At 49.5% G+C, this 115343-nt stretch carries 96 protein-coding genes and 1 tRNA gene (1 of these 97 running past the window's edge); 52 read left to right on the top strand and 45 right to left on the bottom strand.

Annotated elements, in window-relative coordinates:
- From B153_RS0100505 to arfB, 12 genes are all read right to left on the bottom strand, one after another.
- On the bottom strand, positions 1–871 hold the 5' portion of the coding sequence (locus B153_RS0100505; RefSeq protein WP_020594686.1) for a hypothetical protein. Its footprint begins 464 nt before the window's first position; 871 of the gene's 1335 nt are visible here — the first part of the coding sequence; the start codon lies at positions 869–871; its stop codon lies beyond the left edge, outside the window.
- Positions 868–2364 carry a RagB/SusD family nutrient uptake outer membrane protein gene (locus B153_RS0100500; RefSeq protein WP_020594685.1) on the bottom strand — a complete coding sequence of 499 codons (1497 nt, stop codon included), beginning with the start codon at positions 2362–2364 and terminating at the stop codon, positions 868–870. The genes B153_RS0100505 and B153_RS0100500 overlap by 4 nt, the downstream gene beginning before the upstream one ends.
- Before the next feature lie 19 nt (positions 2365–2383).
- Positions 2384–5755 carry a TonB-dependent receptor gene (locus B153_RS0100495; RefSeq protein WP_020594684.1) on the bottom strand — a complete coding sequence of 1124 codons (3372 nt, stop codon included), beginning with the start codon at positions 5753–5755 and terminating at the stop codon, positions 2384–2386.
- Positions 5756–5886: 131 nt separating this feature from the next.
- A complete protein-coding gene (locus B153_RS0100490; protein ID WP_157634533.1) occupies positions 5887–7005 on the bottom strand; it encodes a FecR family protein in 1119 nt (372 codons plus the stop codon).
- Positions 7006–7075: 70 nt separating this feature from the next.
- Positions 7076–7714, bottom strand: a complete 639-nt coding sequence (locus B153_RS0100485; protein WP_020594682.1) for an RNA polymerase sigma factor — start codon at positions 7712–7714, stop codon at positions 7076–7078.
- A gap of 215 nt (positions 7715–7929) precedes the next feature.
- Positions 7930–9387: a sulfatase family protein gene (locus B153_RS0100480; protein WP_026261812.1), complete on the bottom strand. Its 1458-nt coding sequence runs from the start codon at positions 9385–9387 to the stop codon at positions 7930–7932.
- A gap of 14 nt (positions 9388–9401) precedes the next feature.
- Complete coding sequence (locus tag B153_RS0100475) at positions 9402–10907, bottom strand: arylsulfatase (RefSeq protein WP_020594680.1); 1506 nt, start codon at positions 10905–10907, stop codon at positions 9402–9404.
- Between the two features lie 111 nt (positions 10908–11018).
- Positions 11019–12617, bottom strand: coding sequence for a RagB/SusD family nutrient uptake outer membrane protein (locus tag B153_RS0100470; protein WP_020594679.1), 1599 nt, complete (start codon positions 12615–12617; stop codon positions 11019–11021).
- Between the two features lie 27 nt (positions 12618–12644).
- Positions 12645–16139, bottom strand: coding sequence for a SusC/RagA family TonB-linked outer membrane protein (locus tag B153_RS0100465; RefSeq protein ID WP_020594678.1), 3495 nt, complete (start codon positions 16137–16139; stop codon positions 12645–12647).
- A gap of 384 nt (positions 16140–16523) precedes the next feature.
- Entirely contained in the window at positions 16524–17531 is a 1008-nt protein-coding gene (locus tag B153_RS0100460; RefSeq protein WP_020594677.1) for a FecR family protein, read from the bottom strand.
- 52 nt (positions 17532–17583) lie between these two features.
- Positions 17584–18270 carry an RNA polymerase sigma-70 factor gene (locus B153_RS0100455; protein ID WP_020594676.1) on the bottom strand — a complete coding sequence of 229 codons (687 nt, stop codon included), beginning with the start codon at positions 18268–18270 and terminating at the stop codon, positions 17584–17586.
- Between the two features lie 204 nt (positions 18271–18474).
- Entirely contained in the window at positions 18475–18876 is a 402-nt protein-coding gene (gene arfB / locus B153_RS0100450) for an alternative ribosome rescue aminoacyl-tRNA hydrolase ArfB (protein ID WP_026261811.1), read from the bottom strand.
- 167 nt (positions 18877–19043) lie between these two features.
- Between arfB and B153_RS0100445 the strand changes: the two genes are divergently transcribed.
- The 6 genes from B153_RS0100445 (at position 19044) to B153_RS0100420 (ending at position 21399) form a co-directional block, all read left to right on the top strand.
- A complete protein-coding gene (locus B153_RS0100445; RefSeq protein WP_020594674.1) occupies positions 19044–19418 on the top strand; it encodes a hypothetical protein in 375 nt (124 codons plus the stop codon).
- Positions 19419–19435: 17 nt separating this feature from the next.
- Positions 19436–19714: a hypothetical protein gene (locus B153_RS0100440; RefSeq protein ID WP_020594673.1), complete on the top strand. Its 279-nt coding sequence runs from the start codon at positions 19436–19438 to the stop codon at positions 19712–19714.
- A 180-nt stretch (positions 19715–19894) separates the two neighbouring features.
- A complete protein-coding gene (locus tag B153_RS0100435) occupies positions 19895–20254 on the top strand; it encodes a hypothetical protein (RefSeq protein ID WP_020594672.1) in 360 nt (119 codons plus the stop codon).
- 23 nt (positions 20255–20277) lie between these two features.
- Complete coding sequence (locus tag B153_RS0100430; RefSeq protein WP_020594671.1) at positions 20278–20631, top strand: hypothetical protein; 354 nt, start codon at positions 20278–20280, stop codon at positions 20629–20631.
- A 65-nt stretch (positions 20632–20696) separates the two neighbouring features.
- On the top strand, positions 20697–21047 hold the full coding sequence (locus B153_RS0100425; RefSeq protein ID WP_040760653.1) for a hypothetical protein: 351 nt from the start codon (positions 20697–20699) through the stop codon (positions 21045–21047).
- Position 21048: 1 nt separating this feature from the next.
- Positions 21049–21399 (top strand): hypothetical protein, encoded by a 351-nt coding sequence (locus tag B153_RS0100420; protein WP_020594669.1) that lies wholly within the window; start codon positions 21049–21051, stop codon positions 21397–21399.
- Between the two features lie 51 nt (positions 21400–21450).
- On the opposite strand, the gene B153_RS0100415 is transcribed toward B153_RS0100420, so the two are convergent.
- The 7 genes from B153_RS0100415 to B153_RS0100385 all read right to left on the bottom strand — a co-directional run bounded on the left by B153_RS0100415 (position 21451) and on the right by B153_RS0100385 (position 26930).
- Positions 21451–22089, bottom strand: coding sequence for a hypothetical protein (locus B153_RS0100415; RefSeq protein ID WP_020594668.1), 639 nt, complete (start codon positions 22087–22089; stop codon positions 21451–21453).
- Between the two features lie 53 nt (positions 22090–22142).
- Positions 22143–23393 carry an FG-GAP repeat domain-containing protein gene (locus B153_RS0100410; protein ID WP_026261809.1) on the bottom strand — a complete coding sequence of 417 codons (1251 nt, stop codon included), beginning with the start codon at positions 23391–23393 and terminating at the stop codon, positions 22143–22145.
- A 43-nt stretch (positions 23394–23436) separates the two neighbouring features.
- The gene (locus tag B153_RS0100405) at positions 23437–24282 is read right to left on the bottom strand and encodes an MBL fold metallo-hydrolase (protein WP_020594666.1); all 846 of its coding nucleotides are present in this window, start codon (positions 24280–24282) and stop codon (positions 23437–23439) included.
- A gap of 19 nt (positions 24283–24301) precedes the next feature.
- Positions 24302–25156: an SDR family NAD(P)-dependent oxidoreductase gene (locus tag B153_RS0100400; RefSeq protein ID WP_020594665.1), complete on the bottom strand. Its 855-nt coding sequence runs from the start codon at positions 25154–25156 to the stop codon at positions 24302–24304.
- A gap of 61 nt (positions 25157–25217) precedes the next feature.
- Positions 25218–25952, bottom strand: a complete 735-nt coding sequence (locus B153_RS0100395; protein ID WP_020594664.1) for an SDR family oxidoreductase — start codon at positions 25950–25952, stop codon at positions 25218–25220.
- Positions 25936–26286 carry a darcynin family protein gene (locus B153_RS0100390; RefSeq protein ID WP_020594663.1) on the bottom strand — a complete coding sequence of 117 codons (351 nt, stop codon included), beginning with the start codon at positions 26284–26286 and terminating at the stop codon, positions 25936–25938. The genes B153_RS0100395 and B153_RS0100390 overlap by 17 nt, the downstream gene beginning before the upstream one ends.
- Before the next feature lie 77 nt (positions 26287–26363).
- Positions 26364–26930 (bottom strand): Crp/Fnr family transcriptional regulator, encoded by a 567-nt coding sequence (locus tag B153_RS0100385; protein ID WP_020594662.1) that lies wholly within the window; start codon positions 26928–26930, stop codon positions 26364–26366.
- Positions 26931–27064: 134 nt separating this feature from the next.
- Between B153_RS0100385 and B153_RS0100380 the strand changes: the two genes are divergently transcribed.
- Positions 27065–27631 (top strand): hypothetical protein, encoded by a 567-nt coding sequence (locus B153_RS0100380; RefSeq protein ID WP_020594661.1) that lies wholly within the window; start codon positions 27065–27067, stop codon positions 27629–27631.
- Between the two features lie 163 nt (positions 27632–27794).
- Entirely contained in the window at positions 27795–28274 is a 480-nt protein-coding gene (locus B153_RS0100375) for a hypothetical protein (protein ID WP_020594660.1), read from the top strand.
- A gap of 67 nt (positions 28275–28341) precedes the next feature.
- Here B153_RS0100375 and B153_RS0100370 read toward each other — a convergent pair whose 3' ends face one another.
- A complete protein-coding gene (locus B153_RS0100370) occupies positions 28342–28710 on the bottom strand; it encodes a hypothetical protein (protein ID WP_020594659.1) in 369 nt (122 codons plus the stop codon).
- Between the two features lie 238 nt (positions 28711–28948).
- Here B153_RS0100370 and B153_RS0100365 point away from each other — a divergent pair, with 238 nt between their 5' ends.
- Positions 28949–29368 carry a lipocalin-like domain-containing protein gene (locus B153_RS0100365; RefSeq protein ID WP_020594658.1) on the top strand — a complete coding sequence of 140 codons (420 nt, stop codon included), beginning with the start codon at positions 28949–28951 and terminating at the stop codon, positions 29366–29368.
- A 117-nt stretch (positions 29369–29485) separates the two neighbouring features.
- Positions 29486–30415, top strand: a complete 930-nt coding sequence (locus B153_RS0100360) for a homoserine kinase (RefSeq protein ID WP_026261807.1) — start codon at positions 29486–29488, stop codon at positions 30413–30415.
- Between the two features lie 106 nt (positions 30416–30521).
- Here B153_RS0100360 and B153_RS0100355 read toward each other — a convergent pair whose 3' ends face one another.
- Positions 30522–31853, bottom strand: a complete 1332-nt coding sequence (locus B153_RS0100355) for a lytic transglycosylase domain-containing protein (RefSeq protein WP_020594656.1) — start codon at positions 31851–31853, stop codon at positions 30522–30524.
- A gap of 348 nt (positions 31854–32201) precedes the next feature.
- Here B153_RS0100355 and B153_RS0100345 point away from each other — a divergent pair, with 348 nt between their 5' ends.
- Complete coding sequence (locus tag B153_RS0100345) at positions 32202–34631, top strand: glycoside hydrolase family 20 protein (protein WP_020594655.1); 2430 nt, start codon at positions 32202–32204, stop codon at positions 34629–34631.
- Between the two features lie 18 nt (positions 34632–34649).
- Here B153_RS0100345 and B153_RS0100340 read toward each other — a convergent pair whose 3' ends face one another.
- On the bottom strand, positions 34650–35684 hold the full coding sequence (locus tag B153_RS0100340) for a LacI family DNA-binding transcriptional regulator (RefSeq protein ID WP_020594654.1): 1035 nt from the start codon (positions 35682–35684) through the stop codon (positions 34650–34652).
- Positions 35685–36098: 414 nt separating this feature from the next.
- Between B153_RS0100340 and B153_RS0100335 the strand changes: the two genes are divergently transcribed.
- From B153_RS0100335 to B153_RS0100310, 6 genes are all read left to right on the top strand, one after another.
- Complete coding sequence (locus tag B153_RS0100335) at positions 36099–37397, top strand: MFS transporter (RefSeq protein ID WP_020594653.1); 1299 nt, start codon at positions 36099–36101, stop codon at positions 37395–37397.
- 311 nt (positions 37398–37708) lie between these two features.
- Positions 37709–39256, top strand: a complete 1548-nt coding sequence (locus tag B153_RS0100330; protein ID WP_020594652.1) for a glycoside hydrolase family 28 protein — start codon at positions 37709–37711, stop codon at positions 39254–39256.
- Positions 39253–41760, top strand: a complete 2508-nt coding sequence (locus B153_RS0100325; protein WP_020594651.1) for a family 20 glycosylhydrolase — start codon at positions 39253–39255, stop codon at positions 41758–41760. The genes B153_RS0100330 and B153_RS0100325 overlap by 4 nt, the downstream gene beginning before the upstream one ends.
- Positions 41747–42991 carry a YyaL domain-containing protein gene (locus tag B153_RS0100320; protein ID WP_020594650.1) on the top strand — a complete coding sequence of 415 codons (1245 nt, stop codon included), beginning with the start codon at positions 41747–41749 and terminating at the stop codon, positions 42989–42991. Before B153_RS0100325 ends, B153_RS0100320 begins: the two co-directional genes overlap by 14 nt.
- 49 nt (positions 42992–43040) lie before the next feature.
- On the top strand, positions 43041–45869 hold the full coding sequence (locus B153_RS0100315; protein WP_020594649.1) for a TonB-dependent receptor: 2829 nt from the start codon (positions 43041–43043) through the stop codon (positions 45867–45869).
- A 56-nt stretch (positions 45870–45925) separates the two neighbouring features.
- On the top strand, positions 45926–46717 hold the full coding sequence (locus B153_RS0100310; RefSeq protein WP_040760590.1) for a glucosamine-6-phosphate deaminase: 792 nt from the start codon (positions 45926–45928) through the stop codon (positions 46715–46717).
- A gap of 213 nt (positions 46718–46930) precedes the next feature.
- Here the strand turns inward: B153_RS0100310 and B153_RS0100305 are convergent, their stop codons facing one another.
- Positions 46931–47677 (bottom strand): SH3 domain-containing protein, encoded by a 747-nt coding sequence (locus B153_RS0100305; protein WP_020594647.1) that lies wholly within the window; start codon positions 47675–47677, stop codon positions 46931–46933.
- A 177-nt stretch (positions 47678–47854) separates the two neighbouring features.
- Between B153_RS0100305 and B153_RS0100300 the strand changes: the two genes are divergently transcribed.
- The 6 genes from B153_RS0100300 to B153_RS0100275 all read left to right on the top strand — a co-directional run bounded on the left by B153_RS0100300 (position 47855) and on the right by B153_RS0100275 (position 53801).
- Positions 47855–48301, top strand: coding sequence for a hypothetical protein (locus tag B153_RS0100300; RefSeq protein ID WP_211221642.1), 447 nt, complete (start codon positions 47855–47857; stop codon positions 48299–48301).
- Between the two features lie 47 nt (positions 48302–48348).
- Positions 48349–48738: a helix-turn-helix domain-containing protein gene (locus tag B153_RS34415; protein ID WP_020594645.1), complete on the top strand. Its 390-nt coding sequence runs from the start codon at positions 48349–48351 to the stop codon at positions 48736–48738.
- A 48-nt stretch (positions 48739–48786) separates the two neighbouring features.
- Positions 48787–49173 (top strand): VOC family protein, encoded by a 387-nt coding sequence (locus tag B153_RS0100290; RefSeq protein ID WP_020594644.1) that lies wholly within the window; start codon positions 48787–48789, stop codon positions 49171–49173.
- Positions 49174–49319: 146 nt separating this feature from the next.
- The gene (locus B153_RS0100285; RefSeq protein WP_020594643.1) at positions 49320–51512 is read left to right on the top strand and encodes an alpha-galactosidase; all 2193 of its coding nucleotides are present in this window, start codon (positions 49320–49322) and stop codon (positions 51510–51512) included.
- A 139-nt stretch (positions 51513–51651) separates the two neighbouring features.
- Positions 51652–53310: an FAD-binding dehydrogenase gene (locus tag B153_RS0100280; protein ID WP_020594642.1), complete on the top strand. Its 1659-nt coding sequence runs from the start codon at positions 51652–51654 to the stop codon at positions 53308–53310.
- A gap of 56 nt (positions 53311–53366) precedes the next feature.
- Entirely contained in the window at positions 53367–53801 is a 435-nt protein-coding gene (locus B153_RS0100275; RefSeq protein ID WP_020594641.1) for an SRPBCC family protein, read from the top strand.
- Between the two features lie 13 nt (positions 53802–53814).
- Here the strand turns inward: B153_RS0100275 and B153_RS0100270 are convergent, their stop codons facing one another.
- A complete protein-coding gene (locus B153_RS0100270; protein ID WP_020594640.1) occupies positions 53815–55407 on the bottom strand; it encodes a T9SS type A sorting domain-containing protein in 1593 nt (530 codons plus the stop codon).
- Positions 55408–55718: 311 nt separating this feature from the next.
- On the opposite strand from B153_RS0100270, the gene B153_RS0100260 reads away from it, so the two are divergent.
- From B153_RS0100260 to B153_RS0100235, 6 genes are all read left to right on the top strand, one after another.
- Positions 55719–57188 (top strand): APC family permease, encoded by a 1470-nt coding sequence (locus tag B153_RS0100260; protein ID WP_020594638.1) that lies wholly within the window; start codon positions 55719–55721, stop codon positions 57186–57188.
- A gap of 197 nt (positions 57189–57385) precedes the next feature.
- Positions 57386–58078, top strand: coding sequence for a hemerythrin domain-containing protein (locus tag B153_RS0100255; RefSeq protein WP_020594637.1), 693 nt, complete (start codon positions 57386–57388; stop codon positions 58076–58078).
- A gap of 191 nt (positions 58079–58269) precedes the next feature.
- Positions 58270–58896, top strand: a complete 627-nt coding sequence (locus B153_RS0100250) for a TMEM175 family protein (RefSeq protein ID WP_020594636.1) — start codon at positions 58270–58272, stop codon at positions 58894–58896.
- A 15-nt stretch (positions 58897–58911) separates the two neighbouring features.
- Positions 58912–60285: a peptidoglycan DD-metalloendopeptidase family protein gene (locus B153_RS0100245; RefSeq protein ID WP_020594635.1), complete on the top strand. Its 1374-nt coding sequence runs from the start codon at positions 58912–58914 to the stop codon at positions 60283–60285.
- 76 nt (positions 60286–60361) lie between these two features.
- Positions 60362–60724 carry a hypothetical protein gene (locus tag B153_RS0100240; RefSeq protein WP_020594634.1) on the top strand — a complete coding sequence of 121 codons (363 nt, stop codon included), beginning with the start codon at positions 60362–60364 and terminating at the stop codon, positions 60722–60724.
- 103 nt (positions 60725–60827) lie between these two features.
- Complete coding sequence (locus B153_RS0100235; RefSeq protein ID WP_026261805.1) at positions 60828–61361, top strand: ferritin; 534 nt, start codon at positions 60828–60830, stop codon at positions 61359–61361.
- Between the two features lie 59 nt (positions 61362–61420).
- On the opposite strand, the gene B153_RS0100230 is transcribed toward B153_RS0100235, so the two are convergent.
- The 4 genes from B153_RS0100230 to atpA all read right to left on the bottom strand — a co-directional run bounded on the left by B153_RS0100230 (position 61421) and on the right by atpA (position 65317).
- The gene (locus B153_RS0100230; RefSeq protein WP_020594632.1) at positions 61421–61717 is read right to left on the bottom strand and encodes a hypothetical protein; all 297 of its coding nucleotides are present in this window, start codon (positions 61715–61717) and stop codon (positions 61421–61423) included.
- 100 nt (positions 61718–61817) lie between these two features.
- On the bottom strand, positions 61818–62387 hold the full coding sequence (locus tag B153_RS0100225; protein WP_020594631.1) for a DUF4136 domain-containing protein: 570 nt from the start codon (positions 62385–62387) through the stop codon (positions 61818–61820).
- A 367-nt stretch (positions 62388–62754) separates the two neighbouring features.
- Complete coding sequence (gene atpG / locus B153_RS0100220; RefSeq protein WP_020594630.1) at positions 62755–63639, bottom strand: ATP synthase F1 subunit gamma; 885 nt, start codon at positions 63637–63639, stop codon at positions 62755–62757.
- A gap of 103 nt (positions 63640–63742) precedes the next feature.
- Entirely contained in the window at positions 63743–65317 is a 1575-nt protein-coding gene (atpA, locus tag B153_RS0100215) for a F0F1 ATP synthase subunit alpha (protein ID WP_020594629.1), read from the bottom strand.
- 373 nt (positions 65318–65690) lie between these two features.
- Here atpA and bamJ point away from each other — a divergent pair, with 373 nt between their 5' ends.
- The 3 genes from bamJ (at position 65691) to B153_RS0100195 (ending at position 69076) form a co-directional block, all read left to right on the top strand.
- On the top strand, positions 65691–66461 hold the full coding sequence (gene bamJ / locus B153_RS0100205) for a BamJ family beta-barrel-assembly machinery protein (RefSeq protein ID WP_026261804.1): 771 nt from the start codon (positions 65691–65693) through the stop codon (positions 66459–66461).
- 105 nt (positions 66462–66566) lie between these two features.
- Entirely contained in the window at positions 66567–68675 is a 2109-nt protein-coding gene (locus B153_RS0100200; RefSeq protein WP_026261803.1) for a carboxy terminal-processing peptidase, read from the top strand.
- 161 nt (positions 68676–68836) lie between these two features.
- Positions 68837–69076: a hypothetical protein gene (locus tag B153_RS0100195; RefSeq protein ID WP_020594625.1), complete on the top strand. Its 240-nt coding sequence runs from the start codon at positions 68837–68839 to the stop codon at positions 69074–69076.
- 8 nt (positions 69077–69084) lie between these two features.
- On the opposite strand, the gene B153_RS0100190 is transcribed toward B153_RS0100195, so the two are convergent.
- Entirely contained in the window at positions 69085–70476 is a 1392-nt protein-coding gene (locus B153_RS0100190) for an MATE family efflux transporter (RefSeq protein WP_020594624.1), read from the bottom strand.
- Between the two features lie 138 nt (positions 70477–70614).
- Between B153_RS0100190 and B153_RS0100185 the strand changes: the two genes are divergently transcribed.
- The 7 genes from B153_RS0100185 to B153_RS0100150 all read left to right on the top strand — a co-directional run bounded on the left by B153_RS0100185 (position 70615) and on the right by B153_RS0100150 (position 76683).
- The gene (locus B153_RS0100185; protein ID WP_020594623.1) at positions 70615–71388 is read left to right on the top strand and encodes a DUF4290 domain-containing protein; all 774 of its coding nucleotides are present in this window, start codon (positions 70615–70617) and stop codon (positions 71386–71388) included.
- A gap of 80 nt (positions 71389–71468) precedes the next feature.
- Positions 71469–72776 (top strand): UDP-N-acetylglucosamine 1-carboxyvinyltransferase, encoded by a 1308-nt coding sequence (gene murA / locus B153_RS0100180; protein WP_020594622.1) that lies wholly within the window; start codon positions 71469–71471, stop codon positions 72774–72776.
- A 68-nt stretch (positions 72777–72844) separates the two neighbouring features.
- Entirely contained in the window at positions 72845–73666 is an 822-nt protein-coding gene (locus B153_RS34410) for an endonuclease/exonuclease/phosphatase family protein (RefSeq protein ID WP_020594621.1), read from the top strand.
- Positions 73667–73671: 5 nt separating this feature from the next.
- The gene (locus B153_RS0100165) at positions 73672–74070 is read left to right on the top strand and encodes a hypothetical protein (RefSeq protein WP_040760586.1); all 399 of its coding nucleotides are present in this window, start codon (positions 73672–73674) and stop codon (positions 74068–74070) included.
- 129 nt (positions 74071–74199) lie between these two features.
- Complete coding sequence (locus B153_RS0100160; RefSeq protein WP_020594619.1) at positions 74200–74844, top strand: DUF305 domain-containing protein; 645 nt, start codon at positions 74200–74202, stop codon at positions 74842–74844.
- A 42-nt stretch (positions 74845–74886) separates the two neighbouring features.
- Positions 74887–75735, top strand: coding sequence for a bacteriorhodopsin (locus B153_RS0100155; RefSeq protein WP_245564809.1), 849 nt, complete (start codon positions 74887–74889; stop codon positions 75733–75735).
- 51 nt (positions 75736–75786) lie between these two features.
- Complete coding sequence (locus B153_RS0100150) at positions 75787–76683, top strand: SAM hydrolase/SAM-dependent halogenase family protein (RefSeq protein ID WP_020594617.1); 897 nt, start codon at positions 75787–75789, stop codon at positions 76681–76683.
- A 57-nt stretch (positions 76684–76740) separates the two neighbouring features.
- On the opposite strand, the gene B153_RS0100145 is transcribed toward B153_RS0100150, so the two are convergent.
- The gene (locus tag B153_RS0100145) at positions 76741–78573 is read right to left on the bottom strand and encodes an ABC transporter ATP-binding protein (protein ID WP_020594616.1); all 1833 of its coding nucleotides are present in this window, start codon (positions 78571–78573) and stop codon (positions 76741–76743) included.
- A gap of 187 nt (positions 78574–78760) precedes the next feature.
- Between B153_RS0100145 and B153_RS0100140 the strand changes: the two genes are divergently transcribed.
- From B153_RS0100140 to B153_RS0100130, 3 genes are read left to right on the top strand one after another with little or no spacing between them, the layout of a single operon-like run.
- Positions 78761–79105, top strand: coding sequence for a PadR family transcriptional regulator (locus B153_RS0100140; protein WP_026261801.1), 345 nt, complete (start codon positions 78761–78763; stop codon positions 79103–79105).
- 2 nt (positions 79106–79107) lie between these two features.
- A complete protein-coding gene (locus tag B153_RS0100135) occupies positions 79108–79779 on the top strand; it encodes a hypothetical protein (RefSeq protein WP_020594614.1) in 672 nt (223 codons plus the stop codon).
- Positions 79780–79784: 5 nt separating this feature from the next.
- Positions 79785–80486, top strand: a complete 702-nt coding sequence (locus B153_RS0100130) for a hypothetical protein (RefSeq protein WP_020594613.1) — start codon at positions 79785–79787, stop codon at positions 80484–80486.
- Positions 80487–80490: 4 nt separating this feature from the next.
- Here the strand turns inward: B153_RS0100130 and B153_RS0100125 are convergent, their stop codons facing one another.
- The gene (locus B153_RS0100125; RefSeq protein WP_026261800.1) at positions 80491–81552 is read right to left on the bottom strand and encodes a glycosyltransferase family 4 protein; all 1062 of its coding nucleotides are present in this window, start codon (positions 81550–81552) and stop codon (positions 80491–80493) included.
- Positions 81553–81655: 103 nt separating this feature from the next.
- Here B153_RS0100125 and hemE point away from each other — a divergent pair, with 103 nt between their 5' ends.
- Positions 81656–82699 (top strand): uroporphyrinogen decarboxylase, encoded by a 1044-nt coding sequence (hemE, locus tag B153_RS0100120; protein WP_020594611.1) that lies wholly within the window; start codon positions 81656–81658, stop codon positions 82697–82699.
- A gap of 91 nt (positions 82700–82790) precedes the next feature.
- Here the strand turns inward: hemE and B153_RS34405 are convergent, their stop codons facing one another.
- The 4 genes from B153_RS34405 to B153_RS0100100 form a co-directional block, all read right to left on the bottom strand.
- Positions 82791–83141 carry a YrhB domain-containing protein gene (locus tag B153_RS34405; protein WP_020594610.1) on the bottom strand — a complete coding sequence of 117 codons (351 nt, stop codon included), beginning with the start codon at positions 83139–83141 and terminating at the stop codon, positions 82791–82793.
- Between the two features lie 58 nt (positions 83142–83199).
- Positions 83200–84201 (bottom strand): bifunctional heptose 7-phosphate kinase/heptose 1-phosphate adenyltransferase, encoded by a 1002-nt coding sequence (locus tag B153_RS0100110; protein ID WP_020594609.1) that lies wholly within the window; start codon positions 84199–84201, stop codon positions 83200–83202.
- 85 nt (positions 84202–84286) lie between these two features.
- On the bottom strand, positions 84287–85804 hold the full coding sequence (locus B153_RS0100105; RefSeq protein ID WP_020594608.1) for an NADH-quinone oxidoreductase subunit N: 1518 nt from the start codon (positions 85802–85804) through the stop codon (positions 84287–84289).
- A gap of 12 nt (positions 85805–85816) precedes the next feature.
- Positions 85817–86629: a TerC family protein gene (locus B153_RS0100100; protein WP_020594607.1), complete on the bottom strand. Its 813-nt coding sequence runs from the start codon at positions 86627–86629 to the stop codon at positions 85817–85819.
- Positions 86630–87099: 470 nt separating this feature from the next.
- Here B153_RS0100100 and B153_RS0100095 point away from each other — a divergent pair, with 470 nt between their 5' ends.
- Both B153_RS0100095 and tamL read left to right on the top strand, forming a co-directional pair.
- Complete coding sequence (locus B153_RS0100095; protein WP_020594606.1) at positions 87100–92187, top strand: translocation/assembly module TamB domain-containing protein; 5088 nt, start codon at positions 87100–87102, stop codon at positions 92185–92187.
- 6 nt (positions 92188–92193) lie between these two features.
- Positions 92194–94632, top strand: coding sequence for a translocation and assembly module lipoprotein TamL (tamL, locus tag B153_RS0100090; RefSeq protein WP_026261799.1), 2439 nt, complete (start codon positions 92194–92196; stop codon positions 94630–94632).
- Between the two features lie 10 nt (positions 94633–94642).
- On the opposite strand, the gene B153_RS0100085 is transcribed toward tamL, so the two are convergent.
- A complete protein-coding gene (locus B153_RS0100085) occupies positions 94643–95362 on the bottom strand; it encodes an arylesterase (RefSeq protein ID WP_020594604.1) in 720 nt (239 codons plus the stop codon).
- A 122-nt stretch (positions 95363–95484) separates the two neighbouring features.
- Between B153_RS0100085 and B153_RS0100080 the strand changes: the two genes are divergently transcribed.
- The 5 genes from B153_RS0100080 (at position 95485) to B153_RS0100060 (ending at position 101243) form a co-directional block, all read left to right on the top strand.
- Positions 95485–96186 carry an ABC transporter ATP-binding protein gene (locus tag B153_RS0100080; protein ID WP_020594603.1) on the top strand — a complete coding sequence of 234 codons (702 nt, stop codon included), beginning with the start codon at positions 95485–95487 and terminating at the stop codon, positions 96184–96186.
- A gap of 118 nt (positions 96187–96304) precedes the next feature.
- Complete coding sequence (locus B153_RS0100075) at positions 96305–98890, top strand: ABC transporter permease (protein ID WP_026261798.1); 2586 nt, start codon at positions 96305–96307, stop codon at positions 98888–98890.
- Between the two features lie 47 nt (positions 98891–98937).
- On the top strand, positions 98938–99174 hold the full coding sequence (locus B153_RS0100070) for a hypothetical protein (protein WP_020594601.1): 237 nt from the start codon (positions 98938–98940) through the stop codon (positions 99172–99174).
- Complete coding sequence (locus tag B153_RS0100065) at positions 99171–99581, top strand: HNH endonuclease (protein WP_020594600.1); 411 nt, start codon at positions 99171–99173, stop codon at positions 99579–99581. Before B153_RS0100070 ends, B153_RS0100065 begins: the two co-directional genes overlap by 4 nt.
- Before the next feature lie 54 nt (positions 99582–99635).
- On the top strand, positions 99636–101243 hold the full coding sequence (locus B153_RS0100060; RefSeq protein ID WP_020594599.1) for a CehA/McbA family metallohydrolase: 1608 nt from the start codon (positions 99636–99638) through the stop codon (positions 101241–101243).
- 2 nt (positions 101244–101245) lie between these two features.
- On the opposite strand, the gene B153_RS0100055 is transcribed toward B153_RS0100060, so the two are convergent.
- The 5 genes from B153_RS0100055 to B153_RS0100035 form a co-directional block, all read right to left on the bottom strand.
- Positions 101246–101878, bottom strand: a complete 633-nt coding sequence (locus B153_RS0100055) for an ABC transporter ATP-binding protein (RefSeq protein WP_020594598.1) — start codon at positions 101876–101878, stop codon at positions 101246–101248.
- Positions 101879–102130: 252 nt separating this feature from the next.
- Positions 102131–102925: an acyl-ACP--UDP-N-acetylglucosamine O-acyltransferase gene (gene lpxA, locus B153_RS0100050; protein ID WP_020594597.1), complete on the bottom strand. Its 795-nt coding sequence runs from the start codon at positions 102923–102925 to the stop codon at positions 102131–102133.
- A gap of 87 nt (positions 102926–103012) precedes the next feature.
- Positions 103013–104407, bottom strand: a complete 1395-nt coding sequence (locus B153_RS0100045; protein ID WP_020594596.1) for a bifunctional UDP-3-O-[3-hydroxymyristoyl] N-acetylglucosamine deacetylase/3-hydroxyacyl-ACP dehydratase — start codon at positions 104405–104407, stop codon at positions 103013–103015.
- A gap of 102 nt (positions 104408–104509) precedes the next feature.
- Complete coding sequence (gene lpxD / locus B153_RS0100040; RefSeq protein WP_020594595.1) at positions 104510–105538, bottom strand: UDP-3-O-(3-hydroxymyristoyl)glucosamine N-acyltransferase; 1029 nt, start codon at positions 105536–105538, stop codon at positions 104510–104512.
- Positions 105539–105698: 160 nt separating this feature from the next.
- Positions 105699–106940: an HD domain-containing protein gene (locus tag B153_RS0100035; RefSeq protein WP_020594594.1), complete on the bottom strand. Its 1242-nt coding sequence runs from the start codon at positions 106938–106940 to the stop codon at positions 105699–105701.
- 127 nt (positions 106941–107067) lie between these two features.
- Between B153_RS0100035 and B153_RS0100030 the strand changes: the two genes are divergently transcribed.
- Together B153_RS0100030 and B153_RS0100025 are read left to right on the top strand one after the other, a co-directional pair.
- Positions 107068–107141: transfer RNA gene (locus B153_RS0100030), tRNA-Ile, on the top strand.
- Positions 107142–107236: 95 nt separating this feature from the next.
- Positions 107237–108838, top strand: coding sequence for a hypothetical protein (locus tag B153_RS0100025; RefSeq protein ID WP_020594593.1), 1602 nt, complete (start codon positions 107237–107239; stop codon positions 108836–108838).
- A gap of 40 nt (positions 108839–108878) precedes the next feature.
- Here the strand turns inward: B153_RS0100025 and B153_RS0100020 are convergent, their stop codons facing one another.
- The 4 genes from B153_RS0100020 to B153_RS34400 all read right to left on the bottom strand — a co-directional run.
- A complete protein-coding gene (locus B153_RS0100020) occupies positions 108879–109457 on the bottom strand; it encodes a hypothetical protein (protein WP_020594592.1) in 579 nt (192 codons plus the stop codon).
- Between the two features lie 53 nt (positions 109458–109510).
- The gene (locus B153_RS0100015) at positions 109511–114424 is read right to left on the bottom strand and encodes a DEAD/DEAH box helicase (RefSeq protein ID WP_020594591.1); all 4914 of its coding nucleotides are present in this window, start codon (positions 114422–114424) and stop codon (positions 109511–109513) included.
- Positions 114425–114689: 265 nt separating this feature from the next.
- Positions 114690–114962, bottom strand: a complete 273-nt coding sequence (locus tag B153_RS0100010) for a DUF5681 domain-containing protein (RefSeq protein WP_020594590.1) — start codon at positions 114960–114962, stop codon at positions 114690–114692.
- A 122-nt stretch (positions 114963–115084) separates the two neighbouring features.
- Positions 115085–115343: integrase core domain-containing protein (locus tag B153_RS34400; RefSeq protein ID WP_020594589.1), on the bottom strand; the 259-nt coding region annotated here is incomplete at its 5' end.

Raw genomic sequence — 115343 nt, 5'->3', positions numbered from 1 at the left:
TACTCGTAACCCCCGTCCAGCGAAATTGCTTCGGCACATCGAACCTCATCCCATCCGCGCAGATTTGCAGCCGAGTTCGGCGAGGTTCCCCACCCATTTCAGCGGCCGCTTCCCGATACAGGTTACCCCATTTCGGGTTGCTCGTCAGTTGATGCATGGCTTTCAGAATGAACAGCAGCCGGGGGGCACCTTCCCAGGTAAAAATGGCAAAGTTGTTTCGATACCGGGCGGGCGCATACGATAGGGTTGGCAGCCGCCAATTGGTCGATAGCAACACGTTTGCTACTTCCTCCATTTTAGCGATGATCCGCCGACGCTCGGCTGGTTCGGCCATATCGGCATAGAGATACCGCCATAGCCCATAAAACCAGGGTGATGTCTGATCATTGGAACCCATCGAAGGTGGTGTTTTGCCATCAGTCGCTACACCACGGCCAATAAAACCGGGGGTATCGCCCACCGACGCCAGTAACAACAACCCCTGCACCAGCTTGCGGGCTTTTTGTCGGTCGGCCTCCTGATGCTGATACAACCACCGCTGACAAAGTCCATCCAGATACAGTCCGTTGAACATGGAACCGTTTTCGGTCGGTGTCCACCAACCCAGTGCGTTAGGTTTATTCTGCCGAAACTCATCCGCTGTTGGTCGGTCGAAGTGGCCGTTTTCATCGGCAAAATCGATCAGGATGTTATGTTCATCCACAAACCGACGCCAGATTTCCTGGTGTGCTTTTTCCATGTTCAGGCTATCGGCCGTTCCCAAAGAGGCAGCCCAGTCGGGAACCAGCGATGCCGTTGGCAGGAACGCACTCAACCCAATCAAAACCAACCCGGCAACGACCAGATTACCTACTTGACCAAGTCTGTTCATTTCCAGTCCGGGTTCTGTTCGAGTTTGGGATTGGCCCGGATTTCATCCATCGGAATGGGATAATAGCGGTGTTTTGCCTGCGGAGTTCGTACCGGATACACCTCATTGACCGCCTTCGGAATTACGGAAAGGAACGTATTCGTACGGGTTAGGTCGAACCAGCGGTCACCTTCAGCAAAAAACTCCCAGCTTCGCTCCTGCAATACCGCACTGATAAAGTCGTCTTTGCTCAGCCCTGCTTTCAAATCGGCCAGTCCAGCCCGTTTCCGAATGGCGTTGATGTACTGATAAGCCGTTGCAGTTGGACCATTCTGCCGCGCTTCAGCTTCGGCCGCAATCAGATACATATCAGCCAGCCGCAGCATTGGTACATTGTTCCGCCCTTTCGCTCCGATTGAGTTTTTGTCCATGTACTTTTTGATCAACACGCCCTTCACCGTATAGGGGGTAATGTCTTTTTGCGGAATCACCTTTCCGGCTACACTAACGTAAGTCGTATCGAGCAACTGCCGCCGTTTATCTTTCGGGTCGAAGGAGTCGAAGAACGATTGGAAGGCGAACAGCGAACCGAAGGTTGAGTTGCCATAGTCGCGTCCGGCACTGTTTGGCGGGCCACACAAACCCATCATCGTTGTGGCTCGGGCTTTTGTACTGTAATCGCCCTCAAAGGCAAACATATTTTCCTGCCGGGCCAGGTCTTCTTTGTCGACGTTATACAGATCCAGTACATCGGCCATCAGGCTATATTTCCCGGAGTTGATTACCTCAATGGCTTTCGCTTTGGCCGTTGCCCAATCCTCAGCGTACAAGGCCGCTTTGGCGTATAAGCCTGTAGCCGCTTCTTTCGATGGCCGCCCTTTCACCGTCGACGCTGAATAGGAAGGCAGCTTGGCAATGGCGTCGTCCAGGTCTTTAAAAATCTGTTTGTACACATCCGCTTTCGGGCTTTTAGCCACCAGCGCATCCGATTCACTTTTGCTGGGCGATGTCCGAATCACCACATCCCCAAAGCTTTTGGTGAGCGTAAAATGGTATAGCGCCCGCAAAAATTTAGCTTCAGCCACAATCGCATCCCGGCGCGTAGCCTCCATAGAAATAGACGGTACGCGCTCGATGACCCAGTTTGCATTTTCGATGCCTTTATAGCAAAACTGCCATAAACCCAGTGGGCTCTCGGCCGTACGCCCAAAGCTCTTGGAGGACGAATAGTCGGAATCGTAGCTGTAGAGGGCAAAGACATTACGACCTACGACTGGCTTTACCCAAAGCTGATCGGCAGCAAAATCGGAGGCCAGCACCATAGGTGCCTGATCGAACAGGTCGTTGATAGACCCATAGGCGGCAGTCAGGGCGGCTTCGGCATCTTGCGAACTCTTGTAAAAATCGGTGGTGATCACGGACGAATACACCGTTTCGTCCAGACTCTGACAGGCACTGGCACACACAGCGACGAAAAACGCGGCCAGGGTAGATTTAGAAAAATATCGTTTCATAAAAGTCAGGAGTTAAGGGTCAGAACGTACACTGAAGGCCAACGACATACGATTTAGCGGCTGGGTACGTACCATTGTCGTAGAACAGGGCATTGGAGCTTCCGTAGTTATTCGATTCGGGGTCCCAGCCCTGGTAGTTGGTGATGGTAAACAGGTTATTGCCACTGACATAGGCCCGAATGCTTTTGCTGAATTTGGTACGCGGAAGGTTATAGGCCAGCGTCAGGTTCTTGACCCGGATGTAGGAATTATCCTCTACCCAGCGGTCGCCCACGGGCAGGTTAGTTCCCTGTGCAGGTTTCACATACTCGTTGTTGGGATTGGTGGCCGACCAGCGATTGGCCATGCCTTCCAGCAGATTGACCTGCCCCGAAGGGGTTTCGAACGTAAACCGGAACCCATTGAACAATCGACTCCCCTGTACACCCTGCACAAACCCGCTCAGTTCGAAATTCTTGTATTTCACCGAACTCGAAAACCCGAAAAAGTACTTGGGTTGTGCATTGCCGACAATCACCTGGTCGTCGGTACTGATCTTACCATCGCCATTAACGTCCTTAATTTTGAATCCACCCGTTCGGGCATCATAACCGGGTAAAAACGTCTCGCCCGTCTGGTTGATGCCGTCCAGGATGTAGGTACGATACACACCCAGCGGATAGCCGACTTTCAGAATCGAATAGCTCGACAAAGCCAGTTCCTGCTGCACACCATCCAGCGCCAGCACTTTATTTCGGTTAAACGTGATATTTCCGGCGGCTTCCCATTTGACCGTTCCTGTCAGAATCTTTCCACTGATGCCCAGTTCAAGGCCTTTGTTCTCGATGGAACCGTAGTTGCCCGTGATGGTCGTATAGCCCGACGACCAGGGCAACGCTTTGGTGAACAACAGGTTATCTGTGCGTTTATGGTAATAATCGGCGACCACATTCAGGCGGTTGTTCAGGAAAGCCAAATCGACGCCAATGTCAAGCTGAGTAGCCTGCTCCCATTTCAGATCGGGATTGGCGATGCTGGTTGGGTTGATGCCCGTCTGGACGTTGTTATTGAAGTTATAGTTGTATCCCTGCCCGCTCACCGTTGCCAGCGACTGGTACGACCCGATGGCACCCGCATTCCCGGTTACGCCATAACTCGCTCGTACTTTCAGGTCGGTGATAAACGTGACGGGTTTCATAAAATCCTCTTCAATAACTCGCCAGGCACCCGATATAGCCGGGAAAAAGCCGTATTTGTTGTTTGCTCCGAATTTGCTCGACCCATCGATTCGGCCCGTCAGGTCCAGAAAGTACCGATCCTTGAAACCATACGAAACCCGCCCCAGATACGACATCAGGCTGCTTTTACTGCGCGAACTGGATAAGGCATAGACCGTCGCATTACCCGTCGAGTAGTTTTGGGTAAAGTCGTTACCGAAGCCAGAAGCCGTCTGGTTATTCGTTTGTAAAATGTCGGATTGGGTCGCGTATACGGCAGTGATATTGAGCGAATGGTTCTGGCGAAAAACGTTCCTGTACGTCAGGATGCTTTCGTGCAGTAAGGACCGAAAATAGCTGCTATTGTTACTGGCGATTCCGTTGACGGCATTGGGGTTATTGAGCGAAATCGAATCGACAATGGAGCGGGGGGAGTACTGCTCCTGCAACCCAGATGTCAGATCGGCGTTGAAACTGGCCCGGTACGTAAGCCCTTTGACAATGGCTACTTCCAGATACAGATTGCCGAGTAAGCGGTTGGTGGTCGTGTAATCTTTTTTGGCTAGTTCACCCATTGGGTTGACCGTTTCCCGGTAGCGGCCATTCATCTGATCGGCAAAGGAATACACGCTACCATCGGGCCGAAACGGAAGTAATACCGGCGGAGCGGCCACCGCCCGACCCAGAATTCCCTCACGGGCGCTGGTCACGTTCACCCCCGTCCCGCCCGCATTGACCCGATTTTCGTTCGTAACGGTATAGTACAGGCTGGTGCCAAGTTTGAAGCGGTCATTGATCCGGTGGTCAATATTGGCCCGAAACGCATACCGTTTGTAATTGGTCGATTTGATGATGCCATCCTGATTGAAGTAATTGGCTCCCAGTGCAATCTGGGTTTTGTTGTTCCCACTGGTAACCGACAACTGGTGGTTCTGGATCATCGCTTTTCGGAAGATCAGATCCAGGTAATTCGTCCCTTTACCGATACTGGCCGGATTCGGGTATATAACGGTAGGGCTATACGTGTCGTTTTCTAACTGAGCAAACTGCGAGGCATCCAGAATGCTCAGCTTTCGGGTGGTTTCCTGCTGGCCTACATAGCCATCATACGTCACATTGGTGACCCCGTCTTTTCCCCGTTTGGTCGTAATCAGGACTACGCCGTTAGCGGCTCGGGCTCCGTAAATAGCAGTGGCAGCCGCATCTTTCAGCACCTCCACCGACTCAATATCCGACGGGTTGATCTGGGACAGTGGGTTAGCCGCATTAACCGCCGAAGTAGCCGAAATTTGAATACCATCGATTACGTAGAGCGGTTCCGAGGTTCCGTTGATCGAGTTGGTGCCCCGAATCCGTACGCTGATGTTGCCCCCCGGTGTACCCGAATTCTGACGCATATCGAGACCAGGCACACGCCCCTGAATCCCCTGTGCCAGATTGGCAACGGGTGTCACTTTCAACTCCTCGGCTTTTACCGACGCGATCGAGCCCGTGATCGAACTCTTGGTTCGTGTACCGTACCCTACCACCACCACTTCACCCAGGGCTTTGGTATCAGGCGCTAATTGCACATCGACAGTCGAACGGCTCCCAATGGCAACCTCCTGATTCAGATAACCCACAAACGAAAAGACCAGTACAATACCGGATTCATTATCGGGAATAGAAAGTCGATAGCGTCCTTCGGCATCGGTAGTTGTCCCACGCGTGGTGTTTTTAACCACAACGCTTACACCGGGTAACCCCTGCCCGGTTTCGCTTTTTACCGTACCTGTGATAGCTCTGTCGGCTGTTTCCAGATGCGTCTGCGATGAACCCGTATCGCCCACATCATCGGCCGACGGGCCGGGAACAATCGCAATCTGACTGCCCGTTACCACATACCGCAGTTGCAGGGGTTTCAACAGCCGTTCCAGAATATCGGCCAGTTTTTCGTCCGTCGCTGCCAGCGATACTTTCCGGTCAATCTGGACAATCTGCCGACTATACACGAACTTGACATGCGCGGTTTTTTCTAGTGACTGTAAGGCCTGCCGGAACGTGTTGTTATCCAGCCGGATACTAACTCGCTGGTCGAGGAGTTCCTGGGCGTTAGCCGCCAGAACGCTGTTGACCAGCCATACCGTAAGCAACAATTGGAGTAGCGAGATTCGCATAAGCATCCGAATCGTTTCGTGATTTGTAAACTTGTACATAACTTGGGGGTAGTTCTAGTTATTCCGGGCAAAGGAGTAGCTATACCGGTCGGCGGTGGCCCGAAAAAGCCGCCAGATCGGTCAAGTTCGCCCGTTATGTTGCAGCATAGCGGGCTTTTTAGTAAGAAATTTTAGCAGCCTTTGCTGGTAATAATGATGCGGGCATCCACCACTTCGTACGAAGCACCGATGGAAGCACATAACAACTGAAGCTGATCGTATAGCGAAACACCCGCCAGGGATGCCGTTAGCGTACAATGCCGCAGCGCCGACGCGTCGTAAATAATCTCAACCCCATATGCTTTCTTTAGCCGCTCAAAAACCGCTGTCGCCGGGGTATCGTCAAACGTGAAGGTTTCCGGTGTTTCGGATGTCGAGGGAAGCAGGGTCGGTTTAGCCACCAGTTCTTTCTGATAACTCCCCTGATTGGCATCATACGTCACCTGTTGATTGGCTGTCAGGACAACACCTGCCTTCGGCACATTCGGTAATGATTCCGCCGAATTCCAGTCTTGCTGATTCATGACGGAGACCTTCCCCGATAGTACGGATACCCTCATACGGGTTTCTCCGGGTCGGGCCTGTACGCGGAACCGGGTACCCAGTACGCGCGTTACCAGGGTTCCGCTATAAACCAGAAACGGGCGTTTCCCTTCGTGAACAACCGAAAACAAAGCATCGCCTTTCAGGTGCACTTCCCGCTTATACGAATCAAAGGTGTGTGGATAGGAAGCCTGGCTATGCGCCATCAGGGTCAACTGGCTCCCGTCAGGTAAGGAAAGTTGTACAGGTTGCGAGGTGCCATTGACCTGATTCACCCAGTCATTAGTGGTAGACGTATCGACCGCAGACGAGTTATGCGCTAAAGTGGTCGAGGTAGTTTCATGACGATTGTACAGAACCCATCCACCAACCCCCAATATAAGCAACACCATAGCCGCTACCAGCCATTGGTACTGCGTCCATAGGTTTCGCTGAACGGACCCGTTCGATTGTACGGGGACATGCCGGGTTAGCTTCACAATCCGTTCGACCTCCAGTTGCTCCTGCTCCGCCGAAAGACTATGCGGACGATTTTTGAGCGCTTCGGCCATATCCTTCGCCAACAGCAGGGTGTCGCGCTGGTCGGGATGCTGTTGTTGCCATTGCTCCCAGAACTGACGGGCTTCGGGCTGGTTGTGTTTCACCCAAGCCAGAAACCAGCGATCAGTCAGAAAGTCTTCGACGGTATACTGTTGATACGCTTTCATATCGTGTGGGAGTAAGCCATTTCGGTTGTTAATAGAATCGTTTTTCGGGTTGATACTCAGCACACAGCCATTATTTTGTAAACGATTCGTGCAGCAACCAGCCCGCCAGTAGCGATAACAGCGACGGCCAGCTTTCCCGCAAACGTGTCAATCCCCGATGCAACAGATTGGCCACCGACTGCTTGTTGACGACCAGTATATCGGCAATCTCCTCATTCGATAGCTCGGCATAAAATTTCAGGTGAATGGCTTCCCGTTGTCGGTCCGATAGTTGCGCGAGCAAGGCATTGAGCCGGGCCGTCTGATACTCCGACAATTCGGTATGAATCAGCGCCTGTTCGGCCGTTATTTCATCCGAACTCACGTCATCGAATGGGATATAGTCTTCGTTCACGACTGCCGAATGGCGCATCACTTCCCGATGAATTTTGCGCCGAAGTGACTTATAGAGATACGGTCGGATGTAAGGTGTCTGCACGATCTTGTGCCGATACGTCCATAAGTCCAGAAACAGGTCTTGCAGGCAATCTTTCAGCAGATCGGAATCGCGGGTGAAACGGCCACCGTAAAAGTGCAGTTCCCGATAAAAATGCTGAACCAGCCCCTGAAAAGCCGCTTCCTGCCCCTCCCGGAACTGTTGCCAGAGTAAGGTTTCGTCGGTTCGCTCCCAGGTGCGCTGTGCAGAATGACTCAGGTCGGGCTTCAGCATAATCTCTCCTCGTTATCCGTAATTGATGAATAGCCATTTGGCTGATAATCGGGTGGATATGCTGGTTAATAGGGGCGATAATTCAAATAATACTCAGGATTGTGCAAAAATTATTGAAAAAATAAAAGTACCTAACTGCCTACGGGATTTGAGATATTCCTCAGAAATCCGAAAGCAGTTAGGTACGTGTTTATAGAATACGACGTTGAGTCTGGCTACTGCGTAATCCGACCCGGTTCGCGGAGGTTGGTACCTGCCCGTTTTTGTAGGTCGTCCCCTAGATCAGCGCGGGCCTCTTCGGCTATCTTTTCCAGTTTGGCAACAATTTCAGGATGCTGTTCCCGAACATCGTAGCGCTCACCCGGATCACGACGGAGATCATACAACCCTGCCGAAAACTCGTGCGTTTCGGTACTGGGCCCTGGCTTCCCGTTCTGCCCCGGCAGAAACCCTTCGTAGGTACGACCCGGATGCGCTAACACCAGTTTCCAATCCCCTTCACGAACAGCTTCCAGGCTGTTTTTACGGTAATAATAGTAGAATTTGTCGCGGGGGGTTACCGAATTATCGCCTTTGAGTAGGGCAATCCAGTCCACACCATCGATGCGATTTTTGGGCAATCGGGCACCGCAAAGCTTGGTTACCGTCGGCAGAATATCCAGCGTGGTCAGGAGTTTGTTACACACGCGACCTGCCGGAACCACACCCGGCCAGCGAACCAGGCAAGGCACCCGGTGCCCGCCCTCAAACGACGTTCCTTTCCCTTCGCGGAAACCACCCGACGAACCGGCATGATCGCCATAGTTGAGCCAGGGGCCATTGTCGCTGATGAAAATGACCAGCGTATTCTTATCCAGATTCTGCTTTTTCAGTTCTCCCAAAATCTGCCCCACCGACCAGTCCAGTTCGGTCAGCACGTCGCCAAATAATCCCCGGGCCGTTTTTCCTTTAAACTTATCCGAAACCGCCAGCGGTACGTGCGGCAGTGGGTGCGGCACATACAGGAAGAAGGGAGCATTTTTGTGTCGCCGGATAAACGATAAAGCTTTTTCAGTCACCGTCGAGGTAATCTTGCTGGCATCGTTCAGGTCCTTGATTTCTTCTTTGGGTTCGTTCCCTTCGATCCAGTTCAAAGGTGGATAGTGTGCCTGCGCCTGTGCCGGGTGCAGCGGCCACATATCGTGCGAGTACGGCACACCATAATATTCATCGAATCCCTGCTGAAGCGGTAAAAACTGTTTCCGATCGCCCAGGTGCCATTTCCCGAAAATACCCGTTGCGTACCCACGCTCTTTGAGCAGATCGGCCAGGGTTTCTTCATTGGGGTTCAGGCCAATGGGTGAATTCGGCCCTAGTGCGCCCGAAATACCCAGACGGTTGGGATAACAACCTGTCAACAGAGCCGCCCGCGACGCGCTACAGACCGCCTGAGCCACCAGGAAGTTAGAGAAGCGAGATCCCTCAGCAGCCATTCGATCCAGATTTGGGGTAGTGTAGTCGAGCGCCCCGGTTACGGATAAATCGCCATAGCCCATATCGTCCATAAAAAATAGCACGACATTGGGTGGCGCTGGTGCTGGTTTTTCGACCCAGGCACTAATTAGTAAACCAACACCCACTAAAGCGAAGGTGCTTAGTAACAAATGAGACAATCGTCGGGGAAGTACGTTCATAAAAGGTAGTTTTATTAAAATTTCGGGTTGATAATCTCCCACTCATTGACATGCGTTGGTCTGTGTTCTTTGGCGACGATCGCATCAAACTGACGCAGCAGATCAGGGTGTTGAGCCGCCACGTTGGTTGTCTCGCTGACATCGCCCGACAGATCGTACAGTTCCCAGGGGGTAGCCCGGTTTTTCCGCAAATTAGTCTTTACCGCTTTCCAGTTGCCCATCCGAATAGCCAGTTGCCCACCTTTTTCGGGATACTCCCAATACAGGAATGGGTGTTGCTGCTGGCGGGTCGGCTTTCCAAGCAAAGTCGGCAAAAACGAAACTCCGTCGGTAGTAAGTGGTTGTTTATAGCCGATCAAATCAGCCAGGGTAGCCAGCAAATCATATTGGACCGAAACCTGATCCGTGACCTGTCCAGCTTTGATTTTCCCGGGCCATCGAGCCAGCATAGGTTCCCGAATGCCGCCTTCGTATACATCCATTTTTAAGCCCCGCAACTTACCGACGCTGTTGAAATACGCAGCTTCTACCCCACCGTTGAAGGTAGCGCCATTATCGCTCGAAAACATGACCAGCGTGTTGTCGTCCAGCTTCAGCTCTTTCAGCAACTGCATAATCTGCCCCACTTTCGTATCCATGTAGGTGATCATGGCGGCATAGGTGGCGCGGGGGTAGGGCGTTGATGCATAACTCTGCTGGCCTAAGTACGGCTTATCGTCAAATTTATCGGCATACTCCTTAACAGCCGCTTCGGGTGCCTGCAAGGATGCATGGGGTACGGTAAATGGCAGGTACAGGAAGAAGGGGCCATTTTTGTTTTGCCGGATAAAGTTCTGCGCTTTCTGGGCCATCTTATCAATGGCATAATCGTTGCCCCGATAGTAGGCAAAAGCGTCGGGTGTGGCCGTTTCGGGCGTTAATTTCCGGTGTACATCGATGACGGGATTGTTCAGACGATCGGGTTTACCATTTTCCCAAAGGTGCGTCGGATAGTAATTATGCGCCTGTTTCTGATCCAGGTAGCCGTAGAAATAATCGAAGCCCTGCTCATTCGGATTGCCCGTTGTATTGGCCATACCCAGTCCCCATTTGCCAATACAGGCCGTTTTATAGCCGGATTGTTGCAGCATCCGACCAATAGTAAACGCACCGGGGTACAGCGGCATCTGGCCCCCTTCCAGCGAATCGGCAAATCCGCCCATCTCGTAGTTTCCCCGGATGTAGGCATGGCCGCCATGTTTACCCGTCAAGAGCATACAGCGGGCGGGCGCACATACGGGCATACTGGTGTAATGCTGCGTAAACCGCATCCCTTCGCGAGCAATCTGGTCCAGGTTTGGTGTTCTGATTTTCTGCTGTCCGTAACAGCCCAACTCGGCATAGCCCAGGTCATCGGCATAAATGTAAATGATATTGGGTGGACGGACAGGCGTAGCTTGTTGAGGCCGATACGCCGTCAACAAGCCACCTGCCAGCAGGAGTATAAAAAAAACGTTGAGTAAAGACCGTAGTTGCTTCATGATTTAGCTCTTAGGCGATGGGTTATTACACAAAGATTCACAGAGAGATATAAGATTCACAAAGAACTCCGTGTAGCTCCGCTTTCTCTGTGTGCTAACTCCAATAACTCACTACCAACCCGGATTCTGCGAGAGCGTGGGCGTCAGGTTCCGCTCTTTCTGCGGAATGGGCCACAGGTAATGCCGGGATTTGTCGAACACCCGATTGATACCCACAACCTGAATCGTCGTCAGCTTCCCATCCGTTCCTTTATAGGTGATGCCATAAACCGGGCCGGGAATTACCGTTTCGGCTGTTTTCCAGCGACGAATATCGAACAGATGCTGCCCTTCGAACGCCAGCTCAACCGTCCGCTCCCGACGAACAATGGCTCGTAGTTCAGTCTGGGTTGGTGTACCCGTGATGGCCGGTTGCTTCACATCAGAACGGCCATTGCGAACCGTATTGATGGCAGTGAGTACACTCGCGTCGATCTGGTTCAACTCAATTTTAGCTTCGGCATACGTCAGCAGGATTTCGGCATAGCGGAGCAGGATGATGTTGATGCCGTTGTTGCCCGGATTGGCGTAATCGTCCGCATTGATGTATTTCTTGAGATTGAATCCCGTAGTCGAGGCAATGTAGGTATTGCCAACGGCATCGGGTGTGCCACTGTTCGGTTCGGGCCGGAACGTAATGCCGCTCGGCAACACATCGCCCGTCAGAAAGATCGAAAACTTAAGCCGGGGATCACGATTAGCGTACGGATTTGCCGGGTCATAGCCGCTCGTCGGATCGGTGATCAGTTTACCGGCCGTCGTTTCGTACATATCCACCAGCGCCTTGGTCGGCACAAAATTACTGTTGGCGCTTTTCTGGCTATACGGAGCCATATAGGAGAACACATTGACCGGGTACGTATCCTTGATAAACTGCCGATCGAGCAAAACTTCCTTATTGTTCTCAGCCGCGTAGGTGAATAACTTTTCATACGAGTCGTTCAGCCCATAGATGCCCAGCTTCATGACTTGATCGGCAGCATCGGCGGCTTGCTGATACCGACCCGCCAGCAGATTGGCCCGCGCCCGAAGCCCAATAGCCGCCCCTTTGGTAATCCGGCCTTTGTCGGCAGCCGCATAAGTAGCAGGCAACAGCCCAGCAGCATCGCTCAATTCCTTGTCTACAAAATCCCAGATCTGCGCAACGGGAGTGCGTGCCAGAGCCCGGCTTTCATCCAGTGAAATAGCCGTTGTCACGAGGGGTACATCCCCGAACAAACTCGCCAGCTTGAGGTATTGGTAGGCCCGAAGCGCCCGCGCTTCGCCTTTGAACTGGTTAATAAGCGTGGTATTGGTCGATGATACTTTATCGACATTGGCCAGAAAATAGTTGCAGGCCCGGACACCTTTGTAGGCTTTGGCCCACTCGCCATACACCCGCGAACTGGTGGCATCGTATTGTCCCAGCTCGATGTAGGCATGCAAATCGAATGGTTGATTGACATGGCCAATATCGGTCAGGGCATCCCAGCTAAAAATATTGGTGCTGTCGAGGTCGGTGTAGAGTGAATTGGCGGCCAGTCGGGCATCGTTCTCGGTTTTCCAGAACAGATCTTCCGACAGCCGATCGTTCGGAACGGTATCCAGCAGTTCGCGGTCGCAGGCAGTAAGCGACAGTCCAACGGCAAGTGCCAGGACAGCCAGATGTATGGAATAACGTATTGATTTCATGGGATTGTTGTCGGTAAAGTGATCGGGTTAGAAGTTCAGGTTCAGGCCAAGTGTATACAGCGACGTTTGCGGATAATACACCGCCCGACCCGACCCCACTTCGGGATCCAGATTCCACTCGTTCAATTTCGAAATGGTAAAGATGTTGGTAGCCGACACATATGCCCGAATTCGGTTCAGCCGCAGTTTGCTGGCTAAAGGCCCAGGCAGCGAGTACGCCAATTGAACATTTTTCAACCGGACATACGAGCCATCGATAATCAGCCGATCGGAGGTCGCTACGTTCCGCAGATCGAACTTCAGTGGCCGGGGAAAACGGGCATCGGTATGGTCGGGGGTCCAGTAGTTGTTGGTATAGATCGAGTGCGTAAACCCTTCCTGATTTCCCATTTCGGCCAGGGCACCAGCTAGGCGGGTGTCGACTTTGGCAGCACCCTGAAAGAGCAGATTCAGCTCAAAATTCTTGTACGAAAAATTGGAGGTAAGCCCAAAAGTAAACTTAGGAAACGAGTTGCCAATGTTGGTCATGTCGTTGGCGTCGATCTTGCCATCGCCGTTTGCATCGATGTATTTAACATCGCCGGGTTTGGTATTGGCAGCATAAGTCGCTTTATAGGCATCGATTTCGGCCTGTGATTGGAACAACCCGGCTGTTTTGTAGCCCCACAAGGTGTTGATGGGTAAACCTACGGCAATGATGTAGCGTGGGTCAATATCCGATCCGAGAATGTATGGTCCGGTGCCTTTCAGGTCGACGACTTTGTTTTCGTTGATGCTGAAATTACCGCCCAGATTATACTGGAAACCTGACGAACTTTTGGCACCCCGGTAGTTCAGGCTAAATTCCCAGCCCTTGTTTTCGACCGAACCGGCATTTTGCGGAGGTGCTGTCAGCCCAACCGTTGCCGGGATGTCCAGATTCAGCAGAATGTCGTTGGTGAGCTTGCGGTAATAATCGATGGTCAGGTTCATACGCCCCCGCATAAACGACGCATCCAGTCCTAAATCCAGTTGGGTAGTCGATTCCCAGCCCAGGTTGGTATTCGCCAGGCTCGTTTGCCGATAGCCCTGCACAGCCGCTCCGTTGAAATCATACCCACTGGCTTTCAAAGACGCATAATAGCTATACAGATCGACGGACTGGTTACCCGTTATACCCCACGAACCCCGCAGTTTCAGATCGCTTACCGTTGGCTGAATCGTCTGCCAGAAGGCTTCTTTCGACAAACGCCAGCCTGCCGAGAACGACGGGAAGAAACTGTACTGTTTATTGCCCGTAAACTTCGACGAGCCATCGTAACGGCCATTCACTTCGACCAGGTATTTCCCGTTGTAATCGTAGTTGATCCGTCCGAAATACGACCGTAGACCGTACACGGCATCACTTCCTGAGTTGCTCTTGGTACCATCGTTCGCCCCCTGCCCAATCGACTGGATGTCGTTGTTGTAGAATCGTTCGCGGTAGGCCGTCAGGAAGTTTTGGGTGTTGCCAATCTGCGAATACCCTAGCAACCCTTTGACGTTGTGATCGCCGATATTCTTGGTATAGGTCAACAAACTAATCAGGGTGTACTCCCGCAAGGTATTCCGAACTTCGGTCAGGGTGTTGTTGGCCACTGTTTTCACAATGCCCGTATTCTTATCGGTATTCACATACGAATTACCGAAATTCTTTTCCTGGGTGTAATAGGCCCGGCCTGCCAGTTGGGTCGAAAAGGTAAGTCCATCCACAATGTCCCATTCACCTTTAATCGAGCCAACCAGATAATCGGCAAATCGCTTGTTCAGCCCACTGATTTCGGCATACATGAGGGGGTTATTTCCCTGCGTACTCAGGCCATACGTACCATCGGCATATTTGGGAACCGCCCAGAGCGAACCGTGTAACAGAAAATTGATCGGGTCGACATTAGGGGTTTGGGAGTAATTGTAGCGGTAGTTTATATCGCCACTCACACGCAGTCGGGGGGTTATGGTGTAATCAGTGTTCAGCCGGATTTCCCCGATTTTGCTGTTGTAATTCGTAATAATCCCACCCTGATCCTGATAGCGCAGGCTCAACCGGGTACGTAAAGCCTCGCCACCGCCCGCCACCGACAGGGTGTGATTCTGCTGGGGAGCCGATTGGAGTACGGTCTGAAACCAGGTATTGGGCAGTGGGTATTTTTCGCGGTCGGTAGCCGTTACGTATGCCTGAATCGACTGCTCTGTAAACCGGGCAGGTAAGGCCGAACCCGCATTCGTATAGGCCGCCACCTGCATCCGCATATAAGCTTCGATGTCCATCATGTGGGGGGTATTGATGGATTTTTGTATGGCATAATAGCCGTTGTAATCCACCTGAACTTTGCTGCCTTTGGCCCGTTTGGTGGTTACCAGCACAACCCCGTTCGTAGCCCGCGACCCGTAAATGGCGGTCGAAGCCGCATCTTTCAGAATCGAAATGGATTCAATATCGTCGGGGTTAATATCCTGCAAACGCTGCTCAATCCCGTCCACAATCACGAGCGCATCGTTTTTGCTCATGTCGTAACCGCCCGAGCCATTGTTGGTGCCCGCCGTATTGCCAATCCCGTTGATATTGAAGGTCGTAATCCCCCGAACACGAATCGCTGTTGTTGAACGACCGGGTGAACCTCCCTGATCCAAAACCGTAACACCCGGCAATTGCCCCTGCAATGACTGCTGGATGTTGGAAACCGGCCGACGGGCAACTTCTTCACCACTAATCTGGGACACCGCATTGGTCAGGCTTTCGCGCTTCTGCGTACCATACCCAACCACGACCACTTCGTCAAGCTGTTTATTGTCCGTTGCCAGCGTAACATCCAGGCGACTACGACCACCAACCGCCACCTCCTGCGTTGTGAAACCGATCCCCGAAAAAACCAGTACAGCCGTAGCCGGGGCATCGATTGTATACTTTCCGTCGGCGTCGGTGCTGGTACCTTTAGTGGTGTTCTTGATGACCACATTAATACCCGGCAAGGTCTCCCCCGACTGGCCCTTCACCGTACCCGTAATCGGACCTGCTACTACTTCCGCCCGAATACCCATCGATGTCAATGCCGTTGGCGTTTTTACGGGGTTATCAACTGATGGGCTAGGCTCCTGAGTGGTAATGGCTTCTACCTGCTGGCTATTGAGAAGGGCTACTTTTTTCGCCTTTTTTTCAGCCAGAATCAGGTAGGAATTACTGTTCACTTTTTTGTAGCGTAACCCTAAAGGGCGCAGGAGATTCTCCAGATTTTTTTCGAGCGTCGATTTCGCGTTCAGCTTATCCGACGATACCGAAATGCCGTCTACAGTACGGAGTTCAAATAGAATCTCGGCGCCATACTGCGCTTTCAGTTCATTCAGCACATCCTTGAGCTGACGGTTCAATACATGCGTAGCAGCTACCTGCTTTTGCTGGACATTGCTGGCGAATACAACCGATTGCGACCAGCCGGGTCGTAGGCCAACCAGCAGGAGCACAGAAAGCAACCCAATCGGTACGGTTTTTCGTAACGGATTTGTCATAAGAACGAAGGATTAAGAAGTGGGTCATCCAGACACGGATGAGCCATGTGAGTGATCAAAAACCAGGCTTTCCTTATTCCTGAGAACAGGCCGCCCAAACGCTGGTATCCGGGCAGGGGTAATGTATAAACGAGTGTAGTAAACGTGCCAGAAACATACTAGTACTGTTAATTGATGGGCAAAGATTAGTAAGCGAAAAACCTTTTCCAAGAAAAATTTAAAAAATTGACTATCAGCATTTTACATATTAGTCTATCGAGAAATACGGTTATTCGGTCCGGCCGTTTATCCTGATTTTCGATAAATCATTGTAAAGGTTCTGAGCAACAGTTCATTGCCTCTACCCGGTAGTTTGCTAACCTTCTGCGTTGAGCGAGCTTTGCGTTACTGATCCGTAATCTGCACCTGATTACCCTGCCGAACTACGTTGATGTCTAATAATTCTGAAATGGATTGTAAAAGCTGATCGACGTTGTCGGCCCGGAACGACCCCATGAGCACCCGCTCGGCCAACGCCCGATCTTTAATCGCCACTTGCAGGCCATAATTTTCTTCGAGCAGATAGGCCACTTCCTGTAATGTGGTTTCATCGAATACAAATCGTTTTTCCTGCCAGGCAAGTTGCTGCTGCGGTTGCTGGGTGGTTTTTAAGGCCATATGATTCTGCGGATCAAGCGTCACCAGATCGCCGGGTTTCATAATGAGCTGTTTAGCCGTCTGACCTTCCTGATAATGCAGCCGTACTTTTCCCCTGTTTAGCACCACTCTGGCTCCCCGCTTCCGGGCAAAAACCGAGAATTCGGTACCCAGTACCACTACATCAAACTTATTGGCGGTTTTTACCACAAATCTCTGGTCATCAACCGTATGAGTAACAGAGAAAGCGGCTTCGCCCGTCAGCCAAACTTCGCGGGTTTTATGACCGAACGCCCAGCGAGGCACCCGCAAACTGGAGTTGGCATTCAAAACGACGGTAGTTCCATCAGCCAGTCGAAGCGAGCGGGTTTCACCGAAGGCCGTCTGGTAGGTCTGATAGAGAATCTGACTGCGAAACAGATAGCTACCCAATCCAAGCAGGAGCATCACAGATGCGGCTACCAGCCATTGCCGCCAGTTCGGATTCGTCGTAAATGGCTGGGTGCGTGTATCATCCGCAAGGCCAGTTATGTCGGAATGCGGATTCTCGGTCAAAAACGTGGCGTAGCGATGGAATGCCTGGTCGGTTTGCGCCAGATATTGCGGGTGCTTCATTTCCCACTCTTCCAGCCATTCGTAGTATTGCTCTTCATTGGTCTTCTGCTGTAGCCATTGATCGATCATCTCCCGCTGAAGGGGTGAAGTCTTTCGATCAAAATGACTAAATATCAACTCCTTATTTATTTCGGCTTCCATATCGTAGAGCGGGTTGATGGTTGATGAGAGAATGGGTGGTTAACGAAATGAATTAGTATAGGAAAAACAACCGCCAGACAACCGCCAGCACAACGAGCCAATGGTCTTTCAGCCCTTTTCGAACCATGCTCAGCGCCTTCACCATGTGAACCTCGACTGTCTTGATGGAAATGCCAAGCTCAGCCGCGATGTCGGCGTATTTCTTGCCCTCAAACCGACTCAACAAAAACACCTTACGGCATTGTGGCGGCAGGGCTTCGACCAGATCTTCGACCCGCCGAAATACTTCTTCGAACTGGAGAACCTGGTCGGGACGCTGGCTACTGGCAGTTTCCCGCGTTTCGGCGGTTTCGATATCGTCCAGTTCCTGAAATTCCAGCCGGAGGTAATTGTAGGCTTCGTTACGAACGCTGCGAAACAGATAATACCGATACGATGAGGTGACGTTTTCGTAAGCTTTCGTTTTCCAGAACTTGCAGAACACATCGCTCACCAGGTCTTCGGCGGTTTCTTTCGAATACACAAACCGAACAGCGTGGCTACACAAGGTCTGATGGTATCGCCGAAACAGCAACTCACAGCCTTTCTGCGGGCTTTCGGCAAACGCTCGACGAATAAAGAGTTCAGAATCAGCGCTGGCGGCTTCCGTTGAGGCAGTGGGTTCATGGGCTCCCCCCTGAACGGTAAGTGGTACCGGAGTCGGTTGATCGGACGTTGGGATCAGGGGACGAATTTGCATAGTCTGTGACTTACGGAACGGGTCGCCAAAAAGTCAATCATATACTATACAAGACAACTTCTCCAGAAAAACCCCTTAGTCAATTGTAAAATTTTCTAAAAAAGATTCTATTGATATACTACTTCTAGAGTTAATGCCCACTCGATAGTGTTGTCAGTTACAAGGGTCTAGCATCTGACATCATAAAATTTCATAGAACCATCCCTAATAATCCACGCGTTTTCGACCTTCTTTCACATCGCTTTTGCGTTTTTTCTGGCTGATCCGTTCCTCAACAGCGGCTTTGGAGGGTTTGGTAGCTTTGCGGGGTTTGGGCGTTTCAAAGGCTTTTTCAATCAGCCGATAAAATTTCTTCGTGACCTTTTCTTTGTTGGCTAGTTGCGTACGTTCGGTCTGATGGGTCAGGACCAGTTCACCCTCCGTTGTCAGTTTGGTTGCCAGTTTTTCTTCCAGCACAGCGCGTTCTTCGTCGGTAAGCAGAGCCGAGTTGCGAACGTTGAACCGTAGCTCAGCCTTAGTGGCAACTTTATTCACATTCTGGCCGCCCGCTCCCCCACTGCGAGCAAACTGGTATTGAATTTCGGGCTGTAATCGTGTGGCATCCATACCGGGCAAGGTAGCTAACAAATTAGAAAAAACCCATCCCTCCACCGAACAAACTCAACAGGCACCAGTTCCTTTTCAAAGCTAGTACCGGGGAGCGGAACGACTTAGCGAACAAACCAGCTAAGTCTAGACGCACCTGACCATCAGATATTCGACAAACCCAGATAATGATTTCAAAGGATCACACCCAGATTTCGCTCATCGATGAAACCGTCAACACCCTCGATGGAAACATGGATACCTCAACAGCGACCGATGGCCTATCCCTCATCGATAAATGGCTGAACCGGCTGGAAGATGTCAGCGATGAGGCCACCGACGACATTGCCGAAACTCTTGAACGCCTTCGGCCAGAACTGGATACGGCTCAACGATATAACCGGGTCGATAACTACCAGATTGCGAATCTCTTACAAGACTTGATTGAACAAACCCGCGCCATTGTCGCTACGGTTGAAGCCAGTGCCGAGCAGGTAGAGCTTTCGCAATTGATTGCGGTTCTTGAGAATCTGCATCGTCAGGCAGTGAGTCGAATCGAGTAACCTAAATCCGTATCCTTATGGCACAGAATCAGCAGGCTTCCAAAAAAGATAACAAGCTGACGGATCGGTCTGGCGGAACGACAGATGCGAAATCGGACGTTCCAACCACTTCATCAACAGAAGGCGTACAACCAAGGTCTACTGATGAAACAGGCGATGCCGGTTATGCGGAAGCAAACCGCTCGACAGCAACGAAGCTGTCCCGAAGTGACACGTCTCGGGTGAGTGGTACGGGTGTTTCAGGGGACACCGCCGATACGTCTACAACGCAGTCGAATGGTCGGTCACAATATTGACCCCACGAAACGTTTGGCTATTGAGGTTATGGAATAGACCACAACTCTTTCTGAAACAACAGCTTACGAAAAGCCCCAAACAAACCCACCTATAGCGTAGTTATTCAAAGACCAACCACCGACAGACTGGGAATTGTCGGCATTATTCGTCGCCCGGCCTGTTGTTAAAGTTCAAACAATATGGTTTCTCACGCATTGGACCAAAGGTTATTTGAGCGAACAGATAGCCTCACCGACGAACATAATTCCATCCTGACTTCCACGCCCGAGCGGATCGGCCTCATTGATGGGTGGCTGAAAGTTGTTCAGGGCAACGAGCATACAGAGCTGATTGAAGGCAAACTTCAGGAACTCCGTGACCAGCTCCAGCTAAATCACCCTGATCCTGACCGGGTTCGGGAACTGCTATTGAGCCTCGCCGACTCCACATCGTTGATTGCCCAGGGCTCGCATATGCAGGAACAGACTGTCAACAAACTGGAAGATCTGGCCACCACCCTGCGCAAATTAGCAGGTGTTCAGGTGGTTGAAACCCGATAATTCACCCATCAATCCTATTCACTATGCTAGGCTCGAATCAGTGGGAAGAGAGTATGCTCGATAATACACTGGCGATGTTTCGTAACGATAGTCAGACACTTACTCCCGACCAGGGTATTACCCTCCTGGATGGTTGGCTACAGGCCTTACAGGGCGACCCGAACCTGGATCAGCTTATCGGTCAGCTTACCGAGTTACGCATAGCTTTACAGGCATCGTCGCCGGATGGCTCTTACATCCGACAGATCATGGGTAGTCTGGCCGACAAAGCACAGGCCTTAGCCGAAGATGTTGACTCGGAAGGCACCTGGACGGGTGGCCTGGAAAGTCTGTCCAAACTACTGCGGTCTTACGGGGACAGGCCCGCTAAAAACTGAGACGAATCCAATACAGGTGTACGGGAATGCCCGTTACCAGCCCCATCACCACCATAAATACTACTATGGAAGCAACAGAAACAACCCTCGAACACCGAATGCTGATCGATACACTGGGGGCATTCGGCGATGGCACACACGCTAGCATTACGGCAGAGCAGGGAATTTTATTGCTCGAAGGCTGGCGCAATGCCCTTCCCGGCAATGTAGGAACCGAACGCATTCTGGGAGAGATTACGGCCCTGCGCGATCATTTAAAATCAGGACATGCTGATGGCGAAACGATACGTCAGTGGCTTCTGAATATGTCCAGCCATATGATGATCCTGTCGCATGAGCCTTCGGTCGATAGAGCCACCGTGCCTCAACTTCAACAGCTAGCAACGGTGTTCCGTAATTTTACCAACCAGATCTGATATGTTTACGCACGAAGATGCCTCCGAACTACTCGATTCGACCATGACCGTTCTGGATAGCGAACCGGGTTCAACCTCTCCGCAGGATGGAGCCAATATTATTGACCAATGGCTTACGCAACTTCATCAGGCCGAAAACGCTGGCCCCATAGCCCAAACCCTTGAGCAGGTAAAAGAACAGCTACTGAAGGACTCCATAAACAGTGACGAGCTTTGTCAGGTATTAAACACGCTGGCAACCCAAACGAGCGAATTCAGTACACGAATGGGGTCGGAAGGCGATATGGCCACCCGGCTGGAAGCGCTTTCGGCTGGTCTGAAACTACTCGCTGGGCAGGTCAGTCATGCTTAACCCTACAGCAGTGCCCTCACAGTCTGAAACCTCGGTCCGTTACCGGGAAGGTTACTTTTCGGTAATGGCTTTGGATAGGGATTGCCAGGATTGATTCAGAAGCTTCTGAATTTTCTGCCAGTCGGATTCAGTCATCGATTCGCCCCGCCGATCCCGAAACAGCATCGCTTCGGTCCGCAATCGGCCGTACTCCGCGCAACGCTCAATTGGAATATGGTACATATCAGCCACGATTTGCGCCTGTAACCTGGCCCATTCAGCAGGCGGGTGCCGTTCCCGCTCCCGGCGAATTATCCACCATTCGAGTTCGTTGCGGGCACTTTTGGCTACATTTAGCGGCTGGGTGCTTAAGTCGCTGATAGACCCGTAAAACGCTTCCAGATAGGGCAAAGCCCGGTTGTAGTCGGCTCGGCCTTTTCCATCTTTAAACAGGAATGCAGCCCTGGCGGCATAATACGCAATTACAAACGACCGCCAGAAAGGAGCATGGACCTGTCTTCGAACTAGCTCGGCCGACTGCCAGAAGAGTTTTAAAGGTTTCCGTTCATAATAAGAACGCCACATAGCCCTGTCGAGTCGGGCTACATCGACAGGGTCGAAATGGCGAAGGTCGGTCCGCCGGGGCATATACATATCTATGAGTACCCACCCAATCAACAGAGCCAGTACAATCAGCACAATTCGTTTCATGTCGTTTTACAACACAGGCTCTCACTTGTTTTCAACCTAAGCGCGTGGAGGCATCAACGCTTTAATTGATTCCAATAAATCAACACATTGAGTGTAGCGCGGCCCGATGCGATTAAATCCAGATCGCCATCCCCGTCCAGATCGGCGGCTTGCAGGTCTTCGCAGGCCATTCGTATGCTATCGTCGAGTGGATAGCCTCCTACATTATCCTGTTCTTGCGGTTTGTATAACCGGACCCCCACTTTTTTCTCAGCATTCGGATTCCGCCAGCCAGCCACAATCTGATCGCTGCCGAGCCCTAGAAAATCGCCACAAACCAGCGCGTGCCCCTGATTGAATATATCCGTCAGCACAGTAACCTGCTTATCCTCCACTGCTTTCCGTCCCTTTTGGAACGAGTAATCCCCCGTTTCGACCTGAAGCAGATTGCCATGCATGGGCTGGATGGTGGCAATACTTTTTCCCTTGTCCAATCGTCGAATTTCGCCGATACCCTCTACCCCTTTGTTCAGCAGAGGCAATGCATTGCTCGCAGCCTCGTCATCCACGGGCTTCCATTTATTTTTCCGCCATTCGAAAATCTGCCCACCTTCTTTTCCGGCTACAATGATTCCGGTTGCCTCGCCATCCTCCCATACTTCAAAATTATGCGTCAGGTGCATGGTTGAATCGACCAGATGTCGCTTCCAGCTATTGCGGGGGTTTTTGGGCAATTCATACCCCCAGATTCGAACGCCCTGCCCACTGCCATTCCGGTTATGCAGGCCATGTAGCGGTACCACGATCAACTGGTAATTCTTCCCTACTTTTGCCCAGCGCATCCGGTGCGTGGTTACCTCGTGCGGCAGTCGAATAGCCTCCCAACGCTGGGTGGGGTCCTGCGGTCGAACGAGGTAGAAAACGGCGCCCGATTTAGTACTATCGTCGGTTTCGGCCGGATTCCAGCCAGCCCCCACAGCGACTTCCACCCGCCCATCCCCATCCAGGTCACGAGCGGCTATGCATACATTATCCTGTGGAGTCAGGTTCGCGGCCATCACATACCGTTTCCATCGTGCGGTGGTGTCGCCCGCCATACGAGCCCCTGGATTTTTATACCAGACAAACTCCTTCTGATCAGCCAGCAAAATATCGGGTTGACCATCTCCATCCACATCACCAATAGCCAGACCGTACCCAATACTAATCTGATTATCAACCACCTGTACTTTAAAGTTCGGCATTCCCGATGGCGTTGAGCTTGTTTGGGCCCATACGGGCAGGGCAACGGACAAACCAAGTAGTAAGGAAAGGGTGTTTTTCATGATGGATGCTGGCTTACAGACCAAAGTCGGCCGATCTGTGCTTCTACCGACTCAGGCTTATACGCTCGCCCAGCTGCATGACCCGGTACGGTGTGTTGTATTGCTGACAAGCCTGCACAAAATCAGCCGGGTCGGCCGTATTGAAGGCAAACAGGTCGTAATGGTGCGGAATCACAAGACTAGCCCCAATTTCTTTTCCCAGCCGGGCGGCTTCGTCGGCGTTGAGATTTCCGGCTACCTGCCGTTCAGGTTTGTTGCCGTTGATGGGCAGAAAAGCCACATCGACCTGAAAAGGCCGTAGCCATTCAACCATGCCCTCATACCAGAGTGTATCTCCGGAATGATATACCCGATAAGGGCCTACCTCAACCACATATCCCATGAACTTAGGCCGTCCTTCGGCATCCCGTTCGAGTTCATTATGCGCAGCCGGAACCCCATGAAACACAAACCCATCGACCGTAACCGACTGACCATCAACGAGGCCAATGGGCCAGGCCGCTTCACTCTGAAGCCGGTCGGTAACAAAGGCTCGATTGGCTTCGGGAATCACCAGTTGAATCGCTGGATTCGCCTGAATCAAAGGCAGTAAGGTTTCCGCATCCAGGTGATCGGTATGGTTGTGGCTCGACGTAACCACATCAATGCCTGCCAGCGTTTGTGGCTCGATCACCAGCTCCGAAATACGCACATGGGGTTTGTCGGTATGGGCATATTTACGACTCAATGAATCGGACAGATACGGATCGAACAGTAACCGCTTACCGGCATATTGAAGCAGAAAGCCGCTCTGCCCAAGCCACCAGATATGTAAGGCATCGGGTCGATCATGCGCGGCTTTGATGTCGGCCAGCAGGGCGTTGTCTTTTTGAAAAGCAGGTTTCAGCATAAAAGGGAGCCTTTGCGATTTATTGTTTTTTGAGTCCGCTTACTCGCCCCACAACCCAGTCTACAAGTCGGGCCGGGAGCCGGGGCACTAGCCAGCCCATCAGTTTATTCGGCACAATGGCATAACGAATGTTTGGCCGTGCGGTTTCATGAATCGCCACGATGCGCTTACCCAGATCATCGACCGAAAAGCCATTCGCTTCGGAGGTTTCGACCTGTTTTAAAAACCATTGCATAGCCGGGTAATAAGGTGTGGACTGATACGCGCTCATATCCGTTCCCTTACCCCAAATGGGTGTTTTAACCGCGCCCGGCCCCACAATAATTACCTTGATACCGAACAGAGCCAGTTCCCGGCGCAGGCTATGCGAAAACCCCTCAACGGCAAACTTCGAACCCACATAGGCGCTCATGAATGGAATCGCTACTTCTCCGTTTACCGAACTGATATTCAGAATCCGGCCCGGTTGTACGGGGTGGTCAGGCCGGGCACCCAGCAGGGGCAGAAACGCCTGCGTTACCTGTGCCAAACCAACCACGTTCACCTCGAAATGCTGCCTGAACACATCCATTGGCTGGTATTGTACAGGACCACCAAACGCTACGCCCGCATTGTTGATTAGCCCGCCCAATCCACTACCCGCCAGCCGATGCGCCAGGTAATCAGCCGATTTCGAGACGGCTTCGGAATCGGTCACATCAAACAGCAGTGGTTCAAACTGAGTCCCCAATTCAGCCTTCAACCGGTCGGCATCCTGCGAATTACGGACACTCCCAAATACCGTGTACCCGCGTTCAATAAAGTGTTTGGCAGCCCCGTAGCCAATGCCGGTCGATGCACCCGTGATCAGAATCGTTTTGCTACGTACTTTCATACCGTAAAGCTACACCGAACTCCCAATTTCAGAACGAATATCGAGCCTACAGTCTTTTCGCTCAACCATGTTTCAGTAGCCGATCGGCAATTCCGGGAGCCAGTCGATGAATCATGCGAAATAATTTAACCTTGCCCACATTTACGACCGACCGCCCACGTTCAACGCCCTGAATCAGTTCATCCGCTACTTGTTCGGGCGACATCTTTCCCTTGCCGCGTCCGGCCGTCATGGGCGTATCGACCAGCGGAAGCACAACATCAACAACCTGAACAACTGAACCTTCCAGTTGATACCGTAACGCTTTCGTAAATACCTGCAAACCCGCTTTTGTAGCCGAATAAACCGGAGCCGACCGCTTGGGCGAAATACCCAAACCGGAAGTAATGTTCACAATAGCCGCTTCGGATTGCTGACGTAACTGAGGAATCAGGGCATCGCAGAGTTGAATCGCAGCCGTTAGATTGACCTGGATTTCACTACCAACCCGCGACTGGCCCGAAGCGTCGTCGCCCAGAAGGTAATTGAACTGAACACCTGCGTTGTTGATTAAGACCGAGCAGTCGGGGAAGCGCTGCTGAATCGTTTGAATCAGGTCTGCCACCTCCGAAGGGACGGCCAGATTATACATCAGAAAGACCACATCAGGATAGCCGTCACGCAGTTCTGCCATCCGCTTTTCGTTTCGCCCAACTACCACGAGCCGATTCCCCCGGCCATGTAAACTATGCAGCAACGCCAGCCCTACCCCCGACGTTCCGCCTGTTATAAGAATGGTTTTATTTATTAGTTTCATGGCTATTCTGGCTGGCTTCAAATTCCCGGAAACCGTCTTCGACCGATACAATCACATCGACCAGTTCAATGTACGGTTTTCCAAACAGAGACGTATCGCGCAGGGATTCCATCAGAAAATAGTAGTCCCGCAGGTCGGTACAGGTTAGCAGCAATACGTCCGATACACGCGCATGGAAGGTTTCGGCATCAAACAGGCGGGTCGAAACGTTCGGCTGGTAGTTTGCCAGAATGGGGGCTACTTCGGCCGTAAAAATGTCATTTCGCTCTGAGCGTGTCAGTTGCAACCAGGCCGGTAAAGCCCGGTACAGCACAAAAATGGTGTATGTGGTCATAAACAAAGTTTGGATTGTTTACGACAAAGCAAGCGCCCGCTAATTGGTCTGGCATTTACATAGGTAAAGAAATCACATTAGCGCCCAGCCCGAATCCGGCTTAACTGCGTCGGGGTGATGCCCAAATGAGAGGCAATATGGTACTGTGGAATGGCCTGTTCGATCGTAGGAAAGTCACGCTGAAATTTTTCGTAACGGGCTTTGGCATCCAGCATAACCAGATCAATTTCGCGCTGCTCCTTAATCAGAAACAGGTGTTCGGCCTGTCGGCGAGCCAGCCGTTCCAGAGTTGGGTGTTGATCATACAAAGCTTCAATCTGCCGGAAATCGGCCGTCAATATAGCACAGGGCGTTAAGGCCTGTACCGATAACGGACTGGGGCGATTGAGCAGCAAGGCATAATAGATACCCATCAAATCGTTTTCGATAAAAAAGGTTTTGTTGTATTCCTCCCCGTCGGGCGACGTAGCGAAGCATCGAAAAATCCCGCTTATTACAAAGGCAACCGTATGGGTGCTGTCGCCAGCCCGTACAAAGAAGTCATGTTTGGCGATGTTCTGGGGGGAGAATAGCCGACCGAAGGCTGCCTGTGTTTCAGGTGTCAGCGTAGCCAGTGCATTGAGCTGGTGAAACAACTTTTCCATATCCTGCAAAGTACGCCATCGAGTCAACCAATTCGACGTAAATTGAGTTACGAATTTAAAGAGTGAACGAGTGAAAAAGCGAAAGCCGCCCCGCTAATCATTCATTCGCTCTTTCACTCTTTCACTCTTTACGTATGCAGGATATTGAGCCCTTTTATGGTTGGGAAAAGTACTACAACGCTTCGGAAGATGAACGGTCGCCGTTTTATGAGCGGGAGTACAATATGCAGCAATATGAGAATACGATTTACGGCTATTACATCCACCCATTGTGGGATGAAATAGGTTCCGAGACGCTGTATTGCAAGATTCTATTTGCCAATTACGACCGTGAGTTTGTGGTTATCGAACTCTTTGGCGAATGGAACGATACCTTGCACAATGATATTATGTATCTGAAACGACAGGTAATCGATCCCCTTGTCGATGAGGGAATTAAGTACTTCATTCTCGTCACGGAAAACATCCTCAACTTCCACGGCTCCGACGACAGCTACTATGAGGAGTGGTTCGAAGATGTGGAAGATGGCTGGATTGCGGCCATCCACTCTCCAGAGTTTATCGAGCGCGAATGGAAGAAGTATCACCTCGACTATTATATCAATTTCGGTGGTACGCTCGACCTCGCCAACTGGCGGACTCTGAAGCCAGCCGGTTTGTTCGAACTGGTCAATAATTTAATTGTAAGGCGGTTGGGGTAAGAGGGCAAACCGGGAAGAGAGGGAAGAAGGAAAGGAAAATAAAGCCAAGCAACCGCTCCGTTCTTCCCCCTCCTCCTTCTCTTCCCTTTCCTCCGTCTACGCTTGCTTTTCCTCTTGTTTCTTGTCAACTTTCGCTCATTACCAACATCCCACAAAACATCCTATGGATACGAATGACAAGGCCAAAGCAACCGAGCAGGCCCAGGCAGCCAAAGCAACAGCCGCCGAAAAATTAGAAGCGTTCAAAGCCGAAGCCAGCCAGCACCTGGATGCTACGGCTGCGCAGCTCGACGAACTGAAAGATAAACTGGTAGCCCAGGCTCAGGAATTTGGCAAAGACATTGACATCGAAGGGCTGAAAGCCAAAGCAACGGAGCATTTTGAAGCCGCCAAAGCCTCAACAGCCGAAAACCTGGCGAATCTACAGGCCCAGGCCGAAACCGTTTTTGCCACTGCCTCAGCCAAAGCCGATGAACTGGCCGATGTAGCCGAAGACAAATTCGACGAGTTGAAAGCCGATGCCGCTGTACAACTGGAAGCCGCTCAGGCTAAACTAGATGAGCTGAAAGCCGAAGCCGCGCTACAGATCGAAGTGGCCAAAGAGAAAGCGAAAGGGGTTTGGAACCAGTTATTTGGCGAATAATTCGGGCAAGTTGTAAATAAACGGCCTGACTCTTGCTGAGTCAGGCCGTTTATTTACAACCCATTGGTTAGCCGTGTTTAGGGCCGTGCGGTGGCCGCCCAGGCCCGCCAGGGCCGCCTGTACCATTCATAGGTGGCGTATCGGTACCACTATGAGGATGCGTGTCGGTGCCCGAGTGAGGGGGGCTATCGGTACCACTCTGGGGAGGAGTTGCCGTTCCACTATGCGGGGGATGTGGCCTCCCAGGACCAGGGCCGTCGGTACCGCTGTGAGGGGGTGTATCAGTACCCGAATGCGGCCCTGTGGCTGTTCCACTGGTAGTAGCACTCGTACGGGCTGCACTCGTTGAATCTGGCGACAGATCCGAACTTTTCGTACAGGCATAGCCCACCAATAAAGCAGTTACTACACAACCTGCTACAACAAATTTCTTCATTGACGTATTGTTTAGGGATAAATCAGTAATTCTTTTTAGGGTTTCTAAAAAGGGATTACGCGGGGCAACAGGTAAACGTGGCAGTTTTAACCAAAAATAAATCTAAATTTTCGAGCAATTAGTTAACTGGTTATCAGAAAATTACAAGAAACAGACTTAAGTAATAATCCTTATACGCAACCTAAGTGCTTCCAACCGGCAACGTATGAATCGGGTCTTGCACTAAATACGAGCTATTATGAATCGTTTGACCATCTTTCTGCTGCTCTTCTTGCTGACGCATTGTCGGTTATCTGAGGAGTTAATCCCCGACAATCCAATTACTCCTGTATCTGGTCAGGGCCTGCCCGGCACATGGCAATGGTTTGAACGGGGGTATTCGCAGGGAACTGGTTATTATATTGACGAGGTATCCTCTAATCCACAACAGACGATTAGATTTTCAGCGGATGGGCATGTACAGACTTCGGGGAGTGGCCTGATCAACTATCAATCATTCAGCCAATTTCGACTCGATACAACCAGCAACGGAGTCTATATCTACTTTTTGCCCAGTACGGCCAACTATTCCGAACGGATTACCCTAAACGGTGATACCCTCCGCCTGTATCCGTCCTGCTATGAAGGTTGTCACCTGGGCTTTTTACGAATCAGATAGAATGCCCGATTCGAAGCCAATGCCCAGCCACTAACGAATTGGTGGGCAACGCGAAAAGCCGCAAATCTTGATTTTTGGGGCAAATGCTTACCTTTGCGCTTCGTTGATTCTTCTATCGTGGATTCTATTCGTGTGTTTGCCCCCGCAACGGTAGCCAATGTGGCTTGCGGGTTCGATATTTTTGGTTTTGCGGTCGATAACCCCGGCGATCAAATCACCCTTACTGTCTCCGAGGAACCGGGGGTTCGAATTACCGATATTCTGGGCGATGACGGTCGTTTGCCGCGTGAAGCGAGCCGCAATACGGCTGGTATCTCCATTCAGACCTACCTGAAACACATCAATCGGACAGATCTAGGACTCGATATTGTTCTACAGAAACAAATGCCCCTCGGTAGTGGACTTGGTTCCAGTGCTGCCAGTGCCGTAGCTGGTGTATTTGCGGTAAATGAACTACTTGGCCGTCCGCTCCCGGTTATGAAACTGCTGCCGTTCGCCATGGAAGGCGAACGAATTGCCTGCGGCTCAGCACATGCCGACAATGTAGGCCCGTCTTTGTTGGGTGGGTTCGTGGTCGTTCGCAGTTACCAGCCGCTGGATGTCATTCGGATCGATACGCCCGCCAGCTTATATTGCACACTCGTTCATCCCGACATTGAGGTCAATACGAAAGATGCCCGTTTCATTCTGAAAAACGAGGTGTCGCTGAAAAACACCATTACACAGATGGGGAATGTGGCCGGGCTGATCGCTGGTTTGATGACTCCTGATTACGATCTCATCAGCCGCTCGCTGGTCGATGTGATTATTGAACCCGTGCGCTCTATCCTGATTCCCGAATTTAGCGAAGCCAAACAGGCCGCTTTGGATAATGGTGCATTAGGCTGTAGCATTTCCGGTTCAGGCCCCTCAATGTTTGCCCTTAGCCGGGATGCACAAACCGCCGAGCAAATCGGGGCCGCCATGCAACAAGCTTTTTTATCGGTCGGCATTACCAGCGAAGCCTACGTATCCGAAATCAATAAACAAGGCCCGAAGGTGCTGTAAATGAATGATTGAATTGTTGAATGATTGAATTGTTGAATAAAAAGCTTGCGCCAGCTTATTCAACAATTCAACAATTCAACAATTCAATCATTTAACAATTCAATCATTATAACTCTTCCCACGTCAATTGCCAGCCGTCCAGTCGGGAGGGCCGCGATACGCCGGGTTGTTTGGGCTGCTCGGTAGCCACCAGTTTAAGAGGAGCGGTTTGCTGGGTTTGCGCGCTGGTCAGTCGGTCAGTACGAAGGAAAACCCGCCCAGAACCCGGATCAATAATTTCGATATGTGCCTGAATCAAGTCGCCTACGGCAAATGAGCGGCCATTGATCGTAACAGGCTGGACTACCTGAAACATACAGAGTTGCCCTTCTGTCAGCGGCCCTTCACTCAAACTCCGGGTCATCAGCCGGACAACCGATCCCGATGACGACACTGCTTTTTCAACAGGTGTAGCGGGTGCGGAGGCTGCTTCCGATGGTTCAGACTGGATTTCAGGCTCCGTTGTGTCGTCGTCAGTTAGCAGCACAACGTTGGTCGTTGAATCAGTCACAAAGACAGGCCCGTCATCTTCTTCCGCAGTTGACAACCGATTGGCCGCCAGATTTTCAAACGTTTTTTCATCAATATCGAACGAGGATAGTATCGTTGCCCGCTCGGCCGATGCAATTACGTCCATCCCATCGCTGAGCGCGGCCAGATGGCGGCTACTTAGGCGGTCCCGATAAATCTGCGGTCGGGTGAGAAGTTCTTTAATCGCAACCGTCTGGTACAGATACGCCTTGGTTTCAGCGGCCCGATACGGCAACGCCATCGGGTGCACGTTGGGATGCTGACGGCTCAGTTGCTGGATGTAATTAGGGCCTGCATTGTAGGCTGTAGCGACCAGCATCCAGGACCCCAACTGGTCGTATAATTCATTGATGTACCGACAGGCCGCATGAGTCGCTTTGACCAGGTTGAACCGTTCATCACGCCGACGCGATACATTTAAACCAAGCGACTGAGCCGTTTGAGGCATTAGCTGCCAGAACCCGGCCGCCCCTTTCCGCGATACTGCGTGATTGGTAACCGCGCTCTCGAGCAAGGGAAGAAACTTAAAATCTGATGGAATCCGGTATTGCTTAAGGATAGGCTCGATGAGTGGAAAAACAACGGAGGCCCGTCGTTTCAGGACCGTCAGATCGCCCGCATAGGAAGCCTGCTGATTCAACGTCCGAATCCATCGCTGCACAATGGCAGGCTGATTGGTTGGAATGGCCTCGCCACAGAAGTGAACCGGGCTTTCATCGTTGCTGGGGCCTTTGAGGTGCATAGCCAGTGCTTTCACAGGTGCAGCAACATTTAGGGCAAGTAGTGAGTTAGTTTGGGCAACTGCCGAAGAAAAAGTCAAGGTGACGCCGACAAGTCCAGCCGCCACTATCAGGGATAGTTTCGCCATTAACAACTATGGGTTACGATGGATACCTACTCAGCCGCTCGCCAGAACGGCACTCGATACTTACGCGGCTAATAACTTCCGTGCAAAACCCACTCATTCAGCAGCCGCATCAAAACTCTTTGCTGAACAGTGCTAACGTATTTTCAAGAAACGACCGTTATGAAAGAACAAATCGTTGAATTCGTTGAGTCAGTAGTAGGAGACTGGGAGGCCCAGTTGCTGTCTAAAAGACGGCGAAAAAACGCCGACAAATCTGACCAATGGATGGCGATTGGTCATTGTGTTTGTAAAAGTACAAATGTGGGCTAAAAAAAACAACATTTTAGCCTCAATTCGTGAAACTCCGTTATGATTATCCGCTTTGCAGTGCTTCTGGCATTTTATTTTATTGGACCGCCTATCTTTTGCCAAACGACCGATCGATACACGATTATCCCCCGACCTGCTCAGTTGGACCCTCAGGCCGGAGAGTTCATGATCGATCATACGACGGCGATTTTAGTACCTGATGCAGACGTTGAGCTTAAGGCCATAGCCGACGGATTTGCACAACAGATTCATCGAAACACCGGGATAATGGTTCCAGTAAAACCGGCCAGTAGTGCCTTGCTGCCCGGACAGGCCAGTGGCACAAACGTCATTCAGTTCGCCCCTGTGCGCGATTCCACCCTGGGCTCCGAAGGGTATCACCTCGACATTACGCCTAAGTTGATCACGGTACAGGCCACCACATCCAGAGGTTTCTACTATGCTGTCCAGACCCTTTATCAACTTCTCCCTCCTGTGGTGGTAAGTGCTGGGGCTAAGCATATTGGGAGTTTACTGGAACGCAACCCGTCAGCGCAGCCTCCTATGCTCCTTGCCTTACCTATTCCTGCCTGCCGAATTCAGGACAAACCCCGCTATCCGTATCGGGGCATGCATCTGGATGTGGGTCGCCATTTCTTTTCGATAGATTTTCTAAAAAAATACCTCGATCTGATGGCCCTGCACAAGTTCAACACCTTTCACTGGCACCTGACCGACGACCAGGGCTGGCGCATCGAAATTAAGAAACACCCGAAACTGACGCAGATTGGTTCGCGCCGGAGCGAAACGATTGTAGGACACTACGACGGCAATGACCCGCAGGTCTTTGACGGCAAACCGTACCATGGTTATTATACACAGGACGAAGTTCGTGAGATAGTCCGGTATGCGGCATCGAAGTACATTACCATTGTTCCCGAAATTGAGTTGCCCGGTCATGCGCTGGCTGCTTTAGCATCTTATCCAGACCTAAGCTGTTCTCCTCAGAAAGGCTATCAGGTGGCCACTAAATGGGGGGTTTTCGACGATGTGTTCTGCCCGACCGAAAAAACGTTCGCCTTTCTGGAAGATGTACTTACTGAAGTCATAGCGCTATTTCCGGGGCTGTACATTCATATCGGTGGCGATGAATGCCCAAAATCCGTCTGGCGTCAAAGTGCCTACTGTCAGCAACTGATCAAGCGGGAAAAGTTGAAAAACGTCAATGAATTGCAACGCTATTTCATCAAGCGAATCGATCAGTTCGTCACCTCAAAAGGCCGTCGTATTATTGGCTGGGACGAAATACTGGAGGGGGCCAGCCCCAAACTACAGCTTTCAGCCAATGCCACGGTTATGTGCTGGCGAGACATACGCGGGGGCATTCAGGCGGCACGCCAGCACCACGATGTGATCATGACACCGGGACAGTTCTGCTACTTCGATCATTTGCAGGGTGACCCTCAACAGGAACCTACGGGCTTTGGTGGTTCACTACCTCTGGCAACCGTATACAGCTACGACCCCACCCCGGCCGGGTTGTCGACAGACGAAGCGTCGCATATTCTGGGAGCGCAGGGCAATTTATGGACCGAGTATATTCCGACCCAGCAGCAGGCCGAATACATGCTCTGGCCCCGGGCGGCAGCGCTGGCCGAAGTTGTCTGGACACCGCTGGCCCAGAAGAATTATCCCGATTTTCTGCGTCGGCTCATGACTCATTTTATACGCCTGGACTACCTGAACGTCAACTACGCACGCACGCTATTCGATGTACTCCCCACAGCCAAACCCACGTCGGATGGGCATCTGGAACTACGTATAACCCCTACCGATCCGGCCATGGAGACTCTGACTCGGGAGGCCCGTTACACCACCAATGGCACCCTACCAACCAGCGAATCGACCCTATACCAAAATCCATTCATACTTTCCCAATCGGCTACCGTTCGGACAGCAACCTTCGAAATGGGCAAACCAATAAGTCAGCCAGCCAAGGTAGAGAAATCCTTCATCGTTTCGAAAGCAACCGGCAAACCGTACACCTTGCTCAACGCGCCTACCAGTGGGCGTCCCGACCGGAATTACAGCCTTACCGATGGCAATACGGGTAGCATGGGCGGTTATGAAGTAGCCGGTGTCGTTGCGTTCAGGAATGACTTCAACCTGGTCGTTGATCTGGGTCAATCGGAAACGATCGAACGTGTACGGATTGGGTTTCTGAAGTACACAGCCCGAAACCTATGCCTGCCTAAACAGGTCGATATATCGGTATCGGAAGATGGAAAAACGTTTAGGCCCACCTTAACGGCAAAAACCAACGCAGCCGAAGGAGGCAAACGCGGTTTCGTACGACTCTCATTCGATTTCGGCCTTACCCAGGCTCGCTATATTCGTATCATTGCCCGTAATGTTAACTACGTACCCGCCGGGCTTCGCAATCCGGGTAAACCGGCCCAACTAGCTGTAGATGAAATTGAAGTAAACTGATCTCGATACCGTACGAAATCAATGATCCATTCTACTTATGGCCCGTTGCGAAGACCGTCGAACCATGAGTTTGGTTTTTAAGACCGTGTTTATCGAGGTAATTTGCTCATCGGGGTTTTGAATCAGATTTATCAACAGTTTAGCGGCCGATTGCCCCATCTCGAAGGTAGGTTCAGCCACTGAACTTAGCGGTGGATTCAACAGAGAGGCAATTGGCAAATCGGCGAAACCAATTAAGGCGATCTCCTCCGGCATGGATAGACCTAATTCATTAATAGCCGCATGGCTTCCCAATGCGATTGCATCACTGGCGGCAAAAATACCATCAGGTCGATCGGGGCTACTGAGCAGTTCACGCGTAACCGCTAGGGATTGTTCAGGGTTAAAGGGTAAGGGAATAATCCACTCCTCTCTCACAGGGCGATTGTGATCCAGCAATGCTGTTCGGTAACCATCAATTCGTCGTCGACTTGTCAGGAGATGTTCAGGCCCTGACAAGAGCGCTAGCTGTTCACAGCCCTGGTTAAGCAGATGCTCAGTGGCCATATACGCTCCTTCAAAATCATCGACCGAGACACTATGCGTGTCGATCCCTTCACAAACCCGGTCAAAAAATACGATAGGAAAACCACGCTCACGCATCGTCTGGAAATGGGAAACATCTTTTGTGGAGGTAGCAATTGACACCAGCAACCCATCTTTCCGTTGCTGGAGAATATGTTTCACATTCAATACTTCGCGCTCGTAGCTATCATGGCTTTGGTAAATGACTACCTGGTAGCCCTGTGCAAAGGCGATGTCTTCAATGCCTGCTATGACGACGGCAAAAAACGGATTGGCAATTTCTGGAACAATCACACCGATTTCTTTGCTATGGCTGTTCAATAGATTTAATGCTGCCGGATTAGGGTTATACTCAAGCCGTTTTGCCAGTTCGAGTACCCGCTGCTTGGTGGGCTCACTAATCTCCCAACTATCCCTTAAGGCTCTGGAAACAGTGGAAATTGACAGGTTCAATTCTTTAGCAATGTCTTTAATTGTCACTTGTTTCATTACGAGCCATTTATAAAAATAATCCTATTTTATTGCCGTACGACCCAAAGCCTCCACCTGGAGTAGCCCCAGGTTTATCTCGTTTGGGTGGCCAATTGATGCTGAACGTCCCTGCACAAACCGGGTTTACGCAAAGGTTCTCGGGAACCTTTGCGTAGAAAAATACATCTATTTTCGGCTTTTTTTTTGGTTTTCTATCAAACTGAACTCTACCTTTTGAAAGATTTCTTTACATGTTTCGGCATTTGTCAACCGATTGGCTCCCTATTTTTTACAATAAATGAAATGAGAGAGTGTTGACCTTCCTTAACAAACCGGATCCTGGAATGACCTGATCTGATTAACCGATAAAAGCGGCTCCGTCCAGATGCTGTACACCCGTTTAGAAAAGATTCACCGTCTAACTTGACACGAATGACTAAGACTACCCAGTTACAGGGCCGCATTGGAAATTATCGCTGGTTTATCTGTGCCATGCTGTTTGCCGCTACCACCATCAATTACCTGGATCGGCAAATCCTGGGCTTGTTAAAACCTACCCTGGAGAAAATTTTCAGTTGGACGGAATCCGATTACAGCTATATCGTCATGGCTTTTACGGCAACCTACGCCCTGGGGCAGCTACTGTATGGACGCGTGATCGACCACATCGGTACCCGATTGGGCTACATCATTTCGGTGAGTATCTGGAGTATCGCAGCCGTTCTGCATGCGTTTATCCGTACAACCTTTGGCTTTGGTCTGGTACGGGCGTTGCTGGGGGTAGGCGAATCGGGAAACTATCCGGGTGGTGTCAAAACGGTAGCCGAGTGGTTTCCTAAAAAAGAACGGGCCCTGGCTGTCGGCATTTTTGATTCGGGCTCAAACATTGGTGCCTGCGTTGGCCCCATTTTAGTCCCTTTCATCCTGGCGCTGTACGGGTGGCAAATCGCGTTTATTATTACAGGCTCTCTGGGCTTTATCTGGTTGCTGTTCTGGTTTTTACTGTATGAGGTTCCGGCCCGGCAAAAAAGGCTGAGTCGTGCGGAGTATACCTACATCCACAGCGACAATGAGGTTGAAGAACCTACGGCAGGGGGAGTATCCTGGGGAAAGCTACTTGGCCACAAACAAACCTGGACGTTCATTACGGGCAAGTTTTTTACCGACCCCATCTGGTATTTTTTCCTGTTCTGGCTCCCTGCCTATTTCAACGCATCTTTCCACCTCGACCTGAAAAAGCCCAGCCTACCCCTGGTCATTGTCTACACAGGTACAATGATTGGCAGCATCGGCGGGGGTTATCTATCGTCGTGGCTGATTCAGAAAGGGTGGCCCGTCTACAAAGCCCGTAAAATGGCGCTGCTCGTATCCGCTATTGCGGTCGTACCCATTCTGATCACACGCTATACCACAGATATGTGGCTGGTGGTATCGCTGATTAGTTTGTCCGTAGCCGCCAACCAGGCCTGGAGTGCCAATATTTTCACCATCGTATCCGACATGTTTCCAAAGCGGGCCGTGAGTTCGGTTGTTGGCCTGGGAGGTATGGCGGGGGCTGTCGGCGGGGTATTATTCGAAAGTCTTATTGGGTATATCCTGGATGTGTTCAAAGCATCGGGCAACATCGTTGTAGGCTACAACATTATTTTCCTGATCTGCGGCAGTTCGTTCCTGGTAGCCTGGCTGATCATCCACTGGCTTACTCCGAAAATGGAGCCGGTAAACGTATAGACTATTCCTGAACCTTAACAACTCAAACGTGACACTCAACGGAACCAGGGCACTTCCCATACGCGATCACCTCGTATAGCCATTTTATCGGATGCTGGTGTGGCAGCGTATACCCAGCCGATTACTGAATCCTGAATCGGCTTTCTGATGCAGGTTTTGCCTGGGGAGTTTACCGCTAATGTATAGCGGGCTGATAAACACGTCCCAACAGTAACCCAGCGCATGCACTGCCAATGCCGGCCAGTTATACTCATTGATCACTTTATCCTACAAAACCGGCGGATCACCCTGTTTTCTAACCCGGCTAATTTATGAAAGCTTTACTCGCTAGTACGCTCGTCGCCTTAACTACGTTTGCCAACGCTACGGATGTCAACGTGCTGACGTTCGGAGCCAAAGGTGATGGCAAAACAGACAACACTACAGCCATTCAAAAAACCGTTGACGCCTGTGCGACATCGGGCGGGGGCCTGGTGATTTTCCCAGCCGGTAATTTTCTGACGGGCACCATTCAGCTCAGGAGTCACGTTGTGCTTCACCTTTCGACAGGTAGCCAGCTTACGGGCACCACCGTACTGGCCAAATATCCTTACCAGCAACACGGGTTCAAATTTTACGGCGCCGAGTGGGCCAGACAAAGCCTGATCTATGCACACAAGGCTGAACAGGTAGGTATCGAAGGCTATGGTACCATCGATGGACAAGGAGCCAGTTTTGCCACGACTACGTTAAAAAAGCCCGACCGTTACCGAAATCGGCCTTATTTGTTGTGGTTTATCGACTGCAAAAACGTACGGGTGAGTGGCGTAAACCTGCGCAATTCAGCCTTCTGGATGCAGCACTATCTGGGGTGTGAGGATGTGAGCATCAACGGCATTAGCATCTGGAACCACTCCAACAAAAACAACGACATGATTGATATTGATGGCTCACGAAACGTGACCATCCAGAACATCAAAGGCGATTCGGACGACGATGGACTGACGCTGAAAAGTACCTCTCCGCTGATTACGGAAAACGTCACGGTAATGAATTGTGTGTTGAGCAGCCATTGTAACGCCTTGAAGCTAGGTACCGAATCGACGGGCGGCTTCCGAAACGTGGTCATTACCAATTGTGTCATCAAACCATCGGCCCAAAAGACCACCATTTACGGCAAACCGGCTGGCATCAGCGGAATCGCCCTTGAACTGGTCGACGGGGGGGTTATGGAAAACATAGCCATCAGCAACATCATCATGGAAGGGCCCGAAGTACCGATTTTCATCCGTTTAGGCAATCGGGCACGCAAATATGACGACCAAGCCCCTACGCCGGGACCAGGGCGCGTCCGCAACATTCGTCTGACAGGGATTACGGCAACGGGGGGTGGCAAAACGGGCTGTTCCATTACGGGTATCGAGGCTGCTAAACTACGCGAAATCAGCCTGAACGATATTTCCATCGATGTGTCGGGTGGGGGCGAAGCCAGCGACATGCTGAAGTCGGTTCCTAAGCTGGACGACCAGTACCCCGAAGGAACCATGTTCGGCACGTTACCTGCCTACGGTTTCTACATCGCTCATGCTGAAAATGTCCAGCTCAGTAACGTGCACTTTACCTGCCTCAAACCGGATAGCCGACCTGCCCTGGCCCTTGACGCGGTTGCAGATTTTACACTGGATCGCATTACTATGCCGACAACAGCGGATGCAGGGGCCGCCGTTTACGTAACAGGCGGCAGCCAGGGATTGATCCGCCAAAGCTCGGCTCGCGGCCCCGCCAAAAGCTTCGTCGCAAAAGCAGGCGCCAACACGCAGGTAAAACTGGTTGAAAACGACCACCCTCAGATACGAATCACCGAAACGAGTGTCCAATGAAACGAATCAAGGCCATTTTATTGGGGTTACTGGTTGGTTTTGTGCTAAATCCGGCCACAGCGACGACCCTTCCGGTAGTACCCTATCCGCAGCAGGTGACGCTGGGTAAGCGATTGGCGCCAATCGGTACGGCCCTTGCGTTTGCAGGCTATGGCCTTGAAGCGAGCTTGACGAAACGGCTCACAACAAACTGGCAACTGCTTACCGCACATCAACCTGTACGGGGAGTTCGTCAAACCATTACACTGGTCTTATCCGGCCAATCGGCCAAAACCAATGCGCTGGTTGAGTCCTACTCGTCTGGCTGGTCCAACAAGGTGGGGGCTGAAGGGTACATACTCGTACTGAATACCAACCACAAATTCATTGCCGCCAATACCGAAACCGGACTTTTCTATGGCCTGCAATCGCTGAAACAACTCGTCCGCGCGGGCTGGGATCAGGAGGTAATCATCACCGACTGGCCTTCGTTTGCCAATCGGGGCATTTACGACGACATCAGCCGGGGGCCGACCCCAAAGGTCAGCACGATAAAAAAGCAGATCGAACGACTGGCCGAATTGAAGGTCAACTCCCTCTCGTTCTACATTGAGCACGTAATTCAGCCCCGCTCCTACCCCGATTTTGCCCCCGCTGATGGCAAGTTGACGATAGATGATATTCGGGAGCTGTCGGCCTATGCGGCTCAGTTTCATATGCAACTGGTCGGCAGTTTCCAGTCGTTCGGTCATTTCGCCAATATTCTGTCGCAGCCCAGGTACCAGCCAATGGGCGAAACGTCTTCAATGATTTCCCCGCTTGACCCGAAAGCGAAAACGTTTCTGGCGAGCGTCATTACCGAGCTATGCGGAGCGTTTAACTCGCCCTACTTCAACGTCAACTGCGACGAAACGTTCGATCTGGGCAAAGGCAAATCCAAAGCCTACGTCGACAGCGTGGGGGTAGCGAAGTATTACGCCGACCACATCAGGTTTCTGTACGACGTGCTCAAAAAACAGAACAAACAACTCATGATGTGGGGCGACATTGCTCTGCAGCATGAAGAAATTCTGGACCTGCTCCCGAAAGACATTCTGTACCTCACCTGGGAATACGGCGACCAGAAATCCTACGATACCTGGATACAACCCTTTGTGAAACGGAAGCTCCAATTTATCGTTTGTCCGGGCATCGTCAACTCAAATCGGCTATTTCCGGATATGGTCATGGCCAAAGGCAACATCAACGGTTTCCTCAAAGCGGGTAAGCAGGCCGGTACGGCGGGGGTGTTGACGACCATTTGGGATGAGGGGCCCATGTGTTTTTTCCACAGCGACTGGTACGGTGTGTATACGGCTGCCGAAAAAAGCTGGAACATAAATCAGGACCAGACGGAATCCTTCAACGAACGCTACGAACGGAATGCCTACGGAACCAGCAATGGGAATTACGTAAAAGCCCTGTTCGCACTCATGGAACTTCGCAGCATTCCGCTGACTTATAATCTGGCCGAGCAGATCTGGTTGCAAAAACTCCTGCCAGACAGCAACAAGCGACTGATTATCAACAATCAGGATGTACCGAAAATACAGGCCATTATCGATAGAGGCTTATCGTATGCCCATGCCGCCGGGCCAAAATCCCATAAAGAGGATGTACAGTTTCTACAATTTACCCTCCAGCAATATCAAATACTGATGGACTCCCGGCTGCGGTTGGCGCAGGCTGCCGATACGTACCGAACCGCCCAACGCCAGCCTAACACCACCGACCTATCCAACCTGGTACAGATCATTTCAGGGTTGCAAGCCCGGTATCAGTCCTTAAAAGAAACGTACCGCAGCCTGTGGGAAGCCGAAAATCAGCCCTACTATCTGGCCATCAATCTGAAAGGATTCGATACCAAGATCAACCAATTACAGGCGCTGAACACCCGGTTGCAGTCGATCCTTTCATCGTCGGGTAACCTGCCCAGTATTGCCTCCATTGGGCTTGATATTCAGGCCAGCAATGCCTTTTACTTTCAAAACTGGCTTCTGACGGGGCCATTTAAAACGCGAACGCCCCCCCATTTTCTTTACTCCGAAGACTCTGTCGACAACGTCCCACCCAAGCCCGGGGACATGGCACACTATCAGGGCAAAACCTACCGCTGGCAGAAATACATCTCGCAGGAGGGTGGAATTGTCGACCTGGGCGATTACTACAAAACCACCGCTGAGGCCGTGGCATATGCCTACTGTTCGATCACGACTGATAGTGCCCAGGCAGTTACGGCATTGGTAAACGCTCAGGCCGTGGATCTGTATGTAAACGGCGTTCAGGTCAAAGCAGATAAATCCGTCAATCAGGACGAGACCCCTTTCGCCATCAACCTGACCAAAGGCGTTAACCACATCCTGCTCAAACTACCGGCTTCGCCTTCCTGGACTTTTTCCTTTCGGCTAGCTACCCCCAAGCCTATCACCAACCATAAACATAAGTATTCCCTTAATACCAAAACGTCCGTACATGAAGCTGATTAACCGATTAGTAAGCCTAGCCGCCTGGGCTGTTCTGGGGTCGCTGCCAGGTGCCCATGCACAGGTAAAAAAAGAGGTCGCTGTAAAAGCCATCAACGATATGGCGACCTACATAGCAACCACCATGCTGGATGAACAGGGTAAATCGCGTTGCGACTACAACCTCACCGAAGGCAAGTGGTACCCGTATGAAGTACCCTGGCATACGGGTCAGGCCGTATATGCGATGCTGGCAGCCTATAAGCAAACCAAAAATCCTAAATGGCTGGCTAGTGCCCGAAAGGCAGGCGATTACTGGATCAGCCTGCAAATCAAAGACCATCCCAAACTCAAAGGCATGCTGGGGGCAGTGCATGGCGACGCCATCGGCGATTCGACCATCGTATTTGCGACCATTTCTGACGGTACTCCGGGCATTTACGAACTCACCCGCGTAACAGGCGACAAAAAGTATGCACAGGTAGCTACAACAGCCGCCGAGTGGATGCTTAAAAACATGTATTACGCGGAGAAAGGGGTTTGCTACGATGCGGTTGATTTAGGGACAGGTGTAGTCGAAAAAGAGCATAGCGAATTCTGGAAGAATAAAAAGGAGCAATCGCTGTACGACGTTTCCCGGCCCAATACGGAAGGCTGGCTCTTTCTGGACGCCTATGAGTTCAATAAAAACAAAGCCCTGCTGGATGCCCACATCAACCTGTCGAATAAGGTAGTTGACCTGGAAGAGAAGGGGTTATGGATGCAGTTCACCCCGAATTCAAAAGAAGAGAACTCCTTTCACCCACGCTTCAACCTCTGGTATGCCGAGTCGCTGATTCACACCTGGCAGAAAACCGGGGATAAGAAATACCTGGAAGCGGCTGCGGCTACGGGCCGTACCTATGTCAAAGCCCAGCAAAAAGATGGCACCATCTTTTACGTGAATTATATCGATGGCCGAGCCCCCGACCGGAGTTCGGTTACCGGCTCGGCAGTGGCCATGGCGGGAATCGTCTGGATCGAACTGGCGAAGGCGGGGTATACAGAATTTCTGCCCTACATCGAGAAGTCAGCGACCTGGGTGATTCAGAATCGGTTTGGGATGGATCATCCCGACAAAAACCTTCGTGGGGCCATTCTGGAAACCCGGATGCGGAGCCGTAAAGACAAGATCTGGCTCGTCAATCGGGATATAGGCACCAGCTTCTCCATCCGCTTCCTGGTCGAGTATCTGCATTTCAAGGGCCTCAACTAGCCAGCCTTCCCCACACATCTTTTCCCACTTTATACCAAACGTATCTACTATGGAACGCTGTACCGTTCATTTTTTCCGATGCACCTGCCTGGTCGTCCTGCTTCTGGCGATCAGTTTATTGCCAGCCACTGCCCAAACCAAAGGGGTTATTCGTGGTAAAATTGTGGATGAACTGGGGGGCGCATTACCCGGTGCATCGGTTCGCATTAAAGGCACAACGCAAGGGACCGTCACCAACCTGACCGGTGATTATACCCTCAGCGACCTTACCCCCGGCACCATCCATCTGGAAGTTTTTTACATGGGCTTCCAACCCTACGATCAACCCGTTACGGTTACTACAGGCGAAACAACCGTACATAACCTTACCCTGGCGAGCACCACCACCATGCTGAAAGGAGTGACGGTTACGGGTATTATGGAAGGCCAGCAAAAGGCGCTGAACCAGCAGCGCAATGCCGATAATTTCAAACAGATTGTGTCGGCCGATCTGATGGGCCGTTTCCCCGACCTGAACGTAGCCGAATCCTTACAGCGACTCCCTGGTGTCACCATCGGCCGGGAGCAGAATGAAGGGTCGACGGTGCAGCTACGGGGTACGCCGGGAAACTATACAAACATCAACATGAACGGTGAACAGATTATGGGGACCCAGGAACAAGGGCAGCGAAATGCGCAGCTCGACCTGATTCCGGCCAATGTTCTGTCGTCGATGGAAGTGGTGAAGACCCTTACCCCAGACCTGGATGGCGACGCCATTGCCGGAGCCATCAACATGAAAACCCCGACCGCCGTTAGTCTGAAACCCCGTATTTCCATTGATCTGGCAGCAGGTTACAACAAGTTACGCGACAAAGCGAACGGCATCGCGAACCTGAGCTATAACCAGCGCTTTTTTCAGACCGACAAAAGCCCGAACGGCAAACTGGGGCTGGCTCTGTACGGAAGTTACTACCGCACCAACAACGGCTACGATGAGATCAACGCGCAGGTGTGGCAGGCAAAAGATTTTAATGACGGGCAGGGATCAATTCTCTTCCCTACCGACATTCGGATCGTTCACCTCAACAACCTCCGCACCCGCAAAGGGCTTACGGCAACAATCGATTACAGCTTCAACCCCACGGCTTCGCTTGTTTTCAACGCTACATACACCAACCTGGACAACGATGCGGAACGCTACCGAAAACGGACGCGGATGCAAACGGCCAATACGACCCGTACAGCCGACGGGGTCTATACCACCACTCGGGGCCGGGGCTACAACGAGTACCTGAACCGTAGCATTGACAACGGCAACTTCAATATGAGTCTGGAAGGTGAAAAGCAGTTCAGCCGACTTAAACTGGATGGGGGGTTATTTTATACGAAATCGCTGCTGGAACAAACGGCCAACTCGTACAACTACATCACCGGAAATGTACCGCTGACAATTTCACAAATAGCCGGAGATTACATTCAGGCTACAGGCTCAACAGATGCCAAGAATAATGCTTCGCTCTACACCTATAACACCTACGAAGCCAACAATTACAACAGCGAAGGAACCAACTTCGTAGCGCGTCTGAACGCAACCTACAACTACAAAATCGGCGCGAACGATGCCTATGTCAAAGCCGGTTTCAAGCTGAAGCGAATGCATAACAAGCGGTACCGGCCCAGCTACAGTACGGCAACCTACGCGGGTCCGGCGGCTGCGGGTAATCTGACCAATTTCCTGGGAGAAGCGGAGCTGGATGATCAGCTGCTGGACAATAACCTCACCTTTGGCCGGGCCGTCAACGGCGATGCGACCATCGCTTTCCTGACTAACAATCCAAGCTATTTCCCGGCCAACCCGTTGGGGAATCAGGTGGCTGTCGATACCTATTTCTACGATGCCGAAGAGAACGTTACGTCGGGCTATGTAATGAACCGGATTCAGTTCAGAAAAGTCATGCTGCTGGCTGGATTACGCGTCGAACGAACCGGGGTAGATTACAACGCCAGACTCGTCAATCAGGATGCCAACGGCAATTTAACCTCGTCGGTACCTACCAACGCCGTTTATACTTATACCAAGTTCCTGCCCAACGTACAGACTAAATTCGATCTGGCCCCCAATACCATTGCACGGGCAGCTCTGTCGTTTGGCTATTCCCGGCCAAACTTCAATGAACTGGTCCCGAGCCGGGTGGTTAGTATCCTGAACGCTACCCTCACCGACGGCAACCCCGATCTGAAACCCGCCGGAACAACCAACTACGATGTTTCCATCGAGCACTATCTTAAAAACCTGGGGATTCTTTCCGTAGGTGGCTTCTACAAGCACATCACCAATTTTCAGTACAATAGCGTGGTGACTCTAACCGGCACCGAGTTTCCAGGCGCTAACAATTACCTCAATTATCAGTACTTCAAAACCTACAATGGTGATGACGCTACGGTATATGGACTCGAAGTGAACGCCCAGACAAACCTGACATTCCTGCCTGGATTTCTGAAAGGGTTCTCGCTGTATGCCAACTATACGTACGTGTACTCCAAAGCCGACGCGCAGTTGCGCAAGGGGCTTCGGCTACCCGGCCAGGCCGACCATACCGCCAACGGCTCTCTTTCCTATACCTACAAAGGCTTCACCGTACAGGGCAACGTAAACTACAACGGCGCTTACACAGTACTGCTTGGCGTGAATGACGCCAACGACGTAATCCGGGCCGAACGGGTTCAACTGGACGCCAATGCTTCCTATCGGATCACCAAAAACCTTACGGTGTATGCCGAAGGAACCAACCTGCTGAATGCGCCCCAAACCGATTATCTGGGCATCCGGTCGCGCCTGTATACCAAGCAGTTTTATGATTACACCGGCCGGGCCGGCTTCAAATATCGTTTTTAATAAACTGAGCGCTGGGCCCTGTACCTGCCCGGCGCCCTTCTTTCTGTATTTTCATAATGGACCAACTTACTGTAGATCAACTCACGGTCAGCATCTTTCCAACACGCCAACAAATGGGCCAGGCGGCTGCCAACGAAGCTGGTGCCTGCATCCGTCAACTGCTTACTCAACAGGACGAGGTAAACATCATTTTTGCGGCTGCGGCCTCACAGAATGAGTTTCTGGATGCTCTCGTACTCGAACCGGGTATTGCCTGGGACCGCATCAATGCCTTTCATATGGATGAATACACGGGTCTACCCAAAGATCACCCGCAACGGTTCGGCAACTTCCTGTTCGACAGGCTATTCAGCAAGGTGCCCTTCAAGCAGGTATTTTACCTAAACGAAACGGGACTGGACGATGCGCAGGAATGTAGCCGGTACAGCGCCTTGCTGGAAGCACACAGAACGGATATTACCTGCATGGGAATTGGCGAAAACACCCACCTGGCCTTCAACGACCCGCACGTTGCCGACTTCAATGACCCCTATCTGGTTAAAATCATTGACCTCGATGAGCCTTGTAAGCAGCAGCAGGTTCACGATGGATGTTTTCCCTCGGTCGGTGATGTTCCCCCTATAGCCTATACACTTACCATACCTGCTTTACTTCGGGCACAGTACATTTTCTGTATGGTACCCGGCGCTAACAAAGCCGCAGCTATTAAGCATACACTTATGGAGGAGGTTAGCGAAAAATACCCGTCAACCTCATTACGCACTCATCCCAACGCCCGGCTATACATCGATGAAGATAGCGCCCGGCTGATCGGCGAAGTCACGCACACCAATTCAGGAATAGTTTAACGAGGCTGAAGCTGCTCAAGCTTTTGACGTTAAGCTAAAAATGAGCGTTTTTGTCATTCCTTCTGCCGCACGGGCGGACCAGTTGGAATGACAAAAATGTCTTTTCTGTAAACGCTTAAACAGATTCATGTTTTGGCAAATACCCAGTATACTCCGTTGCGACAGTTACACGCCTTTGTAGCCATACAGAGTAGGAACGAGTTTGCTCATCCGTCAATCAGCCGTTGAGAACTTGAGCATCCAGCGATTGCCCTTAGGCTGAATAATCAATTGGGAATACCCACCATCACCGTCGATAGTCAGTTGCTGTTTGGCGGCATCATAGCTCCCTTTCGTTTTTTCTTTCCCAAACCAGGCTGTTCGAAATAGAACCAGTACTTCCTGCATGGTAAATTTATCCTTTGGCAGTTCCAGAATCTGCGTGGCTCCTCCTTCGTAATACTGCTCTTCAAACCGGGCGCCATCGGCATAGAAGTACTGGTACCGCTCGATGGTCCCGTTGGTGGCGGGCAGCGAGGTTCGTTTGCCTTTTACGGGCGATATAGTTCGGTAAAAGGCATCCATCAGTGACACACTACCATCCATTTTTTCACGCTGCAAAGGCTTGTACCGCGACAGATACCCATCGAACAAATACCCTTCCTGCCCAGCCTGTGTTTTTACCACCACCCACCCGCCTTTTACGGCAAACGTACCGATGGTTTCGGCGATATAGGCACTACCGGGCTCCGGCAAAGCCACTACCGTAAGCGGAGTACCATTGGCCGGAACCGAAGCGATTTTGAGACCATCTTTCGAAGGTGTTTTACGAAGCGTCAGGCTGCTGGATGCGTGCACATACACCACGTCGTTCACCTGTAACGGCTTATCGGCAGGGGCTGCCCGAGGAGTCGGGTCAACAGGCGCAAGGGGGATAAAAAGGCTCAGTGATGCAGCGATAAAAAGTATACTGTTTGGCATAGGAAGGAACGTTTAAGTCGATGGGCACTGGTGGTTTTGAAACAGTTCATCCAAAATAGGGTTCGTTTGACAAAGAAATAGCGAACGTCGATCACCGATCGAAATTAGTTAGCTATCGTGCAAACGTATTCTTCGCGCTATGGATCAGCCTGTTTAGCGACCTCAACACACGAACCTATGTCATTAAAACAAACACTCATGCTGCTTTTACTAGTTGTGGCGACAGGTGCCATAGCCCAATCGTCCATGAAAGTGGCTAATTATGCCTATGGGCAACCCGGTACCGACACCTATGAAGAGTTCAGTTTTTGGGCGAATAACGGCAAGCGGACAACCATCAGCTACACGTATGGCAAAGATCGAAAAGAAACGACTTTACAGTTTGCAGGCCAATCCAGGCTGGACAAAAAAGCCGGATTTACGGTTCAGTTTCCCAATCAATATACGTTGCAGATCATTCCGGTGGGTAATAAAATAGAGGTCATGGACAGGCAGAAAAAATACCGAAAAACGTTCCACTGGCAGTACGAAGGCCCAGTCAATGGCATTGGCACGTTCTGCACCGTTTGTGCCGAAGACGAGAAAGAAGCGATGCGTTTACTCCAGACCTATTACCTAAAATGATGGTATTATCGGATTACTAACCCAGGCCCTATTGCGCTCAACAATTCATGACGTATTACGCTACTCAGGTTCTGGCAATTCGGGATGAGCATTTTCCGGCCGATTATCAGGTCAGGCAGATTGTTCGGGCCAGGCAATTCATTGACAGCCATCTGACCGATCCCATCAGCCTGGAAACAATAGCTCAGGCCGCAGCCCTATCGAAATTTCATTTTCTACGCCTGTTCAAACGTTGTTATGGCCGCACTCCGCATCAGTACCGCACCGAACAGCGCCTTATCCGGGCTAAACAACTTCTGCAAACCGGCCTATCGACCAGCGAGGTTTGTTATGCCCTGAACTTCGATAGTACTACGTCGTTTATTGGGCTGTTCAAAAAATATACCGATTATACCCCATCGGCCTACCAGCGAAAAAAGCAATTTTCGAGAGCCTAAGTCAGCCTTTTCAGTTGATCTTTGCCCAGTTCAACAACTACTTATTTTATGCGAATCAAGCTGGTGAGCGTACTGGTCGACGACCAGGAAAAGGCGCTCCAATTTTATACCAACGTTCTGGGTTTTATCAAAAAAACGGAAATCCCTATGGGCGAGCATCGGTGGCTGACGGTCGTTTCCAAAGAAGAGCAGGACGGTACAGAAATTGTGCTTGAACCGATGGGCTTTCCTCCCGCCCAAACCTACCAGAAAGCCCTGTTCGACGCCGGAATTCCTTTGACCGCCTTTCAGGTCGATGATATTGAAGCCGAATACAGGCGACTAAGTTCGCAGGGCGTTTCATTCAGCATGAAACCTACGCCTATGGGAACAACAACACTGGCCGTATTTGCCGATACCTGCGGCAATCATATCCAGATCTATCAAATAAGCTAACTTAATACCATCTGGCAAAAGGATGACCCCGTATTATCTGCGAACTATCCGTATGCCTTATGCAACGACCTGATTGGCTAATCCGTTTCCGAATGGTAGAGTAAACAAGCCGTAAATGCCTATTTTGCAGTCTGAATTCTTCAACTATGAAACTGGCTTATTTACTCTTCCCGTTCCTTCTTGTAACCCTGCTTTCTGCACAGGCAGCACCCGGCGACACACACATTGTAATCGAGACCAATCAAACTGCGCTGGTCATTCGGGTCGACAAAGAGCAAATTCCCACCCTGGTTCATCTGGGCGCTAAACTTCGCAATACGGCCGAATACGCAGCCATTCCGGCCAATGAGAAACGGGGCGAAGATTATACGGGCCTCTACAACTCGGTGTATACACCTGCCGGAAGTCGTAACCTACTCGAACCAGCCATTCAGGTAACCCATGCCGACGGCAACCCTTCCCTCGACCTGAAGTACGTCCGACATGAAACACAATCGGTGGCCGACGGTATCGTACTGACCAAAGTGTATCTGAAAGACCCGCAATATCCGTTTGAGGTAACGCTGTTTTACAAGGCGTATCAGAAAGACGATGTCATTGAGCAATGGTCGAGTATTCGGCATACGGAGAAGAAATCCGTTGTGCTGCACAAATACGCATCGGCCAATCTGTATATCCCCGCTCAGACTTACTACCTGACCCATTTTCATGGCGACTGGGCCAACGAGATGAACCCATCGGAAGTGTTGCTGACTGAAGGCATTAAAGTACTGGATTCCAAGCTGGGTACACGGGCCGACCTGTTTCAGCCCCCGTCGTTTCTGGTATCGCTCAACCAACCTGCCGACGAAGATCAAGGCGACGTGATCGCAGGTACGCTGGCCTGGTCGGGCAATTATCAGTTGGCGTTTGAGGTAGATCCACTGCACAATCTGCGAATTCTGCCCGGCATCAATCCATATGCCTCGGCGTACAACCTGGCACCGGGTACGGAGTTTACCACGCCCGCTTTCCTGTTTACCTATTCCCGGCAAGGAAAGGGCGGAGCCAGTCGCAGTCTGCATCGGTGGGCGCGTAAACACCGCATCCCACAGGGTGAAGGGAACCGACTCACCTTACTGAACAACTGGGAAGCGACTTATTTCGATTTCAACGAAGAGAAGTTGAGTGCCCTGTTCAAAGACGGTAAAAAACTAGGGGTTGACCTGTTTCTGCTCGACGATGGCTGGTTCGGCAACAAATACCCCCGCAACGACGATCATGCCGCTCTGGGCGACTGGCAGGAGAACGTTAAAAAACTGCCGCACGGGCTGGGGTATCTGGTCAGGGAAGCCGAAAATGCGGGTATCAAATTCGGCATCTGGCTGGAGCCCGAGATGGTCAGCCCCAAAAGTGAACTCTACGAAAAACACCCCGACTGGGTCATCAAACTCCCCAACCGGGCGGAGTATTACTTCCGAAATCAGTTAGTGCTTGACCTGTCGAATCCGAAAGTGCAGGACTTTGTGTATAACCTCGTGAACGACCTGATCACCAAAAATCCGACGCTTGGCTTTATCAAATGGGATTGCAACGCGGTCATTTATAATGCCTATTCGGCCACCAATACGAACCAGTCGAACCTGTATGTCGATTATGTGCTGGGCTTGTACAAGGTGTTGGATCGGCTTCGGGTCAAATACCCTACTCTACCTATGATGCTTTGTTCGGGTGGCGGTGGACGCGTTGATTATGGGGCCCTGAAGTATTTTACGGAATACTGGCCCAGTGATAATACCGACCCTATGGAACGGATTTTTATTCAATGGAATTACTCGTACTTTTTCCCATCCATTGCCAGTTGCAATCACGTAACCGATTGGGGCAAACAGCCGATCAAATTCCGAACCGATGTGGCCATGATGGGAAAACTCGGCTACGATATTGTGGTGAGCAAACTAACCGACGACGAACTACAGTTCAGCCAGCAGGCCCTGAAAACCTACGAGCGCATCAAAACCACCATCTGGCAGGGCGATTTGTTCCGGCTGGCTTCGCCATACGACACCGATGTTGCCTCGAGCCTGTATGTCAGTGAGCAACGGGATCGAGCGGTTTGGTTTACGTATCTGGTCAAAAACCGCTACAAGGGGGGCAGTCAGGCTCCTATCAAACTAAAAGGACTGAACCCGGATAAGACCTACAAAATTCAGGAACTCAATGTGTATCCGGGCACACGTTCCTCGATCAATACAACCAGCCCGTCTTACTCTGGCAATTACCTGATGACCATCGGCTTCAACCCACAGGTAGATACCCGCCGAACCAGTGTGGTACTGGAACTGACCGAAGCGAATTAGTAGGCAAACTTTAGATTAAGCTTTCGTAGTTGCAATAGAACACGGATTAGTATGATTTCTATGATTTACACAGATCATAACTAATCATAGAAATCATACTAATCTGCGTTCTATTCCCTATAAAAGCATAACATATACCATGCAAACGGACGCCGATGTCATTATCGTTGGGGCAGGGCTGGCGGGGCTGGTAGCGGCTGCCGAACTGGCCGATGCTGGCAAACGCGTTTTACTGGTCGATCAGGAGCCCGAACAAAGCCTGGGTGGTCAGGCGTTCTGGTCGTTTGGCGGACTATTTCTCGTCGATTCGCCCGAACAACGGCGACTGAAAATCCGGGATTCGTACGAACTGGCCCTCGACGACTGGATGGGCACAGCCGCCTTCGACCGACCAGAAGATGATTGGCCCCGACAATGGGCGGAAGCGTATGTGGCCTTTGCCGCCGGGGAGAAACGATCCTGGCTTCGGCAGCAGGGAATTCGCTTTTTTCCGGTTGTGGGCTGGGCCGAACGAGGGGGATACGGTGCGATCGGGCATGGCAATTCCGTTCCCCGCTTTCACGTAACCTGGGGTACGGGGCCTGGCGTTTTAGCTCCTTTTGAGCAACGGGTTCGGGAGGCTGTCAAACAAGGACTGATTACCCTAAAGTTTCGCCACCGGGTCAATGAGTTATTGGTCACGGATGGGGCTGTTCAGGGCATTCGGGGCGACATTCTGGAGCCCAGCACCGTAAAGCGGGGCGAGAAAAGTTCGCGTATTGTCGTTGGCGATTTTAGCTTTCATGCTCAGGCTGTTATTGTCACCTCGGGTGGTATCGGGGCCAACCATGAGCTAGTCCGTCAAAACTGGCCCCGGCGCCTGGGCGAACCGCCCAGGCATATGCTCTCGGGCGTACCCGATCATGTAGACGGGCGTATGCTGGCCATTTCGGAAACGGCCGGGGCTAACCTCATCAACCGCGACCGGATGTGGCATTATACGGAAGGGGTACAAAACTGGGCGCCCATCTGGAGCCAACACGGCATTCGGATTTTGCCCGGTCCATCGTCGCTTTGGTTCGATGCCCTGGGCAATCGACTGCCCGTTCCCTTATTTCCGGGTTTCGATACCCTGGGAACGCTCAGCCACATTCAGCAAACAGGCTACGACTATACCTGGTTTATTCTGAACCAGGCCATTATTCGGAAAGAATTTGCCTTGTCGGGATCGGAACAAAATCCGGATTTGACGGGCAAAAGCTGGCGGCAGGTGTTGGGTCGGGCTGTCGGCAAAATGGCTCCCGCGCCCGTCGAAGCGTTCAAACAGAACGGAGCAGACTTCATTGTCAAAAATAACCTGACAGAGCTGGTTACCGCAATGAACAAACTGACAGGCAATGCTTTACTCGACCTGGCGACGATTGAACGCGAAATAATGGCCCGAGACCGGCAGTTGCTCAACCCGTTTAGCAAAGATGCCCAGATTACCGCCATCCGGGGAGCCCGCCATTACCTGGGCGACCGACTGATTCGAACCGTAAAACCGCACGCTATTCTTGACCCGGCAGCCGGTCCGTTGATTGCCGTTCGTCTGCACATCCTCACCCGTAAAACGCTGGGGGGTCTGCAAACTGACTTATCAGGCCGGGTATTGGGCACACAGGGTGAGCCTATTCCAGGCCTGTATGCTGCGGGCGAAGTGGCGGGGTTTGGCGGTGGCGGTATGCATGGCTATCGGGCACTGGAAGGTACGTTTTTGGGCGGGTGCCTGTTTTCGGGGCGCACCGCTGGTAGGGCAGCGGCCCAGGCTATCATTTGAGCAAACATTTTCGGGCTCATCGGTCTTATACTAGACTATCAATTGCTCCATGCGCCATGAAAAACTTTGTTGTTCGCAAAAAAATCAGCCTGAAAGCAACCCCCGAAGAAGTCTGGAGTGCACTGACCAATCCGGAAAAAACGAAAAAATACTTTTTCAACTGCGAAGTATTTTCAGACTGGGAAGTAGGCAGCACCATCCTCTTTACAGGCCGTATGTTCCTGATCCGAAAAATCGAACTGAAAGGCCAAATCCTGAAATACGAGCCGAATAAGCTCCTGAAATATACACTAATGAACGAAGGTGCCGATGAAGAATCCGGCAACTTCTCGACCGTAACCGACGAACTCACCTATAAAGACGGCAAAACCATACTTTCTATTACCGACAATGTAGGCCCTGCAAAAGGAGCCGAAGAACGCTACGAACGCTCCCTAAAAGGCTGGGACACCATTCTGAAAGGGCTGAAAAAAGTAGTCGAAGCGCCCTGAACCTTTATTAAGGCTACAGTTTCACAATCCGTCGGGTGGTTTTCCGGTCGCCTACGTTGATCAGCAATACATAGCTGCCATTCGGATAATCAGTCATCGACAGCACCGCCGTTTCCTGCTGGGTTTCTTTTTGCCAAAGCGATTGACCCGCCAAATCAACCAGTTCCAAACGCGCAGACTGGTGTCTGGTCAGTCCCCGAATGCGCACGGTAAGGGATGATACTGCCGGATTTGGGAAAACCTCAACCACTTCAGCCAGCGTGGGGTCGTCAATACTCAGAGCGTTTCCAACCATGACAGAGATGGGTACTCGTTCACTTTCACAACGGCCAACTTTCTGAGCCACGTAATAGATAGCCGGGCCGACCTGATTGGTCGGTGGCGTTGGCGCTACACCGGAGCCGACACCTCCTGTGGCATTGGTTCCATACCACACCAGCGTAGCCGTACTATCTGTCGTGGTGGCGCTCAGCGGTATTGCGGTCTGGCCCTGATAATAACTAATTACACTGGTCGTAGTAGCTGGTTTTGAGGGAGAAGGGGCCACCGTTACGGTCAGGTGCGTAAACTGTCGTCCATCTCCCTGAAGCGGACAACCTTTGCTTGCATCAATGGCCCGTAATCCCATTGTGTAATACGTACTGCCAACTGTACGGGTATCGGGAACCGGAGGAGTTACGGATGAGGGTATAGCCACCTGACCTGTTGCGTCCGTTGCATAGAGCACCTGGTAGTTGTCGGGAGGAAGGGCATGACCATTTACATTGATGGGATAAGCCTGTTCGCCCCAACAATAGGTTAGCTGGCCAAAATGATTGCCCGAATTCGGTAATGGGTTAACTGGCGTAGGGCCGCTACTGGGTCTCCATAGGATTCGTACTTTAGTAGATACCCGTTCACTTTCACAGCCATCAATCCGCTGGGATATTTGATAGGCCCGTTCCGCTACCGGGAATGCATACGTAGAGGTTATATAGGGGTCGGCCCAGGATTTACTAAGCTGAAATGCGCCATTGCGCCTGCACTCGAGGTCATCTTCCAGACAATTCGGAAACTCCATGTACTCAGTAAAATTATCCTGCTGTTCGTCGTAATACAGTCTGGGTGTAGCACCTGACGCCATTCTTACATAGATATACGCATAAGGGTCAGCGGCTGAACTACCCATACAGGCTAGATTTACCGAATCGACCAGGGGAACAGGAGGCTTAGATTCTTTCCCTTTCACAAACAATTGGGTTGGGCTGGGGCTACCAATATAGTCGGGATTGGTCGTACGCACCCGAACGAAATACGTTGTATGAGCGGCTAAGTCAGTAGGAAGGGTTGCGCTGATCTGGTGTTCATCGACAGTGGTACCGTCTGGCGAAAGGGTTTTACCTGTAGATATATCGCTAAAATCACCGCCATCTGAAATCTGTACGGTAAAGATCGTATTGGTCGTGTATGTGCCGAAGGTTAGGCTAAATGAAACGGATAAGGTAGACCCTGGGCAGGCAGACGTAACCGCGAGCGGTTTTGTAGTCAGTATGGTTTGGGCACGTAAACTCAAAGGTAAGGCCAGAATGAGCCCTGCCCAGATAGGCCAAAGTAAACGAAAGTTCATAGTTGGATGGGTTAGCCAATGCATGACCAATATAGTCATACACCTAAGAACCAAAAACATCCGTTAGGGTTTACGTTACTCATGAGTCATTTCGAAAAGAAGTTTTTAACGATCTACTCGCTCGTGGGCCGTTATGTTAAAATCACGGAGGTTGAGTTACAGGTTCGCCGAAACAACCAAATAAAATAGCTCTGTCACTGCATCTGTTCGTATTTGTCTTTGGGCAAGTCAGCCAGCAACCATAGAAATTAGGGGTATCCGTTTGCTTTTCTGACGAATAGAGCGGTTCTTGTATCTATATCTTCTTCTTCATGGCAGAAAACGTACCTAATTCCGTTTCGTCGGTCGACACCGCCGAACCCACCGAATTTAACCGCTCACTGAGCCTGATTGACTCCACGCTCATTGTATCCGGCTCCATGATTGGGTCCGGCGTTTTTATTGTATCGGCCGATATGGCTCGTAATCTGGGGTCATCGGGTTGGTTGCTCATGCTTTGGGTGCTGACGGGCGTATTGACGGTAGCGGCTGCTCTAAGCTATGGCGAGCTGGCGGGTATGATGCCCAAGGCGGGTGGACAATACATCTATATTCAACGTGCTTTCGGCCCTTTGACGGGCTTCGTATACGGCTGGACGGTCTTTATGGTTATCCAGACCGGAACCATTGCGGCTGTAGCGGTCGCCTTCACCAAATATACCGCCGTGTTTATTCCAGCCTTAGGACCCGATAACGTCTTGCTGGCGCTCGGGCCTATAAAAGTGACGCTCGGGTCGTTGTTTGCCATTTCAAGTCTGGTCTTTCTTACCTGGTTAAACAGCCGGGGTGTACAGAGTGGCAAGTTTATTCAAAACGTATTTACATCCGCTAAACTCATTGCCCTGTTGGGACTGATCGTGATTGGGATTACCCTTGGGTTGAGCAGCGGTTTATTGTCGACCAACCTGAACAATGCCTGGGAAGCCAGCACGACATCGGCCACGGGCGAGGTAATTCCGTTGGCCGGTATGGCGTTGATTCTGGCTTTTGGTACATCGATGATCGGGTCGTTGTTTTCGGCCGATGCCTGGAACAACGTAACGTTCATTGCGGGAGAAATTAAAAATCCACGTCGGAATATTCCTCTCGCCCTGTTTTTCGGCACGCTGATCGTAACGACGATTTACTTTCTGGCCAATGTGTCGTACCTCTCGCTCCTTCCCCTGAAAGGATCCCCTACGGGCACTGACATTATCAGCCGTGGCATTCAGTTTGCCGATGCCGACCGGGTTGCCACAGCCGCTGTTGAAACCATTTTCGGCAACGTAGCCGTGGCCATAATGGCCGTCTTGATTATGGTTTCGACTTTTGGCTGCAACAACGGGCTAATACTGGCTGGAGCACGACTCTACTACGCCATGGCAAAGGATGGGCTGTTCCTGAAGCAGGCATCGCACCTGAACCAGCATGCTGTACCCGGTCGTGCTCTGTGGGTGCAATGTATCTGGGCATCCGTTCTCTGCCTGTCGGGTAAGTACGGCGACCTCCTGGACTACTGCACCTTTGCTTCACTGGTATTCTATATGGTGACCATTGCCGGACTCTTCCGGCTCCGTCGCACCGAACCCACTACCGAGCGGCCATATCGGGCGTTTGGCTACCCCATTGTACCCGCTCTGTATATTATTGCCGCCCTGGCCATTTGTGTCATTCTCCTGTATACCAAAACATTCAATACTGGCATGGGTCTCCTGATTGCCGGGTTGGGCATCCCGGTCTATTTCCTGACAAAACGGGGATAATTCGATTATCGAACACAGATTGTTATGATTTACACAGATCTTAAAAATCATAACAATCTGTGTTCGATCAATTGCCTGATTTACACTTCACCTGCCTCTTTTTGCAGTTCAACCGCCTTCTTTCGCAACTGCCCGGTATTTAACTCGTCAAGGTGTCTCTTCATAGCTAGTTTTGCCCTGTTAACCAACAACTAGCTATGAACACCCTAGAACGCCCTGACACCTTCCGCAAGGTGCATAAAGCCTTACGCAAAACCCTGTTCGATACCACTTATTTAGCAGGACGCACCGATTTCACAATTGATCATGAACTGGAAGCCTTAAAAACCCAGTTGAATGAGTTGGTTCACTTTCTGCATATGCATGCCCACAAAGAAGAAGCGTACAGTCTGCCCCTTATTGAAGCCAAATGCCCTGGAGCATCGGCTCACGACCATGCCGAACATGAAAAAATCGACCAGCTCATCGCTGATCTTGAAAATCGGCTGAGTGTTGTTCAGGCCAGTTCTTTATCCGTCCGGCATGGCCTTGGCTACGATTTTTACCTGGCGCTGAATCGGTTCGTATCGGTTTACCTGATGCACATGGACGAAGAAGAAACCGACACCACCGCCCAAACCTACGCCCTTTGTACGGACGAAGAAATCCAGGGAATTACCCGACAAATCATTGCCAGTATGTCGCCAGCCGATGCCGCATTATCGTACCGCTACATGATTCCATCCCTGCACCCCGGCGAACGAACGGCCTTTTTCAGAGAAGTGCAGGCATCCGCTCCGCCTTTTGTTCTGGAAAACCTTCTAAACGTCGCCCGAACAACGCTTTCCGCCAGCGAACTGCAACAGGTCGTCGCGGCTGTTTATCCCGAAAAACACGTGAGCTTCCAATAGTATAAAACGACTGGCAGGCCATTCACGGCTACGGGTAAAGTGTTCCCTTGTAGGCCACGATAGAAACCGGGTGGGGCCCCGCGAGTTTAGCTATTCGTGCGTGTTTCCACCCGCGTTCGTATACGTCAGGCTGATTTCATAACTTATTCGCTCATCGAACCGTTTGTTTATCAATGATGACCTAACGGCAAATGGCAGATTTTCAAGAAAGTGAAACCCTACGTATGGAAACCTTCAGCGATGGGGTTTTCGCTATTGACATTACCCTGCTTACCTTTCAATTAAAAACACCCAGCCTCCGGGCAGCAACCTCTAATCAGTCGCTGGCGCTGGCCTTGTTTCACCAATGGCCCAATTACATCGCCTATTTTATTAGTTTCACAACCATATTTATCATCTGGCTAAATCACCACCGGATGTACAATGTCATTCAGCGTAGCGATGTCCGGTTTATGTTTTACAACGGGTTGTTGTTGCTCCTGGTCAGTATTATTCCTTTTACGACCTCATTGCTGGCCGATTACATCAATACTCCGGCGCATTCGCTTTCGGCAGCCCTCTACATGTTTCTGTTTGCGGGTATTTCCGGAGTTCTGTTCGTGATGTGGAACTACGCTACTGCCAACTACCGGCTTCTCAAGCGCCCTGCTGGTGATGTGCGTATTCAGTCTATCCGGACCAGCCATCTGGTTAGTGTGATCACCTATACCTTTGCCGCAGTTGTATCCTTCCTACTACCCTTTTTGAGTATTCTGGTCGGCTTGGTAATGGTTGTCTATTTATCGCAATTGAAATATCATCGAAACAAAGTCGTTTAATACTATAGTATAACTATGGTAATTAGGTATTATTCGTATATCCTTTTAGCAGGAGTCATTATGGGTTGGCTCAGTGCCTGCACGGGTGTTGGGCCGGCCGCCAATTTGTTTCGTTCTGCCTCACCCCATGATCACTACAGTCAATCGCTCAAAGAAGCGAAACTGGATCAGACCGCGCTGGGTACTGATTGGCTGGCTGCCGCTGACCGAGCCCTTCACGACTCGCTGAAGATCACGGTTCCATACCGCGAAAGTGGGTACTTCTCAGCCAACAGAGCATTTGCTGTTGGGTATCGACTTGATGGGCAGCGAGGGGATCGTTTTCTGGTTCAGGTAGAAACGCAGGGGCAAAAAACCACGCAGATTTTTATCGACGTATTTGCGCTCGACGATCGAAACCGGGCGTCGCTGACTGCGGCATCCAAAGCCGATACGAACGTGCTGACCTGGGAGCCTCGAAAAAATCAGACGTATCTGATCCGTATCCAGCCCGAACTGCTCCGCAACGCAAGCTACACGATTTCGATCACGCGTGAGCCCGCTTTAGCATTTCCCGTAAAAGGGCGCGATAGTCGTCAGATCAGCAGTTATTTTGGCGCAGCCCGTGATGGAGGTCGCCGTCGGCATGAGGGTCTCGATATTTTTGCGCCAAAAGGAACCCCGGCCGTAGCTTCGGTCAATGGCATCATCACAGGGGTCGGGACTAATTCGCTGGGGGGTAATGTCGCTTTTTTGACCGACCATGAGCGAGACATCCGGCTTTATTATGCCCACCTCGATCGCTGGAATGTAACCAACGGCCAACGCGTCTCGATCGGTGATACGATCGGCTTTGTCGGCAATACTGGTAATGCGCGCACTACGGGGCCGCATCTGCATTTCGGCATTTATGGCCTGATGGATGGCGCCACCGACCCACTTCCTTTCGTTCGGCTTGGACGTGGCCCGGCCAAACAGACGCTTTTGTCAAGCTCCCGTTTGGGAGATTCGGTTCGGACCTCGGCCGCGAAGTCGCTGGTCCGCCTGTCGCCCAGTAGTGATTCGCCCATCGTGCGTGAGTTGCCTAAACTCTCGGCTTTGACCATTCTGGGTGGAACAGAAACCTGGCTACGCATCGAAACCCCCGATGGTTTGACCGGCTATGTGCTCAATAGTACTACAGAAACCCCTAAAAAATCGCTTCGACGTTTAACCTTATCGGCACCAGGGGCTTTACTGGACGCGGCTGACCAGCAGGCAGGTATCATCGACACCTTACCTACAGGTGCCGCTGTCGACGTGCTGGCTCAAACAACTACCTTTCAATTGGTACGAAGTACCGAGGGCCTGACAGGCTGGCTACCCTTAACAGTCAGTTCTGCTCCACCCATCAATTCGACGGTTCGTTGACAACGACAAAAATATTGTTTAGAAACACTCTAAATTAAGAGTTACGGCTTATCTTTGTGCATTCATTTGCGTACCCATGACCAGTAACGTACCGGCAACCTATCAGGAAGTTTTCCGAACCGACAAAGGTGTAGTTTATCAATGTGATGCGAGTTATCGCCTGATTCTGGAATTCTGGAATACCCGCACGCAGTTTTCAGCCCGCGACTTTGCTCAGTTCCGCCGTATGGTCGAAACCGTCGATATCCGGCAGATGGCACTTAGTACGGCTGCTTCCGATGATGTGGAGATTCTGACGCTCCCTCGTTCAGAACGCTGTTATGTGCTAACGCTCTGTGAGATTGTTCATTTACGTGAACTACTCAATGGGGCCAAACTCATGCTGGACCTGAACTCCATGCTACGGGAGTGTGGTTGTACCCTGCCCGAACCCGCATAAATAGATTCCGTCTAAATTTTCTGATCGTCAACCGGCTTTATAACATGAGCCGGTTTTTTTTGTTCTTTTGGGAAAAGATCTCACCGGCAACAGCCATTTAATTATGAAAGACTTAGCAAGACTTCGCACCGCAATCAAAGAGAGCGTGGAGCTGGCACTGAACCAGCAAATACAGATGGAAATGGTATCCTCGTCGAAATATCTGGCGATGGCAGGCTGGTGCGACCGCAATGGACTAGACCATTGCGCAGGCTTCTTTTACAAGCAGTCGGACGAGGAGCGCCACCATGCCATGAAGCTTTTCCATTACCTTTGCGATCAGGGTGCTACAGCCTACTCGCCCGAGGTTCCGGCGGTTGCCCAGGAGTTTGATTCACTTAGGTCTGTATTCGAAGGCGCTTTGGAGCAGGAGGTTTCGGTAACGGACTCGATCAATCGAATTATTGGTATCTGCCGTCGCGAAAGTGATTATGCCACCGAAGAACTTCTGAAGTGGTATGTGAAAGAACAAATGGAAGAGGAGTACATTGCCCGTCGCTGTCTCGAACTGATCGACCAGATTCCAGCCGACCAGATTTATTACCTCGATAAAAAACTCGCCAGCGTAACCTACGATGGCAACGTATTTGACGAATAACCAACCTATGAGAACGTAGAAAGGCATCTGGTATGGATGCCTTTTTTTATGCGACAGAATTACCACTTGGGTGGCGAGGATTGCGAAATATCTTTTGCTGGGGTACTGGTGGGCGGGGTATTCCAGGATGTATCGATTGGTGCCGTTGCTTTGGCGGTATCACAATCCTGTAGGCGCTCCTGCAATTCGGTTATCTTGTTCTCCTGTTGGGTCAGATTTCGCTGAAGATCGATAGTAGCATCTTCCAGTCGTTGATGCCGATTGTACGCCACACCAAGCAACGCCATAATGCCTAACAGAAGCACAATGACAACGGCTACGAGCGAATAAATAACCCCTCGGCTTACGGTGGACATAACCTGAAATCGAAAGGCGCAAAATAACAAAAAGCTATGGCCATAAAAAAACCTGCCCTCCGTAGAGAGCAGGTTTTTATTTTACTGCTTTGTTATTCCCTTAACGGGCCGCACCATAATCCTGCCCGGCACTTTCAGGGAAGTTTTTCATGATGCTGGCAACCGTTTCGCGGAAAGCCTGATCACGATCACGTTCTTTGTTCCGGGTGTTAAGCTGACCAGTTGCCCAGCCTTGCCAGATGATGTCGTTTGTACGCGCATCGAGTACGTTGATTACCACACGGTTTTCTTCATACTGCCGCGAATACACGTTGTTGCCCATACCACCATACCACCAAGAATACGGTGAGTACATGTTATTCGACTGGATTTGCTGACGATCTTTCGAATCCATAAAGAACCGAACCACCAGATCCGCTTCTCCTTGGGTCACAGGTTTGTAGCCACGCGATTTGAGCGACTGGTCGAGCGCATCAGCAATCCGACGCTGGTTCAGATTGCTCCCCACAATTGGGTCTGCATTCCGTTGCCGATCAGCCTCGATCCGGTAGGTCGTAAACTGACGAACATTCACTTTAGGGTCGTAGTCGTATTTTACGGTAATAGCAGGCGCACAGGACGCCAGCGTACCGACGACGAACAAACTAGTTATTATGCCTTTGAGTTTCATGTATTTTGAGTCGTTAAATGGTCCTTAAACCGCTTAATTAACGTTGGGGAAATAGTCATTCGTATATGACAACTTAATAACAACAAAAGTGCTTCATGCGTTTCGATTCCGGGTTAAATATTTAGAAGCAAACCGACCACTAAAAGGCTGATAATCAATAAACATACTCTACCTTTAAGTATTTTTAACAACCCTTTAACCTGGCCCGGTCAATAAGTACTTTCTGACTTGGCCCAGTGCTTCGACTTCTTTTTCCTAGGACGCAATCCAGCCGCAAAGCGTTGCAATGGGTTAGTAAAAGTTACGAAAAAATAAAGCCGCTTCCCTATCCAGAAGCGGCTTTATTTTTTTAACGGCAAGTCGGTTATCAACCGTTGGCCAATGCTTCAGCACCACCCACAATCTCGAGGATTTCTGTGGTAATCGCAGCCTGCCGGGTTCGGTTGTATACCAGTCGAAGTTCTTTCAACAGTTCACCAGCATTTTCGGTTGCTTTATCCATAGCGGTCATCCGGGCACCATGCTCAGCCGCATTCGAATCCAGAACCGCTTTATAGAGTTGAATCTTGATCGTTTTCGGAATCAGTTCGGTCACAATCTGCTCTTCTGAAGGTTCGAACAGATAATTGATTGAACTAGCATTACCCGCAGGCGACTCGGCCGCTACGATAGGCAGCATCTGCTCGGTCCGAACGATTTGTAAAGCGGCATTCCGAAACTCGTTATAGACAACCTCAACCACGTCGTAACGACCATTGGCAAAGCCTTCCATGGCTTCTTCGGCAGCCGCCCGAACGGTATTAAAATTGAGTGACCCAAAGATATCGACGTGATGGGTATTGACCTTAAAGCCACGGCGCTGAAAGGCTTCTGCACCTTTCTTTCCAATAGCCATAATTTCAACACTACCTGAGCGAGCCTGCGACGCATATTTCTCGTCGATCAACGCCAAAGCAGCTTTAACGGCATTGGTATTGAACGCACCACACAAACCCCGATCGGAGGTGACCAGGATAATCAGGACACGCCCAATGGCCCGTGTTTGCTTATAGGGACTTTCGGAAGCCGTTTCCGCCCCTGCCGACACCGTTCCGAGCATCTGACTCAGTTTCTGGGCGTAGGGCCGCAATTGCGTTATATTATCCTGCGCCCGACGCAGTTTGGCAGCCGACACCATTTTCATGGCTTTGGTGATCTGCTGAGTCGAGTTGATCGAAGCAATCCGGGCGCGTACTTCTTTTAGTGAGGCCATTCCTTTAAGGAGTTAGTAGTTAGGAGCGAGCAGTGAGGAGAAAAGTAGCCGAATGCATCAGCTCTTCTCACTCCTAACTCCTCGCTCCTAACTCCTTAAAAAATTAATAATTTGCTGACAGGTCAGCGGCTACTTTCTTCAATGTGGCGGTGCCTTCATCGGTCAGTTTACCAGCACGCAGCTCGTCCAGCACCTTCGGATACTGAGCGCTCAATACCATGCCAAACTCACTCTCGAACGCTTTTACCTTGCTGACCGGAACTTTGTCAAGTAAGCCGTTAGTCGACGCATAGATGATGGCTACCTGCTGCTCAACCGGAACGGGCGAGTACTGTGCCTGCTTCAACATTTCCTGATTCCGACGGCCCCGTTCGATGGTCAGTTTGGTCGACGCATCAAGGTCAGAACCAAACTTGGCAAACGCTTCCAGCTCACGGAACTGTGCCTGATCGAGTTTCAGTGTACCAGCCACTTTCTTCATCGACTTGATCTGGGCGTTACCTCCTACCCGCGATACCGAAATACCTACGTTGATGGCTGGGCGGATACCTGAGTTAAACAGGTTCGACTCCAGGAAGATCTGACCGTCGGTAATCGAAATTACGTTGGTTGGAATATAGGCCGAAACGTCACCGGCCTGTGTTTCAATAATTGGCAACGCCGTCAGCGAACCACCGCCTTTCACCTTGTCTTTCAGAGACGGTGGCAGGTCGTTCATGTTTTTGGCGATTTCGTCGTTAGCGTTGATTTTAGCAGCCCGCTCCAGCAAACGGCTGTGCAGGTAGAATACATCGCCCGGATACGCTTCCCGTCCTGGTGGGCGACGCAGCAGCAGCGACACCTCGCGGTAAGCAACTGCCTGCTTCGACAGATCGTCGTATACCACCAGAGCCGGACGGCCCGTATCGCGGAAGAACTCACCAATAGCGGCCCCTGTGAATGGAGCAAAGAACTGCATCGGCGAAGGGTCAGATGCGTTGGCCGACACGATAACCGTGTAGTCCATAGCACCGGCTTTCCGTAGAGTAGCTTCTACCTGCTTAACGGTCGAGGCTTTCTGACCACAGGCTACGTAGATACAGTATACGGGCTGCCCTTTGTCGTAAAATTCTTTCTGGTTGATGATGGTATCGATGGCTACAGCCGTTTTCCCCGTCTGACGGTCACCGATGATTAATTCACGCTGACCACGACCGATGGGGATCATGGCATCGATAGCTTTGATACCCGTTTGGAGAGGTTCGTTTACTGGCTGACGGAAAATTACACCTGGTGCTTTGCGCTCCATGGGCATGGGGAACAACTCACCCTGAATAGGGCCCATACCATCGATTGGCAGACCAAGTGTGTTGACAACACGGCCAAGAATACCATCCCCTACATTTACGTAGGCGATCTGGTTGGTACGCTTAACGGTATCACCTTCTTTGATTTCCGAATAATCGCCGAGCAACACGGCTCCAACGTTATCTTCTTCAAGGTTCAGAGCCATGGCCTGAAGCCCATTCTCGAACGACAGCAATTCACCGGCCTGCACCTTCGAGAGGCCGTAGATACGCGCTACGCCGTCGCCGATTTGCAGCACCGTACCGACTTCTTCGAGTTCAGCTTCAGATTGTGTTCCGGCCAGTTGACGGCGGAGGATCGCTGATATCTCGTCGGGTCTTACGGATTCCATATATGTCAGAGGGAAATTTAGTTTATTTTTTCGGCCGCAAAGGTACGATTAAAATTTAATAAAAATACGATGAATTGAAGAAATAACGTCTGAATCTTAGACTTTTCCGATATTCGGCAGCAAAAGTGCGTGCCATTGGCTGGCTCCGAACGACCGTTCATCCAAATTAACGGTACTTTAAGGGGCTAAAATTGATTTCTGCCAAATTTTCAACTACTTTTATTTGCCTGATCAGAGAAAGGATTAGGCAGGTTTCGATCGCCCCTCCATCAACATTTTTTAGCCGAACCTGCTTATCGTTAAACTTTTATCCTATTCATTCACGTTTCAGTAGTATTAACTCTCAGTTCAAATACACCCGTTTCATTTTCGCATGAAGTTTAATCAATGGATGCTGGCCGGTACTGTATCGGCATTCGTAATTGCTGGTTCTGCCACCGCCCAAGTCAAAAAACCTGCCGTAAAAAAACCAGCTTCGGCTCCTAAAACGGCCGTTGCTTCCAAGCCTGCAAAAGGCAACTTAGCTTCCGAACGAGATTCTCTTAGCTATAGTATTGGCGTCAGTATTGCTCAAAATATCAAACAGCAAGGCCCCAAAGATGTGAATTCGGCCCTGATTGCGCAGGGTCTTGATGACGCACTGAAAGGCGGAACAATGAGCCTGTCGATGGATCAGGTTCAGCAGGTTATTCAGAATTACTACCAGAAGCAGATGGTAGCCAAAAATGCCGAAGCCATGAAAGCGTCGGCAGAAAACAAAAAAATTGGCGAAGCATTCCTGGCCGAGAATAAAACCAAATCAGGTGTAGTTACTACGGCCAGCGGTTTGCAGTATTCCATCGAAAAGGAAGGTACTGGCCCTAAACCAACCGCAACTGATCGGGTAAAAGTGCATTATGCAGGCCGATTGCTGGATGGTACAGAGTTCGACAGTTCGATCAAGCGCGGCCAACCTGCCGAGTTCGGTGTGGGCGAAGTGATCCGAGGCTGGACCGAAGCCCTCCAGTTGATGCCGGTCGGCTCCAAATGGAAGCTTTATATCCCCTCCGATCTAGCCTATGGCGATCGGGGTGCCGGTGCCGATATTAAACCAGGCTCAACATTAGTATTCGATGTTGAGTTACTTGATATTGTAAAACAATAACCAAAGCGTGAACGAATGAAAGAGCGAATTGGAACCAGATAGTTTTCGCTCCGGCGACCCGGTTTCGCTCTTTCATTCGTTTGCCATTAACCTGGGGAATAATAGATGAAGAAGTATCTGGTGACTCTTATGCCCGTGCTGATGCTGAGTTTTCAGCCGGATTTGCCCTCAAATGGTGCTGTCGGTGACGCTTCGTCCTTACAGACTTCGTCCCAATCGTCTACAATCGATGATTTAAAACCGACTGTTTCCCAGGAGCGGGTCGAACAACTCGTAGCTAAATTGCTGACCACCTACCACTATCGGAAGGTGCGGCTCAACGATTCGCTTTCGTCAGTTGTGTGGGATAATTATCTCAAAGAACTCGACGGTAACAAAACGTATCTACTGGCGTCGGATGTAGCCTCTTTCGAAAAATACCGCTATCAAATCGATGATGCGCTGATCAACGGCGATCTGACGGCCGCATATGACCTGTATAACGTTTTCCGGAAGCGCTTCAAAGAACGTAGTGATTTCGTAAAAGAACAGCTCAAAAAGCCCTTCACCTTTACGGAAGATGAATCTTTCAACACCGATCGGGAGAAAGCGCCATGGCCCAAAACGGTTGAAGAACAGAATGATCTGTGGCGTAAAATCCTGAAAAACCAGGAACTGGAACTCCGCCTTGGCAATCGGAAAGATAGCGCCGTGGTAGCTACTATGAACCAGCGTTATACCAACCTGGACAAAGCCTACAACCGCATCAAAAGCGCCGATGTGTTCCAGATTTATATGAACTCATTTGCCGAAGCACTCGACCCACACACGAACTATTTCTCGCCAACGAATGCGGATCGGTTCAATCAGGAGATGAGCCAGTCGCTGGAAGGAATAGGCGCAATGTTGCAGGAAGATGGTGAATACATCAAAATCACGCAGGTATTGCCCGGAGGCCCTGCCTTCAAAAGCAATTTGATCAAAGTCAATGACAAGATTGCAGGGGTTGCCCAGGGCGATAATGGGGCTATGGTCAACACCATGAACTGGCAGGTCGATGAAGTTGTCAAGCTAATCAAAGGCCCTAAAGGTACGGTAGTTCGTATTCAGATTGTATCGCCCGATGCCATTGCCGGTGCTCCACCCAAAGAAATTCGGCTGGTGCGGGAAAAGATCAAACTGGAAGAACAGCGTGCCAAGAAAGAAATCATTGAGGTGACCGACAATGGCAAACCGTTCAAAATCGGAGTCATTAATATCCCGATGTTCTATCGCGATTTTGAAGGTGCCCGCAAGCGCGAAGAAGGTTTCAGCAGCACGACGAGCGATGTGAAAAAGTTTGTCGAAGAGTTGAAAGGTGAAAAAGTAGATGGCATTGTTATTGATCTGCGCGATAACGGTGGTGGTTCGCTAACCGAAGCCATTGACCTGACGGGCATTTTTATTCCCAAAGGCCCCGTGGTACAGGTGAAAGAATCATCGGGCGAAACCGAAGTATATGCCGATAAAGACGGTGGTACAACGGTTTACAATGGTCCACTGGCGGTTTTGGTAAACCGCTTCAGCGCGTCGGCTTCGGAAATTTTCGCGGCCGCCATCCAGGACTACAAACGCGGCATCATAGTGGGCGGCCAAACGTTTGGTAAAGGCACCGTGCAAACACTGATCGATCTGAACCAGTGGCTTCCGAAAGAGCCGGAGAAAGTAGGTCAGGTGAAAATGACGATCCAGAAATTCTACCGAATCAATGGCAGTAGTACGCAACACAAAGGAGTAACACCCGATGTGGAACTGCCCTCTGCTTTCTCGGCCGAAGAATATGGTGAAAGCTCACAGCCAAGCGCGCTCCCCTGGGATCATATCAACTCAACTCGTTATGAGCAGTCGAACGATCTGGATGATAAAGTTCTTAGCCGTCTCCGCGACCGTTTTGAGCAACGACTGAAATCGGACCCTGAACTGAAAAAGCTGGCGCAGGATCTGGCCGACTTCAAAAAAGCGAAAGAAAATACGGTAGTATCGCTGCAAGAGTCGAAACGCCGGAAAGAGCGTGAAGAAGCTGAACGCAAACGTGCAGCCGCTAACAAAGTTTCGCAAATGTCGGCCACAACCGATGAAACCGGCACGCCCTCAACCGCATCGGCAGCTAAGAAGAAAAAAGACCTGTATCTCAATGAGGCAGGGCTTGTACTGGCCGATTATATTCTAGCGTCAAATCTGGCCGTGAATAAATAAAAGAAGTTAGTAGCTGCTTTGTTTATACTTCTGAAAAGCCTGCATTTCGAACCGAGATGCAGGCTTTTCAGTTTTAACGCGGGGCCTGCCGTTGCCGTGGTAACCCGCGATTTCCGTTTATAAACCTCTCTACTTGCGGGTAGAAATCCGCGTAACAAACTGTGTGGTACTTTCTTATTAAACAGGCAGACTTAGAAACAGCGCAATACCAGCACCTGCAAAGACAGGCGTCGCTTACCGAAGTTGAAACGTTCAACGAACCTTATGAAAACTGGTATATTTTCACCGTGGAAAAGGAAAGCTATACGTCGTTTATGGACGCTCTCGACCGACAGGGGATTGCTTATGACCTAAGTGCCAATCGACCAACCCGCTCCGAACTGCTGGAACGTATGCGCTGACCCCAAAACTACACCGTCAGGGAAGTACTGGTAGTTGACAAATCGATTCGTTTTACCCTACGAAAAAACCGCCAGGTAAGCAGTACTGCGGCTATGGTCAGCCCTGCCAGTAAACCAATCCAGACCCCAATTGCGTCCATGCCCATAGGAAAGGCTAAAACATAGCTTAAAGGCAGGGCCACAATCCAGTATGAAAATAAGGTAATCAGCGTCGGAATATTTACATCCGACAAACCACGCAGGCTCCCCAATGCTACCACCTGGACTCCGTCGGAGAGCTGAAAGACGCCCGCAATGATGACCAGCGAAGCCGCTATCTGCATAACAGCCGGATTGTCGCGAATGTAGAGGGTAACCAGCCATTCATTGGCGGTTAAAAAGACAAGGGCCATCAGCGTCATAAAACCAATCGATAGCATAAAAGCCGCTATCCCTGCCCGCCAGATGCCCTCCCGGCTCCCTCGCCCAACCGACGCACTTACCCGTATGGCTGCTGCCGACGAAATCCCCGTGGCCATCATGTAGGTAACCGACGCCATATTGATGGCAATCTGGTGGGCTGCTAGTCGATCCTCACCAAGCCAGCCCACAATCACTACCGCCAGCGAAAACGTAGCCACTTCAAAGAAGAAGGTTAAGCCTCCTGGAATACAGAGTCGAAGAATTTCCCAGGCTTCAGCATTTGTCGGTAACGCCCGGAATTGAGGGAGTAGAAATGGCCTGAAACGTCCCGAACGATAAATGTACATCAGCATGGCCCCAGCCATAAATACCCGCGAAAGCAGTGTGGCAATGGCCGAACCCATTAGCCCCAGGGCTGGTAAAGGGCCAAGACCTTTAATGAGTAAATAATTAAAAATTGCATTCAGAAAAAGAGCAGAGAGTGTGATGGCCATGGCTACCCGTGGGTAGCGCAAACCGTCGCATAATTGGCGAGCACCAACAAAAATCATCAACGGAACCAACGATGCACTCAGAATGAGCATAAAATCACGGGCCAGTCGGGTGACTTCAGCACTTTGGCCAAACAGATCAAAATTAAAGGCTAACAACGCTGAAAGGCTCCCTAGCACAACGCTCAACAAAAGACCCACCCGAAGCCCTGCCCGAAACAACCGATTCACGGCAGCCGGATCATTTTGATTGTGCGACTTCGATACCAAAGCTGCCACTACCGTTAACCCACCAACCCCAATACTCGACATCAGGAACGATAACGAATTGGCCAGTCCGGCAGCACCTAAGGGAACAGCGCCCAGCAAACGCCCTACAAACAGATTGTCAGTCACCCCCATCAATACGACTCCCAACTGCGCAATAATAATGGGTACGCTCAGCCGAATGGTATCGGTGATTTCGGTGCGGTAACGGGCTGGGAAAGGGGCAAAGGTATAGGGCATAAGGGTACCGAAAAGAACTAAACCACAAAGGTAACCTTTCCCAACTGCTTATTCCCAATGCCCTACTTCCTTTGCCCTTGTCGCTTGGCCCTTTCTTCGTACTTTTGTTCTCTTATTGAAATAAACCAGGCAACGCCTTTGAAAGAATACGGCAGCAGTATCCAAAAGCTGGTTGACAACATGGTCAACATTGAAGATCGGGAGAAACGCACTCGCTACGCACATATCCTGATCGAGTTAATGCGGCAGATTCACCCCAACATGAAAGATGGGCAGGACTACTACAACAAACTGTGGGACGACCTGTATATTATGTCGGGGTTTACCCTCGATGTTGATAGCCCCTACCCTCCTCCTTCGGAAGAAGCTCTGGGTAAAAAGCCGCAACGAGTTCCCTACAATACGCACCATCTGAAATTCAAACATTTTGGCCGAAATGTGGATTTACTGGTAGCGAAAGCCGTTGCTCTGGAAGACCAGGAAGAACGTAGAGCATTTGTATCGTACCTGACCCGCCTGATGCGTACTTTCTATCAGGCCTGGAATAAAGAATCGGTTGAGGACGAAACCATCTACCAAAGCCTGATTGAGATTTCGAACGGAAAACTTTACGACGACATCAAGCTCATTCGGGAAGAAGGGCTGGTTGAATCGACCCCCCGTGAGCGTACAGGCGATCAGCCCCAGCGGATTGGCAACAACAACAATTATCGCAACGATCGCAACCGTGATGGAGGCTCGAATCAGGGTCGACCAAACCGCGATGGAGGCAACCGGAACTTTGGCAATCGAAACAGTGGGCAAGGAGCCAATCAGGGTCGACCAAACCGCGATGGAGGCAACCGGAATTTTGGTAATCGAAACAGTGGCTCGGGCGGTCCAAATCGAAACAACGACCGGCGCCGACGATAATTTTTAATTATAAATGATGAATGATGAATGAACGTGCGGAAGCAGGCCAATTATTCGTCATTCATCTTCATCCTTCCTAAATGGCATCTTTTCAAATTACAGGTGGACGCCGACTCAAAGGCGAGCTAATTCCGCAAGGAGCAAAAAACGAAGCCTTACAGATCCTTTGTGCCGTACTGCTCACAAAGGAGCCTGTTGTGATTCATAACATACCAAACATCCGCGATGTCAACCAGCTTATCGACCTGCTGGGCGATTTAGGCGTTTGGGTTACTAAAATTGGTGAAAGTTCGTATCGCTTTCAGGCCAGCGATGTCAATCTGGACTATCTGGAAACGGATACCTACAAGCGGAAAGCAGCCGCGTTGCGTGGTTCGGTTATGCTGCTGGGCCCCATGCTCGCTCGTTTCAAAAAAGGACGCATTCCCCGGCCCGGTGGCGATAAAATCGGCCGTCGTCGACTAGACACCCATTTTCTGGGCTTCGAGAAACTAGGTGCTCAGTTCAACTACGACGCCAACGATGGCGGCTACTACCAGGTCGATGCCAGTAACCTGCGCGGCACCTATATGCTGCTGGACGAAGCGTCGGTAACGGGTACAGCCAATGTACTGATGGCGGCTGTTATGGCCGAGGGGATCACGACCATCTACAACGCGGCCTGTGAACCCTATCTGCAGCAACTTAGCCGAATGCTCAATTCGATGGGCGCTAAAATTTCGGGGGTTGGCTCCAACCTGCTCACCATCGAAGGGGTATCGGAACTGAAAGGCACTGAGCATACGATGTTGCCTGACATGATCGAAATTGGTTCGTTTATCGGGCTGGCCGCCATGACCCAGTCGGAAATCACAATCAAAAACTGCCGGATTCCTGAGTTGGGCATCATCCCTGATCAGTTTAAGCGGCTGGGTATCCAGATGGAATTCCGGGGCGATGATATTTACATTCCGGCCCAGGAGCATTATCAGATCGAGACGTTTCTGGATGGCGGCATGATGACCGTTGCGGATGCCCCCTGGCCAGGGTTCACACCCGATTTGCTAAGCATTGTTCTGGTAACGGCCGTTCAGGCACAGGGAACGCTGCTTATCCACCAGAAAATGTTCGAAAGTCGGCTCTTCTTTGTGGATAAACTCATCGACATGGGTGCTCAGATTATTCTGTGTGATCCTCACCGCGCTACCGTAGTAGGCCTGAATCGGCAGATGCCCCTGAAAGGCATCCGTATGTCGTCGCCCGATATTCGGGCGGGCGTTGCGCTCCTGATTGCAGCTATGTCGGCCAAAGGAACCAGCATTATCGACAGCATCGAGCAAATTGACCGGGGTTACCAAAACATAGATACCCGGCTAAATGCCATCGGGGCAGAGATCATCCGGTTGTAACCAAAGTTTCTTTATTTTAGAGCCCAGTATGTAGCTACCTACGTACTGGGCTTTTCTATATAAATGGTATGTCTTTCCTTAATGTTCTGTTTTGGAACGTCCACAAAAAAGATTTAACGACCCAGATTGTCAATATTGTTCATAGTCGTGATATTGATATTCTGATATTGGCTGAAAATCCAGTTAGTCAAATTCATCTCCTTCAGGCACTGAACGTAAAAGGTCCTTACTATTTCCTTAATCATCCTTTATCGCAGTGCAAGAAGATTACTATTCTTACCAAATTTCATTACACGTCAATTGTACCGATTGAAGAAGGCGATCGGCTTACTGTACGCCATATCAATCTGCCAACCGGCGAAGATTTCCTTTTAACTGCTCTCCATATGGTTGACAAGAGCAATTTCAATTCCGAAAGTCAAAATGAAGCGGCATCGTTGGTAGCAGATCAACTAAGTAAAGTGGAGAACAGATTACAGATTAACCGCCACATCGTGATTGGCGATTTCAACATGAACCCATTTGAAATCGGAATGATTAAGGCGAATGGTTTTCATGGCACCATGTCTAGTGAAGTGGCTAGAAAAGGATCAAGAATGGTACAGCAACGCGAATACCCGTACTTCTATAACCCAACATGGAGCTTATTTGGCGATTTAAACAAAGCTGTTTCAGGCACCTATTATTATCAGCATGCCGAACACGTTTGCTACGAATGGAATGTGTTCGATCAGGTACTCATTCGCCCTGACATGATAAACAATTTTGTAAAGGATAGTTTAGAGATTATTCAGACAGATGGCGTAACTTCACTATTGACTCGAAGAAACGTACCCAATAAAAAGACGTTCTCCGACCATTTGCCGTTATTTTTCCGATTAAAATTTTAAGAATCATGGAAATGCAAAACCTCTGGCCTGATTTTGCTATTGAACCTACCAAAAGCCCCAAAGCCATTTTAAAGGAACAAGCAGGGTATCTAATGGCTAAAACGAACAATGTACTTTCGGCAGACGTGGACACATCTACCTATCAAAACAACTTAATACATAAATTTTATGTAGTTGCTCCAGCAATGAATAACTATCGCTTTGAAGTCTTTTACATCGTTCATAAAATCATAAACTTTTACCCTTTGTCTATTTACTGGTATCCAGAGGAAAATGATCCATATAAGGAGTCTATTGAGATTAATAGTGATGAAGAATTAATCAATGCTCTCCGAAAAATATTCAATGCCCCAACCACTGTTAAAATAATTTCCTCCCTCCTGTCTCAAAGCTTAGCGGAATAAATTATTGCAAATACCTTCTAATCAGACAATCATCAAAGCGATTAAACCTTCTGGCTTCATTTTTGTCTTTAGTATATAATCCGTTTACTTAGGCGATTGATATTGTCTGTAAAAAACCATTTACAAAGCATGAAAACGCTACAATCCAATTTAGTGGTCTGGGGATTAGCTTTCTCTCTGTCTGGCATTTCGTTGGCCGCCTGTGCTCAGGCCACGACAAGTGCCGCTACATCGACCCAGTCAGCGAGCGACCCCGCCAAAACCGCTTTGCTCACCCCCTTACAACAGACGGTTACAAAAATAAAGAAACTGGTAGCCACAGGCGACCCTGATTTCGATTATGCCTTTCAGGCCAAGATTCATGCCCAGGGTGCTCAGGATCTGCTGAAACAGGAAATTCAAAACGGTAAGGACACATCGCTGCTGAAAATGGCAAAAACATTGCTGCCCGCTACAGAAGCCGATATCAATCTGGTCGATGGGACCATGCGCCAGTTAAAGCCGACTCGTCCGAGCCAGGCGTTTACGCAACAGCAAAGCCGCAACATTGAGGCTATGAGCCTGAAGTTGCAGCAAACAGGATCCAGCGACAAACTGAGCAGCAACCTGGACAAGAACTTCGCTACGTTGCTGGCCGATCAGCGTCAGGATGCCATCGATATGGCTACTACCTATTTGCAATATGGCAAAAACGAAACCCTACGAACGTATGCGCAACAATTGATCGACAGATCGAAGAAAGAGATTGAACAGATCAAGGGAATGCAAAAATAAAAACCCTGTTCTACGAGCTATATAGAAATGGGAGGTATATTCATGCCTCCCATTTTTGTATTTATGGACGTAGCCAATTCATTTATTCCAACGGCAGGCACGGCTGGACTCCTGCCCATGATAACGTATTTCGTTCTGATTGTAGCGATGATTTCGTTTCTGAGCAATGTCATTTTCATCCTGCTCTCGTATACCAAACTGTCGCTTTCCCCCACACGCCCACCTTACCGACAGATGCCGAATCTGCTGGCTATAGGCACCTTAGCACTGGGCTTTATTTATTATCTGCTACAAACGTATTATCGGGATGTGCTGGCGGAGTTACCTACCGTTACTGATGGAAACGATCGCCAGACGCTCCTACGCGAATCGTTCAATGCCCTCAGTCAGTATCGTTACATGGGCTGGTTTATTACCACTCCATTGCTTCTGATCCATACGCTTCTGATCAACAATATCCGGCTTGAATCCATTAAACGCTCCCTGGCCTCTCTGCTGCTGTCCGCTTTTTTTATGGTCATCGCCAGCTACATCGGTCACCAGCAACTTACGTTCGCCAATGAGATTCAGGTTGTTCCAAAACTAATCTGGGGGCTGATTGCCCTGATTGACTACGTATTCATCCTGTTTACGTTAAAGCGAATCAAAAGCGAGGTGGCTGGAGTGACAAAAGCGAATCGACCGTTGCTCCGACTGGCTACTACGCCCGTTCCTGTAGTTTGGGGAGTTTACTTACTTGGCTATTTCCTGACACTTTTACCGATCGATTTCAACTGGATTCACCTACTGCTTACGATCACCGACCTGGTAAGTATCGTTGGTATTGGTCTGATCGCTTATGCAGATGGTTCTGCCGAATTTTCCGAAGCCGGGACATCCGTACGTCCTTAACGTTTTCGAAAGATCATTCACAAGTCCTCTAAACCGTAACTACCTACTACTATGCGTATCGTTTACCGTTTTCTCCTCGTTTGCTGGCTAGTAACCTCAAAGTCTGCTTTTGCCCAAAACGGAATCGTCGTTTTTCAGTCTGATTTTGGTTTGAAAGATGGGGCTGTATCAGCTATGAAAGGCGTAGCAATGGGTGTGTCACCTACCCTTAAACTGTTCGACCTCACGCACGACATCCCGGCTTACAATATCTGGGAAGCCGCCTATCGACTGCATCAGACGGTTCCGTATTACCCCAAAGGAACGGTATTTGTGTCGGTTTGTGACCCCGGTGTTGGTACTGAACGGCATTCGGTGGTGCTATTGACCAACACGGGCCATTATATCGTAACCCCGGACAACGGAACCCTAACCCTGGTAGCCGAGCATCTGGGCATTAACGAGATTCGGCAAATCGACGAAGCCATCAACCGACTAAGGAATTCAAATCAGTCGTACACGTTTCACGGACGCGATGTGTATGCCTATACAGCCGCCCGATTGGCCTCACATACCATCCGTTTCGAGCAGGTAGGCCCCAAACTGCCCAACCAGGTGGTGCAATTGCCGTATCAGAAAGCCGAATCAGCCAATGGCATTGTAAAGGGAACCATCCCGGTACTGGATATTCAGTATGGGAATGTGTGGAGTAATGTTCCTAAATCCATGATCGACCAGCTTGGCCTAAAGCCGGGTTCTATGGTACGTGTGCAGATTTTCCAGAACGATCAGCCGCTATACGACAAATCCGTTACGTTCGTCAATACCTTTGGAGAAGCCCCTGTTGGCGACGATGTGGCCTACATCAACAGCCTGTTAAATTTCTCAATAGCTGTAAACCAGGGCAATTTTTCGGAGAAATATAAGGTGTTCAGCGGTCCTGAGTGGCGGATTGTGGTGAGTAAATAGCGAATGTGTCCAGTCTCGCATTTTGTCAGGCTACCCAGGGAGGCCTGACAAAACTCTTTATACACTCTGCATCGTGCTCAGTTTGCGGTAAAAGCCTTCATCCAGCGATAGCAGCTCATCATGGCGGCCCCGCTCCACGATACGGCCCTGATTCACAACCAGAATTTCATCGGCATGCTGGATCGTGCTCAGTCGGTGGGCAATGACGAGCGTAGTCCGGTTGGTCATCAGACGGGTTAAGGCCTCCTGAACTAGTTTTTCCGACTCGGTATCGAGGGCCGACGTCGCTTCATCCAGAATCAGGATCGGCGGGTTTTTCAGAATGGCGCGGGCAATGCTGATACGCTGGCGCTGCCCACCCGATAGCTTGCCGCCCCGGTCGCCAATAACGGTCTGGTAACCGTCGGGTTGAGCCATAATGAACTCATGTGCATTGGCAATACGGGCCGCTTCCATCACCTCAGCCTCCGTCGCTTTACTACCAAAAGCGATGTTGTTGAAAATCGTGTCATTGAACAGAATACTTTCCTGAGTCACAATGCCCATTTGAGCCCGTAGCGACGCCATCGTACAATCGCGCAAGTCCACTCCATCGATGCGAATTTGCCCTGAGGTTGGGTCATAAAAACGGGGAATCAGATCGGCAATGGTCGATTTCCCACCACCCGACGAACCGACCAGCGCGATGGTTTTGCCTTTGGTTAGCTCAAAACTAATGTCGCGCAACACGGGCGTATCCTCATTGTAGGCAAACGATACCGACTGCACCGCAATCCGGTCGCTGAACTTACCCAGCGTAACAGCGCCGGGTTTATCCTGAACTGCCGACTGCGTATCGATGAGTTCCAGCACCCGCTCACCCGAAGCCAGCCCGCGCTGTGAGCCACTAAAGGCGTTCGATATGTCTTTGGCCGGGCGCGTCACCTGCGAAAAAATAGCGATATACGCAATAAACTGGGCGGCTGTCAGGTCCGATTGCCCACTCAACACCAGCGATCCGCCATAGAGCAGAATACCAGCCACTACGGCCACGCCCATAACTTCGGAAAACGGTGACGCCAACTCCCGGCGGTTTGCCAGCGACCGGACTGCCTGCCGATACCCTTCGTTCTCCTGCCGAAACTTATCGAGAATAAATCCTTCGGCCACAAACCCTTTCACTACCCGCATGCCGCCAAAGGTTTCGTCGAGCAAACTTACCAGGCTGCTTAGCCGTTGCTGCCCCTCCTGGGCATCGCGTTTCATTCGCCGAACCAGCGTGGCAATAAAACCACCCGAAAGTGGAATAACGATGATGGCAAACAGCGTCAGCTTCACCGAAATGCTGAGTAAAGCAATGATGTAGCCCAACAGCAAAAACACTTCTTTTGACCCCGCCGACAACGTATTGGCAATGGAATTTTCAACCTCCTGCACATCCGTTGTGATCCGCGACATCAGATTCCCTTTCCGTTCGTTGGAGAAAAAGCCCAGATGCAATTGAATGGTCCGGCTAAAAACCGTTTCACGTAGTGTGGCCACCATTCGGGCCTTAAACGATTCTAGCTGCCTGACCGACAAATACTTAAAAACATTGCTTAGCAGTACCGACAACACAATAATGCCACACACAAACTGAAGTGCGCCTATTTTGCCGTATTCCTGAAACACCTGAGCAAAGTAGTAATTGAACGCTTCGGTTGGCGATGAGGTGATGGAGGGAGCGGGCTGATTCAGAAACGCCTGCATCTTTTTGGCATCGACCTGCTCGAACAGAATACTCAGCAGGGGAATCAGCAACGTAAAATTGAGCACACCAAACACACTGGCAATCAGCGACGTCAATACAAAGGGCGTCAGGAAGCGACCCAGCGGCCTGGCAAAGGAAAGTAATCGACTATATGTTTTCATTCGTGCTGCAAAGATAACCGAAACGTCGGCCCGGCGGAATTTATCTGATTTAGGGATTAAACAGATTTTGAAAAAAGGCCTCTCTGGTCTAAAACAAAATCTTGTTAATCTGTAAATCCGTTAAATCCCGGTTCAGACTTATACATAAGATTTGGAGGTATATAAATTATCTTTGTATATTTGAGGTATGAACACATCCAATAACTCCTCTTTATTGAAAGGTAGTCTGTCGGTCATAATCCTGCGGCTACTGGAAGACCGTGACAAGATGTACGGGTATGAAATTACGCAGAAAGTGAAGGAACTAACGGCTGGCGAAATGGCCATTACCGAGGGAGCCTTGTATCCGGCTCTGCATAAGCTCGAAGCCGAAGGGTTACTCACCACCGAAACGCAGATTGTGGATGGCCGCGCCCGGAAGTACTACTCACTCACCAAAACCGGCCATACCGAAGCCGCCGGACGTATTGCTGAACTAACTGCCTTTCTGGACAACCTGAACCTGGTTCTGAAACTAAAACCTAGCTTGTAACCATGCCCCTTTCTACCAAACAACTGACTGCTTTGCGACATGATCTGATTGGGCTGGCCTCTATCCAGTACGACGATTTATTAGCCGAATTAGTTGACCACTACGCTACACTCACCGAGCAGAAGATGGTAGCCGGACAGTCGTTTGACGAAGCCAGTAAATGGGCCTGGTTCGAGCTAGGTGGTGGCATAGGGATTGAGCACATTCAAAAGGATTATGAAAAAAGCATCCTCCGACAGGTGCGTATTCAGCATAGGACCATTCTGAAAAGTTATTTTCGCTGGCCATATATAGTATCCACTACCCTGCTCTGTATACTCCTTTTCGTGCTGGTCCCCTTATTTTCTCCCGACCGTGTTCTTACCAGCGTTTTCTATCTGGTCTTAGTCCCATTATTGCTATTGGTTTGGGGATATTTTAAAAGTATAGACCAACGTATTTCGACTGGAAAACTGGTTTGGCAATACTTCCAAAATCAGGGTATGATTCCCATAAACCTATTCCAGATCAGTCTGCATCTAACCAACGGTTTTTCTGAAAACGGATCGCAAATTGTTCGCGATTTTTTACAGACTTACCCGATGCTATCGGTACTGATTTGCCTGCTGACTCTGCTCTATAGCCTTAGTTTTATTCAGCTATTCTATAAAAAGTTCTATTACAAACTCGCTTAATCACTATGCTCACCGCTGCCCAACAATCTGCCCTTGACTATCATCTTCGGGAAATCAATCTGCTTACCAATGAGGAATTGATTCTCGAACTTACTGATCACTATACCGTCGCTCTCGCTGAATTCATGGCGCAGGGCATGACGTTTGAAACTGCTTTAGTCGAAGTACAGAACGCTTTTGGCGGTCGCAAAGGGTTACAGAAAATGGAGCGAAAATATAATCGGGTGACGTTTGCCCACTACGACCAACGTTGGCAACAGACATTGACAGCACAGTTTCAAAAACCGCTTCTATGGCGACAGACAGTCCCTGTTTACCTGTTCGTACTCGTTTTGTCCATTCTCTGGTATACGTACAATCCATTAGAAGGGGAAACATGGGATAAGATCTTTAACGGCGCGGCACAAGGCTTTATCCTAGGAAAACTTGTTCTGGTACTCTCAATAGCCTGGCCCTATCTAAAAGCTCTTTTCAGGTATGGTATTCACAATCCGCCTACAGAAGCATTGTATCTACTAAAACGACACGGTTTCATAATCCCAATACTATATGCTACGGGAGTCGTAGGGTATTATTGGATTCTACCTATAGTACCGTATCCTTGTCAGCCAATCCTGATTTCTCTCTATCTAGCTACATTTGGTTTGTATATGCGTACGGGTAATCTGATGTATGAGTCGTTGTACGCCAGATACGCAACTCACTAAAACCTTATTGGACCAATCCTTTATATAACTCCCAATACTCATTGGCAACGCTAGGCCAACTAAACATAGCTGCTCGTCGGCGCAACCGCTCCTGACGGAGTGGGTTCTGGTTGAAATCCCGTAAACCTTCGTCCAGAGTTTGGGCCATGCTTTCGGGATCGAAATTCTCGAAGTAATAAGCTTCTTTGCCGCCCACTTCGGGCAAGCTCGTAAGCCGGGAAATAAATACCGGCTTGCCGAAGGTCATGGCCTCAGCTACGGGCAGCCCAAACCCTTCGGATAAAGACGGGAACAAAAAGGCCGTACAATGTGCATAGAGCCACAACTTTGTCGATTCATCGACGGGGCCAGGCATCAATAGCCGGTCGGCAATACCCAACTTTTCGGCTTGCTCACGAATGTGCTGTGCATAGGGGTGCCCATCAGGCCCAGCCAGTATCAATCGATAATCAGGAAAGGCCTCCAGCATGGGCAGCAACGTATGGACGTTTTTTTTGGGATGGATCACCCCAACAAACAAAAAGAAAGGCGAGTCCATTACCGAATCTGTCCAGGCCAATTTTGGCAATTCGGTTGGGGTATCGGCAGGCTTAACGGCTACACCATTCGAAATAACCTGTATCGGCTTATCAGTCAACAACTGTTCCCGAACTACGGATGCCGTATACTGGGAAATAGCGGTTAGGGCCGCAGCCCGATTTACTTTTTTTTGTAACCGCGCCCGTTTACGGGCTTTGGTAGACTCCGAATAATCAGGTCGTTCCAGAAAATTAAGGTCGTGAATCGTCAGGATCAGTTTGGCCCGACTGGGCAGATAAGCCGAATCCTGATGCAGGCAATGCCACACGTCATACGAATCTGGAATCCAGAATTTACGCATCCAGGAAGCTTCCATATACGTTACGGAATCGCCGAAAATCCCGGCTTTCCCTTTGGATACCAGAAAGGTTAGCTTCCATCCGGCTGACGATTGGCGCACAAGCTCCTGACCAAGATGCAAACAAACTTGCCCTAAACCACTGTTGAGATCACGCAACCGTTCGGCATCAATAAAAAGTGTGGGCATGTAAAGCTGATTTTTTCGGCAAAATTGGCGAATTATAAAATGGTTTGAGAACACACCCGACTTCGTGGCCTGAAATTTCGCGTTGCCAGCGTACTTTTGCACCATGACTTTACAAAATGATCTGCTGCTCCGCACCGCACGGGGCGAACTGACCGAACGGGTTCCGGTCTGGATGATGCGGCAGGCCGGGCGCGTGTTACCGGAGTATCGTGCCGTCCGCGAACAGGCTGGTAGCTTTATCACCCTAGCCAAAACTCCCGAACTAGCGGCCGAAGTGACCATTCAGCCCGTCGATGCGTTTGACGTCGATGCGGCCATCATCTTCTCCGACATTCTGGTGATTCCCGAAGCGATGGGGCTCCCCTACGAGATGATCGAAAGTCGTGGTCCTGTTTTTCCGGAAACGGTCCGCACCATGGACGATCTCAAACGGCTACGGGTGGCCGATGCCGAAAGTGACCTGGGCTATGTGCTGGATGCCATCAAGCTGACCAAAAAGGAGTTGAATGGGCGGGTTCCGCTGATCGGATTTGCTGGCGCACCGTTCACTATTTTCTGTTACATGACCGAGGGCAAAGGCTCCAAAACCTTCTCGGTTGCTAAAAAGCTACTCTATACCGACCCCGATTTTGCACACGCGCTGCTACAGCAGATTACCGACAGTACCATTGCGTATTTGCAGGCCCAAATCCGGGCAGGGGCCGATCTGATACAGATTTTCGACTCGTGGGCAGGTATTCTCTCACCCGAACAATACCGGACATTTTCGCTTCCCTATATCAAGCAAATCTGCGATCTGATCACCGGAACGCCGGACCGCGAAGTACCCATCACTGTTTTTGCGAAAGGCGCCTTTTTTGCCCGGCAGGAAATTGGTCAATTAAGTTGTGATGTGGTCGGTCTGGACTGGAACATGGACCCGCATGAGTCGCGACAATTGATTCCCGACCGGGTCTTGCAGGGCAACCTGGACCCTTGTGTGCTGTATGCCGATTTTGCCCAGATTCGGGCCGAAGTAAAGCGAATGTTCGACGGGTTCGGTCATCAGCATTACATCGCCAATCTCGGTCACGGCATCTATCCTGACACCGACCGCGACAAAGCCCGTTGTTTTGTCGATGCAGTGAAAGAACTAGGAGCCATTTAATATTTCAACAGATAACGACAGGAAAATTACAAGCTGTGTCAAATTGCATAGCTTGTAATTTTCTCAGGCAAGTTTTATAGCTCAATTTATGTTAGGCTAATCCGATCTTTGCCCGGTATCGCTCAATGTAAAATTCTATGGGTTGAGCTGTACCAGTCACCCATAGTTCACCGGTCTGTTTGTTAATAATGATTGGCGAATTCCCACCCAGCGCATAACTTATATTTCCTGTTTCTACGAACTCCTTAGAGTTGTAGAAAAATATCCAACCAAATGATTCTTCTCGACTATTAGTCAAAACAAGAGCTACTTTCTTCTGCACATAAGTAGGGTCATTCCGCTGTAGGTACGCTAAGTATACAGGATCGTAGTCAACTTGACTTTCGGTTTTCTTTTGAAGGTAAGATTCAGCTAGCTCCTTGGCTGATTCATAAGTTAGCATATCTAATTTCTGTTATATAATCTAACCTCCTAGTAAGCCGAAAGGCCAAACGTTCCGATCAGCCTAACAGATTCTCCTTTGCTTCTTCTTTCAGTTTTGCTTTGTCGATTGGCACTACGCCGACCGATTCACAAACCAGGCCACCACCCAGGTTCGACAATCCGGCAATGATGTGTGGGGGTTGTTTTAGAGCAACACAGCAGGCGGCAATGCTAATCACCGTATCACCCGCACCCGACACATCGGCAATTTTGCGAATGTGGGCTGGAAGCTTCTGTTTCTCGCCGTTGAAATCAATAAATACCCCTCGCTCGGAAAGTGTAATCAATGCGCCCTTCAGGTTCAACTGCTGCTTCAGTTGATCAACAGCCGCCTGAAACTCGGCCGGATCGTCGACATCGAAGTCGACTTTCAAGCCTTCGCGTAGTTCTTTCAGATTGGGCTTAAACAGGGTCGTGTTCTGATACGACAGGAAATTACGTTTCTTGGGATCAACCACCGTCGGTACGCCCTGTTCGTTAGCAAAATCGGTAATTTCAGCAATGGCCTCTTTACTCAGAACACCTTTGTCGTAATCCTCAAAAATAACGACATGGCAGGTCGGAATCAGACTTTTGGCTTTGTCAATCAGCTTTGTCCGCTCAGCCGACGTGATGTATTTATCCGTTTCGGTATCGACACGCACCACTTGCTGCGATCCGGCAATGATCCGCTCTTTGATGGTTGTGATGCGGTCGTCACTACGGATCAGTCCATCACAGTTTAATCCCCGATCGCAGAGTTCTTTTTCAAGCTGATCGCCCGAGGTGTCCGTACCGATTACTGAGCAAATGATGGCTTCGGCGCCTAATGCCTGTACATTGAGTAGTACATTTCCAGCCCCACCCAAACGCAACTCACGACGGTCGAACCGAACAATCGGAACGGGCGCTTCAGGTGAAATCCGCTCAACATGGCCCCATACATAGGAGTCAAGCATAACATCCCCAATAATCAATACGCGCAATTTATCGAACTGATCGAACAACTCATCAAGCGTCATATCCAGAACTGGACTCATAAACTAACAGGTTGTGAGACTGCAAAGAAACGAAAACAAACAATACCCCTGAATAGAAACCCTTAACGACTTACTGAACGACCATTTACCAGTTAGTCAACCAGCGTGATATCAGGTCTGGCTTAAGAAATAATCCGATGGCGGGTACGGCCATCCCAACCGCCACCCAAACTGCCAGTTTAGGCAAAGCCACGTTCGGATAGGGTTCGGTATCGGTTGGTCTGGGCCGGAAAAACAGAAGAAATGGAATTTTAAGGTAATAGGCTAGTCCTATCAATGCATTGAGCAATCCTAACCCAAACAGTGCTAGTAGCCAGGCATCGCCCGTTTGTTGATAGGCATCGTAAAGCGCTGAGAACGAAAGCAGTTTAGCTGTAAATCCGACTGTCGGCGGCAAACCCGTTAAGGCGATCATCACGACGGTAAGGGCAATTGAAAGCAGAGGTTGCTGTGAACCCAGCCCCGCAAAATTTCGGATAGTCAGATCACTCCCATTGCTTCGGGCCAGCAAATCGACCAGAAAAAAAGCGGTCAGCGTACTGAACAGGTAAGTACCTATGTAAAACAAAACAGCGTTGAATCCCGCTTCGCTCATGGCCACCACCCCAACCAGCAGAAATCCGGCATGGGCAATACTCGAATAGGCCAATAACCGCTTGGCATCTGTTTGCCGCAATGCCGACAGATTCCCGATCAGAATGCCCGCCAGCGCCAATACAGCCAATGGCGTTTGTATAGCTGCCGTTGTAGCTCCCCCTGTTGGGGAATCGATGGGCAAAGAGGTGACCACTCGCATCAGGACCAGTGCAGCGGCCGCTTTGGGAGCGATCGAAAAAAAAGCAGCTACTGGAACCGGAGCGGCTTCGTAGGCATCGGGAGTCCAGACATGAAAGGGTACACCAGCCAGTTTAAACAACAAACCGGCCAGAGTAAGCAATATGGCAACCGTGGCCACGGGGATTTCCTGCTGAGCCAGTTGGGCGCCAAATACATCAGCGGTCAGGTCGAGCGTACCCGTCATGCCATAGAGCAACGACATTCCATAAAGCATCACTGCCGAACTGATGGAACCAAACAACAGATACTTGATCCCCCCTTCCGAGGCTTTGCGATCGGTTGTAAGTGCCGTAAGCAGATACGAACAAATCGAAACCAGTTCGATACTGAGGTAGACACTCAGCAGATTGACCGACATGGCCATCAGAAACAGGCCTAAGGTCATAGCAACCAGAATCGAATACCACTCCAAAGGCAGTTTGACCACTCGCCCGAATCGATCCGGCGACGTGGCAACTTCGTAAAGGATTACGGCCAATGCCGCTAGTGCCACTACCTGCTGAATAAAAATGGCCTGGTTATCGACAAACAGCAGGTGCATGAACAAGAAGCCTCTGGCAGGTAGCCAACTCGCCCAGGCTCCGGCCACGCCTACGACCAATACACTCAAACCAGCCAGATACGGTCGGGCGTTTGACAGCGCCAGTGCCCGAACCAATACTAACTCGACCACCAGCAGTACACACACGGCAACTGATAGCCATATCTCGGGCCCAAAGCCGCCGAGACTACGTAGAATATCGTTTAATTGGTCGGTAAGAGACAAAGCTTTTTATACTTAAACAATTCCATCTTCACCCGGCTGCCCATCATACTGATGCAGTTTAACGGGCTTTTCATTTTTACGCAGCCGGATATTCAGGAATTCAACCAGTAATGAGAAGGCAATGGCAAAATACAGATAGCCTTTGGGCACACTGCCTACCTCCTGATCGAAAATAACCACTTCCGACAGGTGAGCCCCCTCGGCCAACAGCATGAAGCCAATCATGATCAGAAAGGCCAGACCGAGCATCTGAATGGTAGGGTGATCGTTTACAAACCGGCCTACTGGTCCGGCAAAAAACATCATGATCAGAATCGACAGCACTACAGCAACCATCATAACAGCCACGTTCTGGGTCAGGCCGATAGCCGTCAAGATGGAATCAATCGAAAAAACGATGTTGGTAACGGCAATCTGCGCCACAACGCTGGAAATCGTTGTTTTACTTTTCGTGCTACCAGTTGTTTCCTCATGATCGCTCCCTTCCAGCTTATGGTGAATCTCGGATGTCGCTTTATACAGCAGAAACAACCCACCCCCAAACAGGATCAGGCTTTGCCCCGTAAAAGCAGCTTTGAACCAACCGGCATCGACATGCGTAAAGGGTTTACTCAGAGAAATCACAAACGAAATCCCCATCAGCAACACCAGCCGGAAACCCATCGCCAGACCCAGACCGATGTTTCGGGCTTTAGGCTGGTCGTTGCGGGCCAGTTTATTGGCGGCAATGGAGATAAAAATGATATTGTCGATACCCAGTACGATTTCCAGAAACGTCAGGGTTATCAGGCTGACAATCGCTTCAGCAGTAAACAGGTCGCTCATTCTGTAAACAGATGTACGGCTCAAAATTACCCGCTGTAAGCCGGGTCTGCAACATCTTGTTTAACAAAGACGCAGAAACCGGATAAAAGGCCTGCCCAAAGGACCATTGGTACACAGCCTAAAACAATGACAGAAGCAACATATTCACTCCATACGGCGTACAGATGAATGCGTATGAGCCCCGGCCAAGACGCGTATTGGTTCGGCATAGTTCATGCAGTACGATACAACTTACCAGATCTACCCTTACCAATCTGGGCAAAATCGAAAATTACGATACACAAATGGTTCATTAAGAAGAAAATTATAGACATTTAAAAGCCGTTAAAATCTCCTAGTAACATAATGACCTATATACGCGTTATCCAAAGAAGACTGTTTTCTGAAATTCGACAGGTCCATTTTCAATTGCCGTCATATGTGCGGTATAGTTTGTTCTCGTTTGTAACAGCCTAAAAAACGTTTTCCCTGTGCCAAAACTGCTTGTTCGTGTTCTGCTCGGCTTACTTGCCCTCATCCTGTTGCTGGTGGGGTTTGTGGTGCTTGTAGCCACTACCCCCTGGGGGCAGCAGTTCGTTACGAAACAGGTAAACTCGTATCTGGCCAAAAAACTTCAGTCTCCTTTTCATATTGGGCATATCCGCTATTCAATTCCCGACTGGATTGAACTGGAAGATGTATTTTTTCAAACGCCCAAAGGTGATACCCTCTTGAATGGCGGCCGGATGCGGGTCGATCTGGATATGTGGGGACTGCTCAATAACCGGGTGGCCCTCAATCAGATTGAACTGGAACGTATACGGCTGAACATTACCCGCACACTACCCGACACAACATTTAATTTCCAATATATTCTCAACGCATTTGATACGGGGTCAGCACCTGAGCCGTCCGACACCGTATCGACGCCGATGGCGATCAACCTGACGGGTATCGCGCTTCGGGATGTACGGATCAAATATAAAGACGATGTAGCCGGAGCCGATGTAAATGCGTACCTCGACAGTTTACGGGCAACGTTCAGTGAAACGGATGTTGACAAGTCGAAGTATCACCTGTCCAGCGTCACAGGCAACGGATTGAATGTGTACACGCGATTGTATGCAGGTCTGCCGACGCCACCCAGCGCCCCAGGCAAACCCGGCGATACACTCGACCTGGCGTTGGGGAAATGGCAACTTAACCATACTAAATGGGATGTCCGCGTCGAAACAGCCGATTTTGCTACAAAGGGGGCTGCCGAACGACTCGCGATGGAGTCGGATTATTTGTATCTGGAAGGGCAGAAAATTGGCATCAGATCGCTGGAGTTAACCAACGGGGATATTGCCGCATTGCTGACCAAACCAACCAAAAAACCGACAGCTACGTCAGCATCGTCCACCTCAACGGGCGTAGCCTCATCTTCACCCGGCGAGTCTACGCCCGGCTGGCAGGCGAAGCTGACGAATGTGCGGTTTGCAAATAACCGCATTCAGTTCGACGACGAATCGGCTCCCCGTCAAAAACAGGGGCTGGATTATGGCCACCTCGATTTACGAAATCTGGGCATTGATGGTCGTTTTCTGGTATATCAGGACTTGGGAAAACGTGGGCAACGCATCAGTGGTCAGCTTCGCAACGGGCGCTTCCGGGCTACGAGCGGATTTATCCTTCAACAACTCGACGGCAACCTGCTTTACACCGATACGACGACCACGCTTACCAAACTCTACGTCCAGACACCAACCACCCTTCTGCGCGATCAACTGGTGCTGCGTTATGACTCGCTCGGCCAGTTAACCAACCCGAGGTTTGCCAAACGGGTGAGCGTGAAGGTGAACCTGCGCGACAGTCGCCTTTCAGTCGATGATGTGCTTCAACTGGCTCCAGACCTAGCCGATACCCCACCATTTGCCGGAAATAAGGGGGGCGTGTTCCGGGCCAATGCGCAGGCTGTAGGAACGCTGGCTTCGCTGAATCTGCCCCGATTGGAGTTTCAGATGCTATCGGGTACCCGTATCCGGGCAAGTGGTCGACTGACCAATGTAACCGACCCCGATCATCTGGGCGTTGCCATGACGGTTCAGGAAGCTACTACCAGTTTAGCCGACATTAACAAACTAGCTCCTAAAGGTTCTATCCCCTCATCGATTGCCTTACCACCCTCAATCAAACTGACAGGCAAGATCAATGGACAATTGAATGACCTGATTTTAGATACCAAACTAGCTACAGAATGGGGTACGGCCAACTTCGACGGGCGGTTGGCGGGGTTTGTTTCGGGCAAACGACAAACCTATAAAGGGACACTCAATCTGGCCGATTTCGATGCAGGTAAATGGCTGAAGCAAACAGGAACGGTTGGCAAAATTACGGGCCGGGCTACAGTCGATGGGCAGGGGATTGATGTCAATACACTTACCACTCGCTTCGATCTGGCTGTTCAATCGGCCGAATTAAACGGTTATACGTATCAGAATCTGGATGCCGAAGGGAAGCTGGCCAATGGGAATCTGGTCATTACCGGAGCCCTGAAAGACCCCAATGCGAACCTGAAACTGGATGCCCAGGTGGGTCTAAAAGGAGAGTTTCCCAGTGTAGTTGGCGAAACCGTTATTCAGGAGCTGAATCTGCAAAAACTGAAACTTTACAAAGACCCGCTATCGCTGAAAGGACGTATCGTTATGAACATGACGTCGACCAATCCCGAAAAGCCCGTCGGTACAATTTCGGCTCAGGATGCGGTGCTCGATCTGAACGGCAAAAGTTACCCCGTCGATTCGCTGTATGCTCGTCTGGATGCCAATGGTCTCAACAAAAGCGTAATTGCTCAATTGCCCGGTGCCCGGCTTAAACTGGATGGCCAGTTCAATTACCCACAACTTTACGACATCATTGCAGGCGAAATCAGTCAATACATTGCGCTACCGGCCTTGGCCTACAAACGCATTCCGCCACCACACGCGTTTACCCTATCGCTGAAAGCCTATCAAAATCCGCTTTTCCAGGCGTTTGTACCGGCCCTTACCCGCATGGACACCGTACGGCTCGATGCGTATCTGGATAACAATCGGGATACGACCCTTTCGGCCACTCTCCGAACGGGTGTGATTGTGTACGATACGACCACCCTACAGGGAAGTTCCTTTGCCCTACGTGGTGCCAACAACCAGCTTAAAGTAGATGGCCGGATTGCCGGGGTGCTGTATAATGGCATGACCATCCGGGAAACTGATCTGAACGGGATTGCCGCCAACAATCAGTTCCGCTTTTCGGCAGTCAATAAAGATTCGATCAATCGGGATTTGCATGGCCTGGCGGGCACACTCAGCGTGATTGATTCCAGTTATCGATTCCAGTTTGCCCGGAATGGACTCCTGACCAATTACCAGCGCTGGCAGACCGATACAAGTGGCTTTGCGCAGTATGGTAACAATGGCGTGCTGATCAACAACCTGCACATCGAGCAAGGGCAGCAATCGCTCGAAATCAGCAGCACCGAGCAGTATGGCAACGCCCCGATTCGCGTTACGGCCCGGTCGCTCGATGTCGCAAATCTGGCACGTCTGGCCAATCAGGACACTACGCTGGCCAGTGGCGAACTGAATGGAACGGTGGTGGTGCGGAATTATATGGGTACCGACCAAAGTCTGGCCTTTATCGGGTCAATTTATGTCGACAGCCTGCAGGTGATGCAGAAACCGATCGGCAACCTGACAGCCCGGTTCAACAATACAACCGAAGGAAGAATCAGTGTCAACACCACCCTGGTTGGCCCCTACAACGATGCCACCATAACCGGATATTATAATCCAACCAATGCCAAAGAGGCTCTGAATCTGGCGATTAAACTCAACCGACTCGACGCCCGAACCATCGAAGCCTTTAGTTTTGGTGAACTCCGTCAGGCCAAAGGCAAACTTACTGGCGACTTTAGCGTAGCGGGGGCTATTGACAATCCGGAAATGGACGGTAGCGTCGCTTTCGATTCGGTAGCGTTCAATATTAAGCAACTTAATTCGACCTATCACATCGACCAGGAAAAACTGGCATTCTCAGGGCAGACCATTACACTAAATGATTTTAGCCTGCGCGATTCACTGGGTCGTACGTTAACTACGAATGGTACGGTTGTATTGAAAAACCTGCCCAATGCAGCCTATAATCTGCGTGTTCAGGCCGATCATTTTCAAGTGCTGAATGCTTCCCGTAAAGATAACGACTACGCCTACGGGCAGGCATCGGTCAGTACCGATCTGCGCATCAAGGGAACGGGTTCCGATGCCTCGGTCAATGGTACCGTGCGACTCGAAGATGGTAGCAAAATTTCGATGGTACTGCCCGACGAAACCGCCAGTGCCAATGAGGCCAACGGTATCGTTACGTTCATTAATCATAACGATTCGCTGGCGCTGGTCAAATACCTCTACCAGCCCAAACGCGATAGTCTGACACCCCGACTTTCTTTTGAGAAGCTGACAAACTCAACGATCTCCGTCGATTTGGAAGCGGACGAGAAATCGGAGCTGACTATTGTGGTCGATGAACTCAATGGCGATAATCTGCGGGTGCGCGGAAATGCGCGGCTCAATGTGGGCGTCAATGCCGCTGGCCAGGTGAGTGTACTGGGCCGATACGAAGTGACCGAAGGCGAATACTCCCTGACCTATCAGGTACTAAAACGTAAGTTTGAGCTTCAGAAAGGCGGCTATATCAACTTTACAGGCGATCCGCTCAAAGCCGATATTAACATGACAGCTATTTACAAGGTCTCAACTCCACCCGGCGACCTGATTGGGAATGAATCAACCAGTCTGGATGCCTCGTCGCTCAAGCGGAAGCTGCCTTTTGAGGTTCTATTAACTATTAGCGACAACCTGGCGTCGCCCAAATTAAGCTTCGACATACGGCTACCCGAAGCAGAAACGGGGTCAATTGCGGAATCCAGCGCCTTAGGTACAAGCGTTGAAAATAAATTAAATACCCTGCGGCAAGACCCCTCTCAGGTTAATAAACAGGTTTTTGCCCTGTTGGTACTGAACCGATTCCTGCCTGAAAACACTTCGGATTTCTTCTCTGGCTCCGACAATGGTGGCCTGAATACACAAGCCGAAAACCTTGCTCGTAGCAGTGTTAGTAAGCTTATTTCTGACCAGTTAGGGCGCTTGGCTTCGGGTGTACTGAAAGGCTTTGACGTTGACTTCAATTTGCTTTCCCAAGCCGGTAGCGCCAATACAGGTGGTACTACCAACGGATCACGAACTGATTTGAACGTAGGACTATCCCGAAGTTTTCTGGCAGGCCGTGTTACGGTTTCGGTTGGCAAAAACTTTGTTCTGGACAATGCGGCCAGTGCAGCAACGCCCAGTCAGAATCAGGTATTCGACAACGTTTCGGCCAATTACAATATCACTCGCGATGGCCGGTATGTACTGCGAGCCTACCGACGGAACGACTATCAGGCTGTACTGGATGGATATGTTATTGAAACAGGTATTGGCTTCATCATTACGATGGACTACAATACGTTATCAGAAATCTTCCGGAAGTCATCGCCGGGTACAACGATGAACTAATCCGTTATGAGATTCTTATCGACACTACACGATTACTGCACCATTCTTCTCTCCTGGCCGAATCAACTAAAGGGTGTTTTTTCGTTTCGCCGGTTACGTTTCGCTCCTATTTCCTGCTTTTTACTTTCTATATGGTTATTGGGAGCCTGCAACATCGCTAAACATCTGCCTCCCAACGAGCGGCTCTATATGGGAACCGATGTTGTAATCCATGCCGATTCGACCATTTCCAAAGATGACCAAAGCGGTTTGCAAACCCAGTTGGAAGGCATTGCCCGTCCCCGCCCCAACAAGCAACTATTTGGTTACCCATACAAAGTTGGCTTTTATTATTTGTTTGGTGAGCCTAAAAAGCCGAATGGATTTCGGGCCTGGTTCCGGAATAAATTTGGCCAGGAGCCCGTGCTGGCCAGCGCCAAAGCGATTTCGTCCAACATCCCTATTTTTAAAGCAACGTTACAAAACCAGGGCTATTTTGGCTCAGATGCCACTGGCCGACTCAAGGAAGATGGCTACAAGGCACGAGGTGTTTACGATGTGGATGTAAAGCAACGGTTTTACATCGACTCAACGGGAGTACTGGTCGATTCGACACCCGTACGAAAAGCGCTGTTGGGAGCTTCCCGACGAACCATTATTAAAAAAGGCGATCCCTATCTGTTCGATAACATAAAACTGGAACGCGAACGCATCAGCCAGTCCATCAAACAACGGGGCTTTTACTATTTCCTGCCCGATTATGTGGCCGTACTGGCCGACAATGATACGGCTACCCATCGCACAAAACTTTATTTTGCCATCAAACCCGATATGCCCGAAGCGGCTGGGGTTCCGTATTACATTCGTGACGTATTTATATACTCCAACTATAACCTGTCGACGGCTCGGAATGACACGAACCGACGACGCGCTTATCAGACCGAACAACAATTCCATGTTATCGACTCGACGCGTCGGTTCGACTCCAAACTCTTCCGCGACATTGTAACCGTCTTACCCGGTCAGCGGTATAACAGCCGTATGCAGGACTTGACGCTGTCACGATTTATTAATGTAGGCGCGTTTAAATTTGTCCGTAACCGATTCGATCCCGACCAGCAAGGAGACTCTGCCGTGCTGGATGTGCATTATTACCTCACCCCCTATCCAGCCAAGTCCATACGGGTCGAGTTAGATGGAACCTCTCGCTCTACAAACTTCAACGGTACACAGGTCGTTGTGAGTTGGCGTAACCGAAACGCGCTTCACCGGGCCGAACTCCTTACCGTCAATGCCAATGCCGGGATCGAATTTCAGGTCGGCGATGCCGGTGAGAGCGTAACCAACTACCGCTTAGGGGCTGATGCCACCTTAAGCTTTCCCAGGTTAGTGGCGCCATTTCGGTTCCGATACGATCAGCGGCAGGCATTGCCTAAAACCAACGCAACTGTTGGGTATCAGACAATTATTCGAGGTGGCTTGTATCGAATCAACTCGGCTCAGACTTCGTTTGGCTATGCCTGGCGCCAGAACCAGCAGGTAGAGCATGTTTTCCAGCCGTTTAATATCAACTATGTGTACGTACCGTTGAATAGTGTGGGAGATCGGGTTTATGACATTATAACAAACCCCGATATTCCACAAATTATAAGGTCCCAATACCAGACTACCGTTTTCCTGTCGGACCAGCTAATTCTCAGCTCGTTATACACGTTTAACTACAATTCACCAGCCCGTTCTATTTCGCCAAATACCTTTCGGTTTACAGCAAACGCTGAAGCTGCTGGTAATTTAGCTAGCCTTTTCTTTCGAAAGCCATTACCAACCGATGATCGTAAAGGCATATTTGGAGTGCCGTATGCTCAATTTGTTCGATTCGACGCTAATCTGCGTTATTATCGTCAGCTTAACCCAAAACTAACGCTGGCCAATCGGCTGTTTGCTGGGTTAGGTATTCCGTATGGGAATTATAAAGGATACCAAATCCCTTTCACGAAACAGTATTTTGTGGGTGGGAGCAATAGCATCCGGGCATTCCGTCCTCGGGCAATCGGACCGGGTTTATTTACCCGCGATACCATTCGGAATCTGCCGCCCTTCCAGGATGGAGGAGGTGATGTGAAGCTAGAAGCGAATACCGAACTGCGGCTTAAATTTAATAAATACCTGGAAGGCGCTTTGTTTGTCGATGCCGGTAACGTCTGGACCTATTACAACCTTGAAAATTTCGATGGGGATGTTGAAACCTTTTCATCTAATTTTTACAAACAGATTGCAGTAGGCGCAGGCGTAGGCATTCGTCTGGATTTGTCATATTTCCTCATCCGCCTGGATCTGGCAACCCCTTTACGAAAACCCTATAAAACGGATGGCAACGAATGGGTCATCGATAAAATGGCCTTCGGTAGTCCTGATTGGCGAAAGCAGAACCTCGTTTTTAACATCGGCGTAGGCTATCCATTCTAAACGAATATAGTCACTCCTTTTCCAACACAGGCTTCAGCACGTTCCAGACCGTATTCGCTACAATTTTGTGGCCTTCAGGTGTAGGGTGAATGCCATCACGCTGGTTCAATGCCGGAATACCGCCGACGCCTTCGAGTAAAAACGGGATCAGGACGACGTTGTTCTTATCGGCCAGTTCTTTAAACAACCCCCGAAAATCCCGGGTATAGGTGGCGCCCATGTTGGGGGGAATCTGCATACCAGCCAATACGATGGTGGCTTCCGGGCTTTTCCTCCGAACCGTATCCATGATGGCCTGTAAGTTTTGGCGGGTAGCGGTTAAGGGTATGCCCCGAAGTCCGTCGTTACCACCCAGTTCGAGCACAAATACAGCTACGGGCTGGCGCATCACCCAACTTATCCGGCTTTTCCCCCCTGCTGTGGTTTCGCCACTCAACCCGGCATTGACAACGGTATAATTCAGCCCCAGAGAATCAATCTTTTTACCCACCAGTGCCGGAAATGCCTCCGACGGTTCAACCCCGTACCCAGCCGTCAGGCTGTTGCCATAAAAGAGGACCGTTTTCTTTTTTGCCGGAGCCGCTGGCGAAGCGACAGCGGTTTTAGATGCACTATCACCTGAGTCTGAAGCGGTTTTGGTATCTGATGAACCGCAATTCCAGACCGTTAAGCAAACGATCAGGCCGCTTATCACAGAATAAACCGTTTGTCGATTTTGCCAGAACTTCATTGATTTCATAGGAGTTAATACCAAACATAGAGACGCAGAGAACACTACGTTTCAACTACATTTCTCAGTGCTCTCTGCCTCTCTATGTTCATCAAAAAGTCGTATCAACCGTTTTTTGTTCCATGAGTATTCTGCGCGTCGAAAATCTTACCAAAACCTATACCAGCGGAGGCCGTGAACTGACCGTATTGCATGGTGTCAACTTCACGCTTGAACCGGGAGATACCTTTGCCATTGTGGGTCCGTCGGGCAGTGGTAAAACAACATTACTGGGTTTGTGCGCCGGGCTGGACCGGGCTTCGTCGGGCAGTGTCTACCTGAACGACATTCGACTGGATACGCTTAACGAAGACCAGCGAGCCGCCATCCGTAACCAATATGTCGGGTTCATCTTTCAGAATTTTCAGCTTTTACCCACGCTGACCGCCCTCGAAAATGTAATGGTTCCCCTCGAACTACGGGGCGAAAAAGGAGCCGCTAAAACCGCTCAGGCGCTGCTGGATCGGGTCGGGCTGGGGCAGCGCGGCCACCACTACCCTACTCAGCTTTCGGGGGGCGAGCAGCAGCGGGTTTCGCTGGCACGCGCTTTTGCCAACCGCCCCAAACTCCTCTTTGCCGACGAACCCACCGGAAATCTTGATGCCGATACCAGCGCTACGGTTGTTGATCTACTCTTCGAACTCAACCGCGAAGCCGGAACCACCCTCGTACTGGTCACCCACGATATGGAATTGGCCTCCCGAACCCAGCGAATCATTCGAATCAAAGGAGGGACGGTAGTAACTGATACTAAAGAGCGAAAGAGCGAAAGAGTGGAAGAGTGATACTCCTCAGCCGATTTTTCGCTCTTTCGCACATTCACTCTTTCGCTCTTTAATCATGGATTCCCCTCACTTTCAGACAAACCTCCTCCCCCGCCCCGACGCAGGCTGGCTGTTTCGGATGGCCTGGCGCGATAGTCGCCGGAGTCGTCAGCGGCTGTTGCTGTTCATGTCGGCCATTGTGCTGGGCATTGCTGCTCTGGTAGCCATCAATTCCTTTGGCGATAACCTGGCTCAAAGTATCGACGATCAGGCCCGTGAACTACTAGGTGCCGATTTAGTGCTGTCGACTAACGACCCGAAGAAAGAAAAGCTTTTCTACCCGCTGCTGAAGAAAGTTACTCCCACTACTTCTCAAACGATCAATGGCCTGAATGTAGTTGACAGCCCTTACGAATACACCAACGAAATTTCGTTTGCGTCGATGGTTTCGTTTCCCAAAAATCAGGGCGTCAGGTTGGCTCAGGTCAAGAATTTAACCCTGGGCGTTAGCAATTTTGGCTCCCAGAACAGTTATCCCTATTACGGCGAATGGCAGATTGTCCCACAGTCGGCCGAGAAACTCTGGCGAGACCAACTTCAAAAACGGCCCAAACCGTATTACGCACTGGTTGATGACGCACTGATGGTTCAGTTTGGCGCCCAGGTTGGTGACTCCGTACAAGTAGGCGGGGTTTCCTACAAGATTATCGGTCGCGTGCTCAAAACCCCAGGTCAGTCGACTGTAACTACCACTGTCGCGCCAACGGTCTTTCTGCCGTTTGTGGCGGAAGACTTACTCCAGCGTGGCAGCCGAGTCAGTTATAAATACTACTTCCGATTTACGGATGGTACGGATGTCGAAAAGATCATTAAGCAGGTCGGCCCCAAATTAGAAAAGGAAGGAATTAATTACGATACCGTAGCCGGGCGAAAAAAACAGACCGGGCGTGCCTTCGGTGATTTGACCAAGTTTCTGAGCCTAGTTGCTTTTGTGGCGTTGTTGTTAGGTTGTGTGGGCGTTGCCAGTGCCGTTCAACTGTATGTAAAAGAGAAAATTGCCTCCGTTGCTATTCTGCGGACACTCGGTGCCAGCGGCCGACAGGCCTTTCTGATTTACCTGATCCAGACGGCGATCATGGGCTTTTTAGGAGCCGCCATTGGTGCCTTAGTGGGTTCAGCCATTCAGTTGATCCTACCGCGTATCTTCAGCAATTTCCTGCCCGTCACCGTCGAAACCTCTTTATCCTTCCCGGCTATTCTGGGTGGTTTAGGCACGGGTCTGCTGATTTCCGTTCTATTTTCGCTATTGCCCCTGCTGGCGATTCGGAATGTATCGCCTTTGCGGGCCATCCGTAACTCGTATGAAGATGACCTGAGCGGCCGTGATCCACTGCGCTGGCTGGTGTACTTGCTGGTGATTGCCTTTATGGTTGGTTTTGCTTATTTACAGACCCAAAACCTGATGCTGGCTATTGGCTTTACGGGTGGTTTGCTACTGGCCTTTGGTATATTGACCGCACTGGGGTTAGGGTTGATCTGGCTGGTTCGTCGGTTTTTTCCCGCTTCGTGGAGTTACGTCTGGCGGCAAAGTCTGGCCAATCTCTACCGACCTAATAACCAGACATTGATTCTTGTAACCTCTATCGGGCTGGGGGCTTTCCTGATTGCTACACTTTACCTCACTCAGGGATTGTTATTGGGTCAGGTCGAACTATCGGCCAGTGGCAAGCAGCCCAACATGGTTCTGTTCGATATTCAGAATGAACAGCTTGGCGGGGTAAAAAAACTAGTTGCCGAACAAAAATTACCCGTTTTGCAGCAGGTTCCGGTCGTGACCATGCGGTTATCGGATATTAACGGCAAAACGGACCACGTAAACCGAAACGATACCACAGCCAGACCGCCGAAATGGGCCTTTACCCGTGAGTATCGGGTTACGTACCGCGACACACTGATTTCATCGGAGAAGCTGGTTTCGGGCAAAGCCCCTTATCAGGCCGATGGTGCCGTCTATATCTCCGTGGAGAAGCCTTTCTTCGATCGGATGCATCTCAAACTGGGCGATACGCTGAATTTCAACGTGCAGGGTGCTCCTATTCAGACGATTGTAGGCGGCACGCGCGACGTTGAGTGGAATCGGGTACAGACTAATTTTCTGGTCGTTTTTCCGTCGGGTGTTCTGGAACAGGCTCCCCAATTCCATGTACTGATGACCCGCGTACCCAACAATCAGGTTTCGGCCCAGCTCCAGCGCGGACTGGTCAGTCAATTCCCGAATGTTTCGGCTATCGATCTGGGACTTATTCTGAAAACGGTCGATGAAATTCTGGGGCAGATCTCGTTCGTCATCCAGTTTATGGCTCTGTTTAGCATCCTGACGGGTTTATTGGTACTGGCCAGCTCAGTGGTTATCAGCAAGTTTCAGCGGCTTCGCGAAAGTGTTCTGTTGCGCACCTTAGGAGCCAGCCGGGAGCAGATTTTAAGCATTACCGTTCTGGAATATGGCTTACTGGGCTTGTTAGCAGCCCTTTCGGGTATTGTCTTATCCATAGCCGGAACCTGGGGGTTAGCCCAATTTGTGTTTGAAGTTCCGTATAAACCAGCCGTGCTTCCTTTGGTAGTGGTAGCTTCGCTTGTAACCGTAATGACCATTCTGATCGGTGTGTTCAATAGTCGGGAAGTACTGTCAAGACCTCCGCTGGATGTACTAAGAGCCGAGGTGTAATGTGAGAAATCGTCACATTTTATCGTTCTTTGTAAAAACATCTGCCCATGAGTGTTACCGAAGCATTTGGCGATGTAGCCAGTAGTCTGGCTCAACTAGCCCCCGATAAGATTAGTATGCTGCAGGCTCCAGCCTCTATGTCGATACGCGTAGAGCAGTTGGTCAATCGCAAAAAAGATGGTCTTATCACGCCCGAAGAAACCAGCGAGCTAGAACGTTTTTTAGCACTTGATTTATTCATAAGCCTTACTAAAGCGCGAGCACGAGTTTTATTGAAGGGATGAGACAAGCGCTTTCAGCCAAAAAACGTCGTCTTGTTGCCCAACGTGCCGAATATCGGTGTGAGTACTGTCGAGTACATGAGGACGATTTATTCCTTGCTTTTGAGATTGATCATATTATTAGCGTAAAGCATGGCGGAGGTAACGAATTGGAGAATTTAGCCTATGCCTGCCCACACTGCAACAACCATAAAGGTTCAGACCTAACAACATTCCTCGACTCGTATGATGATATTGTTATTCTGTTCAACCCTCGAAAGCACAAATGGCCCACTCATTTTGACGCACACAATGGAGAAATCATTCCTAAGACTCGAATAGGCCAAGCCACTGTAAAAGTACTCCAACTCAATGATCCTGACAGGGTTATCCTCCGACAGCTACTCACACAGGCAGGGAGGTATTTGTAAGCCAGTAAATGTCGGTTCTATTCATTCTTTTAGGTTGAAACGTTTACTGGCTATATGGTGGGTTCGTTCGGCTGGCCTATACGTAAGTGGCTGCTTTGGCTGCTACTCCTCTCGATTTCTACCAGTTATGGGCAGTCAATCGGACAAGTAAAAGTCACTATACTGGATGCCGAAACCAGCAAGCCTACTCCTGTTCGTGTGCGGCTTACGCAGAACGGCCATCCAGTGGCCCAACTTCCGGCCGAAGCGATTGCGGTTATGTATGGTCTGTGGGACCATGAAGATGGATATGGATTTCAGCCCGACAGTTCCTTTTACATAGCTGGTCGATTCCGGGTATCGTTGCCACCGGGCACCTATGAATTGACCCTGTCCAAAGGCTCGGAATACCTGCGCCAGACGCACAGGCTGGTAGTTACTGCCGGAAAAACCATTCAGAAAACGATTCGGCTGGAGCGATGGATCAATATGGCAGCCAAAGGCTGGTACTCCACCGATGGGCATATCCACCTCCGCCGTTCTCCACGCGACAACCCCTATATTGCCACCTGGCTACAGGCCGAAGACGTACACGTAGGAGCGTTTTTGCGCATGGGCGATTTCTGGGAAACTTACTACCCGCAGTATGCCTATGGCGACAAAGGCGTTTATCAACAGGGGGCTTATTTGCTGACGAGTGGTCAGGAAGATCCCCGAACCTCCGAACTTGGACATGTCTTTGCCCTGGGTGCGGCCGATCGCGTACGTAAAAGCAGTCGTTATTACTTCTTTGATGAAGTGTTTGACAAAATTCATCAACTGGGCGGTATTACGGGCTACGCCCACCAGGCCGAAACGTTCCATGGTTACCGGGGCTTAACCCTCGATGGACTACGCGGCAAAGTCGACGCTTTCGAATTATTGCAGTTTTGTGTCGATGCTCACCCATTGCATACGCAGCATTATTATCATTTGCTGGATCTGGGAATTCCGCTCACAGCCACCGCAGGTTCCGATTTCCCCTGGTGTGGTCAGGATCATGGGCATGGCCCCGTCGAACACTCGTCACGGATTGGCAATGCCCGTTTTTACAGCTATTTGGGTACGGACCAAAAACTCGCTTATTCAAACTGGCGCGATGCAGTAGCGGCAGGTCATACATTCGTATCGAGCGGCCCAGTTCTTGATTTGAGGGTGGCGAATGCGATTCCAGGCGATCATCTGGATGTTAAGAAAGGCACATCGGTCTCAGTTACAGTTCATGCGTATGGGCATGATCGGCAGGTGCCACTCGATACGCTCGAACTGGTCAGTCATGGGAAAGTGATTGGCCGGGTTACAGCCCGAGACGCAGGCCAATCCCCTCATTACTTGTCGCTTCAGTTAACTCTACCCCCTCTCAAGAGTGGTTGCTGGATGGCAGCTCGCTGTTCGGCAGGCCCTGGTCAGGCTGCTCATACAACCCCCGTTTACCTAACTGTAGATGGTGATGGATTTTACAACCGGGAAACCGCCAGCCATTACCTCGACCTGAGTGAACAATACCTGACGGAAATCGAACAGCAGTTCACCCCCGACCCTGCGAAAGTCGACCAGCAAGCCTGGAAATACAAGGATGGATTACAAGCCCGGATTACCGAAACCCGGCGGATTATTGACGCGTTACGCAAGAAATTGAAGTAAGTCTACTTCCACTGCATAATATCGATTACATTCGGGCAAAAATCATATTCGTCGGGCTGATTGGAGCCGATCAGCAGGAGTTTGGGCGATGGGTTTGCCGGACTAATCAGTTGCTGCATCTGTTCATGATACCAGTTCATACCCTGACGATCCAGATTGGATGTCGGCTCATCCAGTATAATAATCGGTGCACGGGAGAAAAACGCCAGCCCAAGCTTCACCCGCTGTTTCATCCCCGACGAAAAATACTTGATTTCTTTATGACGGGCGTGGCTTAGCAGGAGTTTTTCGGCAATAGTTTCGGGGGTTTGACCTTCCACAAATGGTTTAAAGGTCTGGTGGAATGTCAGCAGTTCATCCAGCGTCAACTCTTCGACCAGTTCGAGATAAGGCGCGGCTATGGTCACATACCGAAACCAGTCATCAGCGTCGAGCGTTTTGCCCTGCAAAGAATAGGTAAGAGTTCCTTCCGTAATGGGTAAGCTTCCGGTCAATAGCTGTAACAAGGTTGATTTTCCGCTGCCGTTTGGCCCCACAAACGTATAACTATTTCCGGCGGTAAGCGTCAGATCGACCCGCCGGAAAATCCACTCTTTCCGATATTTCTTGCCGATTTTTTCAGCAGTGATATTCATGAACCTGTTTAAACTTTTGTTTCAATTGCTTTTGTCATCCCGACGCAGGAGGGATCTTCGGGCGAGGAATATTTGATCACATTACCCGAAGATCCCTCCTGCGTCGGGATGACAAAAAGCACTCATTAGGACTCGATTAGGACAAGTTTAAACAGCCTCCATAAATAAAGTGTGAAGGGTAACGAATGAAGCGTGAAAAATACGTTGACACGGGTTATTTTTCTCGCTTCATTCGTTACCCTTCCTTATAGTTTACTCCCGCTCTCCATTGGCGGATGGCCCGCGCATAATGCCTCGTTCGGAGCTACGAATGAAGTTCACAATTTCATCGCGTTCGTCCGAAGCGGGCAGTTCCAGTTCGATCTGGGCCAGCGCGTCGGCATTGTTTAACCCACGCAGGTAGATATAGCGGTAAATTTCCTGAATCTGATTAATCTGTTCGTTGGTATAGCCCCGTCGACGAATCCCTACCGAGTTGATGCCCGCATAGGTGAGCGGTTCGCGGGCCGCCTTCGAATAGGGCGGTACATCCTTCCGGACCAGTGATCCACCCGAAATGAAGGCATGTGATCCAATCCGGGAAAACTGCAATACCGAACTTGATCCCCCAATAATAGCCCAGTCGCCCATATGTACGTGACCCGCCATCTGCACGTTGTTCGTGATGATGCAGTGATTTCCGATTCGGCAATCATGGGCTACGTGCGCATAGGCCATAATCAGGCAATTGGCGCCAATCTGTGTTTTCCAGTGCTCTTCAGTCCCCCGGCTGATGGTTGCGTACTCCCGAATGGTCGTATTATCACCGATGAACGTCCGGGTGTACTCGTTATTGAATTTCAAATCCTGGGGTGTCGCTGAGATAACGGCTCCGGGATATATTTTGCAGTTTCGGCCGATACGAGCCCCTTCATTGATAACGGCATGGGAACCGATCCATGTTCCTTCGCCAATCTCAACGTCTTTGTGAATAATGGCGAACGGCTCAATCACTACATTCTGCGCAATCTTCGCTTCAGAGTGAATATATGCTAACGGTTGAATCATTATAAGTATGTCATTAATGGTCATTAGTTGTCCGTATCCGTCATTTAGTTGTGGATCAACCAATGACAAGGCATGACAATCGAATGACTATTTTTTCTTAACCAGGCTAGCAATCATGTCGGCTTCGCAGACCAGTTGATTTGCTACATAACCCCGACCCTGCATTTTCACGATTCCCCGCTTCATGGGCGAGGTAAACTCACACCGGAATATGACCGTATCGCCGGGCAATACGTTCCGCCGGAAGCGGCAATTTTCAATACCTACCAAAAACGGCCAGTAATTCTCTGGGTCGGGGACGGTACTCAAAACCAGAATGCCACCTGTTTGTGCCATGGCTTCGAGCTGCATGACGCCAGGCATTACCGGATTGCCGGGGAAATGCCCTGGAAAAAACGGCTCATTCATCGTTACGTTTTTGATCCCTACTACACTGTTCTCGTCCAGCGCAATGATTTTATCAATCATCTGGAACGGATAGCGGTGGGGTAATAATTGCGATATACGATTGATATCCAATACGGCTGGCTGCATCGGGTCGTATTTAGGTACTTGGTTAGCTGCGTTTTTCTGGATCAGCTTCTTAATTTTTTTGGCAAAGGCCACATTAGCCGCATGACCAGGCCGGGCCGCCAGAATCTGTGCTTTAATGGGCCGGCCAATCAGCGCCAGGTCACCCACTACATCGAGCAGTTTATGGCGGGCCATTTCGTTCGGGTAATGCAGCTTCAGGTTGTTCAGGATTCCCTGCTGCTTATTGACACTCACCTTTGGCTTATGGAGCAATTCGGCCAGGTAATCCAGTTCACCATCCTGTACATCCCGATCAACGATCACGATGGCATTGGTCAGGTCGCCCCCTTTAATCAGATTCTGCTTGTAAAGCGCTTCCAGTTCATGCAGAAACACAAACGTACGGCTACTGGCAATCTGTTCGGGAAACTGGCTTATGTCGTTCAAGTAGGCATGCTGGCTACTGATAACCTTGGAGTTATAGTCCACCATGACCGTTAGCCGATAATCGTCGAGGGGCAAAGCGGCCAGTTCGATGTCTTTCTCAGCATTTCGGTAATGAACGTATTCGTTGACTTCGAAGTAGTTACGAGTGGCATTCTGCTCTTCGATACCCGCATCCCGCAGGGCATCGATAAACTGAATGGAAGAACCATCCATAATAGGAGGCTCGGGACCATCCAGCTGAATCAGGATGTTATCGAGTTGCAGACCAACCAGTGCTGCCAGCGTATGCTCAACCGTATGAATCCGGGCGCCACTCTGCTCGATGGTAGTGCCCCGCGAAAGGTCGACCACGTTATCGACGTCGGCATCCACAATGGGTTGGCCGGGCAAATCGACACGCTGGAATTTGTAGCCATGATTGGTTGGCGCAGGCAGAAACGTCATCGTTGCCTGTACACCCGTGTGGAGTCCCACTCCCGATACCGAAACGGCCTTCTGAATCGTCTGTTGTTTGGTATTCATTCCTTTTCAGTTTACAGTTTACCGTTTTACAGTTTACAGTAGGCAGACCATAACGTTGCTGGTGCATCTATCCACCGCCACCCGTAAATCATAGACCGTAAGCTATTTTTCGTTTTTCTTTTCCAGTTTAAACACTCTTTGTTCCAGATCGGGCAACCGACGGAATATCGCCAGTGAGCGCATACTTTCCTTCAGGCCAAAAGCAGGTGAGCTATTGAGCGAAGTGCCTTCTTCCTCAACACTCTTGCCAACGCCCGACTGCGCCCCTACTTTGGTACCATTGGCAATGGTCAGGTGCCCGGCAAATCCAACCTGACCGGCAATGACACAGTTATCTCCAATTTTGGTAGAACCCGAAACACCCGTCTGCGCGGCAATCACGGTATTTTTGCCAATCTCGACGTTATGGGCAATCTGAATCAGGTTATCCAGCTTGGCGCCCTGCCGAATGATGGTTGAACCCATGGTGGCACAATCAATCGTCGTATTGGCTCCAACGTTCACATAATCTTCCAGAATCACATTGCCCAGTTGCGGAATGGTTTTATAGGTTCCATCGGGCTGGGGTGCAAAGCCAAACCCTTCACTACCAATAACCGCATTGGGATGGATAACGCAATTCCGGCCAATCACACAATTATCGAGAATCCGGACTCCAGGATGAATGATGGTATTGTCGCCGATCCGAACATTGTTTCCAACGTAAGCGTGCGGGTATATTTTCACATTGCTCCCGATCTGGCAATTTCGCCCAACGTACGAAAATGCCCCTCGGTAGCCCTGTTCGCCCATCTGGCTTCCGTCGCCTATGTACGAGGGCTGTTCGATACCTACCCGCGCAAAAATTAATTGCTTGTGGTATTCTTCCAGCAGACGCGTGAAGGCAGAGTAGGAATTTTCTACAAAAATGAGAGCCGATGCAACCGGCTTTTTAGGCTCGAACGACCGATCAACAATCACCGCCGAAGCTTGGGTGGTATAAAGATGCGGTTCGTATTTGAGGTTCGACAGAAATGAGATATCCCCTGGTTGCCCCTCTTCAATCTTAGCTAACCCAGTGATTGTCAGCGATTCATTTCCGGCAACTTCGCCCCCCAGCAGTGTGGCAATCTGCTTGACTGTAAACTCCATATATATATGACGGCCGTCGCAAAACACCCATTATAGCCGGGCATTTAGGCCGCTAAGGTAGCGAACAAATTGCACTTTTCCGCAATTGCTAAAGTGGTTAATTGGTGAAGCAGCCTGATCGAATCGGGATTGATGGTTCAACGAACGGCTCCCCTATGAACTACTCCACAAAATTCCGGGCCCAGCAAACATAGTACCGACGAACAATATTGGTTAGCACCTGAATATTTGACAGGTCAGAGGCATCGGCAATATCGATCACATTGCCTCCTTTCAATTTGATCGCAATGCGGTCGCCCGAAGGTAAATACGCTGCATTGGTAGCCTGACCTTCAACCAGAAAGTAGGAGAGCCAATCCTCCGGCATCCCGGTTTGCCGCAACTGCTTTTCGAGCTGCGTAAGCAGTTCACCCGCAAACGGTTCGGTCGATAACATAATCTTAAACAACTTCCGGTTCAGCAGCATCTGGCAGAGTTGAGAAAAAATCGGATCAGGGTGCGAAGCGCCCTGCTTTACACAGGTCCAGACGTCGAAGTCATCCAATTTCGTAAAGGCATCTAGGTACATACGGTTGGTCTGGAAATCCTGCATCGATATGCTATCCCGCAAAAACAACCGAAATACATCCGACGCAAACACCGATTCAACCCCCTCCTGCCGACTCAAAAACCGGGCCCGCCGTAAAATCTGAATCATCATCGACTCGCAACAGATCGACGTTTTGTGCAGATACACCTGCCAATACATGAGTCGCCGGGCATTCAGGAAGTTTTCGACGCTCAGAATTCCCTTGGCCTCGACCACAAGCTGATCGTCGACCAGATCAAGCATTTTAATAATTCGTTCGGCCCCAATGGCCCCTTCAGCTACGCCCGTATAATAGCCGTCGCGGTTGAGGTAATCCATTCGGTCCATATCCAACTGACTCGAAATAAGCTGATGAAAAAAGGGCCGTTCATACGTTCCCTCAAACATGCGGATCGCCAGCGACAGCGCCCCACCAAACTGCCGGTTAAGGTCATGCATAAGCATCAGCGAAATCTGCTCGTGAGGTACATCGTCCAGCAAACAACACTCCAATACGTGCGAAAACGGCCCATGCCCTACATCATGTAGCAGAATGGCAATCTGCGCGGCCTCACATTCCTCACTACTAATAAAATGGCCCTTGCTTTGGAGCGTGCTCATGGCCTGCCCCATCAGGTGCATGGCCCCCAGCGCATGATGGAATCGGGTATGCAGAGCGCCCGGATACACGTACTCAGATAGGCCTAGCTGCTTAATGCGCCGAAGTCGCTGAAAATAGGGATGCTCGACTAAATCGAAGAGCAGCTCGGTTGGAATGGTGATAAACCCGTAGACCGGGTCGTTGAGAATTTTCTTTTTGTTGGGCGTTGCCATTAGGCAAATATACCAGACTGAAACACAGGATTAGAGGCTTAGTTATTGAAATATCCCGTCAAATCTGTTCATTCTGTCAAAAAATATGTAAATTTGCCCTGCTGAATCTGAGCAATCAATCAGCAATGGGCTTGTAACTCAGTCGGTTAGAGTGCCTGACTCATAATCAGTAAGTCGCAGGTTCGAGCCCTGCCTGGCCCACATAAAAAACCCCACAAAGCCCTAGTAATCAGTTACTTATAGGGCTTTTTTTTATTCTATGTTGACGGAATTGTTGACGGAATTTCTGTAAATTCATGTACAGCCATTTAAATAAAGTACTGACTAAACAAGAGTTTATTGGTATAATTGATGGCTCTTACAGGAAAAATAAAACATATGAAAACTTTTACGGATTTGATAATTTCGATCATCCATGCGTGATTATTGATGATGTAACTATAGATGAAAGTATTGAATTACCAGAGTCATTCTTCTCAGATGAAAATATAATTATTAAGGGCGGTAAATTTAATAAGTCAATAAATTTAGGGGCAGGGCTTTTTAAAGGTAGAATAGAAATAAGTGGCGGTCAATTTGGGTTCTTTACTTTAGGGGCAACTTTTTGGAGTTACATACAAATTTTAGGGGGCAGTTTTAATGTATTAAGGTTTAGTGGAGGTTATTTCAAATGGTGGGTAAGGGTAGCTGGTGGAAAATATGATCAAATTCAACTTGGGGGAGGATCAGTATTTGAAAAGACATTTTCTATTGAGAATTGTGAGCTAAAAGATTTTTTATTACATCATGCATGGATCTTGGATGCATTTGAATATAATAGAGATATTAAAGTAAATAGATTTTTAATTGGGAACTCATCAGAAAATAATTATGGTATTGTTTTTATAAACAAATACCTGTTACTGAGTAATTCTGTAGTTGATATTAACATTCGTAATTCAATAATTAACGAAGTTATTTTCAAGGATTTAATAATTCATAAAGATTCAAAACTATACTTCTCCGACAATAAAATTAACAAGATACTATTTATTAATTGTAATAATCATGGTTATATAAGCTTCAAACAAATTATTAATAATCCTTATATAAATCCAACTTTAAAATTAGCACGTTTTCCAGAAATTTCTAGGCTTGAGCGACCCAGTCTTGAGAATTTACTTAGATTGGATTTTATTATGCATAGTGCTGTAAAGAGTCAGCCAAAGCTATCTATTATGTACTCAAACGCTGGAAAAATTGATCTTATTGGGTGTGATTTAACTAGTTTTAAGTTTGAGTTCGCCTACTCTAAAATTACAGAATTATTCTTGGCAGGTACTAATATGCCTGCTTCTATTCAGCTTGATAAAGTCTCAAAAAGCGAACTTTATGAGCAGCAAAGATTAGGATATAGTCAAATAAAGAAAATTTATGAGAGCCGAGGTGATACTGTTGAATCGGGGAATTATTATGCAAAGGAAATGGATGCCCATTTTAGATCGTTGAATTATTTAGAAAATTTCTGGGAAAAAATAAATCTATGGCTAAGTAAAATATCCTCATTTTATGGTCAAAGTTGGAAAAGAGGGATTATTTCTCTGTTTACCATTTCAATTATTTTGTTTATTCTTTATTGTAGAGCTTTGGGATATAGGCTTTCCCTTCCTGCTAATGAATCTAGTTTACAAAACTTCTTTGACTTAAGGTCTTTTCTGCCTGAGTTTATGAATCCTATACATAAAGCAGAATATATTCCTGAACAGTTATATACTTTATACTATAAGAAGAAAATTCCCGCAGATTATATCATACCAAGATCGGCTAGAATTTTAGACATTTTGAGCCGTATAATTATCGGATATTTTTTATATCAATTTATTCAAGCGTTTCGTAGATATGGAAAAAAAGGCAGTTGACGCCATTGAATTTCTATTTTAACTTGAAAAAGATATTGTTCTAGAAATCAATCTTTCTATTCTCACCTAAAGCAGCTGCTCGTTCCCATTTCATAACTTTTCTTGCTTTAGGTGTTAGCTTATCTCGATAATGCTTCTTAGCATATGGTTTGTAAAGTTCTTCGTAGGCTTTTTCAGCTTTAAACATAGGTCCATAAACCTTATCAAGCCAACGATAATGTTTAGAATACGTTTGGCTTTCGTACAAAGTTCTCGGTTGCGCTTTTCTGGATGCGAAGTATTTGCCTACTTGATAAAGCGCCCGGCAACGTTCCCCCGTCAGCGGACAGATAAAATACCATACTTGCCCCTTACCTAAGTTGCTTGGCTGTTGTACCAAGTTTATACGGTAGTTGATTTGATCCTGGTTGTTGTATGTATATTCTAATTCGACATACCCCCCTGTACCGGACAGACTAACTGCAACGCCTATTGTACCGGTTGTCTCCCCTCTACGGGTCCACCTGATTGTACTTGTAGCCCGGTGTTTAGGAACTAGTAAGCCAAGCCGTTTAAGATCGGCTAAGGTTAGCTTTTTCAGATCACTAAAGTTTCGTTCAAAGGTTGGAAACCGTGCCATAGATAATTGGATTACTATACAGTACAAACCTAAATTCTTAGAGAAGATAGCGATTAATCTTCAAAACCCAGTTTAGGTAAGCCCTCTACAATATCAACGGTTTGCACACTGACGTTTACGATGCTTAATAGTAAATCCAGTATGTAACGCGGTTTATTTTGCTCAGTTGCCCAATCATTGGGGTTGTTGGTAATGCCGCTGTCTTTGTGCGTCGTAACTTGATAGCGTTCCATTATCCATTCAATAGCGGATTTGCCGTTTACAACGTATTCATACGCCTTTGCCGGAATGTTGCTAATAGTGATTTTGCTGTTAAAGATAATCGTATCTATTTGCCCTTTCTTAGGAAAACGCATTTTGTCAACGGTATAATAGCCGTTATCACCAGCAACTTTCACATCGGGATAAGGGGCTAAGGTTTCGTAGTTTAAGTGCAATTCGGCTAATTTGCGACCGGCTTTGCTGAACGCCCAAAAATCCCGTACATCCTCTACCAAGGGCAGACGGGGCAGCATTTTCTTTAAATCATTGGAAAAGGTTTCCCGGTATTCCTTGCTATGCAGGAAACCATACACATAGTAGAAAATATCTTCTTTCGTTACGTTCTTACCGTACTGCTTTTGCGCTCGTTCAAATATAAAATTACTTACACCATCTTTGCGAATGTATTGATGTTCATTGGCATCATCAAACAAGCTTTTTTGTATAGCATTGTTTTCTTCATAGTAATATAGGGGAAAGCATTGCGTTCCTGAATCCAAACAATTTAAGTCTGGAATAAAATTGGTTATGATAGTTGTATTTTCTTTACTTCCTCCTAATCCAGAAACACATATGACCAAATTCTTAAGAGATGAATTTGGAAAAAGTTTGGGAAGTTGATAGACTCTCTCATTCAGATCACGACTAAAATAGACTCTTTGCTTAAAAAATGGACGATATAAACTAACAGCAAATGAAGTTTCATTATAGTGAATTACTTTTTTCCTAGCAATGTCGAGTATTGGGTTATCAGACCAGCTAAACTTTTTATTATTGTAAGTAACGGTCTTGCGAATTAAGGCAACAATCGCTTGCTGATTCTTTTCTGATTTTATGTTATTTGCCCAAAAAGAAAACATTTCATTGTTGTAAAAGTCAATCGTCTTAGTAATATTTTCCTTCAATAAAAGGATGCTCGAATTATAGCACCAAGCATCCCTCGTTGTAGCAAGTCCACGACCATAGAAGGGCACAAAAAATGTACTCTTATTGGTTTTATTATCCTTGTCTCCTAGAGGAATAAACGTGCTAAAATTACCATTTCTTAAACTAATCCAATCGCCGTGTTCATTAGGTTGTAATGTGGCTAATTCTAACTTTATATTGGTGAAGCTTTTGAAACCCTGAACCCTTTTTAGTTTTTCTTCCCGGCTCAGATAATCACCAATGTTGTGGTAATGGATAATTGCCTTATCTATTTCAACAGCAGGATTTTTAACTAACAAGGTAATAGCTATCGGGGAACGGCTACCACTACCAAATATTTTACCACCTTCTTTTCTACTCAATTCGCCACTAGTACGCTGATCACCTCTTAAATTAAATATGTAAATGGATGTAAATTCCTTTTCTAAAGTTTTACGAAAACCATCATGAGAGTTATTATCAATCCAGCCACCATCAGTTACGAAACAGATGATACCTCCTGCTTTATCAAGTCTGTCTGAACTCCACCGGAAGGCCTTCATATATGAATTATATAATGAATTCTTATTAGTCGCATTAGTTAGTGCAGCATAGGTGGACGCAATACGTCCATCTAATTTTAAATACTTTTGGTTTTGTGCATTATCATTGGCGGAATCTTGTCCCACTGAATAAGGCGGGTTGCCCAAAATGATACGTATCGGCGCATTCTGCTGACGTTGCACCCGTTTAGAGTTTTGGGGGAACATATCAGAGAAGAGTTTTTCCCCGTCGACTGTTTCTCCCAATTGAAAGGTATCGGTTAAGCAAATACCTTCAAACGGAATGTAATTACCTCTGCCTATTCCATCATCCGGGTCTTCAGTCGCATCGTGAAACGCATTTTCAATGTTTACTGATGCAATGTAATAGGCCAGTAAAACCAGTTCATTAGCGTGTAATTCGTTCCGGTATTTGCGTTCTAAGTCTTCCTGCTTGATCAAGCCGCTTTGTAACAGTCGGGTAATAAACGTACCGGTCCCTGTGAACGGGTCTAGTACGTGAATATTCTCGTCGGAAATGCTTCTGCCAAATTCCTGAATGAGAATATCATTCACCGACTGAATGATAAAATCAACTACCTCGATGGGTGTGTACACAATGCCCAATTTATCTACCAGTTTGGGGAAAGCTGTTTTAAAGAACTTGTCGTACAATTCAACAATAATCTTTTGCTTACCCTCGGCATTATCAATTCCGGCTGCTCTGGTTTGTACGGACTGATAGAACTTCTCCAGGGTTTCGGCATCCTTTTCCAAGGATTGCTCTTCCAGCAGATCCAGCATCTTTTGCATACTCTGGCTCATTGGGTTATGCTGGACAAATGAATAGCCTTCAAACAAGGCATCAAAAACCGGCTTGGTAATGATGTGCTGTGAAAGCATCTCAATAGCTTCAGCCTGAGTAATACTGGGATTAATATTTTTATGTAAACCTTTTAAGAAACTCTCAAATACTTTATTGTGCTTTGTATTATCATTAATAAGCTTGGTAATGCGTTCGGTTTGGCGTTGGGCAATTTCGGCTACTGATTTTGCCCATTGTTCCCAATACCGTCGATCACCTACTTTTTTCACCATGCGGGCAAATACGACGGTTTGCAATTCCTGAAACTGTAAGGTAAGCTGCTCAGAAATATTCTTGGCACTTGCCCCATTATCTATATCATCGGGATAAATCGGATTGCCTCGTTCGTCAAAGGAAAATTCGGGACGACCGACTAGAATCTGTTCGGGTTTGTTTTTGTTAAGTTCTATTTTATTGACGGTCGCGTTAAAGCGGTCATCGTGCGCTCGTAAGGCGTTTAATACGGTCCAGACGACTTTATAGCGTTCGTTGTCGTCTAATGCTTTATCGGCTTCCACATCAGCCGGTACAACGATAGGGATAATGATATAGCCGTATTTTTTACCTGGTGATTTACGCATAACCCGTCCAACGGATTGCACTACGTCTACTTGTGAGTTTCGGGCGGAAAGGAACAAAACAGCATCCAAGGAAGGCACATCAACGCCCTCACTTAAACAGCGTACATTGGTCAGTATTCGGCACTCGTTTTCTTCAGGTTCAGCCTTTAACCAGGCAAGTAACTCGTTCCGTTGCGTAGCATCCATTGTCCCATCAATATGCCGGGATGCTACGGACTGCATTTGGTGTTTTTTCTCGTCGGGTAATTCTGAAATGTAAGGTACTGAAGCTGTGTTATAGATTGCTGTTATTTTTCGGGATGCGGCAATACTCTGGCAGAAAGCCACCGCCCTACGCATTGGTTCAGGGTCGGTTTCCTTAATAATGCCCTCATCGCCTAAAATCTGTTTCGACAGGGCGTTGATCGTCCCAATAAGTTTAGAAGCGTCATCGGTATTGATTTCACTCTCTTTATCGGCAATCATTTTTTGTACTGCCGGTGGTACGTCGTTTTCGTTGAGGGTAAGAATCAGTACTTTGTAGTCGGTCAATAAGTCTTTTTCGACCGCTTCACCAAAGCCAATCCGGTAAATTTCCCCTCCGTATAGGTTTTCATCGTCCATCGAACAAAGCAGGGCTTCTGCCTGGGCTGCTTTGCTTTTGGTTGTATCATCGTACAAACGGGGGGTAGCCGTCATGTACAGGCGTTTCTTCGCCTTGATGAAATCATTATTATGCACTTTGGTAAAAGCACTTTCATCCTCTCCTGCCAACGATACGCCCGTGGTTCGGTGGGCCTCATCACAAATGATTAAATCAAATTCAGCATACTTAGGCAGGGTAGTCGCTAATGCTTTCTGTGCTTTGGCAATAACGTCGATGGACTGATACGTAGAGAATACAACGGTTAAGCCCGCGTTAGCTTTCGTTTCCAGGCCGCTGAACTGATGCAAGATATTCTCTACATTGGTAGAAGCAGGAAAAGCCAAATCCACCACCGATGAGGTATCAATATCATCTAGTTGCTTTCGGTTCTTGGTTATCTCCGGGTCGGAACAAATACAAATGGCATTGATTTTCTCTACGGCATCCGCGTACCATTCATTTAAGGTTTGCCCTAACAAAGCTATGGAAGGCACCAAGAATAGAACGAAGCCCTTTCCGTTGGTTTCGTTTTCGGCAATTCGTAACGAGTTGAAGGTTTTACCCGTCCCACAAGCCATAATAAGTTTACCCCTGTCGTGGGTTTTAAAATGCTCGTGAGTTTGGATCAATGCTTGCCGTTGGTGTGGTCTTAATTGTTTTTTGGTGGTCCTTGCTCCTTCACCCGAAATACCATTATCCAGCTTCTCCCAATCTAATGGTGCTTCTGCAAGCTCTAGTAGGGATAACCGCAAAAATGGAATATGCTGATTTTTGGTTGCCTCAGCAGCGTTCGTACCAAATGGCTTTCCAGTGGTATCAATCCAAAGCCGTTGAGCAAAATGATGGGTTTTTAAATCTTCACCCTTAAAGCTTCTGGCCGATGTGGAAAGAAATGTATCTACAGCCGGTTTGTCGATGACACCGCCTTCTTTGAAAAATTTGCATTGTATTGCCCAATAGTCACCCGTATGCGTTAGGGCAACCAGATCAATACCAGTATCGAAAATACCTAAATCACTTTTGCCTGGAAATTCATTCCACAGCCATACCTTCTTGAACGTATCTGCATACTTAGGATAGGTGAGTAAAAAAGCTTTCATTAAGCGTTCAAAACGCTCACCTTTATCTTTTTCACTGAAGGCAATTTTGCGGTACTTCTCTAATACGGTGGTAAAATTACTCGCCATTTATATTTTTAGTGGATTCGGTTTGCCAACGATAAAGGTAAATGTTGCTATCCTCAAAAGCGAGTTTAGTTATCGCTCAACAATAGCTATATTATTCTTTAATAGGAATCTGATACTGATTATCAGGTACATGTTGAGTGATATGAAAGCCTAATTCGTTATCTGAATACTGATCGTTGTCGTTATTTCCTTCTTATGCTTATTAGCTGCATTTCTAGACTCTACTTTTTCAAAAGGTATAATTACACTTGGCAGCGGTCATTTCTCATCGCTTACCGTAGGCAGAATCCATAATAGCCCGGTAAGCTTTCGTATCACCTTCTATTGCTTTGGCAATGATTGCCAGCGTTATTAACTCTTCAACGCTCAGCGAAATTTGTTCGCCTTTGACCGAGTGGTCGACTTTAGTACTCACGCCCAAACAACGCCGTATCATTTTGGCTTTGCTTTTACTGCCTTTAGGTCGGCCTTTCGGGTTACCACTTTGCCCCTTCTGAAATCGGGTTTCTACTCCATCTTTAAAAATATCATCTCGCATACCCTGTTAATAGCCTGTTTTTGTGTTCAGCTTTTCTCAAAAACAATTCTTATTGGCTGGCGATTATTTGTCGTTTAAGATCATTGTAGTAACCCTGGGGTGGTCCCGTTTAGCCGGACACTTTACTTATGAGAGTTTGACAAAACAGTTTGATAAAATTGGTTTTCAAAGTCAATCGGTGAACGGTAGCCTAACGACGAGTGCAGCCGACGCACGTTATAATACCCTTCAATATAGTTAAACAACTCAGCACGGGCATCATCTAGACTCATAAAACAGCCATCCTCCAGCAACTCGGCTTTTAAGCGTCCCCAAAAAGACTCAGCATGCGCGTTTTGATAGGGATTATCAGCTTCCGCCATGCTTTGTAGACACTGCCAT

Origin of the sequence: Spirosoma panaciterrae DSM 21099, assembly GCF_000374025.1 — a bacterium.
Lineage (GTDB): Bacteria > Bacteroidota > Bacteroidia > Cytophagales > Spirosomataceae > Spirosoma > Spirosoma panaciterrae.
This window is presented reverse-complemented; position numbering and strand designations above follow the sequence as displayed.

Coding starts and splice junctions, on each gene's coding strand:
- B153_RS0100500 (WP_020594685.1), bottom strand. CDS start 2,364: ATGAAACGATATTTTTCTAAATCTACCCTGGCCGCGTTTTTCGTCGCT.
- B153_RS0100495 (WP_020594684.1), bottom strand. CDS start 5,755: ATGTACAAGTTTACAAATCACGAAACGATTCGGATGCTTATGCGAATC.
- B153_RS0100490 (WP_157634533.1), bottom strand. CDS start 7,005: ATGAAAGCGTATCAACAGTATACCGTCGAAGACTTTCTGACTGATCGC.
- B153_RS0100485 (WP_020594682.1), bottom strand. CDS start 7,714: ATGCTGAAGCCCGACCTGAGTCATTCTGCACAGCGCACCTGGGAGCGA.
- B153_RS0100480 (WP_026261812.1), bottom strand. CDS start 9,387: ATGAACGTACTTCCCCGACGATTGTCTCATTTGTTACTAAGCACCTTC.
- B153_RS0100475 (WP_020594680.1), bottom strand. CDS start 10,907: ATGAAGCAACTACGGTCTTTACTCAACGTTTTTTTTATACTCCTGCTG.
- B153_RS0100470 (WP_020594679.1), bottom strand. CDS start 12,617: ATGAAATCAATACGTTATTCCATACATCTGGCTGTCCTGGCACTTGCC.
- B153_RS0100465 (WP_020594678.1), bottom strand. CDS start 16,139: ATGACAAATCCGTTACGAAAAACCGTACCGATTGGGTTGCTTTCTGTG.
- B153_RS0100460 (WP_020594677.1), bottom strand. CDS start 17,531: ATGGAAGCCGAAATAAATAAGGAGTTGATATTTAGTCATTTTGATCGA.
- B153_RS0100455 (WP_020594676.1), bottom strand. CDS start 18,270: ATGCAAATTCGTCCCCTGATCCCAACGTCCGATCAACCGACTCCGGTA.
- arfB (WP_026261811.1), bottom strand. CDS start 18,876: ATGGATGCCACACGATTACAGCCCGAAATTCAATACCAGTTTGCTCGC.
- B153_RS0100445 (WP_020594674.1), top strand. CDS start 19,044: ATGATTTCAAAGGATCACACCCAGATTTCGCTCATCGATGAAACCGTC.
- B153_RS0100440 (WP_020594673.1), top strand. CDS start 19,436: ATGGCACAGAATCAGCAGGCTTCCAAAAAAGATAACAAGCTGACGGAT.
- B153_RS0100435 (WP_020594672.1), top strand. CDS start 19,895: ATGGTTTCTCACGCATTGGACCAAAGGTTATTTGAGCGAACAGATAGC.
- B153_RS0100430 (WP_020594671.1), top strand. CDS start 20,278: ATGCTAGGCTCGAATCAGTGGGAAGAGAGTATGCTCGATAATACACTG.
- B153_RS0100425 (WP_040760653.1), top strand. CDS start 20,697: ATGGAAGCAACAGAAACAACCCTCGAACACCGAATGCTGATCGATACA.
- B153_RS0100420 (WP_020594669.1), top strand. CDS start 21,049: ATGTTTACGCACGAAGATGCCTCCGAACTACTCGATTCGACCATGACC.
- B153_RS0100415 (WP_020594668.1), bottom strand. CDS start 22,089: ATGAAACGAATTGTGCTGATTGTACTGGCTCTGTTGATTGGGTGGGTA.
- B153_RS0100410 (WP_026261809.1), bottom strand. CDS start 23,393: ATGAAAAACACCCTTTCCTTACTACTTGGTTTGTCCGTTGCCCTGCCC.
- B153_RS0100405 (WP_020594666.1), bottom strand. CDS start 24,282: ATGCTGAAACCTGCTTTTCAAAAAGACAACGCCCTGCTGGCCGACATC.
- B153_RS0100400 (WP_020594665.1), bottom strand. CDS start 25,156: ATGAAAGTACGTAGCAAAACGATTCTGATCACGGGTGCATCGACCGGC.
- B153_RS0100395 (WP_020594664.1), bottom strand. CDS start 25,952: ATGAAACTAATAAATAAAACCATTCTTATAACAGGCGGAACGTCGGGG.
- B153_RS0100390 (WP_020594663.1), bottom strand. CDS start 26,286: ATGACCACATACACCATTTTTGTGCTGTACCGGGCTTTACCGGCCTGG.
- B153_RS0100385 (WP_020594662.1), bottom strand. CDS start 26,930: ATGGAAAAGTTGTTTCACCAGCTCAATGCACTGGCTACGCTGACACCT.
- B153_RS0100380 (WP_020594661.1), top strand. CDS start 27,065: ATGCAGGATATTGAGCCCTTTTATGGTTGGGAAAAGTACTACAACGCT.
- B153_RS0100375 (WP_020594660.1), top strand. CDS start 27,795: ATGGATACGAATGACAAGGCCAAAGCAACCGAGCAGGCCCAGGCAGCC.
- B153_RS0100370 (WP_020594659.1), bottom strand. CDS start 28,710: ATGAAGAAATTTGTTGTAGCAGGTTGTGTAGTAACTGCTTTATTGGTG.
- B153_RS0100365 (WP_020594658.1), top strand. CDS start 28,949: ATGAATCGTTTGACCATCTTTCTGCTGCTCTTCTTGCTGACGCATTGT.
- B153_RS0100355 (WP_020594656.1), bottom strand. CDS start 31,853: ATGGCGAAACTATCCCTGATAGTGGCGGCTGGACTTGTCGGCGTCACC.
- B153_RS0100345 (WP_020594655.1), top strand. CDS start 32,202: ATGATTATCCGCTTTGCAGTGCTTCTGGCATTTTATTTTATTGGACCG.
- B153_RS0100340 (WP_020594654.1), bottom strand. CDS start 35,684: ATGAAACAAGTGACAATTAAAGACATTGCTAAAGAATTGAACCTGTCA.
- B153_RS0100335 (WP_020594653.1), top strand. CDS start 36,099: ATGACTAAGACTACCCAGTTACAGGGCCGCATTGGAAATTATCGCTGG.
- B153_RS0100330 (WP_020594652.1), top strand. CDS start 37,709: ATGAAAGCTTTACTCGCTAGTACGCTCGTCGCCTTAACTACGTTTGCC.
- B153_RS0100325 (WP_020594651.1), top strand. CDS start 39,253: ATGAAACGAATCAAGGCCATTTTATTGGGGTTACTGGTTGGTTTTGTG.
- B153_RS0100320 (WP_020594650.1), top strand. CDS start 41,747: ATGAAGCTGATTAACCGATTAGTAAGCCTAGCCGCCTGGGCTGTTCTG.
- B153_RS0100315 (WP_020594649.1), top strand. CDS start 43,041: ATGGAACGCTGTACCGTTCATTTTTTCCGATGCACCTGCCTGGTCGTC.
- B153_RS0100310 (WP_040760590.1), top strand. CDS start 45,926: ATGGACCAACTTACTGTAGATCAACTCACGGTCAGCATCTTTCCAACA.
- B153_RS0100305 (WP_020594647.1), bottom strand. CDS start 47,677: ATGCCAAACAGTATACTTTTTATCGCTGCATCACTGAGCCTTTTTATC.
- B153_RS0100300 (WP_211221642.1), top strand. CDS start 47,855: ATGTCATTAAAACAAACACTCATGCTGCTTTTACTAGTTGTGGCGACA.
- B153_RS34415 (WP_020594645.1), top strand. CDS start 48,349: ATGACGTATTACGCTACTCAGGTTCTGGCAATTCGGGATGAGCATTTT.
- B153_RS0100290 (WP_020594644.1), top strand. CDS start 48,787: ATGCGAATCAAGCTGGTGAGCGTACTGGTCGACGACCAGGAAAAGGCG.
- B153_RS0100285 (WP_020594643.1), top strand. CDS start 49,320: ATGAAACTGGCTTATTTACTCTTCCCGTTCCTTCTTGTAACCCTGCTT.
- B153_RS0100280 (WP_020594642.1), top strand. CDS start 51,652: ATGCAAACGGACGCCGATGTCATTATCGTTGGGGCAGGGCTGGCGGGG.
- B153_RS0100275 (WP_020594641.1), top strand. CDS start 53,367: ATGAAAAACTTTGTTGTTCGCAAAAAAATCAGCCTGAAAGCAACCCCC.
- B153_RS0100270 (WP_020594640.1), bottom strand. CDS start 55,407: ATGAACTTTCGTTTACTTTGGCCTATCTGGGCAGGGCTCATTCTGGCC.
- B153_RS0100260 (WP_020594638.1), top strand. CDS start 55,719: ATGGCAGAAAACGTACCTAATTCCGTTTCGTCGGTCGACACCGCCGAA.
- B153_RS0100255 (WP_020594637.1), top strand. CDS start 57,386: ATGAACACCCTAGAACGCCCTGACACCTTCCGCAAGGTGCATAAAGCC.
- B153_RS0100250 (WP_020594636.1), top strand. CDS start 58,270: ATGGCAGATTTTCAAGAAAGTGAAACCCTACGTATGGAAACCTTCAGC.
- B153_RS0100245 (WP_020594635.1), top strand. CDS start 58,912: ATGGTAATTAGGTATTATTCGTATATCCTTTTAGCAGGAGTCATTATG.
- B153_RS0100240 (WP_020594634.1), top strand. CDS start 60,362: ATGACCAGTAACGTACCGGCAACCTATCAGGAAGTTTTCCGAACCGAC.
- B153_RS0100235 (WP_026261805.1), top strand. CDS start 60,828: ATGAAAGACTTAGCAAGACTTCGCACCGCAATCAAAGAGAGCGTGGAG.
- B153_RS0100230 (WP_020594632.1), bottom strand. CDS start 61,717: ATGTCCACCGTAAGCCGAGGGGTTATTTATTCGCTCGTAGCCGTTGTC.
- B153_RS0100225 (WP_020594631.1), bottom strand. CDS start 62,387: ATGAAACTCAAAGGCATAATAACTAGTTTGTTCGTCGTCGGTACGCTG.
- atpG (WP_020594630.1), bottom strand. CDS start 63,639: ATGGCCTCACTAAAAGAAGTACGCGCCCGGATTGCTTCGATCAACTCG.
- atpA (WP_020594629.1), bottom strand. CDS start 65,317: ATGGAATCCGTAAGACCCGACGAGATATCAGCGATCCTCCGCCGTCAA.
- bamJ (WP_026261804.1), top strand. CDS start 65,691: ATGAAGTTTAATCAATGGATGCTGGCCGGTACTGTATCGGCATTCGTA.
- B153_RS0100200 (WP_026261803.1), top strand. CDS start 66,567: ATGAAGAAGTATCTGGTGACTCTTATGCCCGTGCTGATGCTGAGTTTT.
- B153_RS0100190 (WP_020594624.1), bottom strand. CDS start 70,476: ATGCCCTATACCTTTGCCCCTTTCCCAGCCCGTTACCGCACCGAAATC.
- murA (WP_020594622.1), top strand. CDS start 71,469: ATGGCATCTTTTCAAATTACAGGTGGACGCCGACTCAAAGGCGAGCTA.
- B153_RS34410 (WP_020594621.1), top strand. CDS start 72,845: ATGTCTTTCCTTAATGTTCTGTTTTGGAACGTCCACAAAAAAGATTTA.
- B153_RS0100165 (WP_040760586.1), top strand. CDS start 73,672: ATGGAAATGCAAAACCTCTGGCCTGATTTTGCTATTGAACCTACCAAA.
- B153_RS0100160 (WP_020594619.1), top strand. CDS start 74,200: ATGAAAACGCTACAATCCAATTTAGTGGTCTGGGGATTAGCTTTCTCT.
- B153_RS0100155 (WP_245564809.1), top strand. CDS start 74,887: ATGCCTCCCATTTTTGTATTTATGGACGTAGCCAATTCATTTATTCCA.
- B153_RS0100150 (WP_020594617.1), top strand. CDS start 75,787: ATGCGTATCGTTTACCGTTTTCTCCTCGTTTGCTGGCTAGTAACCTCA.
- B153_RS0100145 (WP_020594616.1), bottom strand. CDS start 78,573: ATGAAAACATATAGTCGATTACTTTCCTTTGCCAGGCCGCTGGGTCGC.
- B153_RS0100140 (WP_026261801.1), top strand. CDS start 78,761: ATGAACACATCCAATAACTCCTCTTTATTGAAAGGTAGTCTGTCGGTC.
- B153_RS0100135 (WP_020594614.1), top strand. CDS start 79,108: ATGCCCCTTTCTACCAAACAACTGACTGCTTTGCGACATGATCTGATT.
- B153_RS0100130 (WP_020594613.1), top strand. CDS start 79,785: ATGCTCACCGCTGCCCAACAATCTGCCCTTGACTATCATCTTCGGGAA.
- B153_RS0100125 (WP_026261800.1), bottom strand. CDS start 81,552: ATGCCCACACTTTTTATTGATGCCGAACGGTTGCGTGATCTCAACAGT.
- hemE (WP_020594611.1), top strand. CDS start 81,656: ATGACTTTACAAAATGATCTGCTGCTCCGCACCGCACGGGGCGAACTG.
- B153_RS34405 (WP_020594610.1), bottom strand. CDS start 83,141: ATGCTAACTTATGAATCAGCCAAGGAGCTAGCTGAATCTTACCTTCAA.
- B153_RS0100110 (WP_020594609.1), bottom strand. CDS start 84,201: ATGAGTCCAGTTCTGGATATGACGCTTGATGAGTTGTTCGATCAGTTC.
- B153_RS0100100 (WP_020594607.1), bottom strand. CDS start 86,629: ATGAGCGACCTGTTTACTGCTGAAGCGATTGTCAGCCTGATAACCCTG.
- tamL (WP_026261799.1), top strand. CDS start 92,194: ATGAGATTCTTATCGACACTACACGATTACTGCACCATTCTTCTCTCC.
- B153_RS0100085 (WP_020594604.1), bottom strand. CDS start 95,362: ATGAAGTTCTGGCAAAATCGACAAACGGTTTATTCTGTGATAAGCGGC.
- B153_RS0100080 (WP_020594603.1), top strand. CDS start 95,485: ATGAGTATTCTGCGCGTCGAAAATCTTACCAAAACCTATACCAGCGGA.
- B153_RS0100075 (WP_026261798.1), top strand. CDS start 96,305: ATGGCCTGGCGCGATAGTCGCCGGAGTCGTCAGCGGCTGTTGCTGTTC.
- B153_RS0100070 (WP_020594601.1), top strand. CDS start 98,938: ATGAGTGTTACCGAAGCATTTGGCGATGTAGCCAGTAGTCTGGCTCAA.
- B153_RS0100065 (WP_020594600.1), top strand. CDS start 99,171: ATGAGACAAGCGCTTTCAGCCAAAAAACGTCGTCTTGTTGCCCAACGT.
- B153_RS0100060 (WP_020594599.1), top strand. CDS start 99,636: ATGGTGGGTTCGTTCGGCTGGCCTATACGTAAGTGGCTGCTTTGGCTG.
- B153_RS0100055 (WP_020594598.1), bottom strand. CDS start 101,878: ATGAATATCACTGCTGAAAAAATCGGCAAGAAATATCGGAAAGAGTGG.
- lpxA (WP_020594597.1), bottom strand. CDS start 102,925: ATGATTCAACCGTTAGCATATATTCACTCTGAAGCGAAGATTGCGCAG.
- B153_RS0100045 (WP_020594596.1), bottom strand. CDS start 104,407: ATGAATACCAAACAACAGACGATTCAGAAGGCCGTTTCGGTATCGGGA.
- lpxD (WP_020594595.1), bottom strand. CDS start 105,538: ATGGAGTTTACAGTCAAGCAGATTGCCACACTGCTGGGGGGCGAAGTT.
- B153_RS0100035 (WP_020594594.1), bottom strand. CDS start 106,940: ATGGCAACGCCCAACAAAAAGAAAATTCTCAACGACCCGGTCTACGGG.
- B153_RS0100025 (WP_020594593.1), top strand. CDS start 107,237: ATGTACAGCCATTTAAATAAAGTACTGACTAAACAAGAGTTTATTGGT.
- B153_RS0100020 (WP_020594592.1), bottom strand. CDS start 109,457: ATGGCACGGTTTCCAACCTTTGAACGAAACTTTAGTGATCTGAAAAAG.
- B153_RS0100015 (WP_020594591.1), bottom strand. CDS start 114,424: ATGGCGAGTAATTTTACCACCGTATTAGAGAAGTACCGCAAAATTGCC.
- B153_RS0100010 (WP_020594590.1), bottom strand. CDS start 114,962: ATGCGAGATGATATTTTTAAAGATGGAGTAGAAACCCGATTTCAGAAG.